This is a genomic window from Ruegeria sp. N10, assembly GCF_056531545.1.
Genome location: NZ_JBQFLY010000004.1, coordinates 1 through 113090, shown reverse-complemented (window position 1 = coordinate 113090; position 113090 = coordinate 1). Strand labels below are relative to the sequence as shown.

The window sequence follows — 113090 nt, the reverse complement described above, 5'->3', positions numbered from 1 at the left end:
TGGTGAAGTACAACGCCTCAATCTCGGGTGCCGAAGCGGGATGTCAGGCCGAAGTTGGCAGCGCCGCTGCCATGGCGGCAGCCGGGCTTTGCGCGGTGATGGGCGGAACCCCCGAACAGGTGGAAAATGCCGCCGAGATTGCGCTGGAGCATCATCTGGGCATGACCTGCGACCCCGTTGCCGGGCTGGTTCAGGTTCCTTGTATCGAACGAAACGGGTTAGGCGCTATCAAAGCAGTTTCAGCCGCCTCGCTGGCCTTGCGCGGGGACGGTCAGCATTTCGTGCCGCTGGACGCGGTGATCGAGACGATGCGCCAAACCGGCCATGACATGCATGAGAAATACAAGGAAACCTCGCTGGGTGGTCTGGCTGTGAACGTACCGAACTGCTGAAACAGAAAGCGAGGGGCGACATGCGTGGGCATTGTCTGTGCGGCAAGATCCGGTTCGAGGTCGACCCTCCGGTACTTTCATGCGTCACCTGCCATTGCGACAGTTGCCGCCGCCAATGCGCAGCGCCGATGACAACGTATTTCGGAGTTCGCGATGGTCATTGGCGGTGGATCGGTGAAGAGCCCAAGCGCTTTAACTCCTCTCCTGGTGTCGAGCGCAGCTTCTGCCCGCATTGCGGCACGCCGATGTCCTTCCGGTCAACCGCCATGTCGGATGTGGTGCACCTATATGTCGCGACGCTGGACGCTCCTGACACGCTGGAACCAACGTTGCATGTCGCGCATGAAGAAAAGCTGAAATGGCTGAAATTGGAGGATGGTCTGCCCACCTGCAACGGGCCGGATTACACCAAGGTTCAGCCCCTGCCCGACCGCTGACAACAGCGCTTCCCTCTGCGTCGCGAAACAGTTAGCGTCGCGCTCATGACTCAGGACAGACCCGTCTTTGGCATCTTCTTGATGCTTGGTTTTTGCGTGCTCGCGCCCTTGGGGGATGCGATGGCGAAGCTGTTGGGCGAGACCACACCGCTGGGTCTGCTGGTCATGGTCCGTTTCGCGGTGCAAGCGGTGATCCTGATCCCTCTGGTTGCGGTGACGGGGCGGCCCTGGCGGATGCGCGGACGCATCCTGCGGCTGACCCTGCTACGGACCCTGCTGCATATCATCGGCATTTCGGCCATGTTCAGCGCGCTGCAATTCCTGCCTTTGGCGGATGCCGTTGCAATTGCCTTCGTCATGCCATTCATCATGCTGCTGCTGGGCAAATATGTTCTGGAGGAAGAGGTCGGTTCCCGCCGTCTTGCCGCCTGCATCGTCGGGTTCATTGGCACGTTGCTGGTTATTCAACCCAGCTTTGCAGAGGTGGGCGCACCTGCGTTGCTGCCACTGATCGTTGCCGTGGTTTTTGCCTTGTTCATGCTGGTCACCCGGCAAGTCGCGAAAGAGACCGACCCGGTGTCGTTGCAAGCCGTGTCCGGCGTATTTGCGACAGTCCTTCTGGCTCCGATCCTTCTGATTGGCACGCAAATGAACATTCAAGAGCTCTCGATGACCCTGCCGTCCAGCGACCTGAACTGGCTGCTGATTGCGATCGGGGTGTTGGGTACGGTCGCCCATCTGCTGATGACTTGGTCGCTGCGCTATGCGCCCTCTGCTACACTGGCCCCGATGCAATATCTGGAAATCCCGGTTGCAACCCTGATCGGATGGGTGATCTTCAGCGACCTGCCCGACGGATTGGCTGCAGTTGGCATCGTCATTACCATTGCCGCAGGCCTGTACGTCATTCTGCGCGAGCGGGCCAGCGCCCGGTCTGCCCCGACAGAAACACCTGCATAAGCGGATCGAGTGCAGCGCGCGGGATCATCACCAGCAAGCCCGGCCCATCCATCTTCAGCTCGACAGGTGCCAGTGCGCGGTTGGACGTTCCCACCTGCCCGTCCGGCCGAAAGGCCAGATCGTCAATCGGCCATTCCAGCCCGGTACTACGCCCCGTCACTGACTGCATCGGAAACAGCGAGACCACATCGCCGGGCGCAACCGGCAGCTTGATCTCTGGCGGTGCGTGAAAAACCAACTCACGTTCGCCCAGCAATATGCAGGCCTGATCCTGCCGTCGGACCAGAACATTCAGAACGGCCAGTTGATGATCAAGCCGCCCGCCAAGAAACCCTGCCCCCAGAACCAGCGGAGCGTGCAGATTGCGCAGAGCCTTGTCGAAATCGGTACTGTCCTGTTCGCGGATGGCAAACAGGCGATCCGCGGGAATTTTTGCTTGCGTCGCTTGGCTCAGCGAATCGAAGTCACCAATCACCGCATCGGGAATCCGGCCTGATTCTGTCAAAACGTCCGCTCCGCCATCGGCGGCAACGACCGAATTGACGCGATTCAGCACCAGATTCAGGTCTCCATATCCGATAAATCCCCCTCCGAACAACCCAATTGGATCGGCAGAGCGTACAATTGGCTTGATTTTCCTAAGATTGGCCATTTTTCCCGGATTTGGACACATTAAGACCACAAAATGATAGGTTCATGCATAAAGTTCAGAGCCTTCGTGTGCTCCCGATTCCGGGTAAGTGGGCTCTCGTAGTTTGTAAAGGACGTGCGTCTGATGGTACAGAATAACAAGGTATTAACCGTTTCATATGGAACCTTCTCCTGCACTTTGGAAGGATTTGATGATTCCTTTGAAACGATGAAAGCCATCGCCGAGTATTTCCGCGATCTCGCAGCGGATGACCGTTACTTCGGCTCGGAACCCCCGCAACCGGATGCCGAAATGCTGACCCGCATCGCCCGGCGCGATGCATCACAGCGCGTCGAAGCCCGTCAGAACGAATCCGGCCTGTTGCTGCGCGCCACTCAGACCACCGAAACTCCTGTCGCTGCTGAAGAACCGGCCCCGCACACGGCCGCTATCAAGGCTGCCGATACTCCCACTCATGTTCAGCCGCAACCGGCCCCCGCGCAGACCGGGTTCGCCGAAGCGGAACCTGTCGCGGACACCCCGCCACCGGCTGCTGACAGCATCGCGGCGAAACTGCAACGCATTCGCGCGGTCGTCTCTCATTCCGACGTGCCCGCTGCCGAGTATTCCGAAGACGAAGAGTCGCCGCTGCTGGCCAATACCGCCCCCCCGGTAGATGCTGTGGCCGCTGCGTTTGAGGCCGGTGCGCTCAGCGCAGAAGACTTTGCCGAACCCACAGAGCCTGAATCCCAGGAAACCGAAGAGCCCGCGGCACCTGCGATTGATGAGTTGCAGGATCAGGAAGCTGAAGAACCGCAAGCGGCTGAGACAGCAGAAGCGCTGATCCCCGAAGGTGCTGAAACTCAGATCGAAGAAACCGTTGACTTGCAGGCGCCCCTGACCCCCCAGCCCCTGCATATCGACGAAATCGAAGACGCGCCGGTGGCGGATCAGTCCGCTGCCGAGCCTTTGTTCGCTGATCTTGAAGACGTTGCCGAAGACGATTTCGACGAAGAAGATGCCCCCAACATCCTCAACGTTGAAGACGTAGCAATTGAATCCGACGATGAACCGGTCGAGGAAGACCTGACGCAGGGTGTATTGACGGCAGAAGACGAAATGCACCTGTTGACCGAAATTTCCGAGATCGAACAGCACCTGTCCGGTCGTTCGAGCCAAAAACTGGCTGACGATGCGGATCCCGATCAGGATATGTCGCGCCTGATGGCAAAGACCGGCGAGCATATGGATGACCCCAGCAGCAGCGATGCGCGCGAAACCTATTCGCACCTGCGCACCGCCGTCGCAGCCACCGAAGCCGACCGCGACGGTCAGGCGCGCTCGAAAGAGGCGGCCGACCGGGAATACCGCGGCGATCTGGCATCCGTGGTCAGCCCACGGCGACCCGAAATCAAGGTAACCAGCATGCGTCCGGCACCGGAAGCTCCGGCGCCACTCAAGCTGGTGGCCGAGCAGCGCGTGGATGAACACGGAACATCCGCAAGTCCGGTCTTGCCACGTCGCGTCACTACAGACCAGGAAGCAACCGGATCAGAGGAAGGCGGTTTTGCACAGTTTGCACAGGAACAGGGTGCGCAATCGCTGCCTGATCTTCTGGAAGCGGCTGCCGCCTATCTGTCCTTCATCGAAGGTCAGGAGCAGTTTTCGCGCCCGCAGCTGATGAACAAGGTGCGTTCGCTGAAACAGGACGAGTTCAATCGCGAAGAAAGCCTGCGTTCTTTTGGGCAGTTGCTGCGCGATGGTAAAATCGAGAAAGCTGGAGGCGGGCGTTTCGCGGCGTCCAACCTGATCGGTTTTCGCCCCGACGACGAGCGTGCCGTAGGCTGATCACACTGGAAGGTTCACAAGCAAGGCCGGGGTTTGCCCCCGGCCTTTTTGCTTTTGCAATTGGACCATACGCCAGCCTTGAATGGCAAAGCCCGCGCGTTTCGACTGTTACCAGACGGTCGTCACCAAAGCGCCGAGGACCACGCGTTTTCCCGCACGGCACTCAGCAGGCCGGGTCATTTACACGTACCTCACGAGCGCTAGGACTGATCGGGGTCTTCTTTACCGACGCCGCGAAACACGAACTTGAACGGCAGGGCCCAAAGGATGCCCAGCACGATATAAACCAGCAGTTCGATCCAGATCGGAGGACGCCCCAGCAAGTTCACGATCGTCACCACGGCGATGATGTACAGCGGAAGGCCAAGCACAAGGATCACCAGCGACCAGCGCCGGCGTGCCTTGTAACTCAACCCTGTCTTCTGTTTCTCGCGCATCAGTCAGCAAAGGGGTCCGTCACCAGAATGGTGTCGTCCCGCTCCGGGCTTGTGGACAAAAGCGCAACCGGGCACTCGATCAGTTCTTCGACCCGACGCACATATTTGATCGCATTTGCAGGTAAATCCGCCCAGCTGCGCGCGCCTTCGGTCGATTCGCTCCACCCCGGCATTTCTTCATAAATCGGGTTACAGCGGGCTTGCTGATCAGCAGCGGTCGGAAGGTAATCCAAACGTTCGCCATCCAGCTCATACCCGGTACAGATCTTAAGTGTCTCAAACCCGTCCAGAACATCCAGCTTGGTCAGCGAAATACCGTTCACGCCGCTGGTTGCGCAGGTCTGGCGCACCAGACAGGCGTCGAACCATCCGCAGCGGCGCTTGCGGCCTGTTGTCGTGCCGAATTCGTGCCCGCGTTCACCCAGACGCTGACCGTCTGCGTCTTCCAACTCGGTCGGGAACGGCCCTTCTCCAACACGGGTGGTATAGGCCTTAACAATGCCAAGCACGAAATTGATCGAGCCTGGGCCGATACCAACACCGGTTGCCGCCTGCCCCGCAATCACGTTTGACGACGTCACAAAGGGATAGGTGCCGAAATCGATATCCAGCAGCGCGCCCTGCGCCCCTTCAAACAGGATGCGTTTCCCGGCCTTGCGCTTTTCGTTCAGCACTTTCCAGACGGGGGCTGCAAACGGCAGAATTTGTTGCGCGATCTCTTTGAGTTGAGCAATCAGCGCGTCGCGGTCAACCGGCTCGATACCCAGACCCTTGCGCAACGGATCGTGATGTTGCAATGCGCGGTCCACGCGGGCCTCCAGCGTGGCTTCGTCCGCCAGATCGGCAACGCGAACAGAACGCCGCCCAACCTTGTCTTCATATGCCGGGCCAATTCCACGACCGGTTGTTCCGATCTTGGTGCCTTTGCTCGCAGCTTCCTCGCGCGCACGGTCCAGCTCGCCATGAATGGGCAGAATCAATGGCGTGTTTTCAGCGATCATCAGCGTCTCAGGAGTGATCTCAACACCCTGCGCCCGGATGGTTGCGATCTCATTGACCAGATGCCAGGGGTCCAGAACCACGCCGTTACCAATAACGCTCAACTTGCCGCCGCGTACCACGCCCGAAGGAAGCGCGTGCAGCTTATAAACCTCACCGTCGATCACCAGCGTATGACCGGCATTGTGACCGCCCTGGAAACGCGCGATTACGTCCGCCCTTTCGCTGAGCCAGTCGACAATCTTGCCTTTTCCTTCGTCGCCCCATTGGGCGCCGACAACAACCACGTTGGCCATATCCGGTCCTTTTCGTGCTGAGTGATCAAACCCGGCTCATATAGCGGGGCAAAAACGGCAGGGAAACCGATATTTCGCCGCAGAGGAAAATCGCGCTCGCGCGCGATGCCTCCGGCGGGGATATTTGTAGCCAGATGAAGAGTGGATCCCCTGCTTCACCTGGCTGTAAATATCCCGGGGGAGGCGCCCGGAACGGGCGGCGGGGGCAGAGCCCCCTAACCCTGTCGCCGTAAGTGGACAGGTTGCCCATGCGGAGTGGTCAGGTAAGCCTCTTCCCAGGCCTTATGCAGATCAAGCACATCTTTCGGCCTTGCAGCGCCCTGTTCGGCCAGCAATGCCTCAAGCGTTTCCAGCCATGCGTGGAAGTAATCGTCACCGCCATCCAATTCCCCGGCAAGCCCATTGTGTTTCAATGTCGCTGAAAAACGCGCCGCCCAATCCGCCCATTCGAACCGTCCGGCCTCGTTCAGCGCGACGGTGACGGCAAAGACCTGAGCGTGCCAGGGTTCAGCAAAAACCGGCTCGGGGGCTCCGTATGAGATACAGTCGTTCATGCCGGTTCCAGGTAGCTTTGCCAGAGGTCCAGCACCACCTGGTCGGCGGGATGTTCGGTGGCGGCCCAGAGTTCTGATGCCGCAAAAGCCACTGCATAAATCGGCTCTGGCGCCTCACCCAACCCATGCGCATTGGAATCGGGCAGAACATGGGTTCCGTGCAGGCGCAGGATTCGGCCCCTGGCACCGGATGCATAGACAGGCAGGCGCGTGTGACCTCCATCCACGAGGCGATTTGCTGTCGGCCGGACCGTGACAACCTCTTGCCCCACAGAATACAGCGCCGCGACATTGGAAGGCCTGTCCGCAGGCCCGCCTTTGGCCAGCGCAGCGGACACCGCTTCGGCCTTGAGCGCTCTGTCTGCCAAGGGGTGCGGATTGTCGCCGCTCACGCCACGCAGATCATCCAATGTCAGAACACCCTTTTCGACCAGCAGATCGGCCAGACCGGATATCCATTTCTCATAATACGAAAACCGGGTGTAATCCTTCGGAGACAAGCGTTCGCGCGCGTGGCGCGAAACGTCGATGTTCCACTGCCCCAGAAACCCGGATGCAAGTGTCACCGCAAGAGCGCGGGCGTGCCAGTCTTCGGCAAAAACAGGCGCGTCCTCTGCCTCGGGGTGTATCGGACCATCACCGAAACGGCCTCCCATATCGTGAACGCGGGTCATGATGGCACCTTGGGAAGGCCCGTGCCGATCATGCTGTCGCGCGTCACAAGCGCAGCAAGCTCATCTTCGCTCATTCCGTCTGTGCCTTCAGGGCGCATGGGCAAGACGAGATAGCGAATCTCGGCCGTCGAATCCCAAACCCGTACAGAGGTGTCTTGGGGCAAGGTGACGCCGAATTCGGCCAACACCTTGCGCGGTTCTCGCACTGCGCGGGCTCGGTAGGCGTCGGATTTGTACCATCCGGGCGGGATACCCAGCAGCGGCCAAGGGTAACAGCTGCACAGGGTGCAGACGACCATATTGTGCCGGTCCGGTGTATTCTCGACCACCACCATATGTTCGCCCTGGCGGCCATAGTAGCCAAGGTCCGCTACGACCGGAGTGGCGTCTTCAAGCAGGGCAGCTTTGAAGGCAGGGTCGCTCCAGGCTTTGGCAACGACGCGCGCGCCGTTTTGCGGCCCGATCCTGTTCTGATAAGTGTCGATGATCTCATCCAGAGCCGCCGGATCGATCAGCCCTTTGCGGGTCAGAATCGTCTCGAGCGCTTTGACGCGCAATGCGGGTTCAGGTGGCAACAGGGCATGCGGGTGGTCGTGATCGTCATGTGGCATGGCCGCAGCCTGCGTCACAAATCAACACACTGTCCAGTCCCTTTGACGTGATGGGATACATCAAAGAAGTTGATGCCAACTCCTGACTTGCCCCCGCTGGCAAACTTGCATAAGTACCACGCGATACACGCCACGCTGTACAGGACCACCATGGAAAACGTCGTTCTCATTATCCATCTTCTTCTGGCTCTGGGCCTGATCGCCGTTGTCCTGATGCAGCGGTCCGAAGGCGGTGGCCTGGGTATGGGTGGTGGCGGTGCCATGGCCGGTCGCGCAGCAGCGACGGCATTGGGCAAGCTGACGTGGATTCTGGCGGCCTGTTTCATCGTCACCTCGATCACGCTGACCATTCTTGCGGCTCAGAAATCTTCGGGCAGCTCGGTAATCGACCGTCTGGGCGTTCCGGCACCGGCTTCGACCGAGGAAAGCGCACCGGCGATTCCGTCGGTTGATGATCTTTTGCCGCCGGCACAGGACGACAACGCGCCTCTGATCCCGCAGGCGGATTGATCCACAAAACCTAGAAACATGAAAGAGGACTGCAACAGCATCTTGCGGTTCTCTTGCGCTTTTGGCGCGAATCCTTTATACGTGAAGTCCCGTGATGCAGCGGTTTTTCGGAACCGCCGGGCAGCTGATTTTGACGTCTCACGGGAGCAGCCGAAAAACTATGGCACGTTTTATTTTCATCACCGGTGGTGTGGTTTCGTCCTTGGGCAAAGGGCTGGCTTCGGCAGCTTTGGGCGCTTTGTTGCAGGCCCGCGGTTATTCGGTGCGTCTGCGCAAGCTGGACCCCTATCTGAACGTCGATCCCGGCACGATGTCGCCCTTTGAGCATGGCGAAGTGTTTGTCACCGATGATGGCGCCGAGACCGATCTGGACCTTGGCCATTACGAACGGTTCACCGGTGTCGCAGCGCGCAAGACCGACTCGGTCAGTTCCGGGCGGATCTATTCAAACGTGCTCGAGAAAGAACGCCGCGGCGATTACCTTGGCAAGACCATTCAGGTGATCCCGCACGTCACCAACGAGATCAAGGATTTCATCGCCATCGGCGAGGATGAGGTTGATTTCATGCTGTGTGAGATTGGCGGTACCGTGGGTGACATCGAAGGCCTGCCCTTCTTTGAAGCCATCCGACAGTTCAGTCAGGACAAACCGCGCGGCCAGTGTATCTTTATGCATCTGACGTTGCTGCCCTACATCAAAGCGTCGGGTGAGTTGAAAACCAAGCCGACCCAGCACTCGGTGAAAGAACTGCGCTCGATCGGTCTGGCCCCCGATATTCTGGTCTGCCGGTCCGAAGGGCCGATCCCGACCAAGGAACGGGAAAAGCTGGCCCTGTTCTGTAACGTGCGTCCGGACAGCGTGATCGCCGCGCAGGACCTGTCCACCATTTACGACGCGCCGCTGGCCTATCACCGCGAGGGGCTGGATCAGGCCGTTCTGGACGCCTTCCAGATCAGCCCTGCCCCCAAACCTGATCTGGCCAAATGGGAAGATGTCAGCGACCGCATCCACAACGCCGAAGGCGAAGTGAAAGTGGCCATTGTCGGCAAATACACGCAGCTTGAAGACGCCTATAAGTCGATTGCCGAGGCGCTGACCCATGGCGGTATGGCCAACCGTGTGAAGGTCAAGATCGAGTGGGTGGATGCCGAAGTTTTCGACACCGAAGACGCAGCTCCGTATCTGGAAGGCTTCCACGCCATCCTCGTCCCCGGTGGATTTGGCGAGCGTGGCACCGAAGGCAAGATCAAGGCGGCGCAATATGCGCGCGAGCACAAAGTCCCCTATCTGGGCATTTGTCTTGGCATGCAGATGGCGGTGATCGAGGCAGCGCGAAACGTTGCGGGTATTACCGAAGCCGGGTCCGAGGAGTTCGACCATGAGGCCGGGAAGAAACGGTTTGAACCGGTGGTCTATCACCTCAAGGAGTGGGTACAGGGCAACCACAAAGTCGAGCGCAAGGTCGGCGACGACAAGGGCGGCACAATGCGCCTTGGGGCCTACAACGCAGTATTGGCGGACGGATCCAAAGTCGCCGAGGTCTATGGCGGCACTCAGATCGAGGAACGGCACCGCCACCGCTATGAAGTGGACATCAAGTATCGCGACAAGCTTGAAAAAGCGGGCCTGAAGTTTTCGGGCATGTCGCCGGACGGTCGTCTGCCCGAAATCGTGGAATGGGCGGATCACCCGTGGTTCATTGGCGTTCAGTACCACCCAGAACTGAAGTCCAAGCCGTTTGACCCGCATCCGCTGTTTCGCGATTTTGTGCGGGCCGCGAAAGACACCTCGCGCCTGGTCTGATCCCTGACTGTGTCGGACCGTCACCCCACGTTGTTTCGTGGGGATTGACCTCTTAACTGTGTGCAGCGGCAGGCTTTCTGCTTTTGCATTTCACGATTTCAGGAGATTTCCGATGAGCAACGCAACAACGATCAGCAACCTTCAGCAAGCGCTTCATATGGAGCTTACTGCCGCGCACCAATACCAGTTGCACGCGCACGTTTTGGACGACTGGGGCCTTGATATTCTGGCTGAGAAAATGCGGGGCGAGATGCAGGAAGAACTGGTGCATTCTGACGCCTTTATCGAACGTATCCTGTTTCTGGGTGGAACCCCCGAGCTTGCGTTTCAGAAAAGCCCAGCCGCAGCGGGCACGCTGGAAGAAATGTTCGCCTCTGATCTCCAAGACGAGAGTGAGGCCGTCGATTTCTACACCAATGCAGCGCAACAGGCGGCCGAAGTCGGTGATGTTGGTTCGCGTACATTGTTCGAACGTATCCTGATGGAAGAAGAAGGTCATAAAGCCTGGCTGGAGACACAGCTGAGCCTGCTGCAACGTCTTGGCGAATCTGCGTTTAGCGCGAAATTCGTCTCTGGCGCTGCGGGCGAAGCCTGAGGCCTTGGTTTCAAACCAGTGGATGTCACAGGTACTTTGCACAGCTGACGCAATCTGTGCCTGTGCCGTCACCTCAAAGTGACCTGTCTGGGTGCAAAAACTCTGGCCGGGTCATTTTCACAGCGTTAGCTGTAGGATACGCGACAACAGGAGAGTTCCGATGACCAGCCAGTCCCAGAAAGCCGTGACCTTTACCAGCCTTCACAAGAAAGGCGATCCTGTCATTCTGTTCAATATCTGGGACGCTGGCAGCGCTGGCGCTGTTCGGGACGCTGGTGCCCAGGCTATCGCGACCGGCAGTGCCCCTGTTGCAATGGCGCAGGGCTATGGCGACGGGCAGAACATTCCACTTGAGGCCGCGTTGGACAATGCACGCCGCATCGTTGCAGCGGTTGATCTGCCTGTAACACTGGATTTCGAGGGGGCTTATGCCGAAGACCCGCAAGGGATCGCGCAAAACGTTCAGCGCGCGCTGGACTGCGGTGTTGTTGGTTTCAACTTTGAAGACCAGATCATAGGTGGAGACGGCCTCTTTGACATCGCCACTCAGGCCAAACGTGTTGAAGCGATGTGCGACGCCTGCGCGCGCGCAGGCATTCCCGCCTATGTCAATGCGCGCACAGATATCTTCCTGAAGGCCGCTACGGACACTCATGACGACACGATGCTGGATGAGGCTATTGCCCGTGCCAATGCCTATGCTGATGCAGGTGCCAGCGGATTCTTTGCACCCGGGCTAAAGAACGAAGCCCTGATCGCCCGGCTTTGCGAATCCACGGCCTTACCGGTCAATATCATCGCCCTGCCCGGCACGCCGGATACGCCCACCCTGGCAAAACTGGGGGTCGCGCGGATCAGCTACGGTCCGGTTCCCTATCGCCAAATGCTGGCCTGGTTGCAAACCGCAGCCAAAGAGGCCCTGACCTGGTAATCACAGGTCTTTGTTTCCTCAGCACAAATTGCAACCCATGGATATTGGGCTATGATTGATTGTTGGCCGGTGTGTACCAGATGCCGCACAGCTCTGATTCAGCCTGGGACACACGCAATACCATAGAGCGACCAGCATTTCGTGCTTGGCCGATCACGACCTGTCGTCTAGGTGTTTGTTATGTTGAAAAGGTTCTTTAAGGCGCTCAGACCGCCTCATCATGAACAGTTGCCGGACCCGGATGCAGAACTTGCTCTGGGTGCTCTGATGGTGCGCGTCGCGCAGGCAGATCGCGATTACAAGCTGGAAGAGATCAGTCTGATCGACAAGATACTGGCCCGTCTGTACCAGCATAACGCGATTGAGGCAGCCAAGGTGCGTGCCACCTGTGAAAAACTCCATGCTGCGGCACCGGAAACTGATACGTTCGGCAAACTGATCCGGGAAACCACGGATCTGAAAGAGCGGCTGGCAGCCCTTGACGCGTTGTGGGAAATCGTTCTGGCGGATGGCAGTTCGGACGAGGGCGAGATAAAGATCGTCGAAGAAGCCCGCATTGCCATGGGCCTGAGCTACAATGACAGTCAGGCAGCGCGCGAGCGCGTCCAAAGCCGCTTGGATGTGAGTTAAGCGCCCGCTATATCTTACCCATGTTCAGTGACTTTCTTTCCAGGCTCACACAGCCCAAGCCCGACCCGCTTGTCGAAGATGATGCCCGCCTGGCCCTGACGGCCCTGCTGGTGCGTCTGGCACGATCTGACAACGATTATTCTGCCTCAGAAATGTCGCGCATCGACCGCATATCGGCAGAACGATACGGTTTGTCCCCATTCGAAAGCGCGGCTTTGCGCGCCCGTGCCGAAGATCTGGAGGCTGAAGCCCCCGACACGGTCCGTTTTACCCGCGCCATCAAGGAAGCAGTCGCTTATGAAAACCGGCTGGCGGTGGTTCAGGCGCTGTGGTCAGTGGCCCTGGCTGATGGCCACCGCACGGGTGAGGAGGACTCGCTGCTGCGTCTGGTTGTCAGCCTGCTGGGGGTCAGCGACGTGGATTCGGCTTTGGCCCGGCAAAAGGCCGCCAAATCTTGATAGCCATGCTTGGCATGTACGACATGCCCGAGGTTCAGGCCGCCAATGGTCGGTTCTGGGGGTTGATTCGCACGAATCTGGGTTACGGGCCAGAACAGCTGACCCGAGACGCCGATGTTTGGCAGGTTTGGCTTGATCCCGATCTGGTGCTGGCACAGACCTGTGGAATGCCCTATCGCACACGCTTGCATGGTCGTGTTCAACTGGTGGGCACCCCGGATTACGGCCTGCCCGGTTGCCCTGCCGGGCATTATTGCTCGGTCTTTGTGGCGCGGCGCGACGACGACCGCACGCTGGCGGGAATGACTGACGGTATCTTCGCATATAACGAAGCATTGTCCCAATCCGGCTGGGCGGCACCCATCACGCATTTATCCCGGGAGAACCTGTATCCCGCGTCGTTGTTGGAGACAGGCGGTCACGCGCTGTCAGCGCAGGCGGTCTCGGAGGGGAAGGCAGATTTCGCGGCGCTGGATGCGTTAACCTGGATGATGTTGCAAGAACATACCGATCTGGGCGAAAGCCTGCGCGAACTGGCAAAAACCGCTTCTACACCGACCCTGCCCTATATTACCGGACCCGACCAAAACGCGGATCTGGTCGCAGACGCAGTTCGGGCAGCAATAGAAAACCTTGCCGAACACGACCGCAAAACGCTGCACATTCAGGGGCTGATCGACATCCCGGCGGAGGAGTACCTGTCCGTACCGACCCCGCCACCGCCATGCGCCCAGCGGATAATCTGATGGCCAAATTGTCGGGTGCATTTGGTCAATTTGACAGTTTCCGACCCTGAATTTGCGAATTGCGCATTGCATTGAGCAAATTTTTCGGCCCTAGTACCGCACCAACACCACAAACTACTGGACTGCCCGTGACAGAAACCGCTCCCGTCATCGAAATCAAAAACCTTCACAAAAGCTTCGGCAATCTGGAAGTGTTGAAGGGGGTGGACATCACAGCGCATGGCGGCGACGTGGTCTCGTTGATCGGGTCATCGGGGTCAGGAAAATCAACTTTGCTGCGCTGCTGCAATCTGTTGGAAGACAGCCAGCAGGGCGAAATCCTGTTCAAAGGCGAACCTGTCAAATGGTCGGGCGATAGCCATGGGCGCCGCCCCGCGGACCCCAAGCAGGTCCTGCGCATCCGCACCAACCTGTCGATGGTGTTTCAGCAGTTCAATCTGTGGGCGCATATGACCATCCTGCAAAATGTCATGGAAGCCCCCGTGACCGTTCTGGGCCGCGACAAGGCCGAAGTGGAAGACAGCGCGCGCAAATACCTTGAGAAAGTTGGCATTGGCGACAAATGCGACGCCTATCCGGCGCAATTGTCCGGCGGTCAGCAACAGCGCGCCGCTATCGCGCGGGGGCTGTGCATGGAACCACAGGCGCTGTTGTTCGACGAACCGACCTCGGCGCTGGATCCCGAACTGGAACAGGAAGTGATCAAGGTGATCAAGGATCTGGCAGCCGAAGGGCGCACCATGATCATCGTGACTCATGACATGAAAATGGCGGCAGATATCTCGAGCCACGTGGTATTTCTTCATCAGGGCCTGATCGAGGAAGAAGGTTTGCCCGAAGATATCTTTACGTCACCCGAATCCGAGCGGCTTCGGGGCTTTCTCTCCGCCACTCAGGCGGCTTAACTTCAAGAACAGAACCAAAACTGGGGAGTAACCAATGAAAAACCTGATTCTGTCCACTGCGGCCCTGGCGCTGACTGCTGGTATCGCCATGGCCGACACGATCCGCATGGGCACCGAGGGCGCCTACCCTCCGTACAACTTCATCAACGATGCAGGTGAAATCGACGGGTTCGAGCGTGAAGTCGGCGACGAGCTGTGCAAACGCGCCAACCTGGAGTGTGAATGGGTCAAGAACGACTGGGATTCGATCATTCCGAACCTGGTCTCGGGCAACTACGACACCATTATCGCCGGTATGTCGATCACAGCCGAACGTGATGAGGTCATCGACTTTACCCAAGACTATTACCCGCCGACCGCTTCGGCCTATGTTGCGACCTCTGACTCGGCAGACGTAACCGGCGGTGTCGTTGCGGCGCAAACCGCCACGATCCAGGCGGGTCACGTTGCCGAATCCGGCGCAACGCTGGTTGAGTTCGCGACCCCAGAAGAAACCATCGCAGCCGTCCGTAACGGCGAAGCCGATGCCGTTCTGGCCGACCGCGACTATCTGGTGCCGCTGGTCGAGGAATCGGGCGGTGAGCTGGTCTTTGTCGGCGATCCGGTTCCGCTGGGCGGCGGCGTCGGCATGGGCCTGCGTGAAAGCGACGGTGAACTGCGCGGCAAGTTCGACGAAGCCATCACTTCGATGAAAGCCGACGGCACGCTGAACGAGATGCTGATCAAGTGGTTCGGTGAAGGCACCGCCACATACGGTACTGACGGTTCGGTCGTCACCAACTAAGACCTGACCAATCCCGGTCCGGTGCCTCGGCACCGGGCCGATTCCGGCCTAGCCGGAACAGACGTTGGAAAGACGCCATATGTTCTCGTACTGCGCTGATCCTGACACGCTGGGCACGTTCCGCTGGTTTTCATGCTACCTGACCAATGGCGTACACTGGTCGTTCTACCTGTCTTTCATCAAGGTTTTGGCCCTGCTGGCTGTGACCGCGCCCGTCGCACTTGGCTTCGGGTTTGCAGGTGCCATGGCGGCGCGCTCGCATTTCCCCCCGCTCAGCTGGCTGGGCAAAGGGTATATCGCGATTGTGCGCGGCGTGCCCGACATTGCGTTTTTCCTGTTTTTCGTCATCGCACTGGATCAGGCGTTCGAGTGGACACGGCATAAGATATTGTGCCCGGACTGGACCGACCCAATCCGCCAGGGCAATGATTTCCTTGTTTGTCAGGCTGCCAAGCTGCCACTCGGGACCGCGCCTGAATGGGTGCATGAAACCTATGGGTTTTTCCTGGCGGTCATCACGTTCTCTATCGTTTTTGGCGCCTTTGCGGCCAATGTCCTGTTCGGGGGGATGCGCGCCGTACCACATGCGCAACTGGAAACGGCCGAAGCTTATGGTATGAACCGCCGCCAGACCTTCTGGCGCATCCTGGTGCCTCAGATGTGGGTCTACGCGCTGCCCGGCCTGTCCAATCTGTGGATGGTGCTGATCAAGGCGACGCCCCTGCTCTTCCTGCTGGGTGTTGAAGATATCGTGTATTGGGCGCGCGAACTGGGCGGCACCAAAACCTCGAAATTTACGCAATACCCGCATGGCGACTGGCGCATGTGGTATTTCCTGTTCCTGCTGATCTTCTACCTTGGCATGACCCGTTTCTCGGAACTTGGGCTTGAAAAACTGATGCGGCGATTGTCCCACGGACAGGCCACTTCGGGCGGAGAGCTTCTGCGCAAGGAGACCACGGCATGATGATCCGCATTCAAGACCGCAACCGGGTGCCGCACGCGATTGCACAGCAATCTCCTTCGCGCACGCAATCTCCTTTCCAAGGAGCCCGAGCATGAGCTGCATCCAGACCATTCAGGATTACGGCCTGCGTTCGCTTGGCATTGGGGAGCGCCTGCTGCCCAAGACCGATTTCACCCTGTGCGAACAGTTCACCCTGATCGGATCGGGCATGATCTGGAACATCTATTTCGGCGTCATGGCGCTGGCGACCGGGTTCTTTCTGGCCACTGCACTGGCCGTCGGCAAAGCCTCGACCAACAAATGGCTGCGCAAACCTGCCGAATGGTTCATCTTCCTGTTCCGGGGCTCGCCGCTCTTTATCCAGTTCTTCTTTGCCTATTTCTTCTTTCTGTCGCTGAAGAAAACCTATCCAATGTTTGACGCCTTCACCTCGGCTTGGCTCGGCGCACTGATCGTGCTGTTCCTGAACACCGCAGCCTATTCAGGTGAGATTTTTTATGGTGCTCTGCGCTCGATCCCCAAGGGAGATATCGAAGCGGCAGATGCCTATGGTATGTCCGGCTGGTCGCGGTTTCGGCGGATCGTCTGGCCAACCATGCTGCGGCTGGCCTGGCCTGCCTACACGAACGAAGCCATCTTTCTGTTCCACGCCACCACGCTGGTCTTCTTCTCGGCCTTTCCGGCCTGGCAGCAGCGCGGCGACGCGCTCTATTACGCCAGCTATTTCGCGGACAAGACGTTCAACCCGTTTATCCCCTATCCAATTCTGGCGTTCTATTTCATCTTGCTGACATTGGTGATTGTCGGGGGTTTTGGCCTCATCAACAAACGCCTGAACCGCCACCTGCCCACTGCGAAGCGGGTGAAAATGCGGTTCAAACTGAACCTGGCGCGCTAAAGATCAGCGCGCCGGACTTTCCGGCGTTCGAGCCTACACTATGTTTGTAATGCGCTTGGCGGTGCGAACACGGACAGTCGATTTTGGGGGAATGGTACCGCCTCCCTGGCTTGAACAGGGGACCTCTGGATCCACAATCCAGCGCTCTAACCAACTGAGCTAAGGCGGCACTTCGTGAGGGGCGATGTACCGAACGCGCCGGGGGAATGCAAGAGGATTAAAGCCGAATTCTCCAGCTTTGTTCGACAAGATCGACCCCAAAGGAATGCACCGGTTTGCTGTCGATCAGTTCCCAGCCAAACGCCCTGTAAAGCGCGCAGGCAGCCGTATGGCTTTCATGGGTCCACAGAACCATTTCCCGATATCCAGCCTCGCGTGCGAAGTCTGTACAGGTCTGTAACAGCCGTTTCCCCAACCCAAGTCCGCGCGCCTCGGGGACAAGCAGGAAGAGGCGCAGTTTGGCGGTCGTCTGGTCCACGCGCACGCAGAAGATGCTACCCAATCTTTGTCCAGCCCGTTCAGCAATCCAGCCTTTTTCAAAGGACGGGTCGTTGTCTGCAATGAACTCCTCAAGGATGCGCGCAACCAATGGGGCAAAGCTGTCATCAAATCCTTCGTCGCGCGCATAGAGCAACCCGTGCTGTTCAACCAGCCACGCGGCATCATCGGGGCGAAACGTTCTGAGAACCACTTTATCCATGTCTTATCTGACCGCAAAGGTGACTTGATTCTCAACCCCGTGCGCGTTAGCACGAACGCTCAGGCTCGGAGGCACAGATGGGCATCAATACCGAACGCGATATACAGGCCAACCTGCAAATCGGCCCGACCGATCAGGGGATGGTACGCTTGTTCATCGAAGCCGACGGCATCGAGATTCCGATGGATTTCGATCCCGAGGAAGCCGAAGAAATCGCAGACGAGATCCGCGCCGCGATACAGGCCGCCCTCGCCGTCAAAGGCTGAGCTTTTTACAAGCGCGGATCGCGCAGTGCATGCAGTCGGCGTGCTGCATCTGTTGCAAATTTCTGGATCATCTTTTTGCGCCGCGCTGGAGCAAGCTTGTCCTCGGGCGCCATGCGCACGATCTCGGCATCATAGGCATCAGCAATGATCAAGCCCGTTTCGTCAGGTAACAGATCGGTCGGAAACTCGGTATCCACGGCCCAGAAGAATCGGTCGCACCATTCCAGATAGCCCTGCCATTTGGCATCCGATTGATAATCGGCACGGCTGGATTTGCATTCGATCACCCAAATCTCACCTTTGGGACCCAGCCCCATCACATCGACACGCAGACCACGTGCCGGAACGAATTCTTCAACAGAAACAAAACCATGCGCGGCAAGGTGGCGTGCGACGCCACGCGCCAGTTTCTGTCCGGGCTGCAGATCTAAAGTCATGTCAGAAATGTGAACAATTAGGGAACAAAAGTAAAGTGCTGCGTCGTACTTGACATGATACCTTTGGGTGTCGCATTAATATGATACCAAATGGTATCTCTTCCGGGTTTGCTTATGGATAACCGAACTCAAAACGCGTTTCGTGCGCTGGCCGATCCCACACGTAGGGACATTGTGCAATTGCTCTCGTCTCAAGACATGACCATCGGGCAGTTGACAGACCGGTTCGACATGACCCGGGCCGCGGTCAAAAAACATCTGACCGTGCTATCCGACGGCGGCTTGATCACCGTTGAAACCCGCGGCCGCGAACGCATTAACCGTCTTGAACCACAGGGGATGGCCCCCGTTCTGGACTGGCTCAGATATTTTGACCAGTTCTGGGACGATCGCCTCAACTCTCTCAAGGAAGCTGTTGAAAGGAAATCGAAATGACCGATGCAGTTCTGAATAAATCGATCTTTCTGAGGGCCGAGCCGGAAACGGTTTGGGCTTATCTTACAGACCCGGATCGTCTGGCGGAATGGTTCCACAAACCTCAAAATACTCTGTCTGCCGGTCAAAAGCTGGAGATGTTTGGCACAACAAGCGGCGACCTGTTGATCTGGGGTGAGGTTCGCGTTGCCAACCCTCCCAAATATCTGGAATACACGTTCACCGTAAAACCGATGGGCGACGCGGTGAGCGTAGTCAAGTGGACCCTGAAACCCGTCGCAGGCGGGACGCGCCTTGACCTTCGGCATGAAGGCCTGCCGCAGGGGGCCGATGCCTTTGGCCTGATCCTGGCGCTGGACAAGGGTTGGGACGAGCACTTTGGCAAGATGCGCACGGCATTGCACGAAACTGTTGATGCCTGACCCCTTGTGCGAACCCGTCATACGCCCTACTTAAGCGCGTGGCGGGTTCTGCCCTTCTTGTGAAAGGTAGCATTCTGGTGGCCTTAAGCAATTCCGAGGGGGCTGGCTCTGTTCAGGTCCTGGCCTGATTACCTGGCGCCCACCTGTATATACAGGTCCTCGGGAATCAAACCACACGGTTGTTTGGTGGTCCCGCCACATTTTCCACGGAAGTTCAGCGCCCTGCGCGGGCTTCCTGCTTTGCAACCGCCGGTTCAAAGCTGTGTACAACAGGTGTCCCCCGGCGCGGGCCTTGCGGCTTTTCTGCCATGCTCATGATCTTGTAGGCGAACTGAACACCGGCAAAGACAATGCCGTTCATGAACCAGATCATCACCAAAGCGATAAAGCCGATTTCCGAACTGGTTATCAGATGGCGGAGATTTGCGACATTCAGAGCCAACAGAACGCCGACAAACACAGCCGAAATGACAAAGCCCCAGGCAACTTGCGTGATATAAAGGCGGATCAGTTTGGGCATGGCGAACCTCTTTGCGCTATGACATTCAGGTTAGCGCATATTTGGTTCTCGTAAAGGCGTCAGAATGCCTCGGGCTGTGCCTCGCGCGCCATGTGATCCAGCACGGCATTGACGAATTTCGGCTCTTTGCCTTCCGGAAAAAACGCACGCGCCACATCGACGAATTCGGTGATGACAACCTTTGGCGGCGTGTCGCTTTGGGTCAGCTCGGCACCTGCGGCACGGAACACCGCACGAAGGGTCGGATCGATGCGCGCAATCGGCCATTTGGCCACCAACGCACGGTCAGTCATCTGGTCGATGGCCGCCTGATAGTTAACCGCGTTGTCAACCAGGGACCTGAAAACCGAGATATCGCCATCCAACATCTCCTCGCCCTCATAGACGGCGCCAAACCGGTGATCCAGAAACTCGTTCACGACAGCTTCGGTCGTTTGCCCGGACTGTTCCATCTGGAACAGCGCCTGCACGGCATAAAGCCGGGCGGCGGATTTCATCAGGCGTTTCTGGTTGGCCGGTTTCGGCGCGTCTGTCTTGGTCATGCTGTCGAGGGTCCGTTGCTGTCGCCCGCCACAAGGATGGACTCGGACGGCGGCTTGAAACCAACGCCCTTTTTGGAAGAGCCCCACTTACGGCTGAGCGCGATCAGATGCAAGGCCGCAGCAGCAGCCCCACCCCCTTTGTTCATCTTTTTAGGGTTCGCGCGGACTTCGGCCTGCGCGTCGTTTTCCACAGTCAGAATGCCATTGCCGATGCACAAGCCCTGTAGGCCCATCAATTGGATGGCCCGGCTGGAGTCGTTGCAAACGGTTTCGTAATGCGTTGTCTCACCGCGAATGACGCAGCCCAGCGCGACGTAGCCGTCAAAGTTGCATTGACGGTCGGCCATAGCGATGGCGGTTGGGATTTCCAGCGCGCCGGGTACCTCGACCACTTCGCAGGTTCCACCCGCGGCTTCGATTTCGGCCTTCGCGCCCTCGATCAAGTTATCGGCAATCGCACGATAAAACGGCGCCGCCACGATCAGCAGCTTGACCGGCTTGTCAAATGTCGGTGTCGGCAGAACGCCATGTTCGTCTTGAGCAGCCATGATCAGTCTTCCTTCAGAATCGAACGGGTGCCGACGATGGACAGGCCAAACGCGTCAAGCCCCAGATATACGGTTTGCGGCGAGTCGGTCAGCAGAACCAGTTCCTGAATTCCCATCTTGGACAGGATCTGCGCCCCCAGGCCGGTTTGTTTGATGGTACGCGGCCCCTCGTCACCCGTAGCGTATAGCGAGTTGCGCGGTTGACGGAACAGGCAGACCACGCCCCGTCCTTCTTCAGCAATCTTTTCCATGGCGCGCGGCAGTTCGCGCGAGGATTTCGGACCAAGACCCAGAATATCGGGGGCCTCGTGCAGAGCATGGGTGCGGGTCAACACCGGTTCGGGTGTGGTGATGTCGCCCTTGATCATGACCACATGTTCGATGCCGTGGGTCTGATCGGTGAACAGCCGCATCTCCCACTCGCCGCCATATTCTGACGTCACCATCTGACGCGAGGTTTCGACCACCAGATTGTCATTGCGCGACCGGTAGGCGATCAGGTCACTGATCGTGCCGATCTTCATGTTGTGCTCTTGCGCAAACTCAACCAGATCGGGCAGACGCGCCATGGTGCCGTCGGGTTTCATGATCTCGCAGATCACGCCCGAGGGGTTCAGACCGGCCAGACGCGAGATATCAACGGCAGCCTCGGTATGACCGGCACGCACCAACACCCCACCCCGCTTGGCGCGCAAGGGGAAGACGTGGCCAGGCGTTGCGATATGGGCCATCGTGTTCTGCTCGTTGATCGCAGTTGCCACGGTCAGCGCACGGTCGGCGGCAGAGATCCCGGTACTGACCCCTTCGCGCGCTTCGATGGACACGGTGAATGCGGTTTCGTGCCGGGACGAGTTGTTCACTGCCATCATCGGCAACCCAAGCGCTTCGACACGTTCTGCTGTCATCGGCAGACAGATCAGGCCACGGCCATGGGTGGCCATAAAGTTAATGGCCTCGGCATCAGCGAACTCGGCAGCAATCACCAGATCGCCCTCGTTTTCGCGATCTTCGTGGTCGACCAGAATATACATCCGGCCCGCACGCGCCTCTTCAATAATGTCTTCGATCGGGCTGATCGCGTCGCGCAGCCGGGCCTCGACCGGGCCGGGTGTCTCAAAGCTCATTGGGCAGCCTTTCGCATGGCATGTTTGAACGGCGGAATAGACCACTGAGGGCACAAAGACCAGTCCACAAACGGCGCAGGTCTGCTCCGACGCGACGTATCGTATCAGGACATCTCGGCCAGACGCGACACATAACGGGCCAGCGTATCGATCTCAAGATTGACCCGGTCACCGACCTGCACGTCACCCCAGGTGGTGACCTCTTTGGTGTGCGGGATGAAGTTGATGCCGAAATCGCAATCTGTCACGTCATTGACCGTCAGGGATGTGCCATTCAGTGCCACCGACCCTTTGGGCGCGATGAACCGTGCAAGATCCTTTGGCGCACGCAGGGTGACGCGGGTGCTGTCGCCGTCTTCCTTGATCGCGATCACCTCGGCTACGCCATCCACATGGCCCGAGACGATATGACCGCCCAGTTCGTCACCAACCTTCAGGGCACGTTCCAGATTGACACGCTTGCCGACAGTCCATGTGTCGAGATTGGTTTTCGAGACGGTTTCCGCGCTGATCTGGACGTCATACCAATCGTCGCCCAGCGCGATCACGGTCAGGCACACACCGTCACTGGCAATCGAGGCCCCGATATCGATGCCCGCAGTGTCATAGGCGGTCTTGATCCGCGCGCGCAGGTCACCCTGCTGCTCCAGCTCGGCGACGGTGCCCATGTCGGTGACGATCCCTGTAAACATTCCGTTAACCCTCAGTTCCTAACCTGTGCCTGACTATCACCGTCGAGGTAAGGCCAACGGGCCGCGCGGGCAAGCCCTGCCTTGCCGTACACCGACCAAACGGGCATAGTTTTGGCAACAACAACAATACGAGCAGTTCGGATGCAGCACCCGCCTTTAAGGTCTCATGATCGGGTCTTCCTGTTCCTTCAGGGCCCGCACGGACCTTTTTTCCCGGCCTTGGGGCGTATGTTGCGCGCGACGGGGGCTCGGGTCTGGCGGGTTGGATTCAATGCAGGCGATCAGGCGTTCTGGTTTGACAAAGCAAGTTACATCCCGTTTCAGGACAAACCGGAAAACTGGCCCGCAACACTGTCCTCTTTAATCGCTGAAAAAGCTGTTACGGACATTGTACTATATGGCGACACCAGACCCATACATGCGCGTGCGGTCGAAATCGCACGGTCTTGCGGAGTTACCGTACATGTATTCGAGGAGGGGTATCTGCGCCCCTGGTGGGTGACCTATGAGCGGGACGGGTCAAATGGAAATTCCCGGCTGATGACGCTGGACGTTCAGCAGATGCGTCAGGCCATGGCCCTGTCCGACCGAAAGGCGCCGCCGCCCCCGTCGCATTGGGGAGACATGCGGCATCATATCTTCTATGGCGCCCTTTATCATTGGTTCGTGATGACTCTGAACAGCCGCTACCGAAACTTTCAACCGCACAGGGAATTACCTGTCTCGCAAGAATTCAGATTGTACCTCAAGCGCCTGTTTTTGATGCCTTTTCATCGTCTTCAGCGAAGTGTGGCGACGGTGCGGGTCAGATGGGGCGGATACCCCTACCACCTCGTTCTGTTGCAGCTTGGGCATGACAGCTCGGTGAAGGCTCATTCCAGCTTTTCGGGCATGTGTGAATTTCTTGAGCTGGCAATCGAAGGATTTGCGCAAGGCGCGCCGACCCATCACAGGCTGGTGGTAAAGGAACACCCCCTGGAAAACCATCGCGAACCGTTGCGACGCCGGGCTCGCGAGATTGCCAGAAAACACGGCATCGACGACCGGGTTCATTATGTGCCGGGCGGCAAGCTGGCCAGATTGCTGGATGAGGCGAATTCGGCCGTCACCGTGAATTCCACCGCCGGACAGCAGGTCCTGTGGCGGGGCATTCCATTGCGCATTTTCGGGCGTTCGGTTTATGACAAACCCGATTTCGTCTCGCAGCAGCCGATCGCGGCGTTTTTTGCCGATCCTTGCCGCCCCGATTCCGAAGCCTATCGCTGTTATCGGCAATTTCTTCTGGAAACCAGTCAGGTACCCGGCGGGTTCTATTCAAGACGAGGGCGCCGTCAGCTGCTGCGCCGCGCCGTGGATATGCTTTTGGACACCAACGATCCCTACCAATCGGTTCTGAATACGAACGAGGCGCGAACGACACAGTTGAAAGTCGTCGAATGAAACGGGTGGTGTGTGACTGGAAGTTAAGCAACTTACCAGCTAATCTGCACGCAACTACAAAAGACTGAGGATATCGGGCGGTGAAAGTCTCTCCTAGGCGATGGATTCGGGGCGTGTCCTTTGTGGCTGCAATTGGCCTGCTGGCCGCGTGCCAGCTGCCAAAATCCGGACCGAACAAATCCGAAATTCTGGCCGGTTCAGTTCAAAAAGGGGGCAACGCATTTGTCGTTGAAGTTGATGACAACGTCACACGCGCGACATCCGCTATTCCTCAGTATGGTTTTTCTTCCTCCTTTAGCAGTGCCCAGACATTGACCGCGGATACCGTCCGCCCTGGCGACGTGCTGGGGCTGACCATCTGGGAAAACGTCGACGATGGCCTTCTGTCCGGCGAAACCGGTCTTGCGACCGCGTTGAATGAGGTTCAGGTCGACAGCGACGGATTTATCTTTGTTCCCTATGCAGGCCGGATTCGGGCTGCGGGAAACACGCCGGAACAGCTGCGCGTTCTGATCACCAACAAGCTTCAGGAACAAACGCCGGACCCGCAGGTCGAAGTGCGGCGCGTCGCTGGTGACGGGTCCACCGTCTCGCTGACGGGCACGGTCGCCGCACCGGGCATTTATCCGATTGAACGGCCAACCCGGTCGCTGCTTGGTATGTTGTCCCAGGCGGGCGGAGTCTCGGTCGCGTCTGACATCGCGCTGGTGACCCTGATCCGGGGCGATCAGAAGGGTACCGTTTGGTACGAGGACCTGTTTCGCAACCCCAAGCTAGACGTCGCCCTGCGCGGTGGCGACCGCATTCTGGTGGAAGAGGACAGCAGATCGTATATCGCCCTTGGCGCAACCGGGGGCCAGTCGCGCGTGGCATTTGAAAGTCAGGACCTGTCGGCACTGGAAGCCTTGGCACAGGTCGGTGGTCTGCTGACGCTATCCTCAGATCCAACCGGTATCTTTATCCTGCGCAAGGAACGTCAGGATGTCGCCCGCAGTATCACCGGACGCGCCGACCTCAAAGGGGATCAGCGCATGATCTACCTGCTGAACCTGACAGCCCCCAACGGCCTGTTCATTGCACGCGATTTCGTGATCCGGGACGATGATACGATCTACGTGACCGAAGCGCCCTATGCACAATGGAGCAAATCGATCTCACTTATCGCAGGCGGTCTGACACCCGTTGCAAACGTTGCCACCCTAACCGGCAATTGATGCATGAGGCCCGATCCCGACACGTCAGCCGGGAGCGGGCAAAATCGGCTGTTCGTCTATAACGGCGGCTTTCTGACCCAGAAACGTCTGAGACGAATCCTGTCGCTTTCGGGTTACGACATTCGTCTGGGATATCCCAAAGACGGCGATTGCGTAGGCGTCTGGGGTAACAGCCCGACAGCACATCGCGGCCTTAAGATCGCCGAAAAACACGCTGCCCCGGTTCTGCGGGTCGAGGACGCCTTTCTCAGATCTCTGCACCCGGGCCGGAATGGCGAGCCCCCTTTGGGGCTGTTACTGGATCGTTCCGGCCTGCATTTCGATGCCGCTGCGCCATCTGAACTTGAAACAGTGCTGGCCACGCACCCGCTGGATGACACGGCCCTGCTGAACCGTGCCCGCGCCGCGATCACGCGGATCAGGGAGCTTAACCTCAGCAAGTACTCCGCCTTCGATCTCGATCTTGACCCACCCGATCCGGGTTATGTTCTGGTGATTGATCAGACGGCCGGCGATGCGTCGGTAACAGCAAGCAGAGCGGACCGCGCCCGGTTTCTTGAAATGCTTGTCTTGGCGCAGGAGGAAAACCCCGGCGCGCGTATCCTGATCAAGACGCATCCTGAAACACTGGCTGGTCACCGTCAGGGGCATTTTACTAATCAGGACCTGTCAGACGGGATATCGCAGTTCAGCGACCCGATCAGCCCATGGCCGTTGCTTGAAGGGGCTGTCGCAGTCTACACCGTGTCCTCGCAACTGGGGTTTGAGGCAATTCTGGCTGGCCACAAACCGCGTGTTTTCGGCCAACCTTTCTATGCAGGATGGGGCCTGACGCAGGATGACCGCCCCGTTCCGCGTCGTCAGCGCAGCCTGACACGGGCACAATTGTTCGCGGCCGCCATGCTGCTTTACCCGACTTGGTACGATCCCTATCGCGATCAGCTGTGCGAGCTGGAAACGGTGCTGGACACGTTAGAGGCACAGACCCGCGTTTGGCGACAGGACAAGAACGGCTGGACGGCATCCGGGATGCGCTTGTGGAAACGCAGGCATCTGCAACAGTTCTTCGGACAACATGGAAAGCTGCGCTTTACGGCATCTCAACCCGGCACACCGGACCACCCCCACATGGTCTGGGCCAGCCAGGCAAGAAACACCGAAGGGGCGGTTCGGGTCGAAGACGGGTTCTTGCGTTCACGCGGACTTGGGGCGGCACTGGTCCCGCCACTGTCGCTGGTGACGGACGAATTCGGTATCTATTACGACCCGACAAAACCCAGCCAGTTGGAAGAGTTGATCACTTTGCGTGAAACGTTGAGGCCGGATCAGGACCTGCGCGCAGAGCGTCTTATCGAGAACCTCTTGGCCGCAGGCTTGAGCAAATACAATACCGGCAATCCCGCCAGCCCCCTGCCCGAAGGCCATCGTATTCTTGTGCCCGGACAGGTCGAGGACGATGCCTCAATCCTGTTGGGTACCAGCGCGGTTCGCAACAATCTGGACCTGCTGAAAGCTGCGCGCGACGCCAATCCCGAAGCGATCCTGATTTACAAACCCCACCCCGATGTCGAAGCGGGTTTGCGCGAAGGCAGGATCGATGCCGAGGCAATTGCCGACATCGTTGCAACCCAAACAGACCCCGCATCATTGTTGCTGCACGTGCAGGAAGTATGGACCATGACGTCGCTTCTGGGGTTCGAAGCTTTGCTGCGCGGCGTGAAGGTTACAACTCTGGGCGCGCCTTTTTATGCGGGTTGGGGGCTGACCACGGATCTGGGGGCTGTTCCTGCCCGGCGTGGTGCGCGACCGACGTTGATGGGCCTCGTCCATGCCACCCTGATTGATTATCCTCGCTATTTCGACCCGGTCACGGGGCAACCCTGCCCCGTCGAGGTTGCCGTTGAACGTCTGGCGCAGGGCACTTGTGCCCCGACCGGTCCCTTCAATCGTGTTCTGTCAAAACTTCAGGGCGTGTTTGCGACACATGCGCACTTGTGGCGCTAAACCTAGTCAGACGCCCTGCGCCAACGGTGCAGGATATCCCCACCCACCCTATTGGTTTCCATCAGCTCGAATCTTGGCGCCGCGTCCAGCGTCGTTAACCCCAATGTTCCAACTGCCGCCAGCCCCTCGGCTCCGATGGTCAATCCGGCAGCAAATCCGACCAGTTCATCCACCAGATCCTCGGCCAGCAGTGACGCCGCCAGCGCCGCCCCCCCTTCGCAGAAGACGCTGGTCAGACCGGCTTGCCCCAATTGATGGAGCAGATCGACCGCGTCAATCTGATGATCTTTCAACGCGCATGGGATCAGCCTTGCGCCCAGTCCTTCCCAGGCTTTCGCGCGCTCGGCGTCCGGGTGATGCGCATGGCAGAGCCAGACAGGTGTCTTTGATGCTGTGCGGGCCAAATGTCCCATCAGGGATATGTCCATATGGCGCGAAACGACAACGCGCACCGGTTGATGTTCAACGCCAAGATCCCGAACAGTCAGTGACGGATCGTCGGCCCGCGCGGTACCCGCTCCGACCATCACCGCATCGTGACGCGCACGCATGGCATGGACAACACGACGCGCCTGTGGCCCGGTAATCCATTGGCTGTGTCCGGTCGAGGTTGCGATCCGCCCATCAAAACTGCTGGCCAGCTTGAGGGTCACGAAAGGTCGGCCTTGTTCCGTCTTCAGGAAGAAGCCTTCCAGATCACGTTCCGCCTGCTCTGCGAGGACACCGGTTACGACCTTAATTCCGGCCTCGCGCAACTTGGCAAAGCCCTGCCCTGCGACGCGCGGATCACTGTCTTCCACGGCGGCCACGACACGGGCGACACCCGCAGCAATCAAAGCCTCGGCACAGGGGGGTGTCTTGCCGTGATGGGCGCAGGGTTCCAAAGTTACATAGGCGGTCGCACCGTGCGCGGCCTGCCCGGCTTGCGCCAAAGCCTCGGTCTCGGCATGGGGGCGACCGCCCGGCTGGGTCCAACCGCGCCCGACAATCCGGCCTTTGCGCACGATAACACAACCCACTGCAGGGTTTGGCCAGCACATCCCCTGACCGCGCCGCCCCAGTGACAGGGCCAGCGCCATGAAACGCTTATCTGTTTCGCTCACTCGTCCGTCGGTGGCTGCGGCGGGCGCAGTTCGTGGACAAACTCCTCAAAATCATCGGCCGCCTGGAAATTCTTGTACACACTCGCAAAGCGAACATAAGCGACGGTATCGATCCGCGCCAGAGCTTCCATGACGATCTCGCCGATCTTGTGGGACGGGATATCCGTATCGCCCATGCTTTCCAGCCGACGTACGATACCCGATATCATCTGATCGATCCGTTCAGGATCAACTGGCCGTTTCTGCATCGAGATACGGATCGAACGTTCGAGTTTGTCGCGGTCGAAGTCCTCGCGCTTCCCATTGGTCTTTATGACAACCAAATCACGCAGTTGCACACGTTCATAGGTCGTGAACCGCCCGCCACAGGCCGGGCAGAACCGGCGTCGGCGGATTGCCACGTGATCCTCTGCCGGACGTGAATCTTTTACCTGAGTATCGATATTTCCGCAAAACGGGCAGCGCATCCGCCGTCTCCTCGTCCCTTGTTCCGCCTCTTTTTGTAAGCGCTGCGACTTACTTATCCACAACTATAGGGCAGCAACTAGGATTTGGGTAGTCGGAAATTTCAACCGCTAGATAAAGGGTCAGGCCAGGTGCGCTGCAATCCGTCTCTGGTGTGGTGCCGTGCGGTGTTCAAACAGATATATCCCCTGCCATGTTCCAAAGCATGGGCGACCCTGCACCACAGGTATCGACAAGGATACAGGCAACAGCGCAGCCTTTATATGCGCGGGCATGTCATCGGGGCCTTCATAAGTATGCCTTAGATACGACATTGACGGGTGATTGGATGGCGGCACCAGCCTTTCGAAGAACGCCCGAAGGTCGGTTTGAACTTCGGGATCCGCGTTTTCCTGAATAAGCAACGAACAGGAGGTGTGGCGAACGAAAAGCGTCAGTAAGCCATCCGTCGCCACCTGCCCCAGCCAATGCGTCAACTCGGCCGTGAACTCGTAAAGACCTGAACCTTGGGTCTGAATTACAAATTCAGTCTGCATTCACGGTGTCTCGCCGTTTTGTCAGTCGTTAAAGAACGGTCGATAGTTACACCTGGCATTCGCGCCTTGTACAGATATGCTGTACCCCGGCTGAAAACCAACCGAAACAAAGCTGCTTGGCTGCGCACCGACATTCTGTGGCGGCTTGATCGAAAACTGAACCGCTGTTTTACGCCCTGTGGTGACGCTTGGCCCATACCCGCGCAACACGTAGATCGGATCGCGCCAGCCCGCGCCCAAAGTACGCCGTGCATAATCCGCTGCCGCGCACCAGTATCCTTCGGTACGCTGGTCGCCGCGCGGAATAACCTCGAAGTCAGTGGCGTTTATCGGCTCGGTCCGGTACCCGTGCGGCGCTGCGTCAGCAGCCATGGGAATGCTGAACGCCAGGGCGGCAATCGCGGCAAATGTCCGTGTATGTTTCATTGTCATTACTTCCCTGATTGTGTGTGTCAAAAAGGTTAGGCCATTAGCTTCGTCGGCACAGGGTCGCTCACGTTCTGTTTAATCTGTCTCGTGCGATACGTGAACCGGCGTGAGCCATCCCTGATACCTGATCAACATTCCCAGTCCCGGCGCGTCCGCAGACACATCAAACCGAAAGCGCCCCGCTTTGTCCTGCCATTCGCGCGTTCTTGATCGCGGCAAGGTAAAAGCTGGCATCGGAATGCCAAACACGGTCAGGCGGAGGATTTTGATGTGCATTCCGTTTTCTCGCCAAATGGGCTTTAACCAGATTGAGATCGAGCCGAAAGATTCCCGAACACACTCTCTTTTCGTATCATATTTCAGAGTTGATCGGGTTTTGTGGCCCGCGAAATTCCGGTCCCATGACCAGAATTCGCCATTTGCACCAATTTGCAGGGAAACGGGGACGTCTTTGCCGCTTCGCGGAAATCCGGCCAGACGAGTTGCAAGGGCAACCCATAGCCCTTTGCCACGTTCGATGTCGCAGCGTCCCACAAAGCAGCCCTCGCTCATGTGCAAAACTCGAACCGCCTTTGGCAACCTTTCGATCGATCCTATCGCCTTAAGAAAGGGATCGCCCATCGCTAGTACCCGTATTCGGCAAAACGAGCCCTGATATCGGGACCGGGAACCAGACATGTCTTGGAACGACCAAAGAACGCGTATCTGTTTCGTGCGATCAAGCGATAGGCCGGATCCTTGATGGGCCGAGGCAGAAACCGGCATATTGATAAAAGCGACCACGGAGCGCGCAACTGTCGCATCGCCTCAGAAAATGCATCCAGATGCTGAAAAACAGCGCCATCCACGACCACCAGATTGGTTTGAAAATCCTGTGTGGGAAGGCCGAGATCTCGATACAGTTTTTGCCCAAGCGGGGACTGCGCCGTGGCAAATTGGAAAACATGGCGCCGGTCACGTTTCAGCATAAACTGGAAAAACCCCGAACACAGCACGCATTCGCCGTCAAACACAATCAGGTTTTGGTCATAAACCCCTGTATTCTCAAAAACATCTTGCAAGGTTTTTCACCGGTATTTTTGACTTAAAGCCAGCCTGACAAAACCACCTGAGCGAAGCAATGCGACATGTACGAAAGGTATGGGGGCGTGCCGGGGAGCCTTGACCAGAGGCTGGTGATTTCCCCGAGGCTCTGACCTCATCCCCATAAAGGTCTGGACCCGGCAACATTGCTGAATTGGTTCGTTGCACATGGCGACGCTTGTCCATACCGGTCAATAAATTTCGAGAATTTGCCACCGATGGCTTGTTTCTGTGTGAAATCGACTTGTCAGCACCGTCGATCATGAAAGAGAATTCTGTAATAGTCCGCTTATGTATTTGAAAATTTGAGGTACTGCTTCGCGATGGATGTCGATATCGGCCGACTTCATCTGTTTGTTCAGGCACTGGACCGCTATTCCGGAAATGGCGATATGTCCTGTAATGTCCTGAAGATGGCAGGGCTGCGCCCTCAGGATATCGCGCCGCCGGTCTCAACCTACAGCGTACAAAGCGAGGCTTTGTTTATCCGTTATGCATGTGACGCCACCCACGACGTCACGTTTGCGGCTCGCACGGGTCTTGAGGTTACGTCAGCCTCGACCGTGACCGCCTATATCAGCAAGTATTCCCGCGATCTGAAACAGGTGATGGAGAACCTCTCGCGCTTTCACGGCATCATCGACCCTGCCATCGCGCTTAACCTGCGCGTCGCGGGTAACTTTGCGACCTTGGAAGCCGAGTGGAAAGACCCCGGATTTGCGCGGTATCACAGACGCACCGAATTCCTGATATTTGCTGCCCTGGCCAGAATGCGGAACCTGACGCAAGTCAATCTCTATCCGATAGAAATTCGGTTTCAGCACAGGGTCGGCGACCACGCCCGAAGATTTGAGAAGCTTGCCGGTTTTCCTGTGACCTTTGGGGCTGAGAACCTCGAGATTATCCTGCCACTTTCCGCGCTGGACCTGCCTGTGCCGACATATGACCCCCAACTCAGAGAGCACTTGCTGGGATATGCAGATCGCCTGCTTTCTGAGAGAGGTGCGCCCAAACATCTGACCCGCTCCAAGGTCGAAGGGCTGGTTACCCGTTCCCTGCCCGGCACAATCCCGCAGGCCGAAAGCGTCGCGGCTGATCTGGGGATGAGCCTTAGAACCTTCAGCAGGCGCCTCAGGGATGAAGGCACCAGCTATCGCGATGTTGTCGACGATCTGCGGTGCGACCTGGCGCAGACCTTTATCAAGAATGAAATGCCCTTGTCCGAAATCGCCTATTCGCTGGGCTATGCGGATCAGGCCGCATTTTCGACCGCTTTCAAACGTTGGACAGGCCAGCCGCCCAGCGCGTTCAAGACACGATTGGCACACCCGATACGGACATGAGACCGGGGGTCATCAGCTTGAAAAACCTCGCCCCGGCCCGTCCCATGAGTGGACAGAACGGATATAGAAGGACAGGAGGTCCGGGCCTTGTGCGTTCCCGCCAATGTGATGGGAGAACAGGCCATCGTGAAGAGCGCCTTGATTGAAAAAAGGCGCCTCGGGTGAGGCGCCTTGGAAATTATTGATCCAGGAAGGACCGAAGTTTTCGGGATCGGCTGGGATGCTTCAGCTTCCGCAGCGCCTTCGCTTCGATCTGGCGGATACGTTCGCGGGTCACGCTGAACTGCTGACCCACCTCTTCCAGCGTGTGGTCGGTGTTCATACCGATGCCGAAACGCATCCGCAGCACACGTTCTTCGCGCGGGGTGAGCGAGGCCAAAACCCGTGTGGTGGTTTCCTTGAGGTTTTCCTGAATGGCGCTGTCCAGAGGCAGCACGGCATTCTTGTCCTCGATGAAATCACCCAGCTGGCTGTCTTCTTCGTCACCAATCGGCGTTTCCAGCGAAATCGGCTCTTTGGCGATTTTCATCACCTTGCGAACCTTCTCAAGCGGCATTTGCAGCTTTTCGGCCAGTTCCTCGGGTGTCGGTTCGCGGCCGATCTCGTGCAGCATCTGGCGGCCGGTCCGGACCAGCTTGTTGATCGTTTCGATCATGTGAACCGGAATGCGGATCGTGCGCGCCTGATCCGCGATTGAACGCGTGATCGCCTGACGAATCCACCACGTTGCATAGGTCGAGAACTTATAGCCGCGGCGGTATTCGAACTTGTCTACCGCCTTCATCAGGCCGATATTACCTTCCTGAATAAGATCAAGGAATTGCAGGCCGCGGTTCGTGTACTTCTTGGCGATCGAGATCACCAGACGCAGATTGGCTTCGACCATTTCCTTCTTGGCCTGCCGCGCCTCTTTTTCGCCCTTCTGGACCTGCTGAACGATGCGGCGGAATTCGCTGATGTCCAGACCCACATACTGGCCGACCTGAGCCATGTCGTTGCGCAGCTCTTCGACCTTCGCGGTCGAGCGTTCGATGAACATCTGCCAACCCCGACCCGGCTTTTCCGCCATCTCGGCCAGCCAGTTCGGGTCAAGTTCGCGGCCGCGGTATTCGTCGATGAACTCGCGACGGTTGATCCGCGCCTGATCGGCCAGCTTCACCATCGAGCTGTCCAGCGCCATAACGCGACGGTTGATACCGTAAAGCTGATCGATCAAAGCTTCGATCCGGTTGTTGTGCAGGTGAAGACCATTCACCAGTTGCACAATCTCGGCCCGCAACTTCTGATAAGTCGCTTCGTCCTCTTCGCTGAACGTGCCATCCTCGTTCAGGGTGGCCGAAATACGGCTGTCCTGCATTTCAGACAGCATCGCGAAATCGGTAGAGATCCGTTCCAGAGTGGTCAGAACCTGATCCTTCAATGCCGCTTCCATCGCGGCCAGCGACATATTGACCTGATCGTCTTCGTCATCATCGTCGTCGCTGGTGATCGGGTTGCCATCCGCATCCAGTTCCGGCCCGGCCTCTCTTGCAGGTTTTGCAGCCTGCACGGCAGACGCATCAACGACTGGCGCGTCGCCGTCTTCGTCCAACTGGTTGCCGAACGTGGTTTCCAGATCGATGACATCCCTCAGCAGAATGTCCTCGGACAGCAATTCGTCGTGCCAGATGGTGATCGCCTGGAAGGTCAGCGGGCTTTCGCACAGACCAGCGATCATGGTGTTGCGCCCTGCTTCGATCCGCTTGGCGATGGCAATCTCGCCCTCACGGCTCAGCAGTTCAACCGAACCCATCTCGCGCAGATACATGCGAACGGGGTCGTCGGTGCGGTCCAGCTTTTCGGTGGCAGCCCCGGCCAACGCAACCTCGCGGTTGCTTTCGGTGGTCGTCAGTTCGGTCGAGCCCTTGTTCTCTTCTTCTTCAGCCTCTTCATCTTCGATGATGTTGATGCCCATCTCGGACAGCATAGACATAACGTCTTCGATCTGTTCCGAGCTGACCTGATCGGGCGGCAAAACCTGATTGAGCTGATCGTAGGTGATGTAACCTTTCTCGCGGGCCTCGGCGATCATCTTCTTGACGTTGGCCTGGCTCATGTCCAGCGAGATTTCCTGGTCCTGCTCGTCGGATTTGCGATCTTCGGTCGTGTCTTTGGCGGCCATTCAATGCTCCTGCAGGGATGGGTGATTCGTTTGATCCGAATCATTAGCGCGTAGAAGTGATTCGGCCACCCGTTTACCCGTTTTTCTTTTCCAGTGCCTTACGAAAACACCATTTTACCGGCGTTTCCGCTCGAATTTGATGCCGGACATAATCGCCTCGAACGCGTCTTTCTCGTCGCGGTTGATTCGCGCCCCGTTGTCGGCGATGTCGAATATGGCCCTGTCTTCATTCTGGCTTCGGCTTGTCCGGTTGCGTTCTTCTGCCGCTTGCGCCAGCCGATATGTCAGTGCCTCGTCGGCCAGATCGGACATCTCCTCGGCGGCTTCGGCAATCTCAGCATCCAACCCCCGGAGCGCTTTGATTTTCGCGAGTTCTTCGGCCAGTGTCATCTCGGCCTTCTCAACGTCGCCTGGTTTGAACACACAGGGGATTACGGCGACATGGCGAAGGGTCAGCAGGTTTTCAAGGGCCTCTGGCCCTATAGTTTCGGCAATATGGTCCTTCAGATTGTCCGGGTCATCGATCGCGTGGCGCAGGATTGCAGTTCGCAATGCGGCGTGATCGGGATCGCGGCATTCCATCTCTTCCAGTTGCTGTTCGAACTGCACGACGACTTGGGGGTTAAGCGCGGCAATCGCCAGAATGGCCGCTTCGCGCAGTTGAATCTCGGCATTCTCGGACGAGGCCAGAAACGAGGACCGCGCGCCGGGCGTGGCAGGCTGTTTTGGCGGCACCCATTTGCCGCGCGGTTGCCATTGCCGGGATTGCTGCTGCCGTTGCGGGCGGAACAATTGCCAGCGCAGGTCCTTGATCTCTTGCCCATAATGCGCCCGTATTGATGGGTCGCGGATCAGCTTGATTTTCTCGCGCAGGGACTTGTCCAAAGCCGCCTTACGTTCAGGACTGTCGAACACCTTGCCGTCGGTCTCGCGCCGCCAAAGCAACTTGACCATCGGAATGGCACCATCCAGCACGGCCTTCACAGCGCCTGCCCCTTCGGCGCGCAGCAGGTCGTCGGGGTCTCTGCCTTCTGGCATCAGGGCAAACCGCAGCGACTTTCCAGCTTCGAGCAGCGGCAAAGCCAGATCAACCGCCCGCATCGCAGCGCGCAGACCTGCTGTGTCGCCGTCCAGCGCAATGATCGGCTCGTCCGAGATCCGCCACAGCAGTTGCAATTGATGTTCGGTGATGGCCGTTCCCAAAGGGGCAACCGACGCGCCAAAACCTGCTTCGGCCAGCGCGATCACGTCCATATAACCTTCGGCCACGATCAGCGGCTGACCCTTACCTGCCGCCTGTCGTGCCGGGCCTTGATTGTAAAGACTGCGTCCTTTGTCGAACAGCTCGGTCTCGGGTGAGTTCAGGTATTTCGCGTTGTCATTCGGGTCCATCGCACGGCCGCCAAACGCGATACAACGCCCGCGCTGGTCGCGGATCGGGTACATGATGCGGTTGCGGAAGGTGTCGTAGGGCTTTTTGCCTTTGTTTGAAGGCTTGGCCAGCCCGGCCCCAAGGATCATATCCTCGGCCACGTTCTTGCCGCGAAGATGGTCCCACAGTGCCTGCCAATCGTCCGGAGCAAATCCAATCTCCCACCGGTCCAGCGCTTGCGCGTTCAACCCGCGGCGCGCGAGGTAGTCTCGTGCGGCGGCTCCTGCCCCGGTCTTGAGTTGCAGGCGGAAGAACTGCACCGCCTGTTCCATCACATCAGCCAGCTGTGTGCGGTGGTCCTGTTTTTCCTGCGCCTTCGGGTCGCGCGCAGGCATCGGCATCCCGGCTTCGCGGGCCAGAATCTCGACTGCTTCTATGAACGAGACGTTCTCGGTCTCTTTCACAAAACTGATCGCGTCCCCTTTGGCATGACAGCCGAAGCAGTAGTAAAACCCCTTCTGATCATCGACATGGAATGAGGCCGTCTTTTCGTGATGAAACGGGCAAGGCGCCCACATGTCCCCTTTGCCCTGATTGGACTTGCGTTGATCCCACATGACCTTGCGCCCGACAACCTGAGACAGGCTGAGCCGCGTGCGCAATTCGTCCAGAAATCCGGGGGGCAATGACATGAGTCAAACCTGACAGAAACAGGAACGCGCGCCAAGGGGATGGCGCGCGGTTGTCCACAGGGAAATGTCCGGGCTGTGGATTATTGCTGCAAACACAGCTCAAGCCAAGCGGCGCCCAGATCCTTTTTGCGCACGTCCCGCATCTTTTGCTCATAAACCCAAGGCGTGATTAGCGGGATTGCAGCATTGTAGTTTTCGGGCCATGTCGGGCCGCTATCCGCCACGGCTTGCGCCACATCGCGTTCTTTTACGCGGTCCAGCCGCGCCTTTTGGATCGCTGCCACCACATCTGCTTGATACTTGCAGCTTTGCTCCTTGGTTTCCTGAGCGGCCAAAGGGGTGGCCAACAGAGCCGCAACAAAAGCGATACGCAACATGGAATTCTCCGGAGATTCGTTTCTTTGACGTAGATTGCCCGTCAACCTAACGGGCTGTCATGGACATTCAAGCCGCAGCCGATGCAGGCGGGGCGAATTGATCACCCCGCCTGTCTGATTCAGAGACCTTTGGCGCGGTAGCTTTTCGCAACACGGTCAATCGCCACGATATAAGCCGCCGTGCGCAGGTCCTCGACATCATCACGGCTGTGCCAAACCTCACGCATCGACTGATAAGCAATGCGCATTGTGTCATCGAGACCCGAGCGCACCAGCTCAAGCTCATCCGCGCCTTTGAGGTACTTGGCCTTAAAGTCCGGCGACATCGACCATGCATCGCCCAGGTACCGGTCCAGCCTTTCCAGCTCGCTGACGATCAGTTCATGACGCGATTCTTCCTGTCGACGCTGCATCCGGCCAAAGCGGATATGGCTAAGGTTCTTGACCCATTCAAAATAAGACACCGTCACACCGCCCGCATTTGCATACATGTCGGGGATGATCACTGTGCCTTTCTTGCGCAGGACTTCATCCGCGCCAGCGGTAACCGGACCATTGGCAGCTTCGATAATCAGCGGCGCCTTGATCCGATCGGCGTTCGACAGGTTAATAACACCCTCCAAAGCCGCCGGGATCAGAATGTCGCATTCGGCCTCCATCACTGCTGCACTTTCAGCGGAATGGGTCGCATCGGGATAGTCTTTTACGCCGCCGTGTTTGACAATCCACTGCCGCACGGCTTCGACGTCAATGCCGTCGGGATTAAATAGTGCACCGTCCCATTCGATGATTCCGGTGATGCGCGCGCCATCTTCCTCGCTCAGGAACTTGGCTGCGTGATAACCTACATTGCCAAGCCCCTGCACGATAATGCGCTTACCATCCAGTTTGCCCGACAAACCTGCTTTTTGAATGTCTTCAGGGTGGCGGAAAAACTCGCGCAGCGCATATTGGATGCCACGTCCGGTCGCCTCGACCCGCCCGGCAATGCCGCCCGCATTCAAGGGCTTGCCGGTGACACAGGCGCGCGCGTTGATATCCGTTGTGTTCATCCGCGCGTATTGGTCGGCGATCCAGGCCATCTCACGTTCACCGGTGCCCATATCGGGCGCGGGCACGTTTTGCGAAGGGTTTATCAGGTCTCGCTTTGCAAGCTCATACGCAAATCGCCGCGTGATCTGTTCCAGCTCATGCTCTTCATATTCTCGTGGATCAATGCAAAGCCCCCCCTTGGAGCCACCAAACGGCGTTTCGACAAGCGCGCACTTATACGTCATCAGCGCAGCCAGGGCTTCGACTTCGTCCTGATTCACTGCGGTGGCATATCGAATACCGCCCTTGACCGGCTCCATATGTTCCGAGTGGACAGATCTGTAGCCGGTGAAGGTATGAATTTCACCACGCAACCGAACGCCAAATCGAACTGTGTAGGTTGCGTTGCAGACACGGATCTTTTGCTCCAACCCCGGCGGCAGCTCCATAAGGGCGGCTGCCCTGTTGAACATCAGGTCAACACTTTCACGAAAGCTGGGTTCTTTGATGCCGGTCATAAAATCCTCCGTAGCGGTACATGACGATACGTCACGACGTTTTGTCGCACCACTGGCGGCATGCTGCAATCAAACAATGCACTTTTTTTAATCATTTTATGAACGCATGCTTAGTTGCCCCAGGGTGAGTCGCTCAGATCGGCCAACTCCTTAACGAATTGTTTTCATTTCATCGACAGATCACCTGAAACGGTCCGAATTATACCCCTCGGGCGCGTAAAAAGGCCAAAACCAAGCCTTTTTCGCCCAATTCACGCCACGTTTGAAAATTAACTTTGTCCCAAATCTCTTTTTCTTTGACGCACGAATTCGACGTGTGAAGCGGAGTAACCAGAATGCTTAATTCCTTGCTTTGTAACGACGGCTCGAAACCGAAGCGCAAAACGTTCAAGTTAGAGCAGTTCGCTCGGAACGAAGATGGCGTCTTCACCATTTTCGTATTGTTTATGGTGGTCCTGATGCTGGCGATTACCGGCATGTCCATGGATGTCATGAAGTATGAGCGCGACCGTGCCAGCCTGCAATCCACACTGGACCGTGCTGTGCTAGCAGCCGCAGACCTCGACCAGGACCTTCCCGCCAAGACGGTTGTCGATTCCTATATGGACAAGGCCGGGCTGGGCAATCTGAACGCCGTTACGACAGTTGTTGAAGGTTTTGGCTCCAAGAAAGTGTCTGCAACTGCTGAGGCTGTTCTAACAACGCGTTACCTGCGGTATGGCGGCGTTCCTAAACTGAACCTGAAATCAAGTAGTACGGCCGAAGAATCCATTGGCGCTGTCGAAATCTCGCTGGTTCTCGACATCTCCGGTTCCATGTCTTATCCGTCCGCCACGCCATCTAAGACCAAAATCGCAGTTCTCAAAGAAGCTGCATCGGAATTTGTAAGGCTCATGCTAGACAAACCGAACGAAACGCAGATTTCAATCTCGATTGTTCCTTACGCAACGCAGGTAAGCGCAGGAGCATCAATCCTGGACAAGTTCACGAATGTCACGCAGGAACACAGTTATTCGCACTGCGTAAACTTCATTCCAGAGCAGTACAGCGATTCTGATCTGGAACGGGATGACAGGCTGGAACGTACCGCCCATTTCGATCCTTTCACCTATTCTGAAGGGTCAATCGACCTGCCTGTTTGTCCGGTCCGCGCAGGGAGTGCAATCACCCCTGTCACCGACAATATGAACAAATTGCTTGCCCAGATTGCGTCCCTCACCCCCGGTGGGAACACGTCGATTGATATTGGGATGAAGTGGGGCACTGCCCTACTGGACCCGAGCATGCGCGGAATTGTTCGCGACCTGTCACTGGAACAGGATCCATCCTATGCAGGTACAACAATTGTGCCATCAAAATTCTCGGTCCGTCCCTCGGACTATGGCACCGACGTTCTGAAGATCGCCATTGTTATGACCGATGGTCAGAACACCGATCAATACATGCTTAACCCATCGCTGCGCGAAGGTATGTCAGACGTCTGGTACAACCCGGAAGCTGATGAATACACCGTGTACCATTCTCAGGGTCGTCCGAATTTTTTCTGGCCTCAACACGTAGACGAGAATGGAATTCGAGGTGTTTGGGCGGATCATCCCTTCGGAAACCCGGAACCTGAGACTTCTGAAAACGAAGAACGCGGTACTGCGGTTCGGTTGACATATCCCGAACTGTTTAACCGAGCGTCCTTGCGTTGGAACGCACGGTACAACTATTACTGGCAGTCCAGCGGTTGGGCAGAATGGTATTCCAAGGCCTACGCGAAAGTCGAAACGTCGGCCAAGAACCAGCGCACCAAACACATTTGTGATGCGGCCAAAGATCAGGGTATCATCGTTTACGGTATCGCATTCGAAGCGCCCAGAAGCGGATACAGGACCCTCAAAGACTGTGCCAGCTCTGACAGCCACGTCTATGACGTAAGTGGCCTGAACCTTGAGAAAGCCTTTGAATCCATCGCATCGTCGATCCGCAAGCTGAGGCTAACCCAATGATCAGCAAAAAACTCTTGAAGCTCCGTCTATTTCGGCACTCTGAGGCCGGAAATGCGACAATTGAGTTTGTCATGCTCATTCCGTTTTTCCTGGCGCTTCTTGTGGCCGGTGCCGAGCTGTCGATCATCACAATGAAACATGCTGCACTGGAGCGTGGGGTCGATCTGGTCGTACGGGATATTCGACTGGGTACCGGCACTGACTGGCAACACGACAAGATCAGGGATCAGATTTGCGATGTTTCCGGCATCAAGGATTGCAGCGGTAATTTGCGGCTGCAAATGATCAAACAGAATGCGTTTGAAGGAATCAATCTTCCAGAAAAAGTTGAATGCACTGATACTTCTGAAGAGGCCGATCCATTGCAGGTGTTCAAGTTTGACAATGGCTTATCCAATGAATTGATGATCCTGCGGGCCTGTCTGCGTATCGATCCGGTTCTTGAGGCTTCCGCCATTGCAAAGCTGGTCCCGGATGAAACCGGTCACTATGTGGTGACCGCGACGACAGCATTCGTACAGGAGCCACTGTAAGATCATGTCTGCACTCAGAAAATTGAAGAACTGTGCCAAAGCCTTCAAGAATGATGAAAACGGCATTCTGACCGTAGAAGCCCTCATGATTTTCCCGTTGATGCTTTGGACAATCACGTTCACCTTCACGGCTTTTGAAGGATTTCGTCAAAGTGCGTCAAACCTCAAGGCAGCCTACACAATCAGCGACCTGATATCGCGTGAAACGGATGCCGTAACCGATGTGTATATCGACTCGCTGCACGATTTGGCGGGCAAGATGATCAATAACCGGTCAGACGTGAAAATGCGTGTGTCGCTGATCGTTTACGACGAGGACGATGAACGCCACTATGTTCGCTGGTCGACCGTTCGCGGCTTTGACAATGAATGGGACGACAACAGCATCGATGAAATCAAGGATCGCCTGCCGCCAATGCCCAATCAGGACACGGTTATTCTGGTCGAAACGTCGAATGAATACATCCCCACGTTTAGACCGGGTTGGGACTTTGCGACAGGTATCACTTTTGAGAACTTCATCTTCACCCGTCCCCGCTTTACCAACGAAGTTGCGTGTAACTTATCCAGGACCCCGTTTGTCTGCACAAATAGCGGATAGAATTTCGGACATGAACTTGGCTTCGGCGGCAGATGTCATGCCGCCAACGCCAACCCGGTGACCTACCCGCCACCACAATCCCGGAGCCCAGCGGTTCGCCGCTTTGTTTCGCGTACGGACCAGAAAGCCGTTTGACGGTTTGAACGCGAATACACCCCGATCCACCGTTTCAATATCGGCCACTTCCGCGATGACCTGACCCGATCCCGTTCGCAACTCGGTCCGGGTCAGTTCGATACAGTCTTCTGTGGCGCGCCAGACCCGAAGCGCCAGCCAAAGCGATGCACCGCCAACGACAAACAGAAACACCTGCCAAACCGGTTCGGGCGGCGATGCCAGCGCGACATAAGTAACCAGCATTCCAACCGTTGTCAGCATCCCTACCCCGGTCCATCGTCTGGGGGATGAGGCCTGAATCGTTGCCAACACGTCGTCCTGCATGGATGTCTCCTGTCTGATCCGCTTCGATCTAGCCATTTTGCGCCGGAAACAACAGGGGTTTGGCTGCAAAACAATTTCGCACAGGTCCGGTTATTTTGTGCAAATTGACTGCTGTGGCGCAGAGATTACATGCTGCCCGGATGAAACGGAGGCAAACATGTCCCTTAGACCGACGTTGGAAACACGCAAAGCCATCCCCACAATGGAAGGGGCTGGTGTGAAACTTCACCGCGCATTCGGGTTTCAGGACCCGTCCGAACTGGATCCCTTTCTGCTGTTTGATGATTTCAGAAATGAACGCCCGCAGGATTATCAGGCCGGTTTTCCCTGGCACCCGCACCGGGGGATCGAAACGATCACTTACGTCCTGACCGGCACGGTCGAACATTCGGATTCGCTGGGCAACACCGGCACGCTTGGCGCCGGTGATGTGCAATGGATGACCGCCGGATCCGGTATCCTGCATCAGGAAATGCCAAGCGGCAACATCTCAGGCCAGATGCACGGCTTCCAGTTGTGGGGCAACCTGCCTTCGGACCAGAAGATGACCGCCCCGCGCTATCAGGACGTCCAAAGCAAGGATATCCCCGAAATCACCGATGACGATGGCACGACAGTGCGGGTGATCGTAGGTGATTTCTGGGGTAAGACTGGACCCGTAGACGGGATAGCTGCTGACCCGCAATATCTGGATATCTCTGTCCCGGCGGGTGTGAAGAAAACTCTCCGGATCGATACGTATCGCCGTGCTTTCGCCTATGTGTTTCAGGGTCAGGCCGCCTTTGCCGATGCCTCGCAGCCGACAGGTGTGCTGTTGGAAAAGGAAATCGCCGGGCAAGAGGTCAATATCCGCGACATGTCAGGGGATCGCACGCTTGTCCGTTTTGGCACGGGCGATGAAATCACCGTTCAGGCTGGCCCCCAAGGTGTGCGGTTCCTGCTGATCTCTGGGGCTCCAATCAATGAACCCGTCGCGTGGCATGGCCCCATCGTGATGAACACGCGGGCCGAACTGGAACAGGCATTTCGCGAGCTGCGCAATGGCACGTTCATTCGCCCCGCGCACTAACAGCGTGACGGTTTGACCCTGTCAGGCCGTCACAGCCTTGTGCACCATGTTCCAATAGATCTCTTCGACTTCGTCCAGTGACAGGCGACCACCCGAACGGTACCAGGTCATCACGCCGTTCAGCATGGCTATCACGGCCAGCGTTGCAATCTTCGTGTCCGAAATTGCGAATTGTCCGGCCTGCTGCCCTGAGTCAAGGATGCTTTCCAGCACGTTTTCGTATTGGCGCCGCAAGTCTTCGATTTCAGCAAAGTTTTCGGGCGAAAGATTGCGCAACTCCATATAGGCGATGAAAACTTCGTCGGGGCGTTGCAAATGGAAGCGGATGTGAAAGCCGATAAACTGGCGCAAGGCGTCTTCAGCGTCGTCGCAACGGCCCATTGCATCAAGCGCCTCAAGCAGGTCCTGCATGTGTTCGCGCATCAACCGGTGCAAAAGGCTCTGTTTGTCAGGCGTATAGTTATAAAGCGCGCCTGCCTGCACGCCGACCTCTTTTGCGATCTGCCGCATCGAGACAGCGGCATACCCATAGCGCGCAAACAGGTGCAGCGCGGCCTTGCGGATACGTGGGCCGGTTATGTCGGAATGTGAGCCTTGAGTGCGTGCCATGGGTCTACAGTATATGAACAGATGTTCATATAGAACCCCGCTTGAACGATGTCGTCAAAACGTGCATCACGATGGGGCAACAAAGACCGAAAAGCCTGCGACATGAAACTGCTGCCTGTTTTGCCCCTTATTCTATTTTGCGCCGCCTGTGCGGACATTCCCGAGTTGGAAGGCAGCGAACCGGCTGCAGTCAGATCCGCCCCCTACCCGCGCCTTATTCCGTTGCAGGAAACCTTAGGGCCACCGGTGGACCCGATCCATCAGGCGGCAGCCGTCGAAGACGAACTGACACAACGCAGCAATACCTTGGCCCAAAAGGCGCAGGCGCTACAAAACGCGCAAACCAACTGACGCGTCATAAATCACCCCCACTATCCCCCGGTGACGGATTGCACCCTTGGCCTGAACCCGCTAAGGCAGCGCTGATTGGACAAGCATCCGACACCAGAAGAATTCGAGCGGAAGAGGACCCACGACATGACACAGGCACTGCGGCTGGGAATTGCGGGCTTGGGAACGGTCGGCGTGGGTGTCGTCAAGATCGTCCGCCGCCATGCAGAATTGTTGCAGGCCCGCACAGGCCGTTCGATTGAAATCGTGGCTGTATCCGCGCGCGACCCGAACAAGGACCGTGGCGTGAATCTGTCGGATTATGCCTGGGAAACCGATCCGGTTGCACTGGCAAAACGCGACGACATAGACGTTTATGTCGAATTGATGGGTGGCGAGAACGGTCCTGCCAAAGCCTCGGTCGAAGCAGCGTTGGCCAGTGGCAAGGATGTGGTCACCGCCAACAAGGCGCTGCTGGCCATCCACGGGCAGGAACTGGCCGAAAAGGCCGAGGCCGCTGGTCGAGTGATCCGGTTTGAGGCCGCTGTCGCCGGTGGTATCCCTGTGATCAAGTCCCTGACCGAAGGTCTGGCGGGCAACGAAATCACCCGCGTGATGGGTGTGATGAACGGAACGTGCAACTACATCCTGACTCGGATGCAATCGCAGCGTCAGGGCTACAATGCCCTTTTCGATGAATGCGCCGAATTGGGATACCTTGAGGCCGACCCCAATCTGGATGTCGGAGGTATCGACGCTGCGCACAAGCTGGCTCTGCTATCCTCGATTGCGTTTGGGACCAAGCCGAATTTCGACGGGATCGAGATTGAGGGTATTCAGCAGATCAGCCTGGACGACATTGATCAGGCCGAAGACATGGGCTTTCGCATTAAATTGCTTGGCGTGGCGCAGCGCACCGCGCGCGGGCTGGAGCAACGCATGCAGCCTTGCCTGGTACCCAGCGACTCGCCACTGGGCCAGCTGGAAGGCGGCACCAATATGGTCGTGATCGAAGGCGACGCGGTTGAGCAGGTTGTTCTGCGCGGCCCCGGCGCAGGCGAAGGTCCGACAGCCAGCGCTGTGATGGGCGATGTCTGCGATCTGGCGCGCGGATTGCAAATCCCGACCTTTGGCCGCCCAGCCACAACGCTTGAAACCGCAGTTCCCGCCGTCACCGGTCGACCTGCGCCGTACTATCTGCGGCTGGGCCTGCTGGATAAACCTGGTGCATTGGCCAAGGTTGCGGCCATTCTGGGCAATGCCGGGGTGTCAATTGACCGGATGCGCCAATATGCACATGCCGAAAGCACAGCGCCTGTGCTGATCGTCACCCATAAGACCACCCGAACGGCGCTGGACGTCGCGTTGGAGGGTTTCCGCGAAACCGATGTGGTTGCAGGCGACCCAGTTGCATTGCGGATTGAAGCGGTTTGACCTTGCGGCCTGCATGAAACGCAAGCTATGCCGGAAGACACGGCTATACTGACCAGAGGATACAGAAACATGAGTGCTGCCAAGACCGATTTCAATGACCGCCTGCTTTCTCTGGGGCTGGCCAGGGTGGCGGAACAGGCTGCACTGGCCTCGGCTTCGCTGGTAGGCCGGGGCGATGAGAAAGCCGCGGATCAGGCCGCTGTGAACGCAATGCGCGAACAGCTGAACCTACTGGATATCGCAGGTGTCGTTGTCATCGGTGAAGGCGAGCGCGATGAGGCGCCGATGCTGTATATCGGCGAAGAGGTTGGCACCGGCAATGGCCCCGGTGTGGATATTGCATTGGATCCGCTGGAAGGCACCACGCTGACTGCCAAGGACATGCCGAACGCACTGACCGTCATCGCCATGGGCCCGCGTGGCTCGATGCTGCACGCGCCGGATGTGTACATGGACAAACTGGCGGTTGGCCCGGGGCTGCCTGAAGGTGTCGTCAATCTGGACATGTCGCCACGCGAGCGTGTCGAAGCGCTGGCCAAGGCCAAGGGATGTAAAGCCGCTGACATCACCGTCTGCATTCTGGAACGCCCGCGCCACGAAGCGATGATTGCCGAAGTGCGCGAAACCGGTGCCGCGATCCGTCTGATTACTGATGGTGACGTGGCGGGTGTCATGCATTGCGCTGAAAGCGAAGTAACCGGCATCGACATGTATATGGGCCAGGGTGGCGCGCCCGAGGGTGTGCTGGCCGCCGCTGCGCTGAAATGCATGGGTGGGCAGATCTTTGGTCGCCTGTTGTTCCGGAACGATGACGAACGTGGCCGGGCCGCAAAGGCAGGCATCACGGATCTGGATCGTGTATATACACGCGATGAGATGGTGACGGCAGATGTAATCTTTGCCGCCACCGGCGTGACCGGTGGCTCTTTGTTGCCCCGGATCAAGCGCGAGCCCGGCTGGGTGGAAACCACGACGCTGCTGATGCGGTCCAAGACCGGGTCGGTGCGCCGCATGTCCTACCGCACGCCGACATGGCCGCATGACAACACGTAACGGCTTGCGCCGTTGCCTTCGGCGAGAGTATTTCTGAAAAGGTGAAGAGGCCGGGTCCGCAAGGGTCCGGCCTTGGCGCATGAGAGGCGAGCAATGAGTTTTCTTGGAGTCGAGCAATCACTGACGGGACGGCTTTGGGTTGGACCCAGCCCGGAGATTGAGCGGGCGGCCGAGATGATGGCGCAACAAACCGACCTGCCCCGTGCCGTTTGCCAGGTTCTGGCCCGGCGCGGCGTGCCGGTATCGGAGGCGCCCGGCTTTCTTGACCCAAAGCTGAAGGAATTGCTGCCTGATCCGCGGGCCATCAAGGATATGGAAGTTGCCGCCACGCGCTTTCTGGAAGCCGTCCGCAATCGTCAAAAAATTGCGGTGTTTGCGGATTACGATGTCGATGGCGGCAGCTCTGCCGCGTTGCTGCTGGTCTGGCTGCGGCAGATGGGCGTGCAGGCGACGCTTTATGTGCCGGACCGGATCGACGAAGGGTATGGCCCCAACGTTCCCGCAATGCAGGAGCTTGCGGCCAGGCATGACCTGATCATCTGCGTTGATTGCGGCACGCTCAGCCATGATCCGATTGCGGCGGCTTCGGGTGCGGATGTGATCGTTCTGGACCACCATCTGGGGGGCGAGACGCTGCCCGATTGCGTCGCTGTGGTAAATCCAAACCGACAGGATGAAAGCGGCGATCTTGGTTATCTTTGCGCGGCAGGCGTGGTGTTTCTGATGCTGGTCGAAGCCGGTCGCCAGCTGCGTGACTCAGGCGCAAGGGGACCGGACCTGATGGCCCTTCTGGATCTGGTGGCCCTGGCGACCGTTGCCGATGTGGCGCCGCTGATAGAAGCTAACCGCGCCCTGGTGCGACAGGGGCTGAAAGTGATGGCACAGCGGCAGCGCCCCGGCCTTGTCGCGCTGTCCGATATCTCGCGCATGGATACAGCACCCAACAGTTATCACCTGGGGTTTCTGCTTGGGCCCCGTGTGAATGCCGGGGGAAGGATCGGTCAGGCCGATCTGGGCGCACGCTTGCTGAGTACCGATTCTCTGCATGAGGCGCAGGCGTTGTCCGAACGTCTGGATGCATTGAACACTGAGCGCCGCGACATTGAAAACGCGGTGCGTGCCGCCGCGCTGGCGCAGGCCGAGGCGCGTGGCTTGGACGCCCCTTTGGTCTGGGCGGCAGGCGAGGGCTGGCACCCCGGTGTCGTTGGTATCGTGGCGTCTCGGTTGAAAGAGACAGCCAATCGACCGGCAATCGTGATCGGTTTTGATGGGGATGAGGGTAAGGGTTCGGGCCGCTCGGTTTCTGGCGTCGATCTTGGGGCTTCGATCCAGCGTCTGGCAGCCGAAGGGTTGCTGGTCAAAGGAGGCGGCCACAAGATGGCCGCAGGTTTGACCGTCATGCGCGATCAGTTGGAACCCGCAATGGAGCGCCTGAGCGAGTTGCTGGCCAGACAGGGGGCCGGCCAGGGCGGTCCTGCGGATTTTAAACTGGATGGCGCGTTGATGCCCGGCGCGGCAACCGTGGATCTGATCGAGCAGATCGAACAGGCCGGACCGTTTGGCGCCGGTGCTCCGGCCCCGCGCTATGCGTTGCCTGACCTGCAGGTTCGCTTTGCCAAACGGGTCGGTGAATCGCATCTGAAACTGTCGCTGACCGATGGAATGGGCGGCGGGCTGGATGCGATTGCCTTTGGTGCTTTTGACGGGCCGATGGGCGAAAAACTGTCAAATCACGGCGGTGCGCGCTTTCATTTTGCGGGTCGGCTAGAGGTCAACACCTGGGGCGGACGCCAATCTGTGCAGCTCAGGCTGGAGGACGCGGCAGAAGCCCGTTAACACGCAGCTTTGGTGCGCTAAAAAACTTTCCGATCCCTGCGTTTTTACGCTTGCGGGGGTCACAGCGAAACCGTAAAAGGCCCTCCACAAGCCAGCGTGGCCCGTTCGTCTATCGGTTAGGACGCCAGGTTTTCAACCTGGAAAGAGGGGTTCGATTCCCCTACGGGCTGCCATTTGCGCTTGTGACCTGATACCAAGTGGCCCGTTCGTCTATCGGTTAGGACGCCAGGTTTTCAACCTGGAAAGAGGGGTTCGATTCCCCTACGGGCTGCCACTCTTCCTTAGCTTCTTCCATCCCAAAGCAGTATGACCATCCGGGCCGCGTCTGGAAACTGCAATCTAACTGTCATCAGCGATCTGAATTTCTATGCCCCAACGGTCAAGGAATCTGGCCACCCCACCCTTTGGCACAGCATCCGTGACCAGCGAATGCACCAGCCGAGGGTCCGGCCCCACATAAGGTGCCCTTTCACCAAACTTGGAATGCGCTGCAGCCATGACAACCTGGTCCGCACACCTGACCACCACCGATGCAAGATCCGCTTCGACCGCGCTGTGGTAGAGAAACCCTTTGCTGTCGGAAATCGCGTCCGTGCTCAGGATCACGATGTCAAAGGCATAGCGTTGCAGCTGCTTGTGGGTGACGTGACCAAACGTCCCCCTTTCATCGATCTGCAACTCACCCCCCAAAAGGTGCACCCGGTTTCCGTTGACCCCGGCCAAGGTCTGAACGACACCGATGGAGTTGCTGACAACCGTGAGGTTGCTGACCTGGCGCAGCTCTTCAGCGACGAAAGCGGTTGTCGATCCCACATCCAGGAAAACGGTCATCTGATCGCGAACCAGTTTCGCGGTATGCCCGGCAATCAAACGCTTTTCATCCGCGTCTTGTGATATCCGGTGAAAGAAGTTGGGGGCACCCTGCACTCCGGCAAGGTAAGCTCCGCCATGAACGCGTTCGACCGTACCCGCCTTTGACAAGGCTTTGATCGTTCGGCGCACCGTCTCTTCGGATACGCCGAGCATATTCGCCAAATCCGAATTCCGGGCCGTTCCACCCAAACGTCTGAGGGCATCAAGCAATTCCAGCTCACGATGGGTGTTGAGGGTATTCTTCTTCACGAACCGGCTCCGGAGATTTTCTTTATATGGACACGGAATACCGTGAACGGCAAGGCAGTGCTACGTCCGCATTGCCACAACTGGCCTTTTGTCGGAACGGATTGGTGCCATGTGAGCACTGAGTTTCAGCAGTAGTGATCCGGGAAGCTGGTTTGCCTGACTTCTCACGAGTGCCGGATCAGTGTCCATGCCTCTCGCAACGCGAATGCAATTCAACGCACCCTCTGTCATCTCTTGCTTGCAATGGATCTCAGTGGAGTTCCCTATTTCCCTCGCGGAGAAATTTTGAAATTTCGATAACAGAATTAGGTAGTTACAACCGTTTACAGCGTTGGATACAAATTCATTTCACGCGGCTCCAGAATACCTGAACGTCAATTACTAAAAATTTAGTTTGACACATACGCAAAAAATCGCTGATGCTGTTCTGCATCCGGTTCCCGCCGGAGAACCATAATTTTTGGGAGGAGACAGATGCGGAGACATCTACTTTCCGCAGTGGCGGCGGCTGCCGTCATTGCGGGGCACGGGTCCGCTTGGGCCGACGAAGCCGCAGCACAACGTTGGATCGACGACGAATTCCAGCCATCGACCTTGTCGAAAGACGAACAGATGGCCGAGATGCAATGGTTTATCCAAGCTGCACAGCCCTACGCTGGCATGGAAATCAACGTCCTGTCCGAAGGTATTCCGACGCATTCCTACGAGTCGGAGGTTCTGACCAAGGCGTTTGAAGAAATCACCGGCATCAAGGTCAATCACCAGATCCTTGGCGAAGGCGAAGTGGTCCAGGCTGTTCAGACCCAGATGCAGACAGGTCGGAACCTGTATGACGGCTATGTCAACGACAGTGACCTGATTGGTACCCACTCGCGTCTGCAACTGGCCTATCCGCTGACCGACATGATGGGCGGCGACTGGGCGGCGACAACCTCGCCGACAATCGATCTGGATGACTTCATGGGCATTCAGTTCACCACCGGGCCGGACGGCAAGCTGTATCAGCTGCCCGACCAGCAGTTTGCGAACCTTTACTGGTTCCGCAAGGACTGGTTCGATGACGAGGCCAACAAGGCCGCGTTCAAAGAGAAATACGGCTATGATCTGGGCGTTCCGGTCAACTGGTCGGCCTATGAAGACATCGCCGAGTTCTTCACCAATGACGTGAAAGAAGTCGACGGCGTGGCGATCTACGGCCACATGGATTACGGCAAGCGCGCGCCCGACCTTGGCTGGCGCATGACCGACGCCTGGCTTTCGATGGCCGGTGCTGGTGACAAGGGCGAGCCGAACGGTATTCCGGTTGACGAATGGGGCATCCGCATGGAAGCGGGCACCTGTAACCCGGTCGGCGCCTCGGTGTCGCGCGGTGGTGCTGCAAACGGTCCGGCTGCGGTCTATGCGATCCGCAAATGGGACGAATGGCTGCGGGCCTACGCGCCTCCGGGTGCGGCATCTTACGACTTCTATCAGTCGCTGCCGGCACTGAGCCAGGGCAACGTGGCCCAGCAGATTTTCTGGTACACCGCCTTTACCGCCGACATGGTGAAGCCGAAATCCGAAGGCAACAACACCGTGGATGACGAAGGCACGCCGCTGTGGCGGATGGCGCCCAGCCCGCACGGCCCCTACTGGGAAGAAGGTCAGAAGGTTGGCTATCAGGACGTGGGTTCCTGGACGTTCCTGAAATCAACCCCCTCGGATCGTGCGCAGGCAGCCTGGCTTTATGCCCAGTTCGTTACGTCCAAGACTGTTGATGTGAAGAAGTCCCATGTGGGTCTGACCTTCATCCGCGACAGCTCGGTCAACCACGAGTCGTTCACGGAACGTGCATCCAAGCTGGGTGGTCTGGTCGAATTCTATCGCTCGCCTGACCGCGTGGCATGGTCGCCGACCGGCATCAACGTACCGGACTATCCAAAGCTGGCCCAGATCTGGTGGCAGCAGATCGGTGACGTGAACTCGGGCGCCTTCACCCCGCAAGAGGCGATGGACCGTCTGGCCGAAGAGATGGACATCACCATGGCCCGTATGCAGGCCGCGGATGAAAGCGCCGGTGTCTACGGTGGCTGTGGCCCGCGTTTGAATGAACCGCAGGACGACGCATTCTGGCTGGAAAAAGCGGGTTCGCCCAAGGCCAAGCTGGAAAACGAAAAGCCGCAGGGCCAGACCGTCAACTATGACGAACTGGTTAAGCGCTGGCAGTCCCAGTAAAAGCAACATCGTAGGCCGGGCTTAAGCCCGGCCTACCCCTGAATGCCCCGCGAGTTTCCCAGATGATCGAACTTCAAGACGCGACCAAACGGGTCGGCAACGTCATCCATATCAAGCCAACCAACCTGACGCTGCAAACCGGCCATTTCAACGTGCTATTGGGCGCGACAGGTTCCGGAAAAACGTCACTGATCAAGATGATGGCCGGGTTGGACCCGATCGCCTCGGGCAAGGTCCTGATGGACGGGCAGGACGTGACACGGTTGAACACGCAAAAGCGGCAGATCAGCCTGGTGCACCAGTTCTTCGTGAACTACCCGCATATGACCGTATTCGACAATATCGCCTCGCCTCTGCGCGTGGCTGGCATGGCCAAGTCCGAGATCGATGGCCGCGTGGAAGAGGCCGCCGATCTGCTGCAATTGCGCCCCATGCTCCACCGCCGCCCACACGAGCTGTCGGGCGGGCAACAACAGCGAACCGCGCTGGCGCGTGCCATTGCAAAAGAAAGCCGCGCCGTCTTCCTTGATGAGCCGCTGGCGAATCTTGATTATAAACTGCGCGAAGAGTTGCGCGAACAACTGCCCGACCTGTTCGCTGGTCGCGGGGCCGTCGTTGTCTACGCCACCTCGGAGCCTGAAGAGGCATTGCTGCTGGGGGGCTACACCGCGCTGATGGAAGACGGCCGCGTGACCCAATTCGGCCCAACCACCGACATCTACCGTAATCCGGAAAACATTGCCGCGGCACGTGTATTCTCGGACCCGCCTATCAATGTGGCTCGTATCACCGTTGCCAGCGCCCGGGCGCAATTGGCAGGCAATGTCGGCTGGGCTGTCTCGGACATGGCCGATGGGGAATATATGGTCGCTGTGCGCCCTCATCGCGTGACGCCATTCCGTACGTCTGACGCTGATGTCGAACTGACCGGACGTGTGATCGTGACCGAACTGTCAGGTTCGGATTCCAGCGCGCATTTCCAGCATGGGGACGAAGCCTGGGTTTCACTCGCCGCTGGTGTGCATCCCTATCAGGTCGGCGAAGATCACAGTTTCTACATGAACCCGGCCCATTGCCGGTACTTCAGCCAAGACGGCAATAGGGTGGCCTGACATGGCACAGATCAAGCTTTCAAACCTCCGACACAGCTATTTGCCATCGCCAAAAGGCCCCGAGGACTATGCGCTGAAGGAAATCGACGTCACGTGGCGCGATGGCGGAGCCTATGCACTGTTGGGACCGTCAGGTTGTGGCAAGTCCACGCTGCTGAACATCATATCCGGTCTTCTTACCCCCTCGGAAGGTCGGATACTGTTCGATGATCAGGACGTCACCGCCCTGCCCCCGGACCAACGCAACATCGCGCAGGTGTTTCAGTTCCCGGTGATCTACGACACGATGACCGTGGGCGAGAACCTGGCCTTCCCGTTGAAGAACCGGGGTGTTGATCCCGCGACAATCAAGCGCCGTGTTCTGGAAATCGCCGAGATGTTGGACGTCACGGACATGCTGAACACCCGCGCGTCAGGTTTAAGCCCGGACAACAAGCAGAAGATCTCGATGGGTCGCGGCCTTGTTCGCGACGACGTGAATGCGGTGATGTTTGATGAACCGCTGACCGTGATCGACCCGCACCTGAAATGGAAACTGCGGTCCAAGCTGAAAGAGCTGCATCAGCGCGTGCAGGCAACCATGATCTACGTGACACACGATCAGACCGAGGCACTGACCTTCGCCGACGAAGTGGTGGTAATGCAAGACGGTGAAGTGGTTCAGATCGGAACACCTGTCGAATTGTTTGAACGGCCGCAGCACACATTTGTCGGCCATTTCATCGGCTCGCCGGGTATGAATGTCCTTCCGTGTGAAGCCAAAGGCGACCGCGCCGTATTTGAAGGGCACGAGGTCATGCTGGAAGGTCCCACACACGGTGACGGCGGCCGCACCGATTTGGGTATCCGCCCGGAATATGTAGGTTTCGGCGACACTGGCATTCCGGCACATGTGACCAAGGTCGCCGATATCGGCCGCCACTATGTGGTCAGCGCCGTGGTCGGCAACACCGCCCTCAAGGTCGTGACCGAACACAGTGTACCGGAACCGGGATCACAGGTCTTTTTGCAATTCAAACCCGAACAATCCCGCGTCTACCGCGACGGCTGGATCGCAACTCAGGAGCGGGTGCAATGAGAACGGAAAACCAAAAGGCGTGGTTCTTTGTCCTGCCCGTACTTGCGCTGGTAGCGTTCAACGCGCTGGTGCCTATGATGACGGTGGTCAACTACTCGGTGCAGGAAACCTTCGGCAACAACCAGTTCTTCTGGGAAGGACTGGGCTGGTTCGAACAGATCCTGCGATCCGACCGGTTTCAGGCAGCACTTGGACGGCAGTTTCTGTTCACCTTCCTGATCCTAATCATCGAGGTACCGCTGGGCATCATCGTCGCCCTGTCGATGCCGCGCAAAGGCTTTTGGGTGCCTGTCTGTCTGGTGCTGATGGCCTTGCCGATGCTGATCCCTTGGAACGTTGTAGGGTCGATGTGGAACATCTTCACCCTGCCCAAGATTGGATTGCTGGGATATTTCCTGAATGACGTGCTAGGCATCAACTATGACATGACGCAACAGCCGCTTTCGGCCTGGATAACCGTCATCGTCATGGATGTGTGGCACTGGACGTCGCTGGTCGTGCTGCTGTGCTATGCGGGCCTCGTATCAATCCCCGACGCCTATTATCAGGCCGCCAAAATCGACGGCGCCAGCCCGTGGTCGGTGTTCCGCTATATCCAGCTGCCAAAGATGAAGACGGTTCTGACCATCGCGGTTCTGCTGCGGTTCATGGACAGCTTCAATATCTATACCGAGCCTTTTGTTCTGACTGGGGGCGGTCCCGGCAACTCGACCACCCTGCTGTCGATTGACCTTGTGAAGATCGCGCTGGGGCAGTTCGACCTTGGCCCGGCGGCAGCGATGAGCCTGATCTACTTCGCCATCACGCTGCTGGTGTCGTGGCTCTTCTACACTCTGATGACAAAGGACGACGCAGAATGAAAAAGCGGTCCATCATCCCGATCCTCTATATCGCGTTCCTGATGCTTCCGATCTATTGGCTGGTGGCGATGTCCTTCAAGACCACGAACGAGATCCTGTCGGGCTTTTCCTTGTTTCCCCAGACTTTTACGCTGGAGAACTATATTACCATCTTCACAGACCCAACCTGGTACTGGGGTTACATCAACTCGATCACCTATGTGACTCTGAACACAGTGCTTTCCGTCTGCGTTGCCTTGCCTGCGGCTTATGCGTTCTCACGCTATCGGTTCCTCGGCGACAAGCAGCTGTTCTTCTGGCTGTTGACCAACCGCATGGCCCCGGCGGCCGTGTTCGCCCTGCCATTCTTCCAGCTATATTCGTCGATCCACCTTTTCGACACCTATCTGGCCGTGGCTTTGGCCCATACGCTGTTCAACGTGCCGCTGGCGGTGTGGATTCTGGAAGGGTTCATGCGTGGTATCCCAAAGGAGCTCGATGAAACCGCATATGTGGATGGATATTCGTTCCCGCGCTTCTTCGTGACAATCTTCCTGCCCAACATCAAGGCAGGTGTCGGTGTCGCGGCGTTCTTCTGCTTCATGTTCTCATGGGTTGAAATGCTGCTGGCTAAGACCCTGACAGCGGTTGAAGCCAAACCCATCGCTGCCGTGATGACCCGCACAGCATCCAGTGCCGGGTACGAATTGGGTCTGCTGGCCGCCGCGGGCACCCTGACCATCATCCCCGGTGCCATCGTCATCTGGTTTGTTCGCAACTACATCGCGCGTGGCTTCGCGATGGGACGTGTGTGAGGTTCGACATGCGAAAACTGCTTCTCACCCTCCCCTTCGTGCCCTCAGCAGCCTTTGCCCAGGCCAAGGCCGGATGGGGCAATGTCAGACAGGAGGCCGAAAAAGGGTTCTCGTGGACGGACCCCTTGTGGCCTGATTTCTGGATGGCATGGACACCTGCCACGCTGGCCGTGTTTGTCGGCATCTTCTCGGCCATAGCATGCATTGGCTTGCTGGAAGGCTTCAAATTCCGCGACGGGATTGAACGACGCGGGGTTCTGGGGCTGACAACCACGCTAGGGGATCGCCTGTTCATAACCCTTCTGGGGTCCGCGTACATTTTCCTGGCGTGGCTTGGATTGGTCGGGCAACCGGTCTGGACACCGCTATTCCTGTCGATTGGCTGGGGCGTTTTTGTGTTCTGGAAAGTTTAGACTTTGAGAAATCGCGAAAGGATGCTTGTCTGTCAGGCATAATAACCATGACGACACCGAGACCGATGCGAAAGAAAAAGACGACAAATCTGCTGACCGAGGTCGAACTGGAGTTCATGAACGAGCTCTGGGCCCTCGGGCAAGGCTCGGTGCGTGATGTCCTGGACCGCCTGCCGTCAGAACGCAACCTGGCCTATACATCCGGGGCCACGATCCTGCGCATTCTGGACGAGAAGGGTTTTGTGGAAAGCCAAAAGTCGGGAAAAACCCTGATCTATACGCCGCTTCTGGAAAAGGACAGATATCAGGCCCGTTCGCTGCAAAATCTGTCGCGCACGCTTTTTGACGACACCCCCGCCACACTGGTGGCGCGGCTGGTCGACGACGCGGGGCTGAGCGAAGCCGACCTGGAGGAAATTCGAGCACTGGTAGAGAGGAGACTGCAAAATGACAGCGGTTAGACCGGTTCTCGACGCATTCATCGAACTCAACATCGTGCTGGCCTTTTCGGCGGTCATCTGGCTGATGACCCGCACGGCCCTAAGCCGCACCGCACTGCGCAATGGCTATGTTGTACAGTTGCGGGCCCTCAAGACCCTGTGCATCTGCGTCCTTGCCAGTCCGTTTCTCGCGGTTTGCGTGTCGTCGCTGGCGACATACGCTTGGCCGGGCAGTGTCGTGGCCCTTGGTGATATCGCCGTTGCAGCCTATCTGCGCGGTGACATCGCAATGCCTGCCACGCAGTTCGAAGCACTGCTGAACACCCGCGAAAGGTGGGTTGATCTGGCATTGTCCGGACAGCAGCCTGTGATCACCCTCGTTGCCGCCATACTTGCCTGTATCGCAGCCGTGTACGCTGCGCGTGCCTTGCGGGACGCAATGACGATCCGTCAGACTGTCAATTCCAGTTTTCTTTGGCGGCGGTCCGCCAAGGTGGATATTCGATTGTCCGATCGCATCACTGTGCCCTTTGCCGTGCGAGGACTTCGCCGCCGCCACGTCGTTCTGCCCAGCCATCTGCTGGACACCCCGCGCGAGTTGCGTTTTGCACTTGCCCACGAGTTTCAGCATATCCGTACGGGTGACGTCGAATGGGAACTGGGGTTTGAGCTGCTGCGTCCGCTGTTGTTCTGGAACCCCGCCTATCTGATGCTCAAGTATCAGTTCGGCCGGCTGCGCGAGTTGGCCTGCGACCAGTCGGTTGTTGCGCGCAAACGGATTGATGCGCGGGAATACACGGCGTGCCTGCTGGACTATTGCGCCCGGACAATCTCAACCAACAGCCCACGCGTTCTGAATGTTGCCTTTGTGACAGGCGGCAAGGCAAAACGCGTGTTGCGGCAACGTGTAATCGCGCTGACCGATGTTCAGCCATCGATACCTGCCCTACCGGCAGTGTTCCTTGGAATGACGCTGATCTTTGGTGCCCTTTTGGCTCTGGGGTCGGCCTCAATCCAGCAGACACGGGATTGGAGCCATGACCGCCTGATGCTGTCGACAGTGGTCAACCTGGAACGGCTTGAGGCGCGCAATCAGGGGAACTGACCTGATCGCTTACCAGCCGCGACGCCCGAACAGCGAGTGAAGTCGCCCCTGATCGGTAAAAGGCTCGGGCGATTGCACGCGTTCCAGCCGCGCAACAACGCGCGCGACAAGAACCCATCCTATGACAGCAAAGATGACGCCCCCAAAAGCCTGCCCCAACAGAACGCCCGACGCCCCGGCGATTTGTGAGCCAATTGTGGCAAACACCCATGTGCCAATGGTGTGACGACCCCAGTTTATCCACGTGGAATAGACCGGATGGCCTAGATTGTTGAAACTGGCATTTGTCACAAAAATCACACCGTTGAAGAACGAAGCCAATGCCAGCGGGCCGCAGAACAGATAAATCAGTACGCGCGTTTCCCCCTGGGCTGCGAACAAATTCGCAATTGGCGAACGCAGTAAAAACAAAATGGCCGACATGCAAAGAACGTAGATTGCGGTGAACTTGATCCCGGCCAAAAACGCGGCACGCACGCGATCAAATTTTTCTGCCCCGAAATTCTGCCCGATGATTGGCCCTATCGCGCCGGACAGCGCAAAGATGACCGAAAACGCCACCGGCAACAGCCGCCCAATCACCGCCATGCCCGCAACCGCATCCGTTCCAAACTGTGCAATTTCCCGCACTACGATGGCATTCCCGATCGGCGTGGCGACATTCGTCAGAACGGCAGGGATTGCGATGGCCCGCACGGGCCGAAAATCCTGTGCCACCTGTTTCAGCGATGGGCGTGCAAATCCCTGATGCACCCGCAGCGCGGGCCACAATGCTGCGCCTAACATACATAGCCGCGCCAGGACCGAGGCTATCGCGGCCCCATCCAACCCCAGCCCGACGGCAAAGATCAAAATCGGGTCAAGAACTGCATTCACAACGCCGCCGTAAATCGTTGCCATCATTGATCGGCGCGCATCGCCGTGCGCGCGCAGCACAGCCATCGCCGCCATCGCAATCGACATCACCCACATGGTCGGCAGAATGATCGACACATAACGCGTCGCCAGCCGCAAAACCTCGCCTTCTGCGCCAAGCAGCGACAGCAGAAAGCTGACGTTCAGCAACACCAGAACAGAGGTAACCAACCCGACGATCAGCCCCAGAACGGCGACACTGGATGCGTATTGCCTTGCCTGTTCGGCCCGCCCGCCGCCCAATTCACGCGCGACCAGCGCCCCGGCAGAAATCGACAGACCGATATTGATTGCGTTGGTGAAAAACAGCAGCGTCCCGGCATAACCTACCGCTGCGGCCAGCGCGTCGTTGCCCAGCATCGAGATAAAGACCATATCGACAAAATCGACAGCAAATATCGCCATCAATCCAATGCTCGTGGTCAGCGACATGCGCGTCACATGTAGCATCAGACTGCCACTTAGAAAGATTGCCTTACCTGATGTTTTTTCCACCAAGTCTTTGGTCGTCCCACCTGCGCGACCCGGACGGGCCCATGATGCCACTGCGTTCGACAAGGGAAAACCCCGGACAACGCCTAAGTAAACTCACGCGTTTCCGGGGCTTTGTACACCGAATATTTTAGTTCAGGCTCAGCCGACCGAAATTACACAAAGCGGTTCACGTAGTTCTCAAGCACTTCCTGACGCCCCGAGCGTGGCTGAGGATTGAGGTCTTCGGCAAGCACCCGCGCTGCAATCCCGTCGAGGCCAGAGGTTAGCATCGCCTGAGCCTTGGGCGTTTTCCAGCCTGCATACCGGTCGGCCAGCGCCTGTTCCAGACCACCATCTTCAAGCATCGCAGCTGCCGCTTTCAGGCCCCGGGCGCAGATATCCATCCCGCCCACATGCGCCGCGATCAGGTCTTCGGCATCGATGGATTGCCTGCGAAGCTTGGCGTCGAAATTGGTACCACCCGTGGTAAACCCGCCCGCTTTCAGGATGTGGTAATAAGCCAGCGCGACTTCAGGCGTGTTGTTGGGGAACTGATCCGTATCCCACCCGGATTGGTAATCGTTTCGGTTCATGTCGATGGACCCAAGCATACCTTCGGCCGAGGCAACAGCGATCTCATGTTCAAAGCTGTGTCCTGCCAGGATTGCGTGCCCTTGTTCCAGGTTCAGCTTTACCTCATCCTCAAGGCCGTACTTGCGCAGGAAACCGATGCAGGTTGCCGCATCGAAATCATATTGATGCTTGGACGGCTCCTGCGGTTTGGGTTCTACAAGGATCGTGCCTTTGAAGCCGATCTTGTGCTTGTACTCGACCACCATGTTCAGGAACCGGCCCATATGATCCAGTTCGGCCTTCATGTCGGTATTGAGCAGCGTCTCGTAGCCCTCGCGCCCACCCCAAAGCACATAGTTTTCGCCGCCCAGCTTGTGGGTCGCGTCCAAACAGGATTTCACCGTGGCGGCGGCAAATGCAAAGACATCTGGGTCGGGGTTGGTACTGGCACCCCCCATCCAGCGACGGTGGCTGAACATATTGGCTGTGCCCCACAACAGCCTGGTGCCAGACACCTGCATCTTTTCACCGATATAGTCAGTGATCTCATTCAGCGTTCGCAGGTTTTCTGCAAAATTGCCCTGTTCGGGACGGATATCCGCGTCATGCCAGCAGAAATAGGGCTGACCAATGATCTCGAACATCTCAAAGGCAACATCGGCCTTCATTTTGGCGCGGCCCATGTCATCTTGCGGATGCCATGGACGTTCAAAAGTCGAGCCGCCAAACGGATCCCCGCCTTCCCAGGCAAACGAGTGCCACCACGCCACGGCAAAACGCAGGTGATCCTCCATACGCTTACCCATCACGATCTCGTCCGGGTTGTAGTGACGGAATGCGAGCGGGTTCTTACTGTTCTCGCCCTCGAATTGGACCTGCTCGATCCCCTGAAAGAAACCGCTCGTCATCTCGTTTACCTCATTCCGTCTTTTCGCCAGGCTTTTTGCCCAGAATGATCATCGACAGCAGATCGTCGTCCGTGACATCGGCGATGTCGACAGTGCCAACCAGTTGCCCGTTTTTCATGACCGAAGCCCGGTCGCACAACTCCATCACTGCATGCACGTCGTGGTCGATCAGGAATATCCCGATCCCCTGCGCCTTGAGCTGTTGGATCAGGTCCGCCACCATCTGTGTTTCGTGTGGGCCAAGCGCGGCTGTGGGCTCGTCCATGATCAGGATACGCGCATTGAAGTAAACCGCCCGCGCGATGGCCACCGACTGCCGCTGACCACCGGATAGCGCCGAGACCGGGTCATTGAACTTCTGAAAGTTCGGGTTCAACTGTGCCATGATCTTGCGGCATTCGGCCTCCATCGCGGCATCATTGACCAGCCCGAAGGGCGTGACCATTTCCCGCCCCAGGAAAAGGTTCGAACTTGCATCCAGATTGTCCGCCAAGGCAAGCGTCTGGTAGATCGTCTCGATATTGTTGGCACGCGCATCGCGGGGGTTGTTGATCTCAACCTTCTTGCCGTCGATCAGAATCTCTCCGTGGTCCATCTGATAGGCGCCGGAAAGCACCTTGATCAGCGTAGATTTACCGGCCCCGTTGTGGCCCAGAAGGCCAACAACCTCGCCCGGGTACAAGTCGACCGAGACACGGTCCACCGCCTTGATGCCGCCGAACGAAATCGAGATATCGCGCATTTCGACAAGAGGAGGCTGGCCGGACCCTCGGCCCGAAGTTTGGTTCTGTGTTTCTTGTGCTTGCATCATTTCGCTCCCAGACGTTTGCGATAGACGATGTCGATATAGACGGCCAAAACCAGAACGGTGCCCACGACGATGTTCTGAAACGGTGCGTCCACGCCAACCATAGCCATGCCCGATTGAAGCGCCTGCATGATCAGCGCGCCAAGGATCGCGCCGTAGATCGTACCGATACCACCGGACAGCGCCGTGCCGCCGATTACGGCCGCAGCAATCACGCGCAGCTCATCCAATGTGCCGATATCGTTCGAGTGGTTGGCCAGGCGGGCCGAAGCCACGACCGCCGACAGCGCACACAGGAACCCCATCAGGGCAAAGATCTTGACGGTCATCATGCGAGTGTTGATGCCCGACAGTTCCGCCGCATCCGGGTTGCCCCCCGTGGCAAAGATATAGCGGCCAAAGCGGGTTTTGCGGGCCACAACAGTCAAGGTTACCGCAACAAGGATCAGGATCAGAACCGAGATCGGGATACCATAACCCACAACAAGCCCCTCAGGCAGGGCCTCGCCACGCGCTTCGAACATACGTTCCAGCCTGCGGGTGGGAATCGAGTAGCTGTTGACGATCAAGACATAGCCCATAATGGCGATGCCAATGATCCCCGCCAATGTAGTTTCAGCCCAAACCGGTTTCACAGGAAACCCATGGGCAGCCTTGGAGCGGCGACCGCTCCACAACGCCCAAACCGCAATAGCGGTGGCGGCAAGGCCGAACAGAAGGCTGACCGTTGTTCCCAATGTCCCGTTGGTTCCGCCAAATATCAGGAAGGTGCTGTCCAGCGGGCCGATAGTCTGGCCATCGGTCATGTACCAGGCGACGTTGCGCCAGACCAGAAAACCGCCAAGCGTCACGATAAAGGCCGGTATGGTCAGATAGCCGACCATCCAACCGTGGAATGCGCCGATCAAGGTTCCAACTGCAAGGCCGACAACAAGGGTGATTGCCCAGGTGGCCGGGTGATTCAAACCTAGCCCCAGCACGTTCGGCAAAAGCTCGGTTTGTGTCATCGCCATGACGGCGGATGTGGTCGCCAGCAGCGCGCCGACCGAAAGATCAATGTGGCGCATCACGATAATGAACACCATGCCGCAGGCCATTATCGCGACCGAGACGGTCTGGATCGACAGGTTGAACAGGTTTCTGGGCGTCAGAAAACGGCCATCCGTTACGATGTTGAAGCCGATGCAAAGGATGATAAAGGCGCCGATCATGCCCAATAGCCGCATGTCCAGTTCCAGTTGCTGGAACAGGTTGGCCTTTGCTTTTTGGGGTACCGGCTGAGACGAAGTTTCGGTCATATCCGATCTTTCATGTTCAGCTATGGTCTCTGGCCCGGCCTTGCGGGCCAGAGACGTTATGGTTTGGAGACTTGACTTAGTTGCAGGGTGCAGGGCCGTTTTCGACGCCCTGGCACAGGTCTTCCAGCGGAATCCAGCCAGCATCGACCACAACGGACAGGTTGTCTTTTGTGATCGGCACAGGTGCCAGGAAGACTGACGTCATCTCGGTTCCACCTGGCGAAGTCCAACTGACCGCGCCTTCAACGTCTGCCGCAGCCGTTCCACCGCTCAGCGCGACCGCAATTTCACCTGCGGCTCTGCCCAGCTCACGTGCGTCTTTCCAGACCGAAACGGTTTGTGTGCCTTTGGCCACCCGGTTCAGCGCCGCATGGTCGCCATCCTGACCTGACACCGGAATGCCGTCCATACCTTGTGCGGTCAGTGCAGCAACAACACCGCCTGCAGTTCCGTCATTTGACGCGACCACAGCATCGACTTTGTTTTCGTTGGCCGTCAGGATCTGTTCCATGTTGCGCTGAGCGTTCGCAGGCAGCCAGCCATCGGTATAGGCTTCGCCGACGATCACAATGTCACCACTGTCAACAGCGCCCTGGATGATCTCCTGTTGGCCACCACGCAGGAAATCCGCGTTCGGGTCGGTTGGCGAGCCCTTGATCATCACATAGTTGCCCTTGGGCATGGCGTCGAACACCGCGCGCGCCTGCATACGACCGACTTCGACATTGTCAAAGGTCAGGTAGAAGGCCCGATCATCTTCGATCAAACGGTCATAAGCGATGACTGGGATACCTTCGTCGGCCGCTGCCTGAACAGCTGGACCGATGGCCTGGGAATCCTGCGCCAGAATGATCAGCGCATCAACACCCTGGGCGATCAGGCTTTCAATATCCGACAATTGCTTGGCCGACGACGATTGCGCATCTGCCGAAATATACTCGGCACCGCCTGCCTCAAGCGCGGCTTTGATCGCCGCTTCGTCGGTTTTCCAGCGCTCTTCCTGGAAGTTCGACCAGCTGACACCGACCGTGGTTTCTGCAAACGCAACCGTCCCCATCAGGACGGCCACAGCAGAAGCGCTGAGAATTCGTTTCATGATTTCCTCCCGGTTTATCGAGCCATCGCTTCATGATTCGTGGCTCTCACAATTCTGAGTATCATATTTATTTCAGTCAGTAAAATATTTATGCTACCGGAAAGAAGAAAAACCGCTTACGCTTAGGAAATCACCAGATTCGTGAGGGCAGGATGCTGAAAAGCAAGGTTTCTTCAAACGCTACGGATCAACGAAACATCACCCGTTTGCGTGTACTGGAACAAATCCGGTCGACCGGCGCGATATCGCGGATCGACATTGCAAGCGCGCTTGAGACCAGCCCAGCGACAGTGACGGCGGCAACGTCAGATCTGCTTTCAGCTGGTCTGATTCAGGAAATCGAAAGCGAAACACCGTCAAAATCCGCGCGCCGCGGCAGACCACGTGTGCTGCTGAAGCTGCATGGCGGATGTCACCTGATTGCCGGTGTAAAAGTGGCCCGGCACCAGATTTCAGTCATCTTGGTCGATTTTGAAGGCACCGAGATCACCTCTTACACTCATCCGCTGGAGGAGGCCCGGATGGCCCCGGAGGCGTTTGCAAAAAAGATATGCGCGGCGCTGGAACAGGCCTGCGTCTCTGCAAGCAAGTCCCTGACAGACGTCTCCGGCGTCTGCATAGGCATTGCCGGATTGGTCGACGCAGAGCGGAACTTTGTACATTGGTCATCTTCGCTGACAGTGCGCAACGTGGATCTGAGCCCGCTTCTGTCTCAAGTGCTCCCCTGCCCCGCGTTCATCGAGAATGACGCTAATCTGGTTGCAAAGGCCGAACAGCTTTTCGGGCTTGGCAAAGGGTTGAAGAACTTTCTGGTTGTCACGATAGAACACGGCATTGGTCTGGGCATTGTGTTGGATGGCAAGCTATATCGCGGCGAGCGCGGCTGCGGTGCGGAATTCGGGCATGTCAAAGTTCAGCTGGATGGCGCGTTATGTCAGTGCGGGCAGCGCGGATGCCTTGAAGCTTATGTTGGGGAATATGCCCTGATCCGCGAGGCAACCATTGCCAGCCAGGCTACTGACCCGCACACTCTTGCTGATATTCACGCAGCTGCCCAATCCGGTGATGCCCGGTCCATTTCCGTTTTGTCGCGCGCTGGTCAGATGTTTGGAATGGGGCTTTCCAACCTGATCAATCTGTTCGATCCGGAATGTATCATCCTGTCCGGCACCCGAGGCAGCTTTGAATACCTGCATTCCGACGCAGTGATGACCCGCATCAATAACGGTGTTGTCAGCGTTGACGCGCCGCTGCCTGAAATCAACGTAAACCATTGGGGGGATTCAATGTGGGCAAAAGGGGCGGCGGCCTATGGGATCGAACAAGTCTCGATTTTGAAAGTCAGGGAACTGGCGGAAAATGCGAGTTGAACTGACGATCCTGCTAGCGACAGCGTCTGCCGCCTTGGCTGACATCAGCCTGCCACAGTTTCACAGCATCGACGTCCCCAGCCATGTTTACGACGGCGGGTGGGAGCACTTCGTCGGCGGAGGCGTTGCCGTTTTTGACTGCAACGGCGATGATCGGCCCGAGCTGTTTGCCGCAGGAGGAACTAATCCGGCTCAATTGTTTGTCAACACATCAGGACCCAATGTCAGTTTTCGGTCAGAAACGCCAAGCGCACTGTCTCTGACCGGCGTGACCGGCGCTTACCCACTGGATATCGATGGAGACGGGTTTGTGGACCTGGCAGTATTGCGCGTTGGTGAAGACGTTTTGTTGCGTGGCAAACCAAATTGCGCATTCGAACCGTTCACCTCGTTGAATTTCCAGTCTCAGGATCACTGGACCACCGGATTCTCCGCCACTTGGGAAAGCGGTCAAACCCTGCCGACACTGGCTTTTGGAACATATGTCGACCGAACCAACCCCGATGGCCCGTTTGAAGCCTGCGGGCCGACGCTTTTGTATCGCCCCGAAGGGGCGGCCTATGGCCCACCTCTCCACCTGGCACCGGGACATTGTTCCTTGTCCATTCTGTTTTCCGACTGGGCGCGCAGAGGGCGCGCGGACCTGCGTGTCAGTAACGACCGCCATTACTATGTGCGCGGCGGGCAAGAGCAGCTTTGGGCTATGGAAGACACGCCACGCCTTTACGCGCCGGAAGATGGGTGGCTGCCCTATTCGATCTGGGGCATGGGGATTGCATCAAGGGATATATCAGGGGACGGCTTCCCGGATGTTTACCTGACCTCGATGGGGGACCAGAAGTTTCAGATCTTTGATCCCACTGCCGAGGGGCCGACATGGCGCGACGCGACTTATGACCGGGGAACAACGGCGCACAGGCCGCATGTTGGTGGCGATGGCCGCCCCTCAACCGGCTGGCATGCGCAGTTCGGCGACGTCAACAACGACGGGCGCGACGACATATTTGTCGCCAAGGGCAATGTCGAACAGATGCCCGATGCAGCGCAAACTGACCCCAACAACCTGTTGCTGCAATCCGCAGATGATCAGTTTTTCGAGGCTGCCTCAGCGGCGGGTGTCGCCTCTATGGGCAAGTCCCGCGGTGGAGCCCTGGCGGACCTGAACGGGGATGGATCGCTTGATCTGGTCGTGGTCAATCGCGGGTCAGCGCTTGAAGTATTTCAGAACGAACAACAACTTGGAAACTGGGTTCAGGTTGATCTTGGCCAGGATCGTTCCAACCGCGCAGCTGTCGGCAGCTTCATCGAGGTCAAAACCACCGACGGAATTCAAACACGGGAAGTGACCATTGGCGGCGGTCACGCAAGCGGCATCTCAGGGCTTCATCACTTTGGCCTGGGCAACGCGGACGAACTGGAGCTGCGGGTTATCTGGCCAGACGGCACAGTTGGTGATTGGCAGCCCTTCAGAAGCAATCAGGTGCTTCGCATCGACCGCTGATCATTGATCAACAGGCAAACCGCTGGGCACATGCGCAGGCACACCCAGCCGGACTGCCGGGTCTTCCAGTGTGCTGACGAAACTTAGAATGGCGTTCACCTCGTCATCACTCAGGCTGATTGGGGCCAGTTCATTCGACGCTGCAATCGCCTCGATCAACGTGGGGTCGAGCAAGGCTTTTTGATCTTCCGCGCCCGGAAACTCTGGCAACGCTGCTTTTTCGATCGAGTAGCTGCGCAAAGCTGCGACCGGATCCAGATGATGACGGACAACATCTTCAAGCCGCGCGTAGGCTCCGTTGTGACCATAGGGTGCCGTCAGGGTTACATTACGCAAGGATGGCGTGCGAAATGTGAAGGCGTCATCCGCATTGCCCGTCACACGCAATCGCCCGTCATCGCGAACATGGTTCTCGAACCGGGCGGCTTTTCCCGGCCCGATTTGCGGCATGGCGATAGAATGAAACCCATGATCCGTCTGGAACCAGCCGGAATGGCAGGTGCTGCACCCGGCCTTGCCGTAAAAAAGGTCGAGCCCCATTTGCGCCTGCTCGGGCAGCACCTCTTTTCCTTGCAGCGCACGATCAAACAGGCTGTTGTCAGCGCGCCATTCAAAAGCGATGAAATCAGCAATGATATTGGCGATTGCGGTAAAAGTGATCTCTTCTCCGGGCGCGAGCTGGTCAAAGCGTGTCCTGTATTCCGGGATTGCGGCAACACGCGCCGCGATAAGATCCCATGCGCCATCCTTTTGGGTCAGCAAACCAAGACGTACGGCTTTGCTCACTTCGTTTTCCGAATAGTGGCCCGCCATTTCGTCAGCCGACAAGACCGGGAACATCGCTTGCGCGGCCAGTGCAGATTGGAAGCCCGGCCTCATATCTGTGCCCAAGGGCGTTCTGAACCCGTCAGGCTGTGACGGGTCTGCCTCAAGACGCCCGTCATGAAAGAAGGTGGTGAATTCCAGCGCCCCAAGGTTCCACAGCCCCGGTGCATTTCGGGGAATGCGCTGCTCGGGCATGTTTTCCTGATCAAGCCTGCGCGCTGCCCCCAGCCCCACACCGCCTTCACCGATACCCAGAGACAGCGCGTCTGACGTTCCCAGTTTCGGATGATGACAAGTGGCGCAGCTGATGTTTTTGTTCCCCGACAGGATCGGGTCGTAAAACAGCAACTGTCCCAGTTCGACCTTGGCAAGGTCCGGTTCTACAAATTGAGGAAGCGGCCCGAGGTCCTGCGCCTGCGCCGCCGACAGTGTCACGCAAAAGGCCAGAGCATACACCGATATCCCAACTCTCATACCTGATCCCCTGAGATTTCCAACGTCAGAACTTGTTTATAGGGTTTGTCCGGAGAATAGATGACGGACGGAAACAAGGGGTGGTTCACAGCGTCCGTGTAACCGGAAGGCTCAATGCAAAGCCCTGCGCATGGCGTGAAAGGATCAGACAGGTGCGCGGCGGAATAGACCTGCGCGCCGGGCTGATCAGAGTAAACATTCATGCGCAAACCTGACGGTGTTTCAACCGTTGCAACCGGTCGATTTGATTTGCCCGCCTCTTCAAACACGAAGTAGTGGTCAAGGCCACGCCCCTCATCACCGATAACGCGCACGGATGAGAAATCCAGCCCTTGGTTTTCGATCTCATTCACGGCGCCTGTCGGAATGGAGCTGTCGTCCAGTTCCAGTACCCGCTTTGAATTCAGGGCCAACCGGCTGTCAAGAATACCGCTTTGGCGCCCAAGAGTATAGTAATTGTGCTGCGCAATGCTGATCGGCGTAGGCCGGTCCGGCCATGCGGTGATCGTGTAAGTCAGCCGTGGAAAAGCCAGCTTGACATGAATCTCGAACCTGATTTCTCCGGGAAAACCATCATCGCCGTCAGGTGACGTCAAGGAAAGAACCGCACGGTTCGGCTTAGTCTTCCTGATAATCCAGTGGCTGCGCGACAGCCCGAGCGCACCGCCATGCAGCGTGTTTTCCCCCTCATTCGCTGTCAGGCGATAAGCGGCATCCTGCATTTTAAACTTTGCGCCACCGATCCGATTGGCGACGCGACCCACGATTGCACCCAGATAATATGGGTCCGTCAGATATTCCTGCGGGTTTGGATAGCCCAGGATCAAGGGCGTTTCACCGATCCACCAACCTTGTGTGATCGCCCCATAGCTCAGCAGGGAAACCGACATCGCACCATCTTCCAGAACAACCTGTTCGATGGGTAGGGAAGTGACGCCCTTCATCATGGCGCAGACAAGGGGGATAGTGCCGCATAAAACTGGCGGTATCTTTGATATTCAGCCTCATAGGCGTCGAATAACCCCGCGCGGGGCTGAACAATTTCAGAGATTTCTGGCGATGTCATGAGCTCCACCGGGTCTGCGCCGTTTACTGCACAGGCAGCAAGGCGCGCCGCGCCGATGGCGGCTCCGAATTCACTGCCTTTGGGCAAGGCAAGCGGGACGCTCAGAACAGTTGCCAGCGTCTCGACCCAGAACCGTGATCGTACGCCCCCGCCGACAACCATCAGGCTTTCAGGTTTTGTTCCCGTGCTCCTGAGGGCTTCAAGGCAATCACGCAGCGCGAATGAGACACCCTCCATCACGGACTGTGCAAGATCCGCTGGATCCGACGCAATATCCAGCCCCATAAACGCCCCCCGGATGGCGCTGTCATTATGAGGGGTACGTTCCCCCGACAGGTATGGCAGGAACTTGGTCTTCGACGGCCCGGTGACGGTATCCGGCAAAGCCGATGCGAGTGCACCAACGGATTGGCCGAGATTCCGGGACAGCCAGTTCAGGCTGTTGGTCGCCGACAGGATGACGCCCATTTGGATCCAGCGCTCCGGCACCGCGTGGCAGAAGCAGTGAACCGCCGTTTCCGGTGCGGGCGCGTAACTGTCCTTGGCAACCAGCAGCACACCGGACGTTCCCAGCGATAGAAAACCGCGGCCTTCGGCGATGCTTCCAATACCACAGGCCGCCGCCGCGTTGTCGCCTGCCCCGCCCGCAACGACTACGGGTCCGGTCAGGCCCCAGTGCTGCAAAATCTCCGCCCTCAGCTCGCCCCCGGCGGCGCTGCCTTCGACCAGTTCGGGCATCTGATCCCGACGCATATGGCTGAGCTCAAGCGCTTTTTCTGACCATTCCCGACGTCCGACGTCCAACCACGCTGTACCCGCGCTGTCAGACATGTCGCTGATGTATTCTCCGGTCAACCAGAAGCGCAAATAATCTTTGGGGAGCAACACTTTGGCAGTCTTTTCAAAAACGTCAGGTTCATGCCTGCGCACCCATTCCAGTTTAGGCGCAGTGAAGCCGGGAAAAACGATGTTTCCGGTGATCGATCGCATCGCGGAAAGCGCATCCAGTTCGGCAGCTTCACGGGCAGACCTTGTGTCGTTCCAAAGGACACAGGGCCTCAATACGCTACCATTTCGGTCCAGAAGCGTTGCGCCATGCATATGCCCGCTCAGACCTATGCCCCGCACTGCCGAAAACGCAGCGCTGTTTTGCCCCTGCAACTGGGCAACGACCTTTTGACACGCTTCAACCCAATCCGCAGGTTCCTGCTCTGACCAGCCCGGATGCGGTGTCGATGTGTTCACGCTCGCTTCGGCCTCGGCAACGACGTCACCGCCTTCACTGACCACAATTCCTCGAAGACCTGACGTCCCCAAATCAAGACCGAGATACACCTGCTCCTCCCATTTGTAAGCCGCAATACTGAGGCAACAGAAACCCAGTTTTGCAAAGGCATCAGGTTTCACTGGCACAGTTTGCGCTAACATCACAAGGTGAAACAAGACAAGGAATATAAAAATGATGTCGTCCTGGACAGCACTGAATGACCCGGACCCAGACAGCGACCAATACGAAGGTGCCCGATAAGAGGTGACCTGAACTAAGCCGCGGGAGAAATTTTTTGCGATTGTCTGGCAACATGTTTCCGTAAAAACTTCGGAACGTTCTCATCTTACTGATTTCGGGCAGGCAGAGCTTCTGACACCATGATCAGCCGCAAGAAGGAAATCGGCGAATGAAATCACATGCCAAAGTTGTTGTCGTTGGCGGCGGATGTGTGGGCGCGTCCCTTCTGTACGGTCTGACACAGCACGGCTGTAGCGATGCGGTGATGCTGGAACGAACCACGTTGACCTCAGGCTCGACCTGGCATGCCGCCGGTCTGCTGGTCACCTTCGTGCGGTCCCATAACGTGTCGAAGATGACGATAGAAACCATCCGCATCTATTCAGAAGTCGAACAGAAGATGGGTACGTCGGTAGGCTTGCGTAAAGTGGGTCAGCTGCGCGTTGCCAACACACAGGAACGTTGGGATGAATTCCAGTCATATATCTCGATTGCCGAGGCTGCAGGTGTGCCCTGCAAACTGCTGACGCCCGCGGAAATTGCCGATGTTCATCCCCTTCTGAACCAGTCCGAGCATATTCGCGGCGGTATCCTGCATACCGAGGACGGCTATGTGAACCCGGCCGACATCACCATGGCAATGGCAAAGCTGGCGCGGGATGCGGGCGCCACAGTCTATCAGAACACCGAAGCACAGGCGTATGAAAAGCTGGAAAGCGGTCATTGGAAAGTGACCACCAATCAGGGAGAGATCACGTGCGAGCATCTGGTTTTTGCCACCGGCAACTATGCCCGTGAAAATGCCCGGCGCGTTGGGCTGGACCTGCCCTGCATTCCCATCGTTCACCAGTACTGGACCACGGAAACCGTTCCGCTGCTCAAGGAACGTCGTGCGCAGGGTTTGCCCGAGTTCCCGATCCTGCGGGATGAAGATTACGGCGCATATATGCGCGAAGATGTCGGTGGCATTCAGTTCGGGCCCTATGAATTCACTAAGGACCTAAAACTGTTTGCCGAAGACCGCGTGCCACCTGACTTTGGCGCAGACCTCTTGCCCGAGGATTTCGATGCCGTGGAAACCCAATGGGCACGGGCAATCGAACGGGTTCCAGTCCTTGGAGAGGTGGGCATCAAAGCCAACACGCGCGGCCCCTTCCAAATGACGCCGGACGAATTGCCACTTGCCGGGCCAGCGCCGGGGTACAAAAACCTGTGGCTGGCCGAAGGGATGCCCGGTGGCATTCTGTGGGGCGGCACCGTGGGCGAACGTCTGGCCCGCTGGATCGTCGACGGTGATCCGGGCATGGACATGTCGGAACTGGACCCGCGCCGTTTCTCGGACTACGCCTCTAAACGCTGGACCATGGACAAGGTTCGCGAAACCTGGGGCACACATATGAACGCGCATATCCCCGGCGAAGATTTCCCGGACGCGCGCCCAATGAAAACCGTGGGGTCTTACGATCTGCTGACGGCGCATGGCGCAGTCTGGACCAGCTTCAACGGCTATGAATTCCCGCGCTGGTTCGCCAAATCGCCGCAAGAGGCGATCCCTGAACATTCTTTCCGCCGCACCAATCACATGGAACGCGTTCAGGAGGAAGTGCACACCACCCGCGAAGAGGCCGGGTTCATCGAGATGTCGCCAATGACCAAGTTTACTGTACGCGGTCCCGGCGCCGCGCGGTGGCTGGATGGTCTGATGGCAAACAAACTGCCCAAAGTGGGTCGCATGAACCTGTCGCTCTTGTTGAACGCAAAAGGTGGCATGGATGCGGAATACACAGTTGTCCGCTATGCCGAGAATGATTTCTATCTGGTCTCTACCCCGAATTGGCGCGCCTATAACTGGGATCAGCTGCAACGTCTGCTACCACAAGATCAATCGGTTATCCTTGAAGACGTTTCAGAACAGTTGGGTGTGATCGCTCTGGCGGGTCCCAAGGCGCGCGAGATTTTGCAACCGCTGACCGACAACGATTTGACGAACGCAGCTTTTCCCTGGCTCTCTGCACAAAAAGGTGAAGTTGGTTATGCCAAAGACGTTCACCTGCTTCGGGTATCTTACACAGGCGAGCTGGGCTGGGAACTGCACCATCCGGTCGGGTATAACCGCCATCTTGTCGACCTGCTTTTGAAAGCCGGTGTAAAACCCTTCGGGCTTGAGGCGTTGGAGTCCATGCGCCTTGAAAAATCCTATCGCGCCATCAACCGTGAGATTTGCAAGGACATGACACCATATGAGGCCAGCCTTGATCGGTTTGTCGTCACCGAGGGACGCGAGTTCATCGGAAAAGCGGCGCTGGAGAAGCAGAGATACGAGGGCAATCACAAACGGCTGGTCACGTTGAAACTTCCCTTTGGCGAAACTTCGGTGATGTTCGATGAAGGTGTTTATGCAAACGGTGAACTGATTGGTCGCGTTACATCGGGTGGGTTTTCTTATTATTGCAACCACGACATAGCGATGGCACTTGTACCAAACGATATGACCGCGCCGGGTGCAAAGATGCAGGTGTTGGTCCATAACGAAATGCGCGATGCCGAGGTGATCGATACTTGCGCCGTTGATCCCACCAACGCACGTGCGCGTGCCTGACCCCTGAAGTAAGAAGACTGGATTTGAAAAGATGACCGAACACTCGATCAAAACGCTTTCTCTTGCCGAGGTTCGGGCGCTGGCGAAAGCCGTACTTGTTTCTGCCGGAGTTAATGCACAGGGCAGCGATATTCTGGCCGACATTGTTACCCGGTCCGAGCGGGACGGCCCGCGCAGCCACGGATTGCGTATGCTGCCGGTCTATGTCCAAAGCTTCACCTCGGGCTATGCAAACGGCAATGCGAAGCCAAAGATAGAAAAGGCTGCCCCGGGCGTTCTGCGCTGTGACGCCGATAACGGGTATTATCAGGTCGCGGCAGCCGAAGCCCGCGACATGTTGATCGAAATGACGCGGGAAAACGGCATTGCCGCTTTCACCTGCGCAAATTGCCACCATCTGGGCGCGTTAAGGTTTGACACCGAACCGCTTGCCGAAGCTGGTCTGGTGGCTTTCGCCGTGATCAACTCATTGTCCATGGTGGTGCCGCAAGGCGGGGTGCGCCCGGTATTTGGCACCAACCCGATGTCTTTTGCCTGTCCGCGCGAGGGCGGTGCGCCGATAGTCTGGGATCAGGCGTCTTCAATGGTTGCTTTGATGGATATCCGCATGGCCGCAGCCGAGGGGCACGACCTGCCCCACCCTGCCGGTCTGGACCCTGACGGCGCACCCAGTACGGACCCGAACGCTATCCTGGAAACCCGCAGCCTGTTACCTTTTGGCGAGCACAAGGGCGCCGCAATCGCTTTCATGGTTGAAGTGTTGGGTGCCGCCCTGGCTGGTGGAACCCTTTCCGTGAACAATCAAGAACGTGAGGCGTTCGGAGCCCTTAACATCAAAGGCGGTGCAACACTGATTGCGATTGATCCGACGCGGTTCGGCAACGAGGCCTTCAATCAATATATCGCGCGCATTTGCTCAGAAATTGTCGGTAATGGGGACGCCCGTGTTCCGGGTGATGGGCGTCTGGCCAAACGGGCGGCAGCCGAGGCTGACGGTGTTGAGGTCAGCGCCGAGGTTCTGGCCACGTTAAACGCGTCCTGAAAAACCTGCGCTCAGCTTTCTGGCTAGAGGGCCTTCCTACGACACGGGCGGATTCAAGCGCCAATCCAGCTTTGAACAGGCGGTAATCTTGCCGAACCAAGCACGGATGCGACAGTCCATTCTCCCCTCGTAACGGCGGTCCGTTGGGGTCTGAGTCGTCGCACTTATCGACCGCCGCCCGCAACAAATAGCCTGGAAAAGAAGTCAAACAGGTCAGCGTGACACTCTAATGGCAGGATATGCGCCACATATTGGTCCGGCCTGACGACGACCATACAGCCCTTTGTCCGGTCAATTCCGCGCATTTCGTAGATGTCTTCACGCCTCTTGTGATCAACGCAAAAAACCTTCTCGAAGTCGCGCAGGCCATACCTGCCCTTCTCGGGTTTCAAAAGAGACGGCATATCCTCATAATTCAGCGATATGAAATCCTCCGGGAAGATGGCCCGTAGGTCTATCAAACCGTCGATGTCTTCGTCAGGGCGCACAAACCGTCGCAGAGGAGAGTTCGGATCGCTTTGCAAAACCTCGCAAAGCTGATGGATCGATCCGCCTTGGGTACCTGCGTCTCTCTGTCCTGCGAAGGCATAGAGCCTCCAGCGCGCATCCGCTTCGGCCACATGCCTCAATTGCATGGGCATGGCATCTGCAAGCCGGACAACTGGTGCTGAATGAAATCGCTTGCCTATAACCAGCCCACGCGCCAGATGCTGGTGAACCGGTTCGGCGACCAAGTCCGAAGGCCCATAGTGAACCGAAAGCCCGCCGGTGAACTCCAGATTTTCGATAAACTGTTTTTGAAATCGGGGCATATCGGTGCCGTCAAGCTCTGACTCGCCCGGAGGCGCACTTATGATCCGGGCCCATTTATGGTCGGTTTCGACCAGTCTTTTGGCCTCTTGCAAACGCTCGGCCGAGTAGCTGTGAAGAAGATCAGGCTTTGACCTTCCTGTCAGCACATGCACCAGTTTCCAGCCCAGGTTGAAAGTATCGCCCATCGACACGTTCATCCCCTGACCCGCCTTGGGGCTATGCGTGTGGCAGGCGTCGCCCGCCGTGAAAACGCGCGGGGTGCGTGTAGCAACTTCATGCTTAGGAACATCGTCGAACTTGTCGGTCAGCCTGTGGCCAATCTCGTAGACCGACCACCAAACGACTTCTTTTACGTCGATGGAATAAGGACGCATGATCCGGTTCGCGGCAGCGATGATATGGTCAGCCGTCAGATTGCGGTTGGCGATCCGCTCATCCGGGTTCAGTTTGTCAAGCTCAACATACATTCGGAACAGGTATCCGCCCTCGCGCGGAAGGATCAGAACGTTTCCTTCCGATGCCGATTGAACAAGGCATTTCCGCCGCAAATCGGGAAAATCGGAATTCGCCAGAATGTCCATAACGCCCCACGCCTGATGTGCGGCATCGCCTTGCAGCTTACCCCCGATGGCCTTGCGCACATTGCTGCGTGCACCGTCACAGCCTACGACATAGTTGGCACGCACTGTAAGCCGTTCAACCACGCCACCATCATCGCCCAAGCGTTCAAGCTCTGCCGTGACGGGGTGATCCGTGGAACCGGTATCAGTTGTGAAATCGCTGACACGAAGCCCGTAATGGGGTTGCAGCCGCGTTGGAGCGTTTCTCATCACATCCAGAAACAGCTCATGAATCCGGGCCTGATTCATCAAGGTATGTGGCATCTCGGATTGATCGTCGGCAACGTCCTGCACCGTGCCCACCCGGCGGATGTGGTCCGGGTTTGTAAGATCGGGCGTCCAGAATGCCGTTTGGTTGACCCAATATGCTTCGCGCTTCACTTTCTCAGCAAAACCAAACGCCTGAAACATCTCCATCGAGCGGACGTTGACGCCATCCGCCTGGCCTTTCTCCATAGGACCCGGCTTTTGATCCACGATCATTGTCGAAATTTCGGCGAACCCGGCCAGCTGCGCCGCGAGGCAAAGCCCGGCCGGTCCACAACCCGCGATCAAAACATCAACCTTTTCGGGGATGGATGCGGGGTGGTCGTGGTGATCGGGGCGACCGAACGCAGCCGGTTTGATATCCGGGTCACCCGGACGAAATCCATCAACGTAGTATTGCATTGTCCCCTCCTCCGCAGGTTCACGCAACTTTAATAACTATACTTACTATTTGCCGTCAACAAAGATATGTACACTCACTAATTGCCGCGGTAATTCTGGAATAAGTGACGGCGTAAAGTGATTTCGGAGGTTTTGCGTGAGTATTTACGGAATGGCGGGCCACCTCATCCGCAGGCTCAACCAGATTTCAACCCACGTGTTCTCGGTCCGGATGCAGGAGGCCGGGATTGACCTTACATCCGTTCAGTTCGCAGCACTTGAAACAATTCGCGCCGAACCCGGCATTGATCAGGCCACAGTCGCGGCGAAAATCGCCTATGACCGCGCAACAATCGGCGGGGTCATCGACCGGCTGGAGCAGAAAAACTATGTCAAACGCTCGGTCAGTAAACGTGACAGACGCGCGCGCGAGGTCACCTTATCCGAAAAAGGAAAAGACATCCTCGCGGCGGCTATGCCAGTCGTAATTGACCTGCAAAACGAGATCCTCGGAGGGCTAACTCCGAATGAACGCGAAACGTTCCTGAAGCTCGCAGGCAAGGCAGTTGATGCTGTCACCGACGATAACACACGGCCTTGAATTTCATGACGGACGCTGGTTCAATTGAAACAAGGAAAGCAAATCCACCGTTTTTGAGCTTTAGTTTCCGAAACCAGAAACTAAAATCTAAGAAATCTCAATTTACCTTTGAGCCAACCGAGGGCAATGTAATCCTGAGAGGATAAATTGCGTCCGCGCATGACCTGTCTGATGCGTAGCGTTTCGACGAAAAGGTTCACATGTGTGAACATTCTGTTTTCCGAAAAGGACCTGAAACCAAACACTGAAAAAGTGGATATAACTCGTTATAAAACATAACTAATATGAGCAATCATGAACAGGGGATGATACTCATAGGTCATCTAGGGAGGAGACCATGACCAACTTGCGCAGAACCATACTCAAATCTGCAGTGGCGGCGATTGCTTTCGGTGCCATGTCAACCACTGCCATCGCGGCCGAAGTGACACTGCGGATGCACCAATTCCTGCCGGCACAAGCCAACGTACCCAAGAACGTTCTGGATGTCTGGGCCGACAAGGTCGAAGCGGATTCGGATGGCCGGATCGAAATTCAAAGGTTTCCGTCCATGCAGCTTGGGGGCAAACCCCCCGAACTGATCGACCAGGCCATTGATGGTGTGGCAGACATTGTCTGGACTGTGTCCGGATATACACCAGGCCGCTTTCCCCGAACCGAGGTGTTCGAACTGCCGTTCACCATGACCAATGCCGAAGCCGTCTCACGCGCCTATTGGGATCTGGCCGAAGAAACCATGATGGACGATGACTTCAAGCAGTTCAAAGTACTCGGTCTCTGGGTGCACGGCCCCGGTTTGATCCATTCAAAGGAACCGATCGAAAGCATCGAGGATCTGAACGGCGTAAAGCTGCGCGCACCGACACGCGTAACCAACGGCCTTTTCAGCTCGCTTGGAGCAACCCCGGTTGGCATGCCTGTTCCTGCGGTGCCTGAAGCGCTGTCCAAAGGCGTGATCGACGCCACCGTGATTCCCTGGGAAGTGACTGGCGCCCTGAAGGTCAACGAGCTGGTCGGAAACCACACGACCTTTGGCGATGACACGCTATACACCACCACTTTCATCTTCGCGATGAACAAGGACCGCTGGGATGCACTGCCGGATGATCTGAAGGCCGTCATCGACGCCAACTCGGGCGCTGAATTCTCGGCCTTCGCAGGCAAGCAGATGCAGGCCGATGATGACGGGCCTCACAAGCAGGCGATGGAACGCGGCAACAACATCATCACGCTTAGCCCGGAACAGGTTGCGGAATGGAAGGCAGCATCACAGCCGACCACTGACGCCTGGATCGCCGAGATGGATGAAAAAGGTCTGGATGGAACCGGCTTGCGCGCCCGCGCGCTCGAACTGATTTCGCAATACTCCGGCAACTGATCCGGTCGCTCTTCCGGCGCTATTTCCCGCCGGGAGAGCAATCCCTTTGGAGTTGATCATGCGGAAACTGGTAGAGCGCATCGCGCGCTTCATGGCCGTTCTCGGCGGTGTGGTTCTGACTGCGCTGGTCCTGCTGACCTGTGTCAGCGTGCTGGGGCGCGGCCTGAATACGCTGGGCCACTCGGACGTCATGACGTCACTGTCGGAAGCAGCGGCAAATGCGCTGATTGCATCGGGCGTCGGGCCTGTGAATGGCGATTTTGAACTGGTCGAAGCCGGCATTGCATTCGCCATATTCTCGTTCCTGCCTATATGCCAGCTCTATGGCTCTCACGCCACAGTCGACGTATTCACCAACACGCTTCCGGCAAAGGCGAACAAAGTGATAATCACATTCTGGGAAATCGTCCTGTCGCTTGTCATTCTTTTGATCACGTGGCGCTTGTTTGTCGGCATGCAAAACAAGCTGGACTATGGTGAAACGACCTTTCTGCTGCAATTTCCGGTTTGGTGGGCCTATGGGCTAAGCTTTGTTGCCGCCCTTGTCGCATCACTTGTTGCTGTCTATTGCGCCGTCGCGCAGGTCATCGAGCTTGTCACCGGGCGTCATATCCTGCCCTACCGCGGGGAGGCCGCACATTGACCATGCTCGAACTGGGCTACGTGTCCTTTCCCGTACTTCTGATCATGATCTTTCTGCGCGCACCGATTGGCCTTGCCATGTTGCTGTGCGGGATTGGCGGGCTGTATTTTGCCATGGGTGGCACCAGCATGTTCATGGCCAAGCTCAAAACCGAAACCTACTCAACCTTTTCCAGCTATTCGCTGACGATCATTCCGATGTTCCTGCTGATGGGGCAGTTCGCGACATTGTCGGGCATGTCTTCAGCCTTGTTCAAAGCTGCTGAAAGCTGGCTGGGCCACCGCAAAGGGGGCGTCGCCATGGCGGCAGTCGGCGCTTGTGCCGGATTTGGCGCAATCTGCGGGTCCTCCCTTGCCACTGCCGCAACGATGAGCCGTGTCGCGCTGCCCGAACTGCGCCGCTACGGCTATTCCGGCGGGTTTTCAACCGCAACGCTTGCTGCTGGCGGCACATTGGGCATTCTGATCCCGCCTTCGGTGATCCTTGTGATCTATGCGATCCTGACGGAACAGAATATCGCCAAGCTGTTTCTCGCGGCCTTTGTCCCCGGCATTTTGGCAGCGCTCGGCTATATCATCACGATTTCGATCTATGTGCGCATGTATCCTGACGCCGCGGGCACCCGCGAAGCGATCCCATATCCTGAACGCGTTCGGGCACTGCTGGATGTCTGGCCTGTCCTTCTGGTTTTTGGCCTTGTTGTCGGTGGCATCTATCTTGGCTGGTTCACCCCAACCGAAGGCGCAGCCGTGGGGGCGGCGGGAACCGGGCTGATTGCTCTGATCTCGGGCAATCTGAACTGGCAGGTCTTCGTCGAAAGCATCATTGCAACGGCCTCAAGCACGGCGATGATCTTCTTCATCGTGTTGGGCGCAGGGCTGTATAACAGTTTCCTAGCGCTCACTCAGGTACCGCAGGAACTGTCTGGCTGGGTCGTTGGACTTGGGCTCAGCCCGTGGATGGTGTTGTGCCTGATCCTGGTGTTCTACCTGATCTTTGGATGTCTGATGGACAGCCTGTCAATGATCCTGCTGACTATCCCGATCTTCTTTCCGGTCATCAGCGCACTAGATTTCGGCATGAGCCCCGAGCATGTGGCCATCTGGTTCGGTATTCTGGTTCTGATCGTTGTCGAGGTCGGGCTGATCACCCCTCCGGTCGGGATGAACCTGTTCATTATCAACGCCATGGATCGTTCAACCCCGATGACCCAAACTTACAAGGCAGTGATGTGGTTTGTCACCTCTGACATCATTCGGGTCATGATCCTGGTGCTGTTTCCGGCCATTACCCTGTTCCTGATCCCCTAGCGAAATCACCATCAGCGGTCCGGGGCGGGCCCATCCGAAAATAGATATGAGACACAACAATGATTGAACATACTAAAATGGAGAGAGCGCGATGCAGTTAAGTGGATGTGTCGCCCTGGTCACCGGCGGCGGAAGCGGGCTGGGTGCTGCAACGGCTAGGCATTTCGCCGCCAGCGGAGCAAAGGTTGCCGTTTTGGATTTCAATGCTGAAGGTGCGAAGGCAGTTGCTGACGAAATTGGTGGTCTTGCCCTGCAAGCCGATGTCAGTGACGAGGCCGCCGTCAGTGCCGCGTTTGAGACGGCAATAGCCCATTTCGGGTCGGCACCCAGAATCGCTGTCAGTTGTGCGGGCGTCGGCATGGCGGCCAGGATCGTCGGGCGCGAAGGCAAGCTGTCATTCGACGTGTTCGAGAAAACTCTGCGCGTGAACCTTTTTGGCACCTACAACGTCATGAGCCACGCGGCGAGACACATGGCCGGTCTCGACCCGTTGGCTGACGGTGAACGCGGTGTGATCATCAACACGGCGTCGGTTGCGTGGCAGGACGGTCAATTGGGTCAAGCCGCTTATGCCGCATCCAAAGGGGCAATCGCCTCGATGTGCCTGCCTGCCGCACGGGAGCTCGCGCAGTCGGGGATTCGGGTGATGGCCATCGCACCTGGCCTGTTCCACACGCCAATGATGGAAGGCTTGCCGGAAGAGGTCAGTGCCAAGATCACTGCGAACATTCCCTTCCCGGCCCGCCTTGGCGAAGCGCGTGAGTTCGCAATGCTCGCCGAACAGATCGTTGAAAACCCGTTTTTGAATGGCACCACTATTCGACTTGATGGCGCCGTTCGTCTGCCGCCCCGGTAAGGAGTTCCCCATGGACAGCCAAATCCTGAACATTGAGGTCAACGGATCCATCGCGACCCTGACCATGAACCGCCCTGACAAGCGAAACGCGATGTGCGAGGAACTGTTAGGCGCGCTGGATGATTTCTTTTCAGCTCCACCCAAGAACGTGCGCGTGGTGATCCTGACCGGAACTGAAGGGCATTATTGTTCCGGATTGGACCTGTCCGAGCATGTTCATCGTACGGCCGAGGAAAACCTGCACCATTCCCGCCACTGGCACAGTGTCATGGACAAGATCCAGTTGGGTGGGCTTGCGGTTGTCTCGGCCATGTTTGGCGCCGTGATCGGCGGCGGGCTGGAGCTTGCAGCGGCAACACATGTTCGCATCGCTGAACCTTCGACGATCTTTCAGCTTCCCGAAGGCCGGCGCGGAATATTTGTCGGTGGCGGTGCGACCGCGCGGGTCGGTCGCCTGCTGGGGGCCGATCGGATGACCGAGATGATGTTGACCGGCCGCAAATATGGTGCCGATGAAGGGGTATCGCTGGGGCTTGCACATTATAGCGTGGGTGAAGGCGAGGCTTTGGCGCTGGCCCAAAAGCTGGCAGGTAAGATTTCCCGAAACGCGCCACTGTCAAACTATCTGATGATTCAGGCGGTCGCGCGGATCAATGAAATGTCGCAGAACGACGGACTGTTTACTGAATCGCTGGCCGCGGCCCTGTCGCAAACAACACCAGATGCGCAGGAAGGACTGCGGGCCTTTCTTGAAAAGCGCGCCCCGAACTTCAGGTGAACACATGAAAAGGAAACATGAACACACGCCAGAAGACGGCGCGCCTAACACGATCAGCGATGCCACGCTGCGGGGGTTTGTCGGGTATCGCATGAAACGGGCCTTCAATGTGGTGCAGGAAGACCTGACAACAACTCTGCGTCCCTTTGGTCTGCGAATGCTGACTTATTCGGCACTGGTTCTCATCGTCGATAACCCCGGTTTGCGGCAGTCCCAACTGGCTGACGCAATGGATATCGAGCGCCCGAACCTTGTCGTCATCATTGACGAACTGGAGCGCAGGGAACTGATCGTCCGCGACCGGGTACCGACCGACCGGCGCGCCTATGCGCTAAGGACGACACTGGCGGGCAGGCAATTATATGAAAAGGCCGTCGCCGCGGTTACCGCCCACGAAGGCAAGCTGCTGGCCGGTTTGGATGACGCAACCATCACCACCGTTTTCGATGCCCTCAGGACGATCGAAAAAGCGAGGAAAAGGAGCTGATCATGCAACGCACATCGGAATACCTGGTGCATTCTGTTTCGCGCGAAGATCGGGCCGACGGTTCCATCCTGCTGAAATCGAACCACACTCTTGGTCCTGTCGTCGACAAAACCGGTGTCTGGCTGCACGCCTGGGCCTCGGACGCGCCTGACCGCACGTTCATTGCTGAACGCAGCGGCGCAGGATGGCGCAAGGAAAGCTATGCGACCACGCTTGAAAAGGTGCGGGCAATCGCAAGCTCGCTATTGGCGCGTGGGATGGGGCCTGACACACCGATCCTGATCATGAGCGGCAACGGCTTGGATCATGGTCTGCTGAGCCTGGCTGCTCAGTACATTGGCGTACCGACTGCGCCCGTAGCCGAACAATACGCCTTGATCCACGGTGCACATGGCCGCCTGCGCCATGCCATCGAACTGGTGCGCCCGAAGATGGCCTATGTCGTCGATGCGGATCAATACCGAGAGGCGCTGGAACTGGATGCGCTTCAAGGGGTCGAAATCGTAGCCAGCCGACAAGGCAGGAACAGTCAGGTCACAGCGTTCGACGAACTTCTCAAAGGGGATGTCAGTGTCGATCTGGAGGCAGCCTATGAACTGGTTGGCCCCGATTCCGTCGCCAAGATCCTAATGACCAGCGGTTCAACCTCGGCCCCGAAGGGGGTCATCACGACCCAACGCATGATGTGCGTGAACCAGACCATGCTGGCCGACGGGTTGCCATTTCTGCGCACGCGTCCGCCCCGTGTGGTCGATTGGCTGCCATGGAACCACGTCTTTGGCGGATCTCATAACTTCAACATGATGCTCGCCAACGGCGGAAGCTTCTACATCGACGACGGCAAACCGGTAGCCGGTCTGTTTGAGAGGACGCTGGAAAACCTGTCCATGGTCACCGGCACGCTCAGCTTCAATGTCCCCGTAGGTTACAGCATGCTGCTGGGCGCATTGCAGCGGGATGGCGATTTGCGTCGGCGGTTCTTCGAAGAACTTGATCTGATCTTTTATGCGGGCGCTTCACTGCCACAGGACATCTGGTCTGGATTTGAACAGATGGCGCTGGATGTCAAAGGTGAGATACCGCTGATGACCTCGTCCTGGGGACTGACCGAGACAGCGCCCGCCACAATGATGCAGTCCGAGCCCATTGACCGTTCCGGGGTTGTTGGCGTTCCGATGAACGGCGTGACACTCAAGCTGATACCGGATGAAGACATGCGATGCGAAATGCGCATCAAAGGGCCAAACGTGATGCCTGGCTATTTCAACGAGCCGGGCAAGACAGCCAGCGTTTTCGATGAAGAAGGGTTTTTCATTACCGGCGACGCCATGCGGTTCATCGACCCGCAGGACGTAAACAAAGGTATGAAATTCGACGGCCGGATATCCGAGGATTTCAAATTGCTGACCGGAACATGGGTGCGGGCCGCGCAATTGAGGATGGACTTGTTGACCTGTCTTGCGCCTCTTGCCTCAGATCTGGTCATTACAGGTGCCGACAGAAATGAGATCGGCGTCATGGTCTTTCCCGATGTCGCCGAGCTGAAGCGGGAAGGATTTGACCTGAACGACGACAGTGGCGCCTACTGCTGCAAATTGCTGCAAGGCGAAATTCACCGCCGCCTGGCAGAGCGCGCCCGCGAGTTATCGGGCAGCTCCACACGGGTCGGGCGCGCCATTGTCCTTAGCGAGCCTGCCTCGATGCCCGAGGGCGAAATGACCGCCAAGGGGAACCTCAATTTCCGCAAGATACTGACACGCCGGCAAAATTTTCTTGAGCGTCTTTATGACGACGCCGATCCGGCAATCATAAAGATCTGAGAAAGGAACGAACAAATGGTCGATATCTCCAAGGTTCGCGCAATCGACATTCACGCCCACGCTGAAGAACCCTGCGGGTGCCACTCGGATGACGGCTATGACGACCTGCAGGCAACCATGGCCAACTACTTTGGCGCGCCGTGGAGCCATCCGCCTACGGTTCCCGAAACTGCACAGCACTATCGCGAGCAAAACATAGCCGCGGTGATCTTCCCGGTCGATGCCGAGCGGGAAACCGGCTATCGGCGCTACAAGAACGAAGAAGTTGCCGCATTGGCGGCGGAAAATGACGACGTGCTGATCCCGTTTGCGTCAATTGATCCGCACAAGGGCAAGATGGGCGCACGAGAGGCGCGCCGCCTGATCCGCGAATTTGGTATCAAAGGGTTCAAGTTTCATCCGACGATGCAGGGGTTCTACCCCAATGACCGCATGGCTTATGACCTTTACGAAGCAATCGCCGAGGAAGGCTGCATCGCCCTGTTTCACACTGGTCAGACCGGTGTCGGTTCGGGCATGCGGGGTGGTAACGGAATGCGGCTTAAATACTCGAACCCGATGTTCATGGATGACGTCGCCGTCGATTTTCCGGATATGAAGATCATCCTCGCGCATCCGTCATTTCCCTGGCAGGAAGAGGCGCTGTCCGTGGCGCAGCACAAGCCCAACGTCTATATCGACCTGTCCGGTTGGTCACCAAAGTACTTCCCCGAGATTCTGGTGAAATACTGCAACTCGATCCTCAAGAAAAAGGTCCTGTTTGGGTCCGACTGGCCCATGATCACTCCAGAACGCTGGCTGTCGGATTTCGAGAAGATCAATATCAAGGACGAACTGCGCCCGGACATCATCAAAGGCAATGCCGCGCGCCTGCTGGGACTGACCCCGTGATGCTGCCCCCTGTCCCATCACTGCCCTACCCAGTCACTTTGAACTTCGACTGTGCCGAACCGCCAGAACCGGGCCGCGTCGTGGTCGTCGAAGTCACCAGCTATCGGGTGACATGATCATGAAGCCATTCGAAGCCCCACTTGCGGACATCTTATTCACGTTGAACCACGTAGTCCGGGCCACCGAGCTTCCAGATTGGGACGCTGACCTTGCTGGTGAGATCGGCAAACATTTTGCCGCCTTCGCACAAGGTGAAATTGCCCCGCTGGACGAGCCGGGAGACAGGCAGGGATGCTCGCTGGAAAACGGTCGCGTATCCATGCCTGCCGGCTTTGCCCAAGTTTATGCAACGTATTCGGAACAGGGCTGGCCCTCGCTCACCGTGCCTGGAGAATATGGCGGTCAAGGGCTTGGTGCCCTGATACTGGCCATAACGTCCGAGGTATTTTCGGGCGCAAACCACAGCCTTCAGATGGTTACTGGGTTGGTTCCGGGCGCGGTGCGTACCTTGTTGCGCTTTGGCACGAAAGATCAGCAGTCCCGTTACATTCCCTCTCTGGCCTCGGGTGAAACTCTGGCCACCATGTGCCTGACCGAACCCGGGGCCGGGTCTGACCTTTCTCGCGTGCGCTGCCGGGCGGAACCTGCTGAAGATGGCTGGAAGATCACGGGAGAAAAAATCTTTATCTCTGGCGGTGACCAGGACATGAGCGATCATATCCTGCATCTTGTGCTTGCGCGCACGTCCGATGAAGGCGTCAGAGGTTTATCGCTGTTTCTATGCCCCAGCACCTGCACTGACGGCAGCCATAACCACGTTACCGTAACGCGCATCGAGAAAAAGATGGGCCTGCATGCCTCACCCACGTGCCAGCTGGCATTTGATGGGGCCAAAGCTGAACTGATCGGGGCCGAGGGTGAAGGTCTGATGGCCATGTTCACCATGATGAACCACGCCCGGCTTGATGTCGCCCTACAGGGCGTCGCGCACACCGCGCGAGCCTATGACATTGCCAGTACTTATGCCAGTGAAAGGGTGCAGGGACGCAATGCCGACGGTCGACCGGCAACACTGGATCAACATGCCGATATCCGCCGTATGCTGGATCAAATCGACTGGCTGGCAATCAGCAGCCGCAGTCTTGCACATCTTGCATTTGTCACCATGGAACGGGGTACATCGCCTGACCTGGTCGATTTTCTGACCCCGGTTGCTAAGGTCTATTGCACCGAAGCCGGTATCAAGGCCGCCGAATTGGGTATGCAGGTACTGGGCGGCTATGGCTATTTGCGCGAATACCGGCTGGAGCAGACCTATCGCGATGCCCGAATTACCTCGATCTATGAAGGGGCCAACGGCATACATGCGCGTATGCTGGCAACACGTCTTGCCGCAGAGCCTGCGGGCGACGCCTTTGCCGAATTTGTTGCGCATGAAGCCGAGCATTGGACATGCGATGCGATCTCGGACGCACTGGACAATTGGCAATCCGCTCGCAGAAAGCTGAAACAGGGTGACAGCGCGGCGATGGCGCATGGGTTCATGCATACGACGATTGATACCGCTCTGACTTGTCTGCGGGTGCGGCTGCGCAACGCCGCAAGCCTTCATCCATCCCCGGAACGGATCAAACGCATTTGCGGTTGAGGCTGGATCCAAGCGCGCAGATTATCGACAACCGATACCCGCCACCAATCGGACTGAAAGGAACGTAACATGACAGATCCAAAAGTGCTGATCGCGGGCGGTGGTATTGCCGGGTTGTCGCTGGCACTGACACTGCATCAGATTGGCATCGACTGCACTGTCTTTGAAAGCGTTCGGCACCCGCGCCCGCTGGGTGTCGGAATAAACCTGCAACCCAACGCCGTGCGCGAGTTGTACGATCTGGGTTTCACGGCTCAGGATCTGAATAAGTTCGGCGTCCCTGCGCAGGAATGGGCGCTTGTTGGTTTGAATGGGCACGAGATTTACTCGGAACCGCGCGGAACATTCGCTGGTTACAACTGGCAGCAATACGCGGTGCATCGCGGCGCGTTTCACATGGCGCTTTACCAGCGGTTTGTCGAACGCGCAGGCCCGGATGCCGTACGCCTTGGTGCTCGGGCCACTGGGTACCAGACCAATGCGGATGAGACGGTTACAGTGCGGTTGCAAACTGACCAGGGGGACGTCCGCGAAACCGGTGCCATTCTAATCGGCGCCGACGGTATCCATTCAGCCATCCGAAACCAGATGCATCCAAGCCAACCTCCGATCCATTGGGGAGGCGCCGTCATGTGGCGCGGCACAACTTTGGCAAAGCCCGTGCGCACGGGTTCTTCCTTTGTCGGACTGGGTACGCATAAGAAACGAATGGTGATCTACCCGATCTCACACCCCGATCCCGGAACCGGCATGGCGCTGATAAACTGGATTGCCGAAGTCACCTACGATGACCCGGACGCGCATGCGGCAACCGGGTGGTTCCGGCAGGTCGAGGCCAAGGATTTCGCGCACCATTTTGACGGATGGACCTATGACTGGCTGGATGTTCCAACTCTGATCCGCGGTGCGGATGTGACATATGAAAACCCAATGATCGACCGCGATCCGGTTGAAACGTGGGTTGACGGGCCGGTTGCCCTGATCGGAGACGCCGCACACCCGATGTACCCTACCGGATCGAATGGGGCCAGCCAAGCAATTATGGACGCCCGCATATTGGGGGCCAGTCTGCTCAAGCATGGCGTGGGCCCAACCGCGCTGGCGGCCTATGATGACACGCTGTGCGGTCCGGTGTCAGACCTTGTCCTTCGCAATCGGGGTGCCGGGCCTTTTGGCCTGTTGAATTTGGTCAACGACCGCTGTGGCGGTGTGTTCGACGATATTGAAACAGTCATTCCCTTGGCTGAAAGGGCCAGTTTCATGGCCAAATACAAAGCTGCCGCAGGTTTTGCGCGCGACGCTCTGAACAGCGCACCGCCAACGATTGCGCCCGGCTCGCAGCTGGCTTTGCAGGCGTGATGGAAAAGCCATCGGTGGATTGAACACCTGCGCCCATGTCAACAGCGTTTCGCCGGACCTGTGTATCGCCCGCAAAATCATGTGCTGCCGTGAATGATTTTGCTGCATACCAGCTTGCCCCTCTGAATTTTCGTTTGAGGAGAAACGACCAACAGCTAAACGGAAAGAATGCACCGGATCGGACCTGTCTGAACGCCAGACATGTTTTGATCGAAGAAAAATAATTTCATTGCACCGCCTTCTCATGTTCAATTGCACGCAAGGCGACAGGGCCATCTAAAAGGATTGAATATGCAGGATCATGGATATGCGTCAGGTCGACTGAACCTACCTTTCGTTGGAATATCGACCTTTGGAAAATCTCCGTATGTCGAGGATTGGGACAATATTGATGCGGATGTTTGCGTCCTTGGTGCGCCATTTGATTTCGGCACGCAATGGCGGGCCGGGGCAAGGTTCGGCCCTCGGGCCGTGCGTGAAGCTTCGACCCTGTTCAGTTTTGGACATGCCGGTGCCTATGACCACGAAGACGACGCAACCTATCTGGACAGTTCCGTGCGCATCGTGGATTTGGGGGATGCGGATATCGTCCACACAATGACCGAGGCCAGCCACGAAAACATCGCCTATGGTGTTCGCAAAATTCTTGCCGCCGGGGCGCTGCCGCTTGTGATCGGCGGCGATCACTCTGTCAACATTCCCTGCGTTTCCTCGTTTGAAGATGATTGTGCACAAAACGGCCCGATCCACGTGGTTCAAATTGATGCGCATCTGGATTTCGTGGACGAGCGTCACGGTGTCACCAATGGCCACGGCAACCCCATGCGGCGGGCGATCGAGAAAGACTACGTCTCGGGGATGACCCAGTTGGGTATTCGAAACGTCTCGTCAACCGCCAAGGAAGGATACGAGGACGCGCGCGCACGTGGATCAGACATCCTGTCCGTGCGTCAGGTGAGAAAGCTGGGAACCGAGGCTGTTCTTGAGCGAATTCCCGAAGGTGCTCGGTACTATGTGACAATAGATATCGACGCCTTTTGCCCCTCTATCGCGGCAGGGACGGGGACGCCCAGCCATGGGGGTTTTCTGTATTATGACGTACTGGAAATCCTTCAGGGCCTCGCTAGGCGCGGCAATGTCGTCGGCATTGACCTTGTCGAAGTGGCGCCAGCCTATGACCCCAGCGAAAGCACGCAGATACTGGCCGCGCAGCTATTGTTGAATTTCCTGGGTTTTATCTTTCACGAACGCGCCGGTCGCGAGAAATGAAGGGGGGAGCGTTTGCTCCCCCCCTCTTTGTATCAGGCATCGATGATGTTGTGGCCAGGCCCATATGGGAAGCCGGTGATGTTCTCGGCGCCGTCTTCGCCCACCACCAGAATATCATGCTCGCGGTAGCCCCCTGCACCGGGTTGCCCTTCGGGGATCCACAGCATGGGCTCGATTGAAACGACCATGCCAGGTTCCAGCACGGTGTCGATATCCTCGCGCAGTTCCAGACCGGCCTCGCGCCCGTAATAATGGCTGAGGATGCCGAAAGAATGGCCATACCCGAACGAGCGGTATTGCAGCAGCCCCTCATCGGCAAAGAAACGGTTGATCTCGGCGGTGATGCCTGAACAGGTCGCACCGGGTTTGATCAGGCTCAGACCCAGTTCATGGGCCGCCACATTGGCTTTCCAGAGGCGCAAGCTGTCAGCGTCCGGCTCGCCCAGAAACAGGGTACGTTCCAGCGCAGTGTAATAGCCTGAGATCATCGGAAAAGTGTTCAGCGACAGGATATCGCCTTTTTGCAGGGCGCGTTTTGTCACCGGGTTATGCGCGCCATCGGTGTTCAGCCCGGACTGGAACCAAACCCAGGTGTCGCGATATTCGGCATCTGGATAGGCGCGCGCGATTTCCTCTTCCATTGCGTCACGGCCCGCCATGGCAATCTCGATCTCAGTTGCGCCTTCACGGATGGCCGCATGGATTGCCGCCCCGCCAACGTCCGCGGTGCGAGCCCCACCCTTGATCAATTCAATCTCTTCAGCGGATTTGACCATGCGCGCGGTCATTGTATCCGGCGCGATGTCAACCAGCTCGGGGGTACCCAGCATCCGCAGGGCGGTGTCGCGGGCGGCCAGCGTCATGTGGTCGCCTTCAATGCCGATCCGCTTGGCGTTGCCGATCAGACTTGCAACCGCACGCCAATAGTTGTCGCGCTTCCAGTCAGTATAAATCACGTTGTCTTCGACTGACCGGCGCCACGGTTGCCCGGCGTCGATGTTGGCCGAAACGGTGGTGCAGGCCTCTTGGGTGACCACGCAGCCATACGGACGGCCAAAGGAACAATACAGAAAGCCCGAGTAGTAGGCGATATTTTGCATTGATGTCAGCAGAACCGCAGGAATATCACGTGCGGCCATAATGCTGCGAAGCCTGCTGAGACGGCGATCATACTCACCCTTGCTGAACGGCAAAGGCGCTTTGTCACCATTGTGACAGGTAAAGAATTCGGGGCGTTTTGTTGTGTCGGTCATCACTTGGTCTCTCATCTTTGCCGGGCGACAAATCCCGGCCACATGTCCCGGCGTTCAGGACAGGCGGTCTCGGGGTCCGAGAGCCGATCACCCCCTTACGTGCCGCGACGCCATCGCAGCGAGGGTGAACAGGGAAATCGTTAGATCAGACGATACGATCCGTCAAGCGGGGGAAAGCCCCCGCAGGCGTTCCGAACGACGCCGCAGCAATTCAACCGTGGTCAGCAGCGCAATCGACAGAACCACAAGGATTGTCGCAACCGCCAGAATGGTCGGGCTGATCTGTTCCCGCAGGCCGGTGAACATCTGCCACGGCAAAGTCTTCTGACTGGCTGAGCCCACAAACAGAACCACCACAACTTCGTCGAACGAGGTGATGAAGGCGAACAGACCACCCGAGATCACACCCGGCAGAATCAGTGGCATCTGGATCTTGAAGAAGGTACGTACCGGCCCTGCCCCCATATTCGCAGCAGCACGCGTTAGTGAGCGATCAAAGCTCACAAGCGTGGCGGTCACAGTGATGATCACGAATGGGATACCCAGAACGGCGTGCGCCAGGATGACTTTCAGATAGCCCACAAAGTTCTTGTTCATGCCCAACGTCCCTTCAAGGAACCGACCGATATCGCTGTAGAAGAAGAACATGCCTGTTGCCGAGATGATCAGCGGAACGATCATCGGCGAAATGAGGATTCCCATGATAGCACGGCGACCGGGGACGTGGCTCTGGCTGAGACCAATGGCCGCCAGAGTACCAAGCGAAACCGAGATGATTGTGGCAATCGGGGCAATGATCAGCGAGTTCTTGAAGCTGCGTTGCCATTCATTGTTGGTGAAGAAATCACGGTAGTGCTTCAGCGAATACCCTTCAGGGTCAAGCCGCAACATCTCGGGCGTGAAGGTAAAAAAGTCCTGTGCGTTGAACGACAGCGGCAAGACCACAAGGATCGGTGTGATCAGGAAAACGAAGATCGCACCGCAGATCACCCGGAACAGGTAGTGGTAAAACACCTGCTGCGCGGTCAGGTATGGCAATAGCTTGCGCCGGTATCGCCCTTCGTACAACCAATAAGTAAACCAGGCGAAGAACCAGCCGCCCAGCAGGCCAAGTACTCCCCCCATTGGGCCGGACATCAAAAAGCCCGCGATGCCAAAGCCGAGGATATTGATCCAGCGGGCCAACTGCTCATTCTTTAGAATGTTGATGTAAATCCATGCCAGACCGGCAATCACGATGGCGCCGCCCACGATCCCCAGCAGGACCGAGCCGTTTCCGGCGCCGACAAAGATACCAGCGAATGCCCCGGCCAGTGCGACGCTGGGCAGAACCATGGACAGAGGTTTGCGGGATATCGGAGTAAGTGCGGCCATCTTGATTATCCCAACTTCACGTTATCAATGCCCACGATCTTGTCGTAGACCCAGTAGAGCAGCAGAACGACCGCCAGCAGTATCGTTCCCAGCGCCGCCGCCAGTCCCCAGTTCAGTGAAGACGAGATGTGATAGGCGATCCGGTTTGAGATAAAGACACCTTTGGTACCACCCACAATTTCAGGCGTGATGTAGTAGCCAATCGCCAGAATGAACACGAGGATGGAACCAGCGCCGATGCCCGGAATGGATTGCGGGAAATAAATGCGCCAGAAGGTCGTCCAGTTCGTCGCCCCCATGGATTTCGCAGCGCGTGTATAAGTTTCCGGAATGGTCTGCATCACTGAATACATGGGTAGGATCATGAATGGCAGCAGGATATGCGTCATCGCTGTGATCGTACCGATCTGGTTGTTGATGATCACCAGCCGTGCATCGTCGGCTACTAACCCCAGCCAGACCAGCGTTTCGTTGATTACGCCTTGCTGTTGCAGCATGACTTTCCAGGCTGATGTTCGGACCAGCAGCGACGTCCAGAACGGCAAGAGCACAAGGATCATCAACAGGTTCGACACCCGCATCGGCAGGGTGGCCAGCAGGTAGCTGACCGGATATGCCAGAAGAATACAGGCGCCGGTAATAACCAGTGACATGAACAGGGTCCGGCCAAACAACTTGATCAGGATCTGCTTGTCTTCAGGCTGAGATTGCGCGCCGTCAGGGGTTCTGCGCATATCCACTGCATTCAGAAAATACCCGTTGGTGATCTTCGGCGAATGGGTTTTGATCACGCGCCACGTTTGTGGATCGCCCCATCCGTCGTGAATATCAATTAGTTGCTCCTTGAACGGACCATCCGTTTCAGGATCCAGTTTCTTGATCTGACGACCTGACTTGCGGAACATCGAAGACATACCGGTTTCTTCGTAGTTCAAACGCGAACCAAGCCGTGTGTGCTCTTTGTTGTCAATCGCAACAATCATATCCCGGACAAATGCGTTATACACATCTTCGCCCGGCAATTCGCCAGACTGCTCGTCCCAATTTTGAAGCGCCTCGACAGTTAGAGGCAGTGTTTCCGAAACGATGCTGTTCTCGACCGATCGGAAAAGCATCGCCGCGATCGGCACAATAAAGGAAAACAGCACGAACAAAAGCAAAGGGGCGATCAGAAGAAGGGCGCGCAGCTTTTGCCGCCGCAGCGAGCGTGCCAGCGATAGTTTGAGCGGCGTTCCGTCCGCTGCCAGCATGGGTCCGGCGTTTTGGCTTGCGTCAGTCATTCGAGCCCCTCGGGTATGTCTTGGTTCAGGGGCGGCGCACCGCCCCCGACTGTGTCATGAAATCAATCGCTTACTGCGCCAGCCATGCCTGGAACTTGGCGTCGATATCGTCGCGGTAATCCGCCCAGAATTCGTAGTTATACAGGAACGTGTTCTTGGCGTTTTCCGGATCGGTCGGCATATGCGGTGCCATATCGATACCCAGATCGGCGTGCTGACCCACAAGTGGAGCTGACGAAGCGCGGGCCGGACCGTACGAGATGTACTTGGCCTGATCCGCCAGACGCTGAGTGTCGGTTGCGAACATGATATAGTCCAAAGCGCGCTGCTTGCGCTCATCGCTCAGTCCGGCAGGGATGATCCAACCGTCCAGATCGAACACCTGCGCGTCCCACAGCATTGCAACCGGCTGTTTCTGCTCTTCGATCACACTGAACAGACGACCGTTATAGGTCGAACCCATGACAACTTCGCCGTCAGCCAGCAACTGAGGCGTGTCCGCACCGGCGGACCACCAGACAACGCTGTCTTTGATGGTGTCCAGCTTGGCCAAAGCCTGATCCTGACCTTCCGAAGTCGCCAGAACGTCATAGACATCATCCTTCGCGACGCCGTCACACAGCAGCGCCCATTCCATATTATTAATGGGGCGCTTTTCCAGCGAACGCTTGCCCGGATATGCCTCCAGGTCGAACACTGCACAGATGTCGGTTGGTGGGGTGTCACCTACCAGATCGGTGCGGTAGCCGAATGTGGTCGAATAGACGATCTGCGGAATAAAGCAATCGCTGACTAACAGTTCCCCGAAATCTTCAGAAGCCGGCGTGCCATCCGGAGCCGGAGCCAATTGGCTGTCAAAATCGATTTCAAGCGCCAGACCTTCGTCGCAAAGCCGGATTGCGTCAGCGGCCACAACATCCACTACATCCCATGTGATGTTGCCCGCTTCATTCATCGCGCGCAGTTTGGCGACGGCCTCGTTCGAGCTGTCATCGTTCAGAATCGTGATGCCGGTCTTTTCCGAATAGGGCTCGTGATACGCCTTCAACTGCGACTTTGAATAGGCACCGCCCCAGGAAACGATAGTCATCTCCTCGGCTGAAACAGTGCCCGCAGCCGTCGCAATTGCAGCCGCAGTGAGCATGATCTTGGTTGGTTTCATGTGTTACTCCCAGTTCATCCCGTTTTATGTGGTGGTCAGCCGATGCACGGGTTTTCACCGGCCGGTCCCTCAGCTTAACCGCGCTTGTCCCGCGCGGTTTGGTCTATGCGTCGAGCGCACGACAATCCTGTGCCAGCCAGCCGATCTCGATCTCCTGACCCGGGGTCAGGCGTACGGCATCAGGCGCATTTCGAGTTTTGGCGATGAATTCGTTGTTTCCGGCAACGGACATGCGGAACCGAAATACGTCGCCCATGTAAATGAATTCTTCGACCCTTGCTTTCAAAGTATGCGCGTCGGCGTGCAGGCGGTCTTTGTTGAATTCCACACGTTCAGGGCGGATCGAAACTTTGGTCCGGTCGCCTGCGTTGTGGACGTTGATCGGAACCGCGTCGATTTCCGATCCATCATCCAGGCGTACGACGCAAGTGTCGCCATCAATCGATTTAATAACACCTTCCAACGTGTTGTTTTCACCGATGAATTGCGCGACGAAACTGTTTTCCGGCTCTTCGTAAAGCTGATCAGGCGGCGCAAGCTGTTGAATGCGGCCATCGTCGAAGACAGCCACCCGATCTGACATGGTCAGCGCTTCGGTCTGGTCGTGGGTCACGTAGACAGTTGTGATCCCAAGCTCATGGGCCAGACGTGTGATTTCGAACTGCATATGTTCACGAAGCTGCTTGTCCAATGCCCCCAAAGGCTCGTCCATCAAGACCAGTTCGGGCTCGAATACCAGGGCACGGGCCAGAGCAATCCGCTGTTGTTGCCCGCCCGACAGCTGAGCAGGACGTCGGCCACCAAAGGCGCCCATCTGAACCATATCCAGCGCGCGCTTGACCTTTTCATCCCGCTCCGACTTGCCCAGCTTACGGACTTCAAGTGGAAACGACAGGTTCTCGGCCACCGTCATATGCGGGAACAAAGCGTAGTTCTGGAAAACCATGCCAATACCGCGCTTGTGCGGCGGGATATTGTTGATGGGCTTGCCGCCCAGGAGGATTTCACCGTGCGTGGCGGTTTCAAATCCGGCGAGCATCATTAGGCAAGTCGTCTTGCCCGAGCCTGACGGCCCAAGCATTGTCAGAAACTCACCTTTGGGCATTGCAAGGTTTAGGTCTTTTACGACGAGGTTCTCGCCGTCATAAGACTTCTGTACGCGTTGGAATTCGACAAACGCGGCGTCGTTCATTGTATCGGCCACAAGACCCCCTGTTACGTCAAATGATTATCCGTCTTCTGCGGATTTCATTGATCTGTAGCCGTTAGTTAAGACCAAGCGATGTTCACATTGCAACAGTGAATCCCGGTTTTGTTACACAATATCGGGATTTAACAGCTCACCCGGCTTCGTTCAGAACCCGCATATGCCACGCAAGACTTTGATTACTGGACAGAACCGGCTTGCCGATACGAGCGCGTATCTCAGGAATAGCCTGTTGCGTGCGAAGGTTTGTACAACTCAGAAAAACCGCATCAACCGACGGGTCCGAGCCCAGTTTCGTGGCAGCGTCGATGACGGATTGCACCGAAATCCGAACAACTTTGGCCTCTTCTGATTCCCCGAATGTCCCAAAAACATCCATCTCCACTCCGCCTTGTGCAAAGGCCCGGCGCAGGGGAAGGTTTACCTCTTCAATATAGGGCGACAGCAGCGCGAATTTCGAAACTCCCAGGTGTCGCGCACAGGCCGTAGCCGCACGCAAAGGGTTTGTAACTTCGGCGGTCTGGCATGTCTGTTTAACAAGTTCCGCTACACGGTCGGACCCGATAACCGAGCTTGCAGACGTGCACCCGTACCCGACAACGCGATAAGGTCGCGCGCTGGGCAGCAATCCGGCGGCGGCTGGCAGCGCCTTCTCCATTTCCGCAAGGCTTTCCGTCGTCACCTCAATCCCGCTGGGAATACGCGTCACGTAGATTGGATACTTGCGGTCCGAAAAATACGAGCTGAACTCAGGCTCCAACGTTTCATCAGTCTGCAACACGATCAGACCAAGTGGGGTGGCCTTGGGATCGTCCTCATCAAGGGCGTAATGTATTCGGGTCATATCTCGATCACCTCTGGCCCGATACGCGGGCTAAGAAAACATGGAGCGCCTTCGGTGATGACAATGTTTTCTTCATGGACAAGTATTTTTGTACCAACGGCGATGCCCGGCTCCAGTGTCAAAACCATGCCGGGTTCCAGCACGGTCTGGTCTGCCGGAATAATGGATGGCCATTCTGTCAGTGACATCCCCAACCCATGACCCAGCCGCCCTGCATCTGTGCCTTCAGCATCTTTGGTAAGCACCTTGTTCATAGCATGGAACAAATCTGAGGCTGTTGCACCGGGTCGGGCGATTTCGAACGCGGCATCTGAGGCTTCCACCAGTCGGGCGTGCGCTGATCTCACCTCAGGCCGGGCTGGGCCTACAGACCAATTGCGATCAAAATCACAGAAATAGCCATCCCAAACCAGACCTGTATCCAGCATAAGTACGTCGCCAGGTTCCAACGGCGCCGAAGTTGCAGGTGATATTACATCACTGTAGCCGCCCTGCTCTGCCCCGCCTGCAAGATACGGCACCCAATCGGCCCCTTCCTCAAGGCAGAGCATCTGGAACCGGCGAAAAACCGTGTCCAAAGGCACTCCTGCGCGGGCAACCTCGGGCACGCGGGCGAACGCGCGTCCAGCGATATCGCAGGCTGTTTGGATCTTCGCAATTTCAGCCTCGGATTTGATCATGCGCAACCGGCGCAGGATACCCTGATCTCCGGTGATGCGTCGCGTGCCGAGAGCGCCGCGCAAGCGTTCAATGTCCGCCATGGGCATACGCACATGAGTCTCATGGCCGTCCGGCATTCCGACATTGCCTGAAACGGGTGTCAGTTCGGCCAGGACATCGGCCAGAAGCGAGATACCGTCGTCCTGCAAATCGGGCGCGCTCCAGGTTCGGATGTCATCGATCCAGGTCTGCCCCATGAGCGCGGCCCCGATCGAAGGGATCACGGCCACCGGTTTGCCCGTGGCCGGTACGACCAGAAACCATGGCCGGGTTGGGCTTTCCCAAAATCGGGTCAGATAGCCGGTAAAGTAACGCACATCAGTTTCTGTGGTCAGCAGCAGCGCCGACAAATCCGCGGCTCGCATCAGCTCCTGCGCGCGTTTGGTGCGCGCCTCGAACTCTGTCTGATCGAACCCTCTCATTCCGCGATCTCCGACAGAAAGCACAACACGCGTGAGTTTTCGTCGATCCCCATGGCTTTCCGTGCGGTTTCGTTCATCACCGCCGCAAGGCCTGCCCCGCCTGACGCCGTGGTGGCCAGCCCGACCTTTGCCATCGCGTCAAGCTTTGTCGCCACATCGTCATCTGAAAGGGTCAGGAACAGGTCTGTGTCGCGGGCCAATCCGTTTAACGCGATCAACGACGGTTCCTTGCAGTCCAGACGCCCCATGATGCTGTCCGGGCCATCCGCGAAAACACATTTTCCGGCAACTATGCTGGCCTGCAACGCGGGCGCCGCTTCGGGTTCAACCACAACGATCTTCGGTGCGTCGCCCCAGATGTGTCGTGCATAGGCAGCAACGGCACCGGCCAGCCCGCCCACGCCTGCTTGCAACAGAATATGCGTCGGAATCTCAGGGCACTGCCTGACAGCCTCTGCCGCCATTTGCAGATATCCTTCCATGAGCGTCCATGGCAGGTCATAATATCCATCCCACGAACTGTCCGACAGCAATATCCATCCGTTGTCTTCGGCAGCCGTTTTCGCGGCCTCCATGCTGGCGGCATAGTCAGCACCACTTCGAACAACTTCGGCTTTTTGGCCTTTCAGACGTTCCGCAAAGGTTTCGGGCACAGTTTCAGCAATGTAAACAACAGCCTTCGCACCGAAAACTCTGGCACCAGCCGCAACACTCATGCCGTGGTTCCCGGCGCTGGCAGTCACATAGGTTGCGCCTGCCAGAGCTTGTTCACCCGGCTCGCCTGTCTTCTCGACCGCATGACGCGCAATTACATAGGCTGCCCCTAAAGCTTTGAACGAACCAAGGTTCATCCGCGCCCGCTCATCCTTTACCCAAAGCCTGGCTACAAGGGCCAGTTTCCCGGCATCAACCAATGGCGTTTCTTTCGCGACAGGGCACCGAGAAATCAAGTCTGCAACACGGGCAGCGTTTGTAGAAGGATACGGCGCAGACGGTGCAAGCTTTTGGCCCCCCCGATGTGGATTGTTGATGATCTGCATACGCCCTCCCCCAATTGTTCATCTGGTGACGTGACCCTATCGATGGAACACTGTCAATCAACCTCTGCCGTCAGCCAGAGACGTCGACGACCTTCGGGGTCTGTTCTGTTATCAGGGCCAACACCCAGTCGTGAAACAACCGGGCAGCCGGATTGGCGGCGTTTGACGAGAGGTAATAGCCTTCGTTGCTGTCAACCGAACATTCATGCGCGCGTATGACCAGACCTGCGGCAATCGCATGGGTCGTCAGTAATTCGCTGACCAACGCGACACCGCTGTCGTGAACGGCCAGTTGCAGTGCCATCCCAAATGTATCGACAAAAACACCAGGTTGGCGGCGCAAGCCCTGTTTTTCAAACCATGTGCCCCACCCACTTGATGTCCCGACAGCCTCGATCAGAGGCAGGTCAAACACGCCGCCCGCGACCGTCGGAGATTTCACGGCAACCAGACGGTCAGGCATCAGGCGGACAGCGCCCTGTCCCACCTGTTTCTTTGATCCGAACCTAACCTGAACATCAGCGTGGGATGCGTGGAAATCGTCGGGCCAGATCGCACTGAGAAGCCGAACGCGAACTTCAGGATGGCGTCTGGTAAAATCTGACAGATATGGGGCAATAACCCACTGGGCGATGCTAACAGACGTGGCGACGGTCAAGATGTCTCCGGACGCGCTGGCGTCCACGCGCCCGGCAGCCGCGGCAAGCGCTTCAAGCGCGCTGCCAACCTCGGGCAATAGTTTACGCCCCGCATCCGTCAGCGCCAAGCTTCTGGGGTGCCTCACAAAAAGAGCTGTCCCCAAACGCATCTCGAGCGATTTCACCTGCTGACTGACCGCCGATTGCGTCAAGCCAATCTCTTCGGCAGCCGCCGTAAAGCTAAGCGTTCGTGCAGCCGCCTCGAAGGATCGGAACCAGGTCAGTGGTGGAAGAGATTTACCCATTTGGTCAAGCTGTCCATTAATCTTTTTAATGGCAAAGCACATAATTCAATCATTTGTCAAAAACCCTGTCCGTTTTTAACGTTTGCGAGCGCGACAGGAGAGCTTTGATGCAACCGGAAATACGTAAGATCGTCACCTACGATGAGGAGGTCCTTGTCGAGGGCTTCCGAGCCGCCAAAACCCCATGGCACATGTTTGCCGTGGCCGCAGTGGTTCACAACCCCTGGGCAGGACGGTTTGTGGAAGACCTTAAACCCGAAATACAGGCCTATGGCCCTGTTCTGGGTGAGATGATGGCGAAACGTATGATCAAACTGGCAGGGAGTGGTGCGGCAATCGAAGCCTATGGCAAAGCCGCCGTGGTCGGGCTGAATGGTGAGGTCGAGCACGCTTCGGGCCTTATTCACACGTTGCGCTTTGGCAATCACTACCGCGAGGCCGTCGGTGCGAAATCCTATCTGGCGTTCACCAACACACGTGGTCCGGCAAATGCGCCGATTATGGTGCCGTTGATGGATAAAAACGATGCCGGGCGGCGGTCACACTACCTGACAATTCAGTTCTCAATTTCTGACGCACCGCGCGATGACGAAGTTGTGGTCGTATTAGGTGCAGCAACCTCGGGCAGACCGCACCACCGTATCGGTGACCGTTATCAGGATCTCAAGGATTTGGGCCATGACCTGGACAACCCGGCCGCGGTCTGAGATCGGCGGGCTGGCGGCTATCCAGACTGGTTCGGGTCAGAATATCCTTCTGTTGCATGGTGTTGGTTTACGGGCTGAAGCCTGGGGTGCGCAATTGGACGGGCTTGAGTCCGAGGGTTGCATGACCGCTCCGGACATGCCCGGTCACGGAGACAGCCCATTAACTGACCTCAGCATCGGGCTTTCGGCGTACACCGAAGCGGCTCGGGGTGTTCTGGACTGCCTGAGTCGTCCGGTCGTTTTGGTTGGCCACTCGATGGGGGCCATGATCGCGCTTGATCTTGCCACCAAAGCGTCAGACCGGGTTTGTGGGGTCGTCGCATTGAACGCGGTTTTTGAGAGAGCCGCGAATGCGGCACAGGCCGTGCGCGACCGTGCGGCGCAGCTGGATGGCAAGACGATCGCTGATCCCACCAGCACATTGCATCGATGGTTCGGAGATGTCGCCTCGGCTGAGCGCGATGCCTGCCGTAGATGGCTGACGGCCATGGACCCGGCTGCGTATAAAACGGCCTATTCCGTCTTCGCCCACAGCCAGTGCCCCCGACGTGATGCGTTGGAGAAACTAAGCTGCCCGGCGCTTTTTCTAACCGGCAGTCTTGAGCCCAATTCAACCCCGGAGATGTCACGCGCCATGGCGGACGCCGCGATGAACGGGCGCGCGCAAATCATTGAAGGCGCTGCACATATGATGCCGATGACGCATGCAGATCAGGTCAACGCTGCGATTTCCAGCTTTCTGAGTGAGCTGCGCCCATGACCGCGCTTGATCCTCGTGACCTTCGTCGTGCATTCGGTCGGTTCATGACCGGTGTGACGGTTGTGACGACGCGTGATGACGCAGGCAATCCACTTGGCTTTACGGCCAATTCCTTCACTTCGGTTTCTCTCGACCCGCCGCTGCTTTTGGTCTGTCCGGGAAAAAACCTGTCTTCTTTCAACGTTTTTGCAACCTGCGCCCGTTTCGCGGTGAACATTCTGGCCGAGGGGCAGGAAAACGTATCCAATACGTTTGCCGGGTTCAAAGGTGATCGATTTGCCAAAGTCGATCACTACTTTGATACGAATGACGTCCCTTTGATCAGGGGGGCAGTCGCAACGTTTTCCTGCCGCACTCATCAGGTTGTCGAAGCCGGCGACCATTGCGTTTTGATCGGTCAGGTCGAAACGTATTCTCAGGACGATGCCACCGGACTTGGCTATGCGAACGGGCAGTATTTCAGCCTCGGACTGGAGCGTGGCGCGCTGGAACCATCCGGGCGAAATGTGGTCTGTGGCGCGATCATCGAGCAGGACGGGCACGTCTTTCTGGAGAAAACAGATGCCGGTTTCCGCCCGCCGCAAGTTACGCTGTCAGATCGGCAAGATCTGCGAAGCAGCCTTATGCAGAACCTGACGGCAAGGGGTATCAATGCACACCTTGGCGTCGCGTATTCCGTCTATGACGATGCCACCACGCACCATGTTTACATTCTTGCGTCTGCGCCCGCCCTGCCCCGGCATGGCCCGTTTCACGCAGTCGCAACCAAAGACCTGGCGACCCTACCTTACGCGTCAGCACCCATCGCCACCATGATGGCTCGTTTTGCGCTGGAAAGCCAAACCCGCAATTTCTCGCTTTATCTGGGTGACGCCCAGCGGGGCGATGTGCACAGCCTGTCGGAAAGGACCTGAGGAATGGAGTTTTCCCTTTTTGCCCATATGGAACGGCTGGGCCCCGAAGAGTCGCATGAGAAGTTGTATGAAGAGTTCATCGAGCTGTGCAAGATGGCTGATCAGGCAGGGATGCGTGCGGTCTGGACCGGTGAACACCACGGGATGGATTTCACCATCGCACCCAACCCGCTGATGTCGCTGGTGGACATCGCGCATCATACCAAAAACGTGCGCCTTGGCACCGGCACTGTGATCGCACCGTTCTGGCATCCGATCAAACTGGCGGGAGAGGCAGCCGCGGCGGATATCATGACCGGTGGCCGGATCGAACTGGGCATAGCGCGCGGTGCCTACTCTTATGAATATGAGCGGCTTATGCCCGGTCTGGACGCATGGACCGCCGGTCAGCGAATGCGAGAGATCGCTCCTCTGCTGCCCAAATTGTGGGAAGGCGACTGCGCGCATGACGGAGCGTTCTTTCAGTTTCCCGCCACCAGTTCGGCGCCAAAGCCGGTGCAGCTCGGCGGGCCACCCATCTGGATTGCCGCGCGGGATCCGAACAGCCACGAGTTCGGCGTTCAGAACGGGTTCAACATTCAGGTCACCCCGCTCTGGCAAGGCATCGAAGAAATCGAGACACTGATGACCCGTTTTGAGACCGCCTGCGCCAATCACGGCGGAGCGCGCCCCAAGATCATGCTGCTTCACCACACCTATGTCGGGCGCGATGACGCTGAACTGGATCGGGCTGCGCGGGATTTGTCCCGGTTCTACAACTATTTCGGCGCGTGGTTCCAAAACAAGCGACCAGTCCGACAGGGATTGATTCAGGCTCTGACCGAAGAAGAAATGGCAGCCAACGCAATGATGGCACCCGAAAACCTTGCACGCGATCTGACAATCGGCACAGCAGACGGAGTGACAGAGCGTCTGAAACGCTATGAAGACCTTGGATATGATGAATACTCGTTTTGGATCGACAGCGGCATGAGCTTCGAACGCAAACGCGCATCGCTTGCCCGTTTCATCGACGATGTAATGCCAAAGTTTCAGTAAGGGGCCGCAATGCACCATAAGCCACATTTCCAGCTTTTTATCGACGGCACTTGGACCGAAGGGGCACGTGGGCAAGTGATGACCTCATTGAACCCCGCGACGGGCGAGGAATGGGCCAGTTTCGCCTGCGCCGCACCCGAAGACGTAGAGCGTGCCGTTTCTGCAGCGCGCCGGTCACTTGACGAACCGGCGTGGCGGGACATGACGCAAACCGCGCGTGGCAAACTGTTGTTCCGGCTTGCGGAACTGATCGAACAGAACGCAGGACGCCTTGGCGAGGTCGAGACGAAGGACAGCGGCAAGCTGCTGGCGGAAACCGCGACCCAAACGGCTTATGTCGGCGATTATTATCGCTACTATGCGGGGCTGGCGGACAAAATCGAAGGCGCGGTCCTGCCGATCGACAAACCGGACATGCATGTCTTTACGCGGCGCGAGCCCATTGGCGTGGTGGTCGCAATTGTCCCCTGGAACGCGCAGATGTTTCTGACGGCTACCAAGCTTGGGCCAGCTCTGGCCGCGGGGTGCTCGGTTGTGCTGAAGGCATCAGAGATTGCGCCCGCCCCAATGCTGGAGTTCGCCCGCTTGATTGACAAAGCGGGATTCCCACCCGGCGTCGTTTCCGTCATTACCGGGGACGCCGAGAACTGTGCGATCCCTCTCACCCGACACCCTGACGTGGACCGCATCGCGTTTACTGGCGGGCCGGAAACGGCGCGCCATGTGGTGCGCAACTCGGCGGAAAACTTTGCTGTAACCACGTTGGAATTGGGTGGAAAATCCCCGATCATGGTTTTCGATGATGCCAATCTGGATGGTGCGGCCAACGGACTGATCGCGGGTAATTTCGGCGCTTCAGGTCAAAGCTGCGTCGCAGGATCGCGCGGGCTGATCCATCGCCCCCTAATGGAATCCCTTATCGCCAAAATCGAAGAAAAGATGACGGGCATTGTCATCGGCGATCCATTGAAACCTGAAACACACATTGGCCCGCTGTGCACAAAAGCTCAGATTGTCAGAATTCAGGCGACGCTGGCCAAGGCCAAGGAACAGGGCGCACGTATTCGTTTCGGTGGCGCGCCACTGGATCGGTCAGGTTATTTCATGGCCCCAACGCTGGTGGAATGCACCAATGCCGAGACGGAGACCCTGAAGGTGGAAATGTTCGGCCCCGTCATGTCCTTGCTGCCCTTCGACACTGAAGAAGAGGCAATCGCCCTGGCCAATGACACGCCGTTCGGGCTTGGCTCGGGTATCTTCACCGAAAATGTCGCCCGTGCTCACCGTGTTTCATCACGCCTGAAATCGGGCATCTGCTGGATCAACACCTACCGCGCCGTCTCACCCATCGCGCCCTTTGGCGGTTTCAATCAATCCGGTTATGGCAGGGAAGCGGGATTGGAGGCCATTCACGATTACACGCGAACCAAGACCGTTTGGCTGAATACATCGGACAAACCGATGTCGAACCCATTTGTTATGCGCTGAGGTGATCTGCAAGACGATCAACGATCACAACTGCACAGCAGCGCTGCCTTCCAGCCTTATCACTTGCCCCACTTTCAGCAGGATCAAGAGTGGGTGCGATTTGCTTGGGAAAACGCGATGATCGCATCAACCAACAGGTCAATCGTATCAACGGCTATTACGTCCGCGGCGACACTGTCGGCGATTAACGACAGCTCTGAACACGCGATAAGTTGCATATCTGCCCCGGCACCAATCAGTTCCGCAGATACGGTATTCAGAGTTTCGCGTGCCTCATTGTAAGGATCACCGGCCTTGATCCTGCGGATGGCCGCGAGCATCTTGCCCTCATCTGCTGGCCAGACAACTGACATTCCCCGCGCTTGAAACGCCGTGTCGAAAAGACCTACGCGCCGCAGCGCGGGCGACGCCAACATCCCGATACACCCACCCGGTCCGATTGTCCGGTCGGCACGATCCACTGCCAGTTCCACCATGTTCAACAAGGGAATAGTCGCGGCATCCGTAATCGCAGCAGCATAGTAATGTGCTGTGTTGCACGGCATGGCCAATGCCACAGCCCCGGCAGCTTGAAGACGACGTGCCATCGCGGCAAGCACAGGCCCCGGATCCTCGCCCGTTCCGTCAATCAAGTGAGCAATGCGAGACGGCACCTGCGGGTTCATATCGATCAACAAGGGTATATGGTCGCGATCATCGCTTGCCGGCACTGCCTCCACCAACTTGCGCTGGAGGAGGATAGTCGCCTCGGGACCCATGCCACCAAGAATACCGATCGGCGCCCGCGTCATTGGTCAGATATTGACCCAGCGGTTCTGATGGTCAAATACAAAGTCATACCCTCCCAGCGCCGCTGCACCGCCGGTATGCAGGAATACGACTCGCTGGTCCTGGAACTCGCCTTTGCGTGCAAGATCAATAAGACCTGCCGCACCTTTTGCCGAATAGCAGGGATCCAAAAGTATCCCCTCCAGCTCGGCAAACATCCGGATTGCCTCGATACCACTTTCGGTAGGCAAGCCGTAACCCTGTCCGACGTAATCTGTATTGGCCATCACGTCTTCGCGGTTCACGACGCCTGCGCATCCCAGCTTCTCGGCTGTTTTACAGGCTAGATCGTAAACCATTTGTTCCTGATTAGGCTGGGGCGCCCTGGTCCCGATCCCCAGAACCGGCACCTTCGCGTTCATGGCGCACATGCCGGTCACCAGCCCTGCCTGCGTTCCCGAAGAGCCGGTCGCGTGCACCAGCCGGTCAATTCTCAAACCGCGGTCGTTGGCTTGACCCAAAAGCTCAAAAGCTGCATTCACATAGCCAAGGGCACCTGTCGGGTTTGATCCACCACCGGGAATGACGTAGACGTTGCGTCCTTCTGCCCTTTTCTTTTCCGCTGCTTTTTCCATCTCGGCCGGCATGTCATGCCCGCCAGGAAATTTTTCGGTGGTTGCACCGTGCAGGTGATCCAACAGGACATTGCCGTTGGTGTTGTAGTTTCCGTCCTGATAACCGGTGCGATCTTCCAGCAGGATATGGCAATCAAATCCTAGCTTGGCTGCAAAAGCGGCTGTCTGTCGGCCGTGGTTGGTTTGTGTCGCCCCTTGCGTCATGACCATATCCGCGCCCTGCGCCTCGGCTTCGGCCATCAGGAATTCCAGCTTTCGGGTCTTGTTGCCACCGGTCGACATACCGGTGCAGTCATCGCGTTTGATCCAGATTTCCACCCCCAGTTCTTTGGACAGCCTCTTCATCGGCTCCAACGGCGTCGGCAGATGGGCAAGGTGCACACGGGGAAAGCGGGCGAGATGCATGTGGAGGCTCCTAACATTGACTTTTGGCAATTTATCATCGCTTGAACCGCGTATCTAATTCGAAATTCAACTCATAACTTGCATGAATTGCATATTAGAAATGCTTGGTCTATTTAAACCCCATGCGCTTGGAATGGATCGATGACATTTTGGCTGTTTTGGATGGCGGTTCCTTGACACGAGCCGCTGAAAAGCGGCTTCTCACTCAATCGGCCTTCACCCGGCGTATACGGCTTATCGAAAACAGCGTCGGAGCCACCCTGTTTGACCGCCGCCGCAAGCCCGTATCACTTATGCCTGGCATTCAGTCATTGGAGCCCGAACTGAGAGAGCTTAGTACGCGGCTGCACAAACTGCGACATGTGCTGAAGACAGCGAATGACCAAACCGGGAAGTCACTGTCGTTTGTGTGCCAACATGCTTTGACGACCACGATTTCGCCAAGGATCGTGCAAACGCTGACCGAGAATGACGATATCTCAATTCACGTGCGATCGGGGAACCAGGACGAATGTCTTTTGAACCTGATCTCAAAACAGGTCGATTTCGCGATCATGTATTCGGTTCCGGGCGACGAAATAAGCAGTATTGGTGACGCATTCGAAGCCAAGACACTTGGCGCGGACACTTTGATCCCCGTTTGCGCACCCTCTGTTCGCAACAAAATCACCAGCGCGGCACTTCCGGTCATAGGCTATCCGTCCGATGTGTTTCTGGGGCAAGTTTTCGCTCGGAAAATCGCGCCGCGATTACCAGAGGAAACCACACTTGTGACCAGAGCTGAAACGGCCCTGACATTTGCGATGCAACAATATGCCATCAATGGAATTGGCGTTGCCTGGTTACCTCATTCTCTGGTTGCTGCGTCCCTGGCAACAGGTCAGCTTCAACGCGCTGACAGCACACTTCCTTCACAGGAACTGACAATCAGGATGGTTCGTTTTGCAGTTGCTCAGTCCGAATATTGTGAGCAAATCTGGCAAAGCTTTGATGCGCTTCCACTCGATTTCGCTACGTTGCATTATTGATCTGACGTCGAAGTAAACAACTTCCAGAACGCGGATGAGTGCGGCCCAAGGCAGCCCACCTATTCAAGGTGAACCCGAGTATTAAGCCCGCATCGGAACTTCTCACGGGATTCTGGCCCTAATTCGGCTCTGGTTACTCTGCCGCTGATGTTACCCTGTCCGGTGCGGTCAACCGCTGCCATGCGTCGTACTGGGCGAGAAAGATTTGCCCGTTGAGGTCGTCGAGGAAATGCGACTGTTTCAGGCGGTCCATCACGGGGCCTTTGACTTCGGACAGGTGCAGACCAACGCCCATGTCACTCAGGCGGTGGTTGATGGCCTCAAGGCTTTCAAGGGCTGAAAAGTCGACCTCGTTCACCGCCGAGAACATCAAAACCACGTTGCGGATTTCGCAGCCCTCGGTCACTCGCGCTTGGATCAGGTCTTCGAGGAAACGGGCGTTCACGAAATACAGGCTTTCATCCACCCGCAGCGTCACAAGTGACGGCTCGGTGTCGACTTTGTGGCGATTGATATTGCGGAAGTGCTGCGTGCCCGGCACAAGCCCGACCTCGGCCACATGCGGGCGCGAGGTTTTGTAGAGATGCAGAAGGATCGAAATCGCCACGCCGCTGGCCACACCGGTTTCGACCCCGGCCAGCAAAGTCAAAACGATGGTGGCGGCTACGGCGGTAAAATCGGCGCGCGAATATCCCCAGGTCTTTTTCAGGATCGACATGTCCACAAGGCTTAGCACCGCAACAATGATCGTCGCGGCCAGGGTGGCCTTGGGCAAAAAGTACACCAGCGGTGTCAGGAACAGCGCGGCAATCGCCAGACCACCAGCGGTATATATGCCTGCCGCCGGGGTTTCCGCCCCCGCATCGAAGTTCACGACCGAGCGTGAGAACCCGCCGGTGACCGGAAAGCCGCCGGTAAATGCCGCGCCCAGGTTGGCTGCGCCCAGACCGATCAACTCCTGATCGGGGTCCACGCGCTGGCGTTTCTTGGCAGCCAGCGTCTGCGCAACCGAGATGCTTTCGACAAAACCGATGATCGAGATCAGGATCGCAGGCACCAGCAATGCACCGATGAGGTCCGAGGACAGCCCCGGCAAAGTCAGTGGCGGCAGGTTCTGGGGCACGTCGCCGACGATCTTGACGCCCTGCTCATCCAGCCCGAACCCCCAGACGACAACTGTGGTCACCACCACAGCAGCAACTGGTCCGGCCTTGGTCAGCACGTCAGCCAGCAGGGGCGTCACCCCCATGCGCCGCAACGCGGGTTTGAGGTTCTTGCGCACCCAAAACAGGAACGCAGTGGCCAGCACGCCGATGATTACCGTCAGCCAATTGGTCTGCCCAAGGTTTTCGAAGATTGAGCCCAGCATCCCTGGCAGGGTATGCCCATGCGCGCTGACACCCAGAATGTGCTTTAATTGGCTGGTCGCAATCAGGACACCCGACGCGGTAATAAAGCCTGCGATGACAGGATGGCTGAGGAAATTGGCCAGAAAGCCCAGTCGAAAAACGCCCAGCAGCACCAGAAACCCACCCGACAGGAAAGCCAGTGTCAGTGCCGCCACCATGTATCCAGCTGTGCCCTGCTCGGCCACCTGCCCCACGGCGCTGGCTGTCAGCAGCGACACAACCGCGACGGGCCCCACCGCCAACGCCCGGCTGGTGCCAAAAACTGCATAAAGGATGATCGGTAGAATCGAAGCATAGATCCCGGCCTCAGGCGGCAACCCTGCCAGCAAGGCATAGGCCAAGGACTGTGGGATCAGCATGATCGTGACGATCACAGCCGCGATCAGATCATTCGACAGCGACTCCCGGCTATACTGGCGACCCCAATCAAAAATAGGAAGGAAACGTAAAAGGCTCTGCATGGGTTCACGTCCTGAGAAAGCGGCGGCCAGAGCGCGGGAGGCTCTGACCGCCATACCTTGGCCTGTCGCACTTTTGGTGAAGGCGGGACAGGCCAGAACTTAAACCGGTTCTTCCGGTGTCAGTTTCGAGAGGTGTTAATCGGTCGCCACCTTCAATGGTTCGGGCTTGGCCAACCACTCTTTGCCCTTCAACATCGCAGACCAGTAGATCGGGGGCAGCAGCTTCTCCTTCAACAGCCACGCCAACCGGCTGGGTTTGGTTCCGTCGATCAGGAATATCGGGAAGCTGGGTGTCATCACCCCACCATAGGCGAACTCGGCCAGAACGATCTTGCCGCGCTCGACCGTCAGCGGGCACGAGCCATAGCCGTCATAGGCGGCGACCGGGCCGCGGCCCTGAATATCGGCCACGATATTATCGGCCACGGTCGGTGCCTGTTTACGCGCCGCCGCTGCGGTTTTGGCGTTGGGCGCGTTCATCACGTCGCCCAGCGACCAGATATTGTCGAAGCTCTTGTGGCGCAGTGTCGCCTGATCAACATCGACCCAGCCCGCCGCGTCCGCCAGCGGCGACACGCGAATAAAGTCCGGCGCGACCTGTGGCGGGCAGACATGCATCATGTCAAACTCGACTGTGACCAACTCGGGCTCGGCGTCCGGCATTTCAACCTTAAAGGTCGATTTTTTCGCCGCCCCATCTACCGACACCAGACTATGAAAGAAATTCAGCGAGGCGTCGTATTTCCTGACGTACTCCATCAGCGTCGGGACATAGTCCTTGACCCCGAACAGCACGCCACCTGCGTTCATGAACTGGATGTCGATATCCTTCAGAACGCCGCGCCGGAACCACGCATCGCCCGACAGATATAGGGCTTTTTGTGGCGCACCCGCGCATTTGATCGGCATCGGCGGCTGCGTGAACAGCGCCCGGCCCTCCTTAAGCCCTTCGACAAGCTGCCAAGTGTAGGGCGCCAGGTCATAGCGGTAATTCGAGGTCACCCCGTTGCGGCCCAAGGTTTCTTCCAGCCCTTCGACCGCGCTCCAGTCCAGCTTGAGCCCCGGAGACACGACAAGACGGTCGTATTTCACCACCCGACAGCCATCCAGAATAACGGCATTGTTCAGCGGCTCGAAGGCAGCAACTGCCGCCTTGATCCACTTCACCCCGCGCGGGATCAGGGATCCCATCGTCTTGGCGGTCTGTTCTGCGGAGAAGACACCCCCACCCACCAAAGTCCAGCCGGGCTGATAATAATGCACGTCAGACGGATCAATGATGGCGATCGACAGGTCGGATTTGCGCGCGTGCAGGCTGGCCGCAGTGGCAATACCGCCAGCCCCACCGCCCACGATAACCACGTCGAAGGATGCGTCGCCCGTGTCGGTCGGCGTTTTCCCACCATTGGCAATGCGGCGGGCGACGCCGCTCATGTCATAACCGGCGACCTTGGTGGCTGACAGGATCTCGGATACCGAACGCTTGTGCGCCGCCTCGTTCAACGACCACAAAGTGGCCGAGCGCGTGCCGGTCCGGCAATAGGCCAGAACCGGACCCGGCAACTCGGTCAGCGCGCTGCCAAAGGCCTCGGCGTCCTCGTCCCTGACGATCCCGGTTTGCACTGGAACATAGCGCACCTCGAGACCCAGTTTTTCCGCAGCTACCTCGATCTCCTCGAAAGTCGGCTGATCGGCACCTTCGCCATCGGGACGGTTGCAAATGATGGCACGAAAGCCCGCGCCTTTTATCGCCTCGATGTCATTTGGCGTAATCTGCGGCGACACCGAAACTGCGCCTGATATCTTTCTGATGTCCATGGGTGCCTCTTGCGTTCAGAGCTTGTTGACTGGGACTTTGAGCATCTGGTTCCCATCCTGGTCCGTTGGAATGCCGCCCGCCCGGATGTTGACCTGAATCGAAGGTACGATCAGCGTCGGCATCGCCAGCGTCGCGTCGCGCTCGGACCGCATCTTGATGAACTCGTCCCTAGTCTTGCCACCGCCCACGTGAATGTTGTGGGCCTTCTCCTCGGCCACCGTGGTTTCCCACTGGATGTCACGCCCGTTGGGACCATAATCGTGACACATGAACAACCGGGTTTCGTCCGGCAGGCTGAGCACCTTGTGGATCGAGTCAAATAATGTCCCCGCGTCGCCACCGGGGAAATCGGCCCGCGCCGAGCCACCATCAGGCATGAACAACGTGTCGCCCACAAAGGCTGCATCCCCGACAACATGAACCATGCAGGCGGGTGTGTGGCCCGGTGTATGCATGGTAAAGGCGGTCATGTTGCCGATCTTATAGGTCATGCCATCGACGAACAGGGCATCAAACTGGCTGCCATCCCGCTGAAATTCGGTGCCTTCATTGAAGATTTTGCCAAACACGTCTTGCACGATCTTGATGTTTTCACCGATGCCGATCTTACCGCCCAGCTTTTGCTGGATGTAAGGCGCGGCTGACAGGTGGTCGGCATGGGCGTGGGTCTCAATGATCCATTCCAGCTTGAGGCCCCTCTTCTCAACCTCGGCAATCAGCATGTCGGCATGGCCAAACGTAATGCGGCCAGCGGCATAATCGATATCCATGACACTATCGATAATCGCACAGGCATTCGAGGTCGGGTCCGCAACAATATAACTGATCGTCGCCGTCGCCTCGTCGTAAAAACCCTGAACATCGGGCTTCACGCTCAGATCAACTGGGTAGCTTCCAATCGGCGTCGCTATCGCGTCGGCCATTTTCTGGTTGTGTATCTCGATTGACTTCTGATCATTCATGATCTTGCCTCCTAACTGGCGCGGATCCGTTACCCGTTTCCGCCGCGTGTCATCATCATTTCGTGGACGGCGTCCATGCCGCGATCCGCCATCGCGCTCACTTCGGCCGCATGGATATGCATGGCTTTGGCTATTTCCGGATCGTCAGATGTTTGCACCACTACGATCCCTTCAGAGGTCACTTCGATATCCGAGGTGATCTTGTCACCATGTTGAAAAAATATGTCGAGGGTCGGGCTCTGAATGATGATCATCGGGGTGCTGTCAGACGAATTCGAACCAGTCTCAGTTTGCCGCGAAAACCGCGAACCTATCCGGAACAAAGTTGACGCCACTCGCTAAGAGCGGCGGTGCGTGTCTGCTTGAAGGAGTCTCGGCTGGCTAGCGATCTTTCCTGGTTGAAGTGGTTGTACACGGAGGAATGGACGGAGGCGAATTTCTGTAGACTTCGCATGCGCCTGAAACGCTGCATCGCGCGTTCGCGTCGTCGAAACGGCAGGTGCGAATTCTCGACGCGGTTGTTTAGCCACCTGCCCGTCTGTTGTTTTTTGAGAGCACCCAAATCTCTAAGGGCAGCCTTGTAGGAAGCGAAGCGATCTGTGACGATCTCTTCGGCGCAGCCGTGCCGCTTCATCAATTTCTTGAGAAATTTCAGTGCTGCAGCTTTGTTACGGCGCTTCGTTACAACTGCTTCCAGCACCTCGCCTTCGTCATCCACAGCGCGCCAAAGATAATGCCGTTTGCCATTCACTTTCACAAAGACCTCGTCCACGTGCCACTTCCGTTTTGAAAAGGTTCGGAGTTGCTGCACACGCTTCCGTCTGATCTCAGCGGCGAACATCGGGCCGAACCTATTCCACCAATAGCGGACTGTCTCATGGCTTACATCGATCCCACGTTCATGCAGGAGATCTTCGACATTCCGAAGCGAGAGTGGAAATCGGATGTACAGCATCACCGCCAGGCGGATGATTTCGGGGCTGGTTTTGAAGTATTTGAAGGAGGCAGGTTTGGTCATTCCTAAATGCTATGCAACCGCCCTGCCCCGTTCAAGCAAAGTTCTTCTGACAAGACCAATGGTTGATCTGCTACGCTTCTCGGGAATTGCAAAGTCTAATTGCGAATGTCCGTTTTGGGCTGTCTGCGGTCCTTTGGAAAAAAATGCGGATGGCAGCGTTGTCCGCAATGCAGTCATTGAGCGTAGGTGAGCGAACGTCTGCCTCGATGAAGATTTTCTGATGCGGGCCAGAGTGCAAGGTTTGGACTGGGGCCGACCGTGGCCCGCGTTGGAAAATCTCTCAGGGAGGAAGCCGC

111 protein-coding genes and 3 tRNA genes (1 of these 114 running past the window's edge) are annotated in these 113090 nt (G+C 57.4%); 62 read left to right on the top strand and 52 right to left on the bottom strand.

The genetic code is table 11. From position 1 onward, the window contains the following. The 3 genes in view from ACR0JI_RS07920 to ACR0JI_RS07910 are tightly spaced (at most 45 nt apart) and all read left to right on the top strand, a layout consistent with a single transcriptional unit that may run on beyond the window. Positions 1-392, top strand: the 3' portion of a protein-coding gene (locus ACR0JI_RS07920) for an L-serine ammonia-lyase (protein WP_480493463.1). The gene continues 982 nt to the left of window position 1, outside the view; 392 of the gene's 1374 nt are visible here — the last part of the coding sequence; its start codon lies beyond the left edge, outside the window; the stop codon is at positions 390-392. Between the two features lie 20 nt (positions 393-412). Beyond that, on the top strand, positions 413-829 hold the full coding sequence (locus ACR0JI_RS07915; protein WP_480493465.1) for a GFA family protein: 417 nt from the start codon (positions 413-415) through the stop codon (positions 827-829). Between the two features lie 45 nt (positions 830-874). Then, on the top strand, positions 875-1789 hold the full coding sequence (locus ACR0JI_RS07910; RefSeq protein ID WP_480476470.1) for a DMT family transporter: 915 nt from the start codon (positions 875-877) through the stop codon (positions 1787-1789). Here ACR0JI_RS07910 and ACR0JI_RS07905 read toward each other — a convergent pair. After that, positions 1734-2441, bottom strand: coding sequence for a thiamine diphosphokinase (locus tag ACR0JI_RS07905; protein WP_480493467.1), 708 nt, complete (start codon positions 2439-2441; stop codon positions 1734-1736). The two genes, ACR0JI_RS07910 and ACR0JI_RS07905, sit on opposite strands and share 56 nt — an antisense overlap. A gap of 123 nt (positions 2442-2564) precedes the next feature. On the opposite strand from ACR0JI_RS07905, the gene ACR0JI_RS07900 reads away from it, so the two are divergent. Further along, complete coding sequence (locus tag ACR0JI_RS07900; protein ID WP_480493469.1) at positions 2565-4268, top strand: hypothetical protein; 1704 nt, start codon at positions 2565-2567, stop codon at positions 4266-4268. A 200-nt stretch (positions 4269-4468) separates the two neighbouring features. On the opposite strand, the gene ACR0JI_RS07895 is transcribed toward ACR0JI_RS07900, so the two are convergent. The 5 genes from ACR0JI_RS07895 to nthA all read right to left on the bottom strand — a co-directional run bounded on the left by ACR0JI_RS07895 (position 4469) and on the right by nthA (position 7839). Next, positions 4469-4705: a DUF2842 domain-containing protein gene (locus tag ACR0JI_RS07895; RefSeq protein WP_480476464.1), complete on the bottom strand. Its 237-nt coding sequence runs from the start codon at positions 4703-4705 to the stop codon at positions 4469-4471. Further along, on the bottom strand, positions 4705-6000 hold the full coding sequence (locus tag ACR0JI_RS07890; RefSeq protein WP_480476462.1) for an adenylosuccinate synthase: 1296 nt from the start codon (positions 5998-6000) through the stop codon (positions 4705-4707). The genes ACR0JI_RS07895 and ACR0JI_RS07890 overlap by 1 nt, the downstream gene beginning before the upstream one ends. 215 nt (positions 6001-6215) lie before the next feature. Next, positions 6216-6554: a nitrile hydratase accessory protein gene (locus tag ACR0JI_RS07885; protein ID WP_480493471.1), complete on the bottom strand. Its 339-nt coding sequence runs from the start codon at positions 6552-6554 to the stop codon at positions 6216-6218. Then, positions 6551-7228, bottom strand: a complete 678-nt coding sequence (gene nthB / locus ACR0JI_RS07880; RefSeq protein WP_480476458.1) for a nitrile hydratase subunit beta — start codon at positions 7226-7228, stop codon at positions 6551-6553. The genes ACR0JI_RS07885 and nthB overlap by 4 nt, the downstream gene beginning before the upstream one ends. After that, positions 7225-7839 (bottom strand): nitrile hydratase subunit alpha, encoded by a 615-nt coding sequence (nthA, locus tag ACR0JI_RS07875; protein WP_480476456.1) that lies wholly within the window; start codon positions 7837-7839, stop codon positions 7225-7227. The genes nthB and nthA overlap by 4 nt, the downstream gene beginning before the upstream one ends. 150 nt (positions 7840-7989) lie before the next feature. Between nthA and secG the strand changes: the two genes are divergently transcribed. From secG to ACR0JI_RS07820, 11 genes are all read left to right on the top strand, one after another. Beyond that, on the top strand, positions 7990-8349 hold the full coding sequence (gene secG / locus ACR0JI_RS07870; RefSeq protein ID WP_480476944.1) for a preprotein translocase subunit SecG: 360 nt from the start codon (positions 7990-7992) through the stop codon (positions 8347-8349). A 160-nt stretch (positions 8350-8509) separates the two neighbouring features. Next, on the top strand, positions 8510-10153 hold the full coding sequence (locus ACR0JI_RS07865; protein ID WP_480476454.1) for a CTP synthase: 1644 nt from the start codon (positions 8510-8512) through the stop codon (positions 10151-10153). Positions 10154-10265: 112 nt separating this feature from the next. Further along, a complete protein-coding gene (locus ACR0JI_RS07860) occupies positions 10266-10748 on the top strand; it encodes a bacterioferritin (protein ID WP_480476452.1) in 483 nt (160 codons plus the stop codon). A gap of 160 nt (positions 10749-10908) precedes the next feature. Continuing rightward, positions 10909-11679: an isocitrate lyase/PEP mutase family protein gene (locus ACR0JI_RS07855; RefSeq protein ID WP_480476450.1), complete on the top strand. Its 771-nt coding sequence runs from the start codon at positions 10909-10911 to the stop codon at positions 11677-11679. 180 nt (positions 11680-11859) lie between these two features. Further along, on the top strand, positions 11860-12309 hold the full coding sequence (locus tag ACR0JI_RS07850; RefSeq protein WP_209504295.1) for a tellurite resistance TerB family protein: 450 nt from the start codon (positions 11860-11862) through the stop codon (positions 12307-12309). 20 nt (positions 12310-12329) lie between these two features. Further along, positions 12330-12767 (top strand): tellurite resistance TerB family protein, encoded by a 438-nt coding sequence (locus ACR0JI_RS07845; protein WP_480476448.1) that lies wholly within the window; start codon positions 12330-12332, stop codon positions 12765-12767. Continuing rightward, on the top strand, positions 12764-13513 hold the full coding sequence (locus ACR0JI_RS07840; RefSeq protein WP_480476446.1) for a phosphate/phosphite/phosphonate ABC transporter substrate-binding protein: 750 nt from the start codon (positions 12764-12766) through the stop codon (positions 13511-13513). The genes ACR0JI_RS07845 and ACR0JI_RS07840 overlap by 4 nt, the downstream gene beginning before the upstream one ends. A gap of 128 nt (positions 13514-13641) precedes the next feature. Further along, positions 13642-14418: an ABC transporter ATP-binding protein gene (locus ACR0JI_RS07835; protein WP_209504298.1), complete on the top strand. Its 777-nt coding sequence runs from the start codon at positions 13642-13644 to the stop codon at positions 14416-14418. Between the two features lie 34 nt (positions 14419-14452). Continuing rightward, the gene (locus ACR0JI_RS07830) at positions 14453-15202 is read left to right on the top strand and encodes a transporter substrate-binding domain-containing protein (protein WP_480476444.1); all 750 of its coding nucleotides are present in this window, start codon (positions 14453-14455) and stop codon (positions 15200-15202) included. Between the two features lie 79 nt (positions 15203-15281). After that, a complete protein-coding gene (locus tag ACR0JI_RS07825) occupies positions 15282-16169 on the top strand; it encodes an ABC transporter permease (protein WP_480476942.1) in 888 nt (295 codons plus the stop codon). Positions 16170-16260: 91 nt separating this feature from the next. After that, positions 16261-17067 carry an ABC transporter permease gene (locus ACR0JI_RS07820; protein WP_480476442.1) on the top strand — a complete coding sequence of 269 codons (807 nt, stop codon included), beginning with the start codon at positions 16261-16263 and terminating at the stop codon, positions 17065-17067. Positions 17068-17159: 92 nt separating this feature from the next. Here the strand turns inward: ACR0JI_RS07820 and ACR0JI_RS07815 are convergent. After that, positions 17160-17236: transfer RNA gene (locus tag ACR0JI_RS07815), tRNA-His, on the bottom strand. 48 nt (positions 17237-17284) lie between these two features. Next, positions 17285-17767 (bottom strand): GNAT family N-acetyltransferase, encoded by a 483-nt coding sequence (locus ACR0JI_RS07810; RefSeq protein ID WP_480476440.1) that lies wholly within the window; start codon positions 17765-17767, stop codon positions 17285-17287. A gap of 77 nt (positions 17768-17844) precedes the next feature. Between ACR0JI_RS07810 and ACR0JI_RS07805 the strand changes: the two genes are divergently transcribed. Continuing rightward, the gene (locus ACR0JI_RS07805; RefSeq protein ID WP_117869403.1) at positions 17845-18033 is read left to right on the top strand and encodes a DUF6324 family protein; all 189 of its coding nucleotides are present in this window, start codon (positions 17845-17847) and stop codon (positions 18031-18033) included. Between the two features lie 5 nt (positions 18034-18038). Here the strand turns inward: ACR0JI_RS07805 and ACR0JI_RS07800 are convergent, their stop codons facing one another. Continuing rightward, positions 18039-18470, bottom strand: a complete 432-nt coding sequence (locus ACR0JI_RS07800) for an MmcB family DNA repair protein (protein WP_480493473.1) — start codon at positions 18468-18470, stop codon at positions 18039-18041. Positions 18471-18584: 114 nt separating this feature from the next. On the opposite strand from ACR0JI_RS07800, the gene ACR0JI_RS07795 reads away from it, so the two are divergent. Then, a complete protein-coding gene (locus ACR0JI_RS07795; RefSeq protein WP_480476940.1) occupies positions 18585-18905 on the top strand; it encodes an ArsR/SmtB family transcription factor in 321 nt (106 codons plus the stop codon). Then, positions 18902-19327, top strand: a complete 426-nt coding sequence (locus ACR0JI_RS07790; RefSeq protein WP_480493474.1) for an SRPBCC family protein — start codon at positions 18902-18904, stop codon at positions 19325-19327. The genes ACR0JI_RS07795 and ACR0JI_RS07790 overlap by 4 nt, the downstream gene beginning before the upstream one ends. Positions 19328-19541: 214 nt before the next feature. Here ACR0JI_RS07790 and ACR0JI_RS07785 read toward each other — a convergent pair whose 3' ends face one another. From ACR0JI_RS07785 to ACR0JI_RS07765, 5 genes are all read right to left on the bottom strand, one after another. Continuing rightward, positions 19542-19847 carry a hypothetical protein gene (locus ACR0JI_RS07785; RefSeq protein ID WP_480476434.1) on the bottom strand — a complete coding sequence of 102 codons (306 nt, stop codon included), beginning with the start codon at positions 19845-19847 and terminating at the stop codon, positions 19542-19544. A 59-nt stretch (positions 19848-19906) separates the two neighbouring features. Next, on the bottom strand, positions 19907-20389 hold the full coding sequence (nusB, locus tag ACR0JI_RS07780; RefSeq protein WP_209504306.1) for a transcription antitermination factor NusB: 483 nt from the start codon (positions 20387-20389) through the stop codon (positions 19907-19909). Beyond that, positions 20386-20937 carry a 6,7-dimethyl-8-ribityllumazine synthase gene (locus ACR0JI_RS07775; RefSeq protein ID WP_480493476.1) on the bottom strand — a complete coding sequence of 184 codons (552 nt, stop codon included), beginning with the start codon at positions 20935-20937 and terminating at the stop codon, positions 20386-20388. The genes nusB and ACR0JI_RS07775 overlap by 4 nt, the downstream gene beginning before the upstream one ends. A 2-nt stretch (positions 20938-20939) precedes the next feature. Further along, positions 20940-22061 carry a 3,4-dihydroxy-2-butanone-4-phosphate synthase gene (ribB, locus tag ACR0JI_RS07770; RefSeq protein ID WP_209504308.1) on the bottom strand — a complete coding sequence of 374 codons (1122 nt, stop codon included), beginning with the start codon at positions 22059-22061 and terminating at the stop codon, positions 20940-20942. Between the two features lie 104 nt (positions 22062-22165). Further along, a complete protein-coding gene (locus tag ACR0JI_RS07765; RefSeq protein ID WP_480476428.1) occupies positions 22166-22753 on the bottom strand; it encodes a riboflavin synthase in 588 nt (195 codons plus the stop codon). 141 nt (positions 22754-22894) lie between these two features. Here ACR0JI_RS07765 and ACR0JI_RS07760 point away from each other — a divergent pair, with 141 nt between their 5' ends. The 3 genes from ACR0JI_RS07760 (at position 22895) to ACR0JI_RS07750 (ending at position 27411) form a co-directional block, all read left to right on the top strand. Beyond that, positions 22895-24193 (top strand): capsule biosynthesis protein, encoded by a 1299-nt coding sequence (locus tag ACR0JI_RS07760; protein ID WP_480493477.1) that lies wholly within the window; start codon positions 22895-22897, stop codon positions 24191-24193. Between the two features lie 80 nt (positions 24194-24273). Continuing rightward, a complete protein-coding gene (locus ACR0JI_RS07755) occupies positions 24274-25407 on the top strand; it encodes a polysaccharide biosynthesis/export family protein (protein ID WP_480476424.1) in 1134 nt (377 codons plus the stop codon). Positions 25408-25410: 3 nt separating this feature from the next. Continuing rightward, positions 25411-27411, top strand: a complete 2001-nt coding sequence (locus tag ACR0JI_RS07750) for a capsular polysaccharide biosynthesis protein (protein ID WP_480493478.1) — start codon at positions 25411-25413, stop codon at positions 27409-27411. 2 nt (positions 27412-27413) lie between these two features. Here ACR0JI_RS07750 and ribD read toward each other — a convergent pair whose 3' ends face one another. The 6 genes from ribD to ACR0JI_RS07720 form a co-directional block, all read right to left on the bottom strand. Further along, the gene (gene ribD / locus ACR0JI_RS07745; protein WP_480493479.1) at positions 27414-28514 is read right to left on the bottom strand and encodes a bifunctional diaminohydroxyphosphoribosylaminopyrimidine deaminase/5-amino-6-(5-phosphoribosylamino)uracil reductase RibD; all 1101 of its coding nucleotides are present in this window, start codon (positions 28512-28514) and stop codon (positions 27414-27416) included. Next, on the bottom strand, positions 28511-28981 hold the full coding sequence (nrdR, locus tag ACR0JI_RS07740; RefSeq protein ID WP_267367325.1) for a transcriptional regulator NrdR: 471 nt from the start codon (positions 28979-28981) through the stop codon (positions 28511-28513). The genes ribD and nrdR overlap by 4 nt, the downstream gene beginning before the upstream one ends. Before the next feature lie 120 nt (positions 28982-29101). Next, positions 29102-29515: a secondary thiamine-phosphate synthase enzyme YjbQ gene (locus ACR0JI_RS07735; RefSeq protein ID WP_480493480.1), complete on the bottom strand. Its 414-nt coding sequence runs from the start codon at positions 29513-29515 to the stop codon at positions 29102-29104. A 21-nt stretch (positions 29516-29536) separates the two neighbouring features. Continuing rightward, positions 29537-29941: a hypothetical protein gene (locus ACR0JI_RS07730; protein WP_480493482.1), complete on the bottom strand. Its 405-nt coding sequence runs from the start codon at positions 29939-29941 to the stop codon at positions 29537-29539. A 78-nt stretch (positions 29942-30019) separates the two neighbouring features. After that, the gene (locus tag ACR0JI_RS07725; RefSeq protein WP_480476414.1) at positions 30020-30565 is read right to left on the bottom strand and encodes a DUF4166 domain-containing protein; all 546 of its coding nucleotides are present in this window, start codon (positions 30563-30565) and stop codon (positions 30020-30022) included. Between the two features lie 2 nt (positions 30566-30567). Next, on the bottom strand, positions 30568-31005 hold the full coding sequence (locus ACR0JI_RS07720) for a thiol-disulfide oxidoreductase DCC family protein (protein ID WP_480476412.1): 438 nt from the start codon (positions 31003-31005) through the stop codon (positions 30568-30570). A gap of 345 nt (positions 31006-31350) precedes the next feature. Here ACR0JI_RS07720 and ACR0JI_RS07715 point away from each other — a divergent pair, with 345 nt between their 5' ends. Then, positions 31351-32370 (top strand): helix-turn-helix domain-containing protein, encoded by a 1020-nt coding sequence (locus ACR0JI_RS07715; protein ID WP_480476410.1) that lies wholly within the window; start codon positions 31351-31353, stop codon positions 32368-32370. A 178-nt stretch (positions 32371-32548) separates the two neighbouring features. Here the strand turns inward: ACR0JI_RS07715 and rpoD are convergent, their stop codons facing one another. The 4 genes from rpoD to ACR0JI_RS07695 all read right to left on the bottom strand — a co-directional run bounded on the left by rpoD (position 32549) and on the right by ACR0JI_RS07695 (position 38522). After that, entirely contained in the window at positions 32549-34531 is a 1983-nt protein-coding gene (rpoD, locus tag ACR0JI_RS07710; protein WP_480493485.1) for an RNA polymerase sigma factor RpoD, read from the bottom strand. 114 nt (positions 34532-34645) lie between these two features. After that, positions 34646-36595 (bottom strand): DNA primase, encoded by a 1950-nt coding sequence (gene dnaG, locus ACR0JI_RS07705; RefSeq protein ID WP_480493487.1) that lies wholly within the window; start codon positions 36593-36595, stop codon positions 34646-34648. A gap of 80 nt (positions 36596-36675) precedes the next feature. Beyond that, positions 36676-36972 carry a hypothetical protein gene (locus ACR0JI_RS07700; protein ID WP_480493488.1) on the bottom strand — a complete coding sequence of 99 codons (297 nt, stop codon included), beginning with the start codon at positions 36970-36972 and terminating at the stop codon, positions 36676-36678. Between the two features lie 119 nt (positions 36973-37091). Further along, a complete protein-coding gene (locus ACR0JI_RS07695) occupies positions 37092-38522 on the bottom strand; it encodes a Glu/Leu/Phe/Val family dehydrogenase (protein ID WP_480476402.1) in 1431 nt (476 codons plus the stop codon). 335 nt (positions 38523-38857) lie between these two features. On the opposite strand from ACR0JI_RS07695, the gene ACR0JI_RS07690 reads away from it, so the two are divergent. The 3 genes from ACR0JI_RS07690 to ACR0JI_RS07680 are packed head-to-tail and all read left to right on the top strand — an operon-like array spanning position 38858 to position 41650. Next, positions 38858-40516, top strand: coding sequence for a pilus assembly protein TadG-related protein (locus tag ACR0JI_RS07690; protein WP_480493490.1), 1659 nt, complete (start codon positions 38858-38860; stop codon positions 40514-40516). Further along, complete coding sequence (locus tag ACR0JI_RS07685; RefSeq protein WP_480476398.1) at positions 40513-41049, top strand: TadE/TadG family type IV pilus assembly protein; 537 nt, start codon at positions 40513-40515, stop codon at positions 41047-41049. Before ACR0JI_RS07690 ends, ACR0JI_RS07685 begins: the two co-directional genes overlap by 4 nt. Before the next feature lie 4 nt (positions 41050-41053). Then, positions 41054-41650, top strand: coding sequence for a TadE/TadG family type IV pilus assembly protein (locus ACR0JI_RS07680; protein WP_480476396.1), 597 nt, complete (start codon positions 41054-41056; stop codon positions 41648-41650). On the opposite strand, the gene ACR0JI_RS07675 is transcribed toward ACR0JI_RS07680, so the two are convergent. Next, complete coding sequence (locus ACR0JI_RS07675) at positions 41612-42091, bottom strand: hypothetical protein (RefSeq protein ID WP_480493492.1); 480 nt, start codon at positions 42089-42091, stop codon at positions 41612-41614. The two genes, ACR0JI_RS07680 and ACR0JI_RS07675, sit on opposite strands and share 39 nt — an antisense overlap. A gap of 157 nt (positions 42092-42248) precedes the next feature. On the opposite strand from ACR0JI_RS07675, the gene ACR0JI_RS07670 reads away from it, so the two are divergent. Continuing rightward, entirely contained in the window at positions 42249-43160 is a 912-nt protein-coding gene (locus ACR0JI_RS07670) for a pirin family protein (RefSeq protein ID WP_480493494.1), read from the top strand. Positions 43161-43181: 21 nt separating this feature from the next. On the opposite strand, the gene ACR0JI_RS07665 is transcribed toward ACR0JI_RS07670, so the two are convergent. Next, positions 43182-43769, bottom strand: coding sequence for a TetR/AcrR family transcriptional regulator (locus tag ACR0JI_RS07665; RefSeq protein WP_267366137.1), 588 nt, complete (start codon positions 43767-43769; stop codon positions 43182-43184). 102 nt (positions 43770-43871) lie between these two features. Here ACR0JI_RS07665 and ACR0JI_RS07660 point away from each other — a divergent pair, with 102 nt between their 5' ends. The 6 genes from ACR0JI_RS07660 (at position 43872) to ACR0JI_RS07635 (ending at position 48696) form a co-directional block, all read left to right on the top strand. Then, a complete protein-coding gene (locus ACR0JI_RS07660) occupies positions 43872-44120 on the top strand; it encodes a hypothetical protein (RefSeq protein ID WP_480493496.1) in 249 nt (82 codons plus the stop codon). Between the two features lie 126 nt (positions 44121-44246). Next, the gene (locus ACR0JI_RS07655) at positions 44247-45533 is read left to right on the top strand and encodes a homoserine dehydrogenase (RefSeq protein WP_267366139.1); all 1287 of its coding nucleotides are present in this window, start codon (positions 44247-44249) and stop codon (positions 45531-45533) included. A 69-nt stretch (positions 45534-45602) separates the two neighbouring features. Next, entirely contained in the window at positions 45603-46586 is a 984-nt protein-coding gene (gene glpX, locus ACR0JI_RS07650) for a class II fructose-bisphosphatase (RefSeq protein ID WP_480493498.1), read from the top strand. A gap of 93 nt (positions 46587-46679) precedes the next feature. Next, positions 46680-48422: a single-stranded-DNA-specific exonuclease RecJ gene (gene recJ / locus ACR0JI_RS07645; RefSeq protein ID WP_480493500.1), complete on the top strand. Its 1743-nt coding sequence runs from the start codon at positions 46680-46682 to the stop codon at positions 48420-48422. 98 nt (positions 48423-48520) lie between these two features. Further along, positions 48521-48595 (top strand) — tRNA-Glu (locus tag ACR0JI_RS07640). A 26-nt stretch (positions 48596-48621) separates the two neighbouring features. After that, a tRNA-Glu gene (locus ACR0JI_RS07635) sits at positions 48622-48696 on the top strand. A 65-nt stretch (positions 48697-48761) separates the two neighbouring features. On the opposite strand, the gene ACR0JI_RS07630 is transcribed toward ACR0JI_RS07635, so the two are convergent. Next, positions 48762-49544 carry a DeoR/GlpR family DNA-binding transcription regulator gene (locus tag ACR0JI_RS07630; RefSeq protein WP_480476380.1) on the bottom strand — a complete coding sequence of 261 codons (783 nt, stop codon included), beginning with the start codon at positions 49542-49544 and terminating at the stop codon, positions 48762-48764. Positions 49545-50018: 474 nt separating this feature from the next. Between ACR0JI_RS07630 and ACR0JI_RS07625 the strand changes: the two genes are divergently transcribed. The 8 genes from ACR0JI_RS07625 (at position 50019) to ACR0JI_RS07590 (ending at position 57560) form a co-directional block, all read left to right on the top strand. Further along, entirely contained in the window at positions 50019-51758 is a 1740-nt protein-coding gene (locus tag ACR0JI_RS07625) for an ABC transporter substrate-binding protein (protein WP_480476378.1), read from the top strand. A gap of 62 nt (positions 51759-51820) precedes the next feature. After that, entirely contained in the window at positions 51821-52870 is a 1050-nt protein-coding gene (locus ACR0JI_RS07620; protein WP_480493502.1) for an ABC transporter ATP-binding protein, read from the top strand. A gap of 1 nt (position 52871) precedes the next feature. Further along, a complete protein-coding gene (locus ACR0JI_RS07615) occupies positions 52872-53948 on the top strand; it encodes an ABC transporter ATP-binding protein (protein ID WP_480476374.1) in 1077 nt (358 codons plus the stop codon). Further along, the gene (locus tag ACR0JI_RS07610; protein ID WP_480493503.1) at positions 53945-54808 is read left to right on the top strand and encodes a carbohydrate ABC transporter permease; all 864 of its coding nucleotides are present in this window, start codon (positions 53945-53947) and stop codon (positions 54806-54808) included. The genes ACR0JI_RS07615 and ACR0JI_RS07610 overlap by 4 nt, the downstream gene beginning before the upstream one ends. Next, positions 54805-55602, top strand: coding sequence for a carbohydrate ABC transporter permease (locus ACR0JI_RS07605; protein WP_155139158.1), 798 nt, complete (start codon positions 54805-54807; stop codon positions 55600-55602). The genes ACR0JI_RS07610 and ACR0JI_RS07605 overlap by 4 nt, the downstream gene beginning before the upstream one ends. 8 nt (positions 55603-55610) lie before the next feature. Further along, on the top strand, positions 55611-56015 hold the full coding sequence (locus tag ACR0JI_RS07600; RefSeq protein WP_480476370.1) for a DUF2160 domain-containing protein: 405 nt from the start codon (positions 55611-55613) through the stop codon (positions 56013-56015). Positions 56016-56080: 65 nt separating this feature from the next. Then, on the top strand, positions 56081-56476 hold the full coding sequence (locus tag ACR0JI_RS07595; RefSeq protein ID WP_480476368.1) for a BlaI/MecI/CopY family transcriptional regulator: 396 nt from the start codon (positions 56081-56083) through the stop codon (positions 56474-56476). Next, positions 56463-57560: a M56 family metallopeptidase gene (locus tag ACR0JI_RS07590; protein WP_480493505.1), complete on the top strand. Its 1098-nt coding sequence runs from the start codon at positions 56463-56465 to the stop codon at positions 57558-57560. Before ACR0JI_RS07595 ends, ACR0JI_RS07590 begins: the two co-directional genes overlap by 14 nt. A gap of 9 nt (positions 57561-57569) precedes the next feature. On the opposite strand, the gene ACR0JI_RS07585 is transcribed toward ACR0JI_RS07590, so the two are convergent. The 5 genes from ACR0JI_RS07585 to xylF all read right to left on the bottom strand — a co-directional run bounded on the left by ACR0JI_RS07585 (position 57570) and on the right by xylF (position 63632). Next, positions 57570-58907 (bottom strand): MATE family efflux transporter, encoded by a 1338-nt coding sequence (locus tag ACR0JI_RS07585; RefSeq protein WP_480493506.1) that lies wholly within the window; start codon positions 58905-58907, stop codon positions 57570-57572. Positions 58908-59122: 215 nt separating this feature from the next. After that, positions 59123-60430, bottom strand: a complete 1308-nt coding sequence (gene xylA, locus ACR0JI_RS07580; protein ID WP_480493508.1) for a xylose isomerase — start codon at positions 60428-60430, stop codon at positions 59123-59125. Between the two features lie 10 nt (positions 60431-60440). Beyond that, the gene (locus ACR0JI_RS07575) at positions 60441-61238 is read right to left on the bottom strand and encodes an ATP-binding cassette domain-containing protein (protein ID WP_267364642.1); all 798 of its coding nucleotides are present in this window, start codon (positions 61236-61238) and stop codon (positions 60441-60443) included. Then, the gene (locus ACR0JI_RS07570; RefSeq protein ID WP_480493509.1) at positions 61238-62536 is read right to left on the bottom strand and encodes a sugar ABC transporter permease; all 1299 of its coding nucleotides are present in this window, start codon (positions 62534-62536) and stop codon (positions 61238-61240) included. The genes ACR0JI_RS07575 and ACR0JI_RS07570 overlap by 1 nt, the downstream gene beginning before the upstream one ends. Positions 62537-62612: 76 nt before the next feature. Beyond that, entirely contained in the window at positions 62613-63632 is a 1020-nt protein-coding gene (xylF, locus tag ACR0JI_RS07565; RefSeq protein WP_480493511.1) for a D-xylose ABC transporter substrate-binding protein, read from the bottom strand. A 152-nt stretch (positions 63633-63784) separates the two neighbouring features. On the opposite strand from xylF, the gene ACR0JI_RS07560 reads away from it, so the two are divergent. Further along, positions 63785-65002 (top strand): ROK family transcriptional regulator, encoded by a 1218-nt coding sequence (locus tag ACR0JI_RS07560; RefSeq protein ID WP_480493513.1) that lies wholly within the window; start codon positions 63785-63787, stop codon positions 65000-65002. Beyond that, on the top strand, positions 64992-66503 hold the full coding sequence (locus tag ACR0JI_RS07555; protein WP_480493515.1) for a CRTAC1 family protein: 1512 nt from the start codon (positions 64992-64994) through the stop codon (positions 66501-66503). The genes ACR0JI_RS07560 and ACR0JI_RS07555 overlap by 11 nt, the downstream gene beginning before the upstream one ends. Here ACR0JI_RS07555 and ACR0JI_RS07550 read toward each other — a convergent pair whose 3' ends face one another. Genes ACR0JI_RS07550 through xylB form a run of 3 tightly spaced genes read right to left on the bottom strand, consistent with a single transcriptional unit; the run spans position 66504 to position 70203 of the window. Beyond that, complete coding sequence (locus tag ACR0JI_RS07550; RefSeq protein WP_480493516.1) at positions 66504-67802, bottom strand: cytochrome-c peroxidase; 1299 nt, start codon at positions 67800-67802, stop codon at positions 66504-66506. It lies immediately after the preceding gene. Beyond that, entirely contained in the window at positions 67799-68746 is a 948-nt protein-coding gene (locus ACR0JI_RS07545) for an aldose epimerase family protein (RefSeq protein ID WP_480476350.1), read from the bottom strand. Before ACR0JI_RS07545 ends, ACR0JI_RS07550 begins: the two co-directional genes overlap by 4 nt. Then, positions 68746-70203, bottom strand: coding sequence for a xylulokinase (gene xylB / locus ACR0JI_RS07540; protein ID WP_480476348.1), 1458 nt, complete (start codon positions 70201-70203; stop codon positions 68746-68748). Before xylB ends, ACR0JI_RS07545 begins: the two co-directional genes overlap by 1 nt. Before the next feature lie 341 nt (positions 70204-70544). On the opposite strand from xylB, the gene ACR0JI_RS07535 reads away from it, so the two are divergent. Continuing rightward, a complete protein-coding gene (locus ACR0JI_RS07535; RefSeq protein WP_480476346.1) occupies positions 70545-72974 on the top strand; it encodes a GcvT family protein in 2430 nt (809 codons plus the stop codon). Positions 72975-73005: 31 nt separating this feature from the next. After that, a complete protein-coding gene (locus ACR0JI_RS07530; protein ID WP_480476344.1) occupies positions 73006-74016 on the top strand; it encodes an Ldh family oxidoreductase in 1011 nt (336 codons plus the stop codon). A gap of 164 nt (positions 74017-74180) precedes the next feature. On the opposite strand, the gene ACR0JI_RS07525 is transcribed toward ACR0JI_RS07530, so the two are convergent. Further along, positions 74181-76118 carry an FAD-dependent monooxygenase gene (locus tag ACR0JI_RS07525; protein WP_480493517.1) on the bottom strand — a complete coding sequence of 646 codons (1938 nt, stop codon included), beginning with the start codon at positions 76116-76118 and terminating at the stop codon, positions 74181-74183. Positions 76119-76254: 136 nt separating this feature from the next. Between ACR0JI_RS07525 and ACR0JI_RS07520 the strand changes: the two genes are divergently transcribed. The 12 genes from ACR0JI_RS07520 to speB all read left to right on the top strand — a co-directional run bounded on the left by ACR0JI_RS07520 (position 76255) and on the right by speB (position 89137). Continuing rightward, entirely contained in the window at positions 76255-76698 is a 444-nt protein-coding gene (locus ACR0JI_RS07520) for a MarR family winged helix-turn-helix transcriptional regulator (RefSeq protein ID WP_480476340.1), read from the top strand. Positions 76699-77035: 337 nt separating this feature from the next. Continuing rightward, entirely contained in the window at positions 77036-78076 is a 1041-nt protein-coding gene (locus tag ACR0JI_RS07515) for a TRAP transporter substrate-binding protein (protein WP_480476338.1), read from the top strand. A gap of 58 nt (positions 78077-78134) precedes the next feature. Next, complete coding sequence (locus tag ACR0JI_RS07510; protein ID WP_480476336.1) at positions 78135-78719, top strand: TRAP transporter small permease; 585 nt, start codon at positions 78135-78137, stop codon at positions 78717-78719. Further along, complete coding sequence (locus ACR0JI_RS07505; protein ID WP_209504353.1) at positions 78716-80029, top strand: TRAP transporter large permease; 1314 nt, start codon at positions 78716-78718, stop codon at positions 80027-80029. Before ACR0JI_RS07510 ends, ACR0JI_RS07505 begins: the two co-directional genes overlap by 4 nt. Positions 80030-80120: 91 nt before the next feature. Further along, complete coding sequence (locus tag ACR0JI_RS07500; protein WP_480476332.1) at positions 80121-80885, top strand: SDR family NAD(P)-dependent oxidoreductase; 765 nt, start codon at positions 80121-80123, stop codon at positions 80883-80885. 10 nt (positions 80886-80895) lie between these two features. Beyond that, positions 80896-81663: a crotonase/enoyl-CoA hydratase family protein gene (locus ACR0JI_RS07495; RefSeq protein WP_480476330.1), complete on the top strand. Its 768-nt coding sequence runs from the start codon at positions 80896-80898 to the stop codon at positions 81661-81663. Between the two features lie 4 nt (positions 81664-81667). Next, positions 81668-82150 carry a MarR family winged helix-turn-helix transcriptional regulator gene (locus ACR0JI_RS07490; protein ID WP_480493519.1) on the top strand — a complete coding sequence of 161 codons (483 nt, stop codon included), beginning with the start codon at positions 81668-81670 and terminating at the stop codon, positions 82148-82150. A gap of 2 nt (positions 82151-82152) precedes the next feature. Then, positions 82153-83970 (top strand): feruloyl-CoA synthase, encoded by a 1818-nt coding sequence (locus tag ACR0JI_RS07485; protein ID WP_480493521.1) that lies wholly within the window; start codon positions 82153-82155, stop codon positions 83968-83970. 15 nt (positions 83971-83985) lie between these two features. Then, complete coding sequence (locus tag ACR0JI_RS07480) at positions 83986-84861, top strand: amidohydrolase family protein (protein ID WP_480493522.1); 876 nt, start codon at positions 83986-83988, stop codon at positions 84859-84861. 118 nt (positions 84862-84979) lie between these two features. After that, positions 84980-86509, top strand: coding sequence for an acyl-CoA dehydrogenase family protein (locus ACR0JI_RS07475; RefSeq protein WP_480493524.1), 1530 nt, complete (start codon positions 84980-84982; stop codon positions 86507-86509). A 69-nt stretch (positions 86510-86578) separates the two neighbouring features. Continuing rightward, the gene (locus ACR0JI_RS07470) at positions 86579-87868 is read left to right on the top strand and encodes a flavin-dependent oxidoreductase (RefSeq protein ID WP_480493526.1); all 1290 of its coding nucleotides are present in this window, start codon (positions 86579-86581) and stop codon (positions 87866-87868) included. A gap of 291 nt (positions 87869-88159) precedes the next feature. Further along, complete coding sequence (gene speB / locus ACR0JI_RS07465) at positions 88160-89137, top strand: agmatinase (protein WP_480476318.1); 978 nt, start codon at positions 88160-88162, stop codon at positions 89135-89137. Positions 89138-89169: 32 nt separating this feature from the next. Here the strand turns inward: speB and ACR0JI_RS07460 are convergent, their stop codons facing one another. The 9 genes from ACR0JI_RS07460 to ACR0JI_RS07420 form a co-directional block, all read right to left on the bottom strand. Continuing rightward, complete coding sequence (locus ACR0JI_RS07460; RefSeq protein WP_480493528.1) at positions 89170-90390, bottom strand: aminopeptidase P family protein; 1221 nt, start codon at positions 90388-90390, stop codon at positions 89170-89172. A gap of 162 nt (positions 90391-90552) precedes the next feature. Further along, positions 90553-91764: an ABC transporter permease gene (locus ACR0JI_RS07455; protein WP_480493530.1), complete on the bottom strand. Its 1212-nt coding sequence runs from the start codon at positions 91762-91764 to the stop codon at positions 90553-90555. Positions 91765-91769: 5 nt separating this feature from the next. Beyond that, positions 91770-93044: an ABC transporter permease gene (locus tag ACR0JI_RS07450; protein WP_480476312.1), complete on the bottom strand. Its 1275-nt coding sequence runs from the start codon at positions 93042-93044 to the stop codon at positions 91770-91772. A gap of 70 nt (positions 93045-93114) precedes the next feature. Then, positions 93115-94206, bottom strand: a complete 1092-nt coding sequence (locus ACR0JI_RS07445) for an extracellular solute-binding protein (RefSeq protein ID WP_480476310.1) — start codon at positions 94204-94206, stop codon at positions 93115-93117. A 103-nt stretch (positions 94207-94309) separates the two neighbouring features. Further along, complete coding sequence (locus ACR0JI_RS07440) at positions 94310-95410, bottom strand: ABC transporter ATP-binding protein (protein ID WP_480476308.1); 1101 nt, start codon at positions 95408-95410, stop codon at positions 94310-94312. A gap of 136 nt (positions 95411-95546) precedes the next feature. After that, entirely contained in the window at positions 95547-96257 is a 711-nt protein-coding gene (locus tag ACR0JI_RS07435) for a maleate cis-trans isomerase family protein (protein WP_480476306.1), read from the bottom strand. Then, on the bottom strand, positions 96254-97399 hold the full coding sequence (locus ACR0JI_RS07430; RefSeq protein WP_480493532.1) for a M24 family metallopeptidase: 1146 nt from the start codon (positions 97397-97399) through the stop codon (positions 96254-96256). The genes ACR0JI_RS07435 and ACR0JI_RS07430 overlap by 4 nt, the downstream gene beginning before the upstream one ends. Further along, positions 97396-98439 (bottom strand): pyridoxal-phosphate dependent enzyme, encoded by a 1044-nt coding sequence (locus ACR0JI_RS07425; protein WP_480493534.1) that lies wholly within the window; start codon positions 98437-98439, stop codon positions 97396-97398. The genes ACR0JI_RS07430 and ACR0JI_RS07425 overlap by 4 nt, the downstream gene beginning before the upstream one ends. Positions 98440-98509: 70 nt before the next feature. Then, positions 98510-99382, bottom strand: a complete 873-nt coding sequence (locus ACR0JI_RS07420) for a LysR family transcriptional regulator (protein ID WP_480493535.1) — start codon at positions 99380-99382, stop codon at positions 98510-98512. Between the two features lie 107 nt (positions 99383-99489). Here ACR0JI_RS07420 and ACR0JI_RS07415 point away from each other — a divergent pair, with 107 nt between their 5' ends. Genes ACR0JI_RS07415 through ACR0JI_RS07395 form a run of 5 tightly spaced genes read left to right on the top strand, consistent with a single transcriptional unit; the run spans position 99490 to position 104289 of the window. Next, entirely contained in the window at positions 99490-100089 is a 600-nt protein-coding gene (locus tag ACR0JI_RS07415) for an amino acid synthesis family protein (protein ID WP_480493536.1), read from the top strand. Continuing rightward, the gene (locus ACR0JI_RS07410; RefSeq protein ID WP_480493537.1) at positions 100061-100849 is read left to right on the top strand and encodes an alpha/beta fold hydrolase; all 789 of its coding nucleotides are present in this window, start codon (positions 100061-100063) and stop codon (positions 100847-100849) included. The genes ACR0JI_RS07415 and ACR0JI_RS07410 overlap by 29 nt, the downstream gene beginning before the upstream one ends. Next, positions 100846-101763, top strand: a complete 918-nt coding sequence (locus ACR0JI_RS07405) for a flavin reductase family protein (RefSeq protein ID WP_480493539.1) — start codon at positions 100846-100848, stop codon at positions 101761-101763. Before ACR0JI_RS07410 ends, ACR0JI_RS07405 begins: the two co-directional genes overlap by 4 nt. Positions 101764-101766: 3 nt before the next feature. Continuing rightward, the gene (locus tag ACR0JI_RS07400) at positions 101767-102801 is read left to right on the top strand and encodes an LLM class flavin-dependent oxidoreductase (RefSeq protein WP_480493541.1); all 1035 of its coding nucleotides are present in this window, start codon (positions 101767-101769) and stop codon (positions 102799-102801) included. Positions 102802-102810: 9 nt separating this feature from the next. Further along, positions 102811-104289: an aldehyde dehydrogenase gene (locus tag ACR0JI_RS07395; protein WP_480493543.1), complete on the top strand. Its 1479-nt coding sequence runs from the start codon at positions 102811-102813 to the stop codon at positions 104287-104289. Positions 104290-104372: 83 nt separating this feature from the next. Here the strand turns inward: ACR0JI_RS07395 and cuyB are convergent, their stop codons facing one another. Together cuyB and cuyA are read right to left on the bottom strand one after the other, a co-directional pair. Then, positions 104373-105080: a cysteate racemase gene (gene cuyB / locus ACR0JI_RS07390; protein WP_480493545.1), complete on the bottom strand. Its 708-nt coding sequence runs from the start codon at positions 105078-105080 to the stop codon at positions 104373-104375. A gap of 3 nt (positions 105081-105083) precedes the next feature. Next, positions 105084-106097, bottom strand: coding sequence for a D-cysteate sulfo-lyase (cuyA, locus tag ACR0JI_RS07385; protein WP_480493547.1), 1014 nt, complete (start codon positions 106095-106097; stop codon positions 105084-105086). Between the two features lie 122 nt (positions 106098-106219). Between cuyA and ACR0JI_RS07380 the strand changes: the two genes are divergently transcribed. Further along, on the top strand, positions 106220-107125 hold the full coding sequence (locus ACR0JI_RS07380; RefSeq protein ID WP_480476286.1) for a LysR family transcriptional regulator: 906 nt from the start codon (positions 106220-106222) through the stop codon (positions 107123-107125). A 133-nt stretch (positions 107126-107258) separates the two neighbouring features. On the opposite strand, the gene ACR0JI_RS07375 is transcribed toward ACR0JI_RS07380, so the two are convergent. The 5 genes from ACR0JI_RS07375 to ACR0JI_RS07355 form a co-directional block, all read right to left on the bottom strand. Beyond that, positions 107259-108995 carry a SulP family inorganic anion transporter gene (locus ACR0JI_RS07375; protein WP_480493549.1) on the bottom strand — a complete coding sequence of 579 codons (1737 nt, stop codon included), beginning with the start codon at positions 108993-108995 and terminating at the stop codon, positions 107259-107261. A gap of 135 nt (positions 108996-109130) precedes the next feature. Then, positions 109131-110813 (bottom strand): bifunctional protein tyrosine phosphatase family protein/NAD(P)/FAD-dependent oxidoreductase, encoded by a 1683-nt coding sequence (locus ACR0JI_RS07370; RefSeq protein ID WP_480493551.1) that lies wholly within the window; start codon positions 110811-110813, stop codon positions 109131-109133. A gap of 15 nt (positions 110814-110828) precedes the next feature. Next, on the bottom strand, positions 110829-111713 hold the full coding sequence (locus tag ACR0JI_RS07365) for an MBL fold metallo-hydrolase (protein ID WP_480493564.1): 885 nt from the start codon (positions 111711-111713) through the stop codon (positions 110829-110831). 92 nt (positions 111714-111805) lie between these two features. Continuing rightward, complete coding sequence (locus ACR0JI_RS07360; RefSeq protein WP_480493553.1) at positions 111806-112030, bottom strand: hypothetical protein; 225 nt, start codon at positions 112028-112030, stop codon at positions 111806-111808. Positions 112031-112086: 56 nt separating this feature from the next. After that, entirely contained in the window at positions 112087-112794 is a 708-nt protein-coding gene (locus ACR0JI_RS07355; RefSeq protein ID WP_170442133.1) for an IS6 family transposase, read from the bottom strand. Positions 112795-113090 lie beyond the last annotated feature (296 nt).

What these genes read in the sequence shown, in the direction of transcription:
- ACR0JI_RS07455 (WP_480493530.1), bottom strand. Translation starts at nt 91,764, where the DNA reads ATGGCCGCACTTACTCCGATATCCCGCAAACCTCTGTCCATGGTTCTG.
- ACR0JI_RS07820 (WP_480476442.1), top strand. Translation starts at nt 16,261, where the DNA reads ATGAGCTGCATCCAGACCATTCAGGATTACGGCCTGCGTTCGCTTGGC.
- ACR0JI_RS07850 (WP_209504295.1), top strand. Translation starts at nt 11,860, where the DNA reads ATGTTGAAAAGGTTCTTTAAGGCGCTCAGACCGCCTCATCATGAACAG.
- ACR0JI_RS07555 (WP_480493515.1), top strand. Translation starts at nt 64,992, where the DNA reads ATGCGAGTTGAACTGACGATCCTGCTAGCGACAGCGTCTGCCGCCTTG.
- ACR0JI_RS07810 (WP_480476440.1), bottom strand. Translation starts at nt 17,767, where the DNA reads ATGGATAAAGTGGTTCTCAGAACGTTTCGCCCCGATGATGCCGCGTGG.
- secG (WP_480476944.1), top strand. Translation starts at nt 7,990, where the DNA reads ATGGAAAACGTCGTTCTCATTATCCATCTTCTTCTGGCTCTGGGCCTG.
- ACR0JI_RS07775 (WP_480493476.1), bottom strand. Translation starts at nt 20,937, where the DNA reads ATGGCTGCTCAAGACGAACATGGCGTTCTGCCGACACCGACATTTGAC.
- xylA (WP_480493508.1), bottom strand. Translation starts at nt 60,430, where the DNA reads ATGACGAGCGGTTTCTTTCAGGGGATCGAGCAGGTCCAATTCGAGGGC.
- ACR0JI_RS07890 (WP_480476462.1), bottom strand. Translation starts at nt 6,000, where the DNA reads ATGGCCAACGTGGTTGTTGTCGGCGCCCAATGGGGCGACGAAGGAAAA.
- ACR0JI_RS07420 (WP_480493535.1), bottom strand. Translation starts at nt 99,382, where the DNA reads ATGGGTAAATCTCTTCCACCACTGACCTGGTTCCGATCCTTCGAGGCG.
- ACR0JI_RS07500 (WP_480476332.1), top strand. Translation starts at nt 80,121, where the DNA reads ATGCAGTTAAGTGGATGTGTCGCCCTGGTCACCGGCGGCGGAAGCGGG.
- ACR0JI_RS07435 (WP_480476306.1), bottom strand. Translation starts at nt 96,257, where the DNA reads ATGACCCGAATACATTACGCCCTTGATGAGGACGATCCCAAGGCCACC.
- ACR0JI_RS07785 (WP_480476434.1), bottom strand. Translation starts at nt 19,847, where the DNA reads ATGCCCAAACTGATCCGCCTTTATATCACGCAAGTTGCCTGGGGCTTT.
- ACR0JI_RS07600 (WP_480476370.1), top strand. Translation starts at nt 55,611, where the DNA reads ATGCGAAAACTGCTTCTCACCCTCCCCTTCGTGCCCTCAGCAGCCTTT.
- ACR0JI_RS07470 (WP_480493526.1), top strand. Translation starts at nt 86,579, where the DNA reads ATGACAGATCCAAAAGTGCTGATCGCGGGCGGTGGTATTGCCGGGTTG.
- ACR0JI_RS07405 (WP_480493539.1), top strand. Translation starts at nt 100,846, where the DNA reads ATGACCGCGCTTGATCCTCGTGACCTTCGTCGTGCATTCGGTCGGTTC.
- ACR0JI_RS07605 (WP_155139158.1), top strand. Translation starts at nt 54,805, where the DNA reads ATGAAAAAGCGGTCCATCATCCCGATCCTCTATATCGCGTTCCTGATG.
- cuyB (WP_480493545.1), bottom strand. Translation starts at nt 105,080, where the DNA reads ATGACGCGGGCGCCGATCGGTATTCTTGGTGGCATGGGTCCCGAGGCG.
- speB (WP_480476318.1), top strand. Translation starts at nt 88,160, where the DNA reads ATGCAGGATCATGGATATGCGTCAGGTCGACTGAACCTACCTTTCGTT.
- ACR0JI_RS07910 (WP_480476470.1), top strand. Translation starts at nt 875, where the DNA reads ATGACTCAGGACAGACCCGTCTTTGGCATCTTCTTGATGCTTGGTTTT.
- ACR0JI_RS07665 (WP_267366137.1), bottom strand. Translation starts at nt 43,769, where the DNA reads ATGGCACGCACTCAAGGCTCACATTCCGACATAACCGGCCCACGTATC.
- ACR0JI_RS07885 (WP_480493471.1), bottom strand. Translation starts at nt 6,554, where the DNA reads ATGAACGACTGTATCTCATACGGAGCCCCCGAGCCGGTTTTTGCTGAA.
- ACR0JI_RS07560 (WP_480493513.1), top strand. Translation starts at nt 63,785, where the DNA reads ATGCTGAAAAGCAAGGTTTCTTCAAACGCTACGGATCAACGAAACATC.
- ACR0JI_RS07360 (WP_480493553.1), bottom strand. Translation starts at nt 112,030, where the DNA reads ATGATCATCATTCAGAGCCCGACCCTCGACATATTTTTTCAACATGGT.
- ACR0JI_RS07915 (WP_480493465.1), top strand. Translation starts at nt 413, where the DNA reads ATGCGTGGGCATTGTCTGTGCGGCAAGATCCGGTTCGAGGTCGACCCT.
- ACR0JI_RS07590 (WP_480493505.1), top strand. Translation starts at nt 56,463, where the DNA reads ATGACAGCGGTTAGACCGGTTCTCGACGCATTCATCGAACTCAACATC.
- recJ (WP_480493500.1), top strand. Translation starts at nt 46,680, where the DNA reads ATGAGTTTTCTTGGAGTCGAGCAATCACTGACGGGACGGCTTTGGGTT.
- ACR0JI_RS07625 (WP_480476378.1), top strand. Translation starts at nt 50,019, where the DNA reads ATGCGGAGACATCTACTTTCCGCAGTGGCGGCGGCTGCCGTCATTGCG.
- ACR0JI_RS07430 (WP_480493532.1), bottom strand. Translation starts at nt 97,399, where the DNA reads ATGAGAGGGTTCGATCAGACAGAGTTCGAGGCGCGCACCAAACGCGCG.
- glpX (WP_480493498.1), top strand. Translation starts at nt 45,603, where the DNA reads ATGAGTGCTGCCAAGACCGATTTCAATGACCGCCTGCTTTCTCTGGGG.
- ACR0JI_RS07460 (WP_480493528.1), bottom strand. Translation starts at nt 90,390, where the DNA reads ATGACCGACACAACAAAACGCCCCGAATTCTTTACCTGTCACAATGGT.
- ACR0JI_RS07865 (WP_480476454.1), top strand. Translation starts at nt 8,510, where the DNA reads ATGGCACGTTTTATTTTCATCACCGGTGGTGTGGTTTCGTCCTTGGGC.
- ACR0JI_RS07680 (WP_480476396.1), top strand. Translation starts at nt 41,054, where the DNA reads ATGTCTGCACTCAGAAAATTGAAGAACTGTGCCAAAGCCTTCAAGAAT.
- ACR0JI_RS07860 (WP_480476452.1), top strand. Translation starts at nt 10,266, where the DNA reads ATGAGCAACGCAACAACGATCAGCAACCTTCAGCAAGCGCTTCATATG.
- ACR0JI_RS07830 (WP_480476444.1), top strand. Translation starts at nt 14,453, where the DNA reads ATGAAAAACCTGATTCTGTCCACTGCGGCCCTGGCGCTGACTGCTGGT.
- ACR0JI_RS07805 (WP_117869403.1), top strand. Translation starts at nt 17,845, where the DNA reads ATGGGCATCAATACCGAACGCGATATACAGGCCAACCTGCAAATCGGC.
- ACR0JI_RS07895 (WP_480476464.1), bottom strand. Translation starts at nt 4,705, where the DNA reads ATGCGCGAGAAACAGAAGACAGGGTTGAGTTACAAGGCACGCCGGCGC.
- ACR0JI_RS07845 (WP_480476448.1), top strand. Translation starts at nt 12,330, where the DNA reads ATGTTCAGTGACTTTCTTTCCAGGCTCACACAGCCCAAGCCCGACCCG.
- ACR0JI_RS07855 (WP_480476450.1), top strand. Translation starts at nt 10,909, where the DNA reads ATGACCAGCCAGTCCCAGAAAGCCGTGACCTTTACCAGCCTTCACAAG.
- ACR0JI_RS07375 (WP_480493549.1), bottom strand. Translation starts at nt 108,995, where the DNA reads ATGCAGAGCCTTTTACGTTTCCTTCCTATTTTTGATTGGGGTCGCCAG.
- ACR0JI_RS07400 (WP_480493541.1), top strand. Translation starts at nt 101,767, where the DNA reads ATGGAGTTTTCCCTTTTTGCCCATATGGAACGGCTGGGCCCCGAAGAG.
- ACR0JI_RS07595 (WP_480476368.1), top strand. Translation starts at nt 56,081, where the DNA reads ATGCGAAAGAAAAAGACGACAAATCTGCTGACCGAGGTCGAACTGGAG.
- ACR0JI_RS07495 (WP_480476330.1), top strand. Translation starts at nt 80,896, where the DNA reads ATGGACAGCCAAATCCTGAACATTGAGGTCAACGGATCCATCGCGACC.
- ACR0JI_RS07570 (WP_480493509.1), bottom strand. Translation starts at nt 62,536, where the DNA reads ATGACCGAAACTTCGTCTCAGCCGGTACCCCAAAAAGCAAAGGCCAAC.
- ACR0JI_RS07620 (WP_480493502.1), top strand. Translation starts at nt 51,821, where the DNA reads ATGATCGAACTTCAAGACGCGACCAAACGGGTCGGCAACGTCATCCAT.
- ACR0JI_RS07490 (WP_480493519.1), top strand. Translation starts at nt 81,668, where the DNA reads ATGAAAAGGAAACATGAACACACGCCAGAAGACGGCGCGCCTAACACG.
- ACR0JI_RS07795 (WP_480476940.1), top strand. Translation starts at nt 18,585, where the DNA reads ATGGATAACCGAACTCAAAACGCGTTTCGTGCGCTGGCCGATCCCACA.
- nrdR (WP_267367325.1), bottom strand. Translation starts at nt 28,981, where the DNA reads ATGCGCTGCCCGTTTTGCGGAAATATCGATACTCAGGTAAAAGATTCA.
- ACR0JI_RS07790 (WP_480493474.1), top strand. Translation starts at nt 18,902, where the DNA reads ATGACCGATGCAGTTCTGAATAAATCGATCTTTCTGAGGGCCGAGCCG.
- ACR0JI_RS07480 (WP_480493522.1), top strand. Translation starts at nt 83,986, where the DNA reads ATGGTCGATATCTCCAAGGTTCGCGCAATCGACATTCACGCCCACGCT.
- ACR0JI_RS07825 (WP_480476942.1), top strand. Translation starts at nt 15,282, where the DNA reads ATGTTCTCGTACTGCGCTGATCCTGACACGCTGGGCACGTTCCGCTGG.
- rpoD (WP_480493485.1), bottom strand. Translation starts at nt 34,531, where the DNA reads ATGGCCGCCAAAGACACGACCGAAGATCGCAAATCCGACGAGCAGGAC.
- ribB (WP_209504308.1), bottom strand. Translation starts at nt 22,061, where the DNA reads ATGAGCTTTGAGACACCCGGCCCGGTCGAGGCCCGGCTGCGCGACGCG.
- ACR0JI_RS07380 (WP_480476286.1), top strand. Translation starts at nt 106,220, where the DNA reads ATGCGCTTGGAATGGATCGATGACATTTTGGCTGTTTTGGATGGCGGT.
- ACR0JI_RS07550 (WP_480493516.1), bottom strand. Translation starts at nt 67,802, where the DNA reads ATGAGAGTTGGGATATCGGTGTATGCTCTGGCCTTTTGCGTGACACTG.
- xylF (WP_480493511.1), bottom strand. Translation starts at nt 63,632, where the DNA reads ATGAAACGAATTCTCAGCGCTTCTGCTGTGGCCGTCCTGATGGGGACG.
- ACR0JI_RS07485 (WP_480493521.1), top strand. Translation starts at nt 82,153, where the DNA reads ATGCAACGCACATCGGAATACCTGGTGCATTCTGTTTCGCGCGAAGAT.
- dnaG (WP_480493487.1), bottom strand. Translation starts at nt 36,595, where the DNA reads ATGTCATTGCCCCCCGGATTTCTGGACGAATTGCGCACGCGGCTCAGC.
- ACR0JI_RS07530 (WP_480476344.1), top strand. Translation starts at nt 73,006, where the DNA reads ATGACCGAACACTCGATCAAAACGCTTTCTCTTGCCGAGGTTCGGGCG.
- ACR0JI_RS07750 (WP_480493478.1), top strand. Translation starts at nt 25,411, where the DNA reads ATGAGGCCCGATCCCGACACGTCAGCCGGGAGCGGGCAAAATCGGCTG.
- ACR0JI_RS07900 (WP_480493469.1), top strand. Translation starts at nt 2,565, where the DNA reads ATGGTACAGAATAACAAGGTATTAACCGTTTCATATGGAACCTTCTCC.
- cuyA (WP_480493547.1), bottom strand. Translation starts at nt 106,097, where the DNA reads ATGCATCTCGCCCGCTTTCCCCGTGTGCACCTTGCCCATCTGCCGACG.
- ACR0JI_RS07700 (WP_480493488.1), bottom strand. Translation starts at nt 36,972, where the DNA reads ATGTTGCGTATCGCTTTTGTTGCGGCTCTGTTGGCCACCCCTTTGGCC.
- ACR0JI_RS07450 (WP_480476312.1), bottom strand. Translation starts at nt 93,044, where the DNA reads ATGACTGACGCAAGCCAAAACGCCGGACCCATGCTGGCAGCGGACGGA.
- ACR0JI_RS07735 (WP_480493480.1), bottom strand. Translation starts at nt 29,515, where the DNA reads ATGCAGACTGAATTTGTAATTCAGACCCAAGGTTCAGGTCTTTACGAG.
- ACR0JI_RS07415 (WP_480493536.1), top strand. Translation starts at nt 99,490, where the DNA reads ATGCAACCGGAAATACGTAAGATCGTCACCTACGATGAGGAGGTCCTT.
- ACR0JI_RS07675 (WP_480493492.1), bottom strand. Translation starts at nt 42,091, where the DNA reads ATGCAGGACGACGTGTTGGCAACGATTCAGGCCTCATCCCCCAGACGA.
- ACR0JI_RS07760 (WP_480493477.1), top strand. Translation starts at nt 22,895, where the DNA reads ATGCAGCACCCGCCTTTAAGGTCTCATGATCGGGTCTTCCTGTTCCTT.
- ACR0JI_RS07355 (WP_170442133.1), bottom strand. Translation starts at nt 112,794, where the DNA reads ATGACCAAACCTGCCTCCTTCAAATACTTCAAAACCAGCCCCGAAATC.
- ACR0JI_RS07410 (WP_480493537.1), top strand. Translation starts at nt 100,061, where the DNA reads ATGACCTGGACAACCCGGCCGCGGTCTGAGATCGGCGGGCTGGCGGCT.
- ACR0JI_RS07730 (WP_480493482.1), bottom strand. Translation starts at nt 29,941, where the DNA reads ATGAAACATACACGGACATTTGCCGCGATTGCCGCCCTGGCGTTCAGC.
- ACR0JI_RS07685 (WP_480476398.1), top strand. Translation starts at nt 40,513, where the DNA reads ATGATCAGCAAAAAACTCTTGAAGCTCCGTCTATTTCGGCACTCTGAG.
- ACR0JI_RS07425 (WP_480493534.1), bottom strand. Translation starts at nt 98,439, where the DNA reads ATGCAGATCATCAACAATCCACATCGGGGGGGCCAAAAGCTTGCACCG.
- ACR0JI_RS07610 (WP_480493503.1), top strand. Translation starts at nt 53,945, where the DNA reads ATGAGAACGGAAAACCAAAAGGCGTGGTTCTTTGTCCTGCCCGTACTT.
- ACR0JI_RS07655 (WP_267366139.1), top strand. Translation starts at nt 44,247, where the DNA reads ATGACACAGGCACTGCGGCTGGGAATTGCGGGCTTGGGAACGGTCGGC.
- ACR0JI_RS07690 (WP_480493490.1), top strand. Translation starts at nt 38,858, where the DNA reads ATGCTTAATTCCTTGCTTTGTAACGACGGCTCGAAACCGAAGCGCAAA.
- ACR0JI_RS07800 (WP_480493473.1), bottom strand. Translation starts at nt 18,470, where the DNA reads ATGACTTTAGATCTGCAGCCCGGACAGAAACTGGCGCGTGGCGTCGCA.
- ACR0JI_RS07535 (WP_480476346.1), top strand. Translation starts at nt 70,545, where the DNA reads ATGAAATCACATGCCAAAGTTGTTGTCGTTGGCGGCGGATGTGTGGGC.
- nthB (WP_480476458.1), bottom strand. Translation starts at nt 7,228, where the DNA reads ATGACCCGCGTTCACGATATGGGAGGCCGTTTCGGTGATGGTCCGATA.
- ACR0JI_RS07905 (WP_480493467.1), bottom strand. Translation starts at nt 2,441, where the DNA reads ATGGCCAATCTTAGGAAAATCAAGCCAATTGTACGCTCTGCCGATCCA.
- ACR0JI_RS07545 (WP_480476350.1), bottom strand. Translation starts at nt 68,746, where the DNA reads ATGAAGGGCGTCACTTCCCTACCCATCGAACAGGTTGTTCTGGAAGAT.
- ACR0JI_RS07475 (WP_480493524.1), top strand. Translation starts at nt 84,980, where the DNA reads ATGAAGCCATTCGAAGCCCCACTTGCGGACATCTTATTCACGTTGAAC.
- ACR0JI_RS07670 (WP_480493494.1), top strand. Translation starts at nt 42,249, where the DNA reads ATGTCCCTTAGACCGACGTTGGAAACACGCAAAGCCATCCCCACAATG.
- ACR0JI_RS07575 (WP_267364642.1), bottom strand. Translation starts at nt 61,238, where the DNA reads ATGCAAGCACAAGAAACACAGAACCAAACTTCGGGCCGAGGGTCCGGC.
- ACR0JI_RS07395 (WP_480493543.1), top strand. Translation starts at nt 102,811, where the DNA reads ATGCACCATAAGCCACATTTCCAGCTTTTTATCGACGGCACTTGGACC.
- ACR0JI_RS07515 (WP_480476338.1), top strand. Translation starts at nt 77,036, where the DNA reads ATGACCAACTTGCGCAGAACCATACTCAAATCTGCAGTGGCGGCGATT.
- ACR0JI_RS07585 (WP_480493506.1), bottom strand. Translation starts at nt 58,907, where the DNA reads ATGTCGCTGACCACGAGCATTGGATTGATGGCGATATTTGCTGTCGAT.
- ACR0JI_RS07765 (WP_480476428.1), bottom strand. Translation starts at nt 22,753, where the DNA reads ATGTTTACAGGGATCGTCACCGACATGGGCACCGTCGCCGAGCTGGAG.
- nthA (WP_480476456.1), bottom strand. Translation starts at nt 7,839, where the DNA reads ATGCCACATGACGATCACGACCACCCGCATGCCCTGTTGCCACCTGAA.
- nusB (WP_209504306.1), bottom strand. Translation starts at nt 20,389, where the DNA reads ATGACCAAGACAGACGCGCCGAAACCGGCCAACCAGAAACGCCTGATG.
- ACR0JI_RS07725 (WP_480476414.1), bottom strand. Translation starts at nt 30,565, where the DNA reads ATGGGCGATCCCTTTCTTAAGGCGATAGGATCGATCGAAAGGTTGCCA.
- ACR0JI_RS07510 (WP_480476336.1), top strand. Translation starts at nt 78,135, where the DNA reads ATGCGGAAACTGGTAGAGCGCATCGCGCGCTTCATGGCCGTTCTCGGC.
- ACR0JI_RS07370 (WP_480493551.1), bottom strand. Translation starts at nt 110,813, where the DNA reads ATGGACATCAGAAAGATATCAGGCGCAGTTTCGGTGTCGCCGCAGATT.
- ACR0JI_RS07660 (WP_480493496.1), top strand. Translation starts at nt 43,872, where the DNA reads ATGAAACTGCTGCCTGTTTTGCCCCTTATTCTATTTTGCGCCGCCTGT.
- ACR0JI_RS07615 (WP_480476374.1), top strand. Translation starts at nt 52,872, where the DNA reads ATGGCACAGATCAAGCTTTCAAACCTCCGACACAGCTATTTGCCATCG.
- ACR0JI_RS07695 (WP_480476402.1), bottom strand. Translation starts at nt 38,522, where the DNA reads ATGACCGGCATCAAAGAACCCAGCTTTCGTGAAAGTGTTGACCTGATG.
- ACR0JI_RS07525 (WP_480493517.1), bottom strand. Translation starts at nt 76,118, where the DNA reads ATGCAATACTACGTTGATGGATTTCGTCCGGGTGACCCGGATATCAAA.
- ACR0JI_RS07715 (WP_480476410.1), top strand. Translation starts at nt 31,351, where the DNA reads ATGGATGTCGATATCGGCCGACTTCATCTGTTTGTTCAGGCACTGGAC.
- ACR0JI_RS07445 (WP_480476310.1), bottom strand. Translation starts at nt 94,206, where the DNA reads ATGAAACCAACCAAGATCATGCTCACTGCGGCTGCAATTGCGACGGCT.